Below are 115,343 nucleotides of genomic sequence, written 5' to 3'. Positions count from 1 at the left end.
ACAAAAAGATGATTATACAACAGCTCAGTATTCTATTAGCAACTTAATTACAGAAGCTACAGCTCAACTTACCAAAACAACTGGTGATGCTAACTCTTTAAAAAGCAGTACTATTCGTACGGCCAAGCTTTTACAAAAATATATTGATAATTATACAGGTACAGCTCCTAACGGAATTATGGGTGTGATCGAACATGATCTCAAAGCAGCAAGAGCAGGTACCGAAACAAAAGCTGCGTCAGAAGCGAAAGCAAAAGAAGAATTAAAAAAAGCCAAAAAAATGTTAGCTCAAATTGTAGGTGCAGCCGCTGCTGCAAGGTTATTAGCTAAAGAATTCGATGAAGTAGATGGATATTACAAAGAAAGTATCGCTTTTAACGGTGCAGATGGAGGAGCCACTTCTGACGCTACTATGGATAGCGATCCTTATAAAGAAAGTAAAAATGCTATGGGTGCGATGGATGTTGTATTTGGAGGTTTATCCGATGCTCTTCTAGCAGGTAGAAATGAATTTTTCCAAAATGAGTATGCGATTCAGTATTTTAATACATTCGATATTATTCAGCTTCAAGGGTTATTAGATACGTTATCAGAAGGTTCTATTACGGATGCGCTTGAAGAAGCTGGCGTACGCAATCAGCAGATTGAATATATTATTTACGGTATTAACGATCCTTCTGCTAATATTGCCGCAGCCTATAGCGAAATTTTCGGAATGAGACTCGCAATTCGTACTGCTGAAGGACTTGTCAAAAATGCAAATCTAGGTCATCCGTTAGCTGTTCTTGCGGCAGGTGTTGCGTATGGAGTAGAAATGGCGATCAAAGATATGATCGAATTGCTCAATACAGGTAAAACCAAATTATCTGCTTATTTCCCGATAGAATTTGAATATCGAGATTATATGCGTTTGTTTTTGTTACAACCTAGCAATGAGAAAAAGATGTCTCGGATGTTAGCACTGATTCGCTTTTTAACAGATATTAATCCAGCAGAGCGCAATACGTATGCTTCAGCTCATATACGAACAGCAATGCCGATTTGGTTTTTACCCGGTGTTATCAAAATGGTGAATTCAACCAGTGTGAATAGCTCTATAGAACAGGGTGTGTATTATGCGGATAAACAAGCAGATTACTCCTATTAAAAGCAAAAATAGAATTCAACAAATTGGCGTATTTAACACTGCATCCCGATTTGTTGCCAACTATTCTTGTCAAAGTACAACTGATCCATCTGATCATGCATATCGTTCTTATTCTGCATCTTCTAACAATGTGTACGAACTCAAAAATCATTCTCCCAATCGTCGTACTAAGTTTACTCTTTTTAAAAACGGAGAGCGTGGAAGTATTGTGTTAGAAGCCGCTATGGTTTTACCGATTTTTTTATTTATTTCTATTTTTCTAGTCTATTTAGTACAAATGACATTGGTATATACAGCGATGCAAAATGTAACTTCTGATACAGCCCGCTATGTAGCTACCCATATGTATCCTGTTCAGCTAGCAGCAGACAACCTTGTTGCCAAAAAAATTCTGCCTGCTGAATCGATGCGATTACCTAAATTAACATTTACAGAACTGGCGTCTAAATATCAGGATGCTGTTCCTGCTCCGCTCAATACATGGATGATGGAAGCAGCAAGTAGTGGAGATATTAAATTAGAAGAAATGAAAAATCAATTATCTGCGCCTGCATTAGATACAATGATCAAACCATTAATGCAGAAGCTATCCGCAGAAAATAAATTAGATTATGAACGTATTCATGTGACGCAAGTAACTGTGCCTGATCTTACAGCCAAAACGCATCCGTATTTCGGAATTGAGATCCGTTACGAATTACCTTTCAAGATTCCTTTGATTTTCAAACCGATTGTATTGCAAGCAAGAGCAACCGAACGATTATGGATCGGAGATACCGGGGAGTTTGGTGAAGATGCGGCCGCAGAAGCTACAGAAGAAACAGGTGTATCTGTAGTGTCGGTTCCTTCACCTGCTTATCCAGAATCCAATATTTCGATTGCAGCCAAAGCACCTCCGGGTACAACAGTACATCTTAATATTCAATATAAAAGCGGAAATAGCACCGCACAGGGACTGGGTCAGGCGACAGTAGATGCAGAAGGCAATGTAAATTGGACATGGAAAATTCCTTCTAATGCTACACCGGGATGGGCAAATTATACGATTACTACAGCAGATGGAAAAGAAGTTAGAGGGGTATTCCAAGTGGCAGAGTACGATGGTCGACCTGTTATTGGTAGTGCCGCATCATAATCAAACTATAACATTTATTTGGATATTAAAAGGGGATACAGAATAGCAATGGAAACGATATTTATCGGCGGTGGAGTTTTTATACTATGGGCATTTTGGACAGATATCAAAGAACGCAAAATTCCTAATATACTGAATATTTTATTTATAGTCAGTGGATTAATATATCATGCGGTAATGTCTGGTTGGGATGGTCTTGCTTTTGCTGGTAAAGGGTTTCTATTGGGATTCGGTATCATGCTTATTCTTCATTGGATGAAGGCTGTAGGCGCAGGTGATGTGAAATTGTTTGGTGGAATTGGTGTATGGTTCGGGATGGGAATGACTGCACAGGTGATGATATACTCTATTATTTTCGCAGGTATTATTGGTCTACTCATTATGTTGTGGAGACGTGAAACGATCGTACGTATGCGTAGAGTATTCTGGAAGCTTGCAGGTTCTGTATTGTGGAAACAATCGATTCGCTCGACAGAAACTGAACATCAACAATTTTTAACATTCCCTTTTATGACCGCCGTATTACCAGGGGTTGTGTTTTGTTATTTTTTTATCACTTGAGCGCAAAGTCATGAATAAGCTATTTTTGAATTTTATTCTATTATTATTTCATCACTTTAAAGTTTGCATAGAAAATGGAATGTAGAAAAGTTTGAACGAATATCAAATACAATTTATCTTGAAATAAATATCTAGTATAGAAAGCAAGGAGGCATACATTATTATGCAACAGTTAACACAGGATTTTGTACAAGATGGCAAAACATATATGATTGTAGGTCGTGAGCAAGGATTTCAACATATCGATTTGAGTAAAGCACAGACAGGAATGATGCTGGCTTCTCGTATTCGGGGAGTGCTTCAGCTTCATTTACAGGAAGTCGATCTACAAGCTGTACTACGTTATGATATTACAGGTAAACGTATGCTTAAACACTGTATGCAAGGTGAAATGATGGGGATTGCAGAGTATTTAGGATTGTTATTACAAGTGGTTACTACACTGGAAGAAAGTAGTCAGCATATGTTGTCGATGACCAATTATGTACTGGATGAAGAATATATTTTTGTAGAAGGTTCGTTGCAGGCAGGAACATTACATTTTACATATATTCCAGTGATGGAGACATTAAATGAAGAACCTGTACAGATAGTTTTGAGTCAGTTGGCATCAAGATGGATGACTTCTGTAGCTGAATTGAGCGGCAATCAGATTCAGCGAATTTTGCGTTATTGTCATGCAGAAGATTTTACGATCAAAGGCATCAAAATGTTGTTGCTGGAGTTACTTGGCAATCCACAGCAAATGATCGACCTTACTCCTCAACCTACTCATGCTCCTACTTCAAAATGGATTGATCCGGCAGAGTTACGCAATAAACAAGTTCCACCGTTTTCAAATGCGATACCGTCACAAGAGCCATTAGGAGCTCATCCCAAATACCAACAAGACATGAATAATCTATCTCAACCTGCGACTAATCCGATCTTACAACATATGCAAAATAAGAAAAAAAGAGTGTCTCCCTCAGAAACGGTTGCTTCTTCTGTACAAAGCAATCAGAATCACCAGTCAGCAAAAAAAGGTAAAGATAACAATCTAGCATCTTCTACAGTATCTAGCACCGATGAGGAAGTACAACCTATGCCTTCAGCACATCGCACATATTTGCTAGCAGGAGGAGCTTTAGTAACCGCTATGATCTGGAAATTTGGATACCTTTCGCACAGCAATGATTTTATGTTATACGGCTGTGCAGCTTTGACTGTAGCGATTGCTTTAGTTATATATATGATCTTGAAAGGTAAATCTCCACTTCAAAATGGTCTTAAAATGCCTTCTTTTGTTCGTCATAAAAAGACTGAAGAAGATGGAAATGAAAGTTGGCGCTGGCAAGCAGATCCGGTGTTAGCAGGCGGGGGTGGAGCAATGGCTTCAGCAACTATATCTTCTACGCCAGCACCTGATCCAATGCGTTGGCGAGATGAAAATATTGCTGCTATTTTTGGTTCGGATACACCAGTACAATCACCTATTCGTAGTCAAAATTCGATGCAGAGTGGATATGAACAACAGCCAGGTGCTTATTCTGATACAGGTTCACCCGTAGAGTTTGGTCGTTCATCCCAATCTCCATCGATACCGAATTATCATGAAGATAGTTATTCACAGCATTCGTCTCATCATAGTACAGAAATGCTTTCTCCTCATATGGCGACTGTTTTGTTAGGGCAAGATGCTTCTGCGGATCAAGGTTATAGTCCTTCAGGAGTACAACCATTTACAGGATATTTAGAACGTAGAGAAAATGGAACGATGCAGATGGAGCCTGTACGCTTAACACGAGGAAGCTTTATTATTGGCAGAGCTGCCGAAGGTGTTCACTATTTGGAAAAGTCGACTGGAACTTCACGTAATCATGTAGAATTAGAAATTAGCGATCAGCAGATTACGATCAAAGATTTGAGTTCACGTAATGGAACAATGTTAAAAGGAGAGCCAATCGTACCGTATAAAGAGTATCCTTTACATGAAGGTGATTCTTTTACGATTGCACAAGCAGTCTATACATTACGATTAGGATAATATTTTTTGAAAATAATGATTTCTAAAAATATGTGCCTATATTATTAATAAATGATAAAAGGTAAACTGTAAATCAATACAGCAAAAAGGCGATTTCTTTAAAGGATGTTAAAGAAATCGCCTTTATTTTTTCCAACGTATACCAGTCATCAGTATAAGTAAACAACAAAATAAGTAAATAATACCTTATTCCAGACCTGTAGTCGTAACATGTATTGCTAAATAGTAGATCAGTTACTGTGTTTTTTCGATATGTTCCAAAGCACCGTGTATCTCAGGGAAAAGAAAAGTAAATCCATGATCCAGAGCTTTTTTAGGAATAACACGTTGTCCGTCTAGTAAAATGTCAGACATTTCACCTAATGTCGGTTTGAGCGCAATGCTTGGAACGTGGAACCAGTATGGACGATGAGTAACTTTAGCAATCGTTTTGCCCAGATCAGCATACCGTACAGGATTAGGAGAAGAGGCGTTAACCGGGCCTTCAATCGCTTTATTTTTAACGCAGAAGTCGATCAATCTAACCATATCATCTATATGAATCCATGAATTCCACTGTTTCCCTGATCCTAATTTTCCACCAGCCATAAGGATATAAGGTAATCTCATCATCGGGTATGCACCTTTGTGTTTGTCGAGTACAATACTGACTCTCAGCTTGATAAGACGTACACCTTTGATACTATCGGCTACAGCTTCCCATTGCTCTGCAAGACTAGAAGGAAAGTTCATTGTTCTTTTAGGGCTATTTTCATCAAATGTTTCTGTATCAGAAGTACCATAGATTGCCATAGCACTCGCTTGAACAACGACTTCTGGTTTTTTCTTTAATGCTTCGACTGTTTTGGAAACGATATTGACTGTTCTCATTCTTGATTCTACTAATTCAAGTTTGGTTTTGGTTGTCCATCTTTGATTCAGTGTCTCTCCCGAAAGATTAACAATAACGTCTACCCCTTCTAGTTGAGTAGGGTTATTTTCCATATCGTTCCAGGTTATATAATGAACAGCCGGATTAGATTTGGATGTATCTGGAATTTTACGACTCACTACTGTAAGATCGTGATTTTCTTGCAGCCAAAATGTAACCAGATGACGGCCTACTAAACCTGTACCTCCACAAACAACAATATTCATATAAATCCTCCTGTTTAATCTAAAGTGGGTTCACTATGTTCTGTACATTGCGCATATAATAGAGTCTGTCTAATGCAACACTATTTATTATGTTTGTTCGATTCTATAGGCTCTTTTTCTATATCATCTTTATTGAAAATGCATGATTATATCCAAAAATGAATCTAACTATATAGCCAATATAGTTATCTATATAAGATAGATTAATCTTATTCGACTGATATTAAGCATTAATTATTCTTCTATACAATCATTACCCATAATTACTACAGGTGATCTGATCAGTAGACGATGAATTTAAGATGAAAAGTACAGCTATTTCTAGATTTATTTTGGTATTCACGTTAAAATAGGTGAGATTCGCGAATAGCGGAACACTAAGGAGGAAATACACTATGTTAAAGATTGGTTCTCATGTATCACTTTCCAGTAAAGGGTTACTTAGTGCAGCGAATGAGGCAGATACATATGGCTCAAGCTCATTTATGATATATACCGGAGCGCCACAAAATACGCGCCGTAAACCTATAGATACGTTATTTATTGAAGAAGGAAAAGAAAAAATGCAAACGATGGGCGTTGAAGAAATTGTTGTACACGCCCCTTATATTATTAATTTAGGTTCGTATAAAGAAAATATTTATGAATTGGCTGTTGATTTTCTACAAGAAGAAATTCGCCGTACGCATCAAATTGGGGTACGCAATATCGTGCTGCATCCAGGTGCTTTTACAGATATGGATGCTGAATTTGGTATTAAGCGTATTGCAGAAGGTCTGGAAAAAGTATTAGCTGGTGTGTCTGAAACCGATGTGAATATCGCTTTAGAAACAATGGCGGGTAAAGGAACAGAAGTAGGACGTAGCTTTGAAGAAATCGCGCAGATTATTGATATGGTACCTCATAATGAACGATTAACGATTTGTTTCGATACTTGTCATACCCATGATGCTGGTTATGATCTGATTAATGATTTTGATGGAGTGCTTGAGAAATTTGATCGTCTGATTGGTTTGGATCGTTTAACTGTTATGCATATCAATGATAGTAAAAATCCAACAGGCGCAGGTAAGGATCGTCATACCACACTTGGATCTGGATGGATCGGTTATGAAGCGCTTAGCCGTATTGTTCATCATGATCAGTTGAAAGGTCGTCCATTTATCCTGGAAACGCCTTGGATCGGTAAAGATGCTAAAACACAGCGTCCGATGTATGAAGCAGAGATAGCTTTGTTACGTGGTGATGTGACAGGTCGATTTGGCGCAGGGTTTTTAGAAGATGTAGAAAAATTGCATCATTTCTTTGAAGGGCAAAATATTCAAGCACGTCCATATATTTTGGAAACATGGGAGATGCTGAAAAGTGATGCCAAGGCTCGTAAAGCAGACCCGCGTGAACCGATGGAACGACTATACGATATGGTGATTGCTGAAGGATTATTTACCGAGTTGAGTGAAGAAGCATTGAATCATCGCTTAACTGCTTATTTCGCAGGAAAAAGTATCCTTTCATAACATCAAATGTATATATAATGCTATCCAAAGTGATGCAACCATATATTAGATTGAATGAATATTAATAAATTTGAATAAATATATTTACTTTCTTAGCATCATGACATAGATTGTAATATAAGATATTTGAAGGGGGAACGAAGATTCAATGGAAGTACATGTTAAACAAAATCAAACTGCAAGAGAAGAACAACAAGAAAATCGCGCCCGTATGCTGATTTCTTGTCCAGATGGCCCTGGGATCGTAGCTGCGGTATCACGCTTTTTATTTGAACATGGAGCAAATATTGTTCAATCCGATCAATATACAATGAATCCAGCAGGCGGTATGTTCTTTATGCGTGTCGAATTTGATCTACCTGAACTTAGCAAAAATCTACCTGCACTTGAAAGTGATTTTCAAGCAGTAGGAGATCAGTTCAAAATGGAATGGACGATTAATCAGGTGAGTCGCAAAAAAAGACTAGCGATTTTTGTCTCAAAAGAAGATCATTGTCTGGTGGAATTGCTGTGGCACTGGCAAGCAGGTGATCTGGATGCAGATATTGCTATGGTGATCAGTAATCATAACGATATGCGTAGCTATGTGGAATCGTTCGGTATTCCTTTCCATCATATTCCGGTCACTGCGGATACGAAAAAAGAAGCAGAGCAAAAGCAATTAGAAGTGATCGGCTCAGATATCGACTTGATCGTACTTGCTCGTTATATGCAGATCATTTCACCATTGTTTATTGAACATTTCCGTAATCGGATTATCAATATTCATCACTCTTTCTTACCTGCATTTGTAGGTGGTAAGCCGTATGCCCAAGCTTATGATCGTGGTGTTAAGATTATTGGCGCAACCGCTCACTATGTAACAGAAGAGCTTGATGGTGGGCCTATTATTGAGCAAGACGTACAGCGTGTAAGTCATAGCGATAATGTGAGTGAATTGAAGCGTATTGGTCGTACAATTGAGCGTGTAGTATTGGCGCGTGCAGTAGAGTGGCATACAGAAGATCGTGTGCTGGTACATCAAAACAAAACAGTCGTTTTTAATTAATCTTTTTTCATTGTAATGATTTCTTGTTCAATGTATAAAAGTATATCGCAAGCTATAGTATAAATATGTCAAAAGCACGAATGATTTTTGCTATTATCTAGCAGAAGGTCATTCGTGCTTTTTTTGTTGCTCCGTTAATGCTCTGTTAATACAGATACAGTATGCTAAAAAGAACAATACTGAAAGAACAACACTAAAAAAACAATACTAAAAAGAATATAATTACCGCTTTATACGAAAAGCAATTGCGAAAGTAATTCGATTACATAAAAAAAATCTAACAAGAACAGCCAGCATAGTCATCGCCCATTTATACAAAACAAGGCTAATATAAAAGTTATTGTTTTTGCCTATTTTGGCGCTTCAATAGTAATGTTCCCATGAATCCTAAAGACAATCCGTATAACAAATGACCTGCTAACCAGTAACCGTAAGCGACGATATCTGTAATCTCTGGAACTCGATCCGACATCAATGTTAACGGAATAAATAAAAGAGAAGAAGCAACACCAATATATATACCGTACTTCCAAGGATGTGGCGATATTCGAATCCATAGACTATAGATCCAAGCAATAATGATCGCTACGAAAAGGTGTAAAGCAAATTCAATCGGTTCAGGCAACCGCTCTGGCAAAAAAGGAACAAAATCTATATTCAATAAAAGTGTATAGACTAACGAACCGGTGACATATTGAATCCATTTCAAAAAGAATCCTAAAACAAAACCGCTGATCAAACCCAATAATAATCCATACATACATTCAACTATCCATATGCGTTGCTGCTTTATAGTCAAAACCTCATTTCCTTAGCGCTTGGAATCAACAGCGCAACTTAGTCTGATCAAATAAACAATGATAGTTACAAAGAAAAATATGTTGCTGTAGTGCTTACCATTATATGATTTACTCGAAATTGATCTAAGGAAAAAATGTCTACTGAATAGACTTGAAAAGATAAAATAAACTGTATTTTTACAAAACTAAATACGCAACTTCCTTTTCGTTATAGCCAGTTTGGGTATAAATAAGGATGAAGTTAAATAACGTTCTGGCAAACTTCTCAAACAAGTGTTACAATGGTTGAAGGCTAATAAGTCAAATTGAAAGACTCAAGAGGATTTATTTCATTTGCAACTTTGCTAAGATCTGATATTCAGATGAAATATAATCTCAAGCACCTCGCTTTACCAAGAAGAATGAGGAGGATTAACATGACTGACAAGAAACAAGAGCAAGAACAAAGTATAAGCAAAGCAGAGAACTCCAACGTGGATAATCTGGCGATTTCAACAATCCGTACGCTTTCCATCGATGCTATCGAAAAAGCGAATTCTGGACATCCTGGTATGCCGATGGGTTCTGCACCAATGGGCTACCAATTATTTGCAAAAACAATGACACATAACCCGGCTAATCCTACTTGGATCAACCGTGACCGTTTTGTACTTTCTGCTGGACATGGTTCTATGCTATTGTACAGCTTGCTACACCTTTCCGGCTATGGCTTGGAAATGGACGAAATCAAACAGTTCCGTCAATGGGGCAGTAAAACTCCAGGTCACCCTGAGTTTGGTCATACTGTTGGTGTTGATGCTACAACTGGACCTCTAGGTCAAGGTGTAGGTATGGCTGTAGGTATGGCGATTGCTGAAGCTCATTTGGCAGCGACTTACAACAAAGGTAACTTCAATGTAGTCGACCACTTCACATATGCTATCTGTGGTGATGGCGATATGATGGAAGGCGTTTCTAGTGAAGCAGCTTCTATGGCTGGTCATATGAAATTGGGTAAATTGATCATGATGTACGATTCCAATGATATTACATTGGATGGTAAAGCTGGTCTTTCTTTCTCTGAAAATGTAGAAGACCGTTATAAAGCTTATGGATGGCAAGTGATTCGTGTAGAAGACGGTAACGATCTTCCTGCACTTGCGGCTGCTTTGGAAGAAGCAAAAGCTGATCTTTCTCGTCCAACATTGATCGAAGTAAAAACAGTGATCGGTTATGGTAGCCCGAACAAACAAGGTATCGGCGGTCACGGTGGTACTCATGGTTCTCCGCTAGGTTCTGCTGAAGCGAAATTGACTAAAGCAGCTTACGAGTGGACTTATGAAGAAGATTTCTACGTACCAGACGAAGTTCGTGAACATTTCGCTAAAGTAAAAGAGCGTGGTGTAGAAGCGAACAATGCATGGAACGAGAAATTTGCTGAATACAAAAAAGCTAACCCTGAGCTAGCTGCTCAATTCGAAACCGTTATTGCTGGCGAATTAAGCGAAGGTTGGGATAAAGAACTTCCTCATTACACTACAGAAGACAAAGCAGTTTCGACTCGTGTAGCTTCTGGTAATGCGTTGAATGGTCTAATCAATGGTGTTCCTCAATTAGCAGGCGGTTCTGCTGACCTTGAGAGTTCAACAATGACTCACTTGAACGGTTTGGATAGCTTTACTCCTGAAAGTTATGCTGGTCGTAACATTTATTACGGAGTACGTGAATTCGGTATGGCTGCGGCAATGAACGGTATTGCTCTTCATACAGGCGTTAAAATCTTCGGTGGTACATTCTTCGTATTTACAGATTACTTGCGTCCTGCTGTACGTTTGGCTGCTCTTATGGGCTTGCCTGTAACGTATGTATTGACTCATGATAGTATTGCTGTTGGTGAAGATGGTCCTACCCACGAACCGATCGAGCAATTGGCTTCTCTACGCATTATTCCAGGTTTGACAGTGATTCGTCCTGCTGATGGTAACGAAACATCTGCTGCTTGGGCTCATGCTATGGAAAACCAAAAAGGTCCTATCGCGCTTGTATTGACTCGTCAAAACTTGCCGATCTTGGAAGGTACTGTAGAACATTCTCGTCAAAACATCAAAAAAGGTGCTTATGTGGTATCTGATGCTAAAGCGGGACAACCAGTAGCACAATTGATTGCAACAGGTTCTGAAGTACAATTGGCTGTTCGTGCTCAAGAAGCATTAGCATCTGAAGGTATCGAAGTACGTGTTATCAGTATGCCAAGCTGGGAATTGTTCGAACAACAAGACCAAGCTTACAAAGATTCTGTATTGTTGCCTGATGTTAAACCACGTCTTGCTATCGAAATGGCTCAAACTTTCGGTTGGGAACGTTATGTGGGTGACAAAGGTGGAATCATCGGAATTACAACTTTCGGTGCTTCGGCTCCAGGAGATCGCGTAATGGCTGAATATGGCTTTACTGTTGAGAACGTTGTTCAACATGTTAAAGGTCTATTGTCTAAATAATTATAAAGTACTGTTAAAGGTGCAGAAGTTGGCAAAGCGCCATTTCTGCACCTTTTTATAACTATTTTCAGGTCTATATTTCAAATGATGAGCAGGGGAGCGGTCTGAATCTATGACGCAATTAGAACAGGTTACAGTAATCAAAGAAGCTAATATTTATTATGAAGGCAAAGTAACAAGTCGTGCTGTGATTTTGCCAGATGGTAGCAAAATTACGTTAGGGATTATGTTGCCAGGCTCTTATGAATTTGGTACAGATCAACACGAAACGATGGAAATTCTGTCGGGCGAACTTCGTGTCCTGTTACCAGATACCGAAGAATGGTTAGATATTAAAGGACAGGCTACATTTGAAGTGCCTGCTCATACAAAGTTCAAACTTGAGATTGCTGTTGTCACTGATTACTGTTGCTCTTATGCTTAATGATTGTAGGTAGCATAAAAAAATAGCAGCAAAAAAAGGCAAGCTCATCAGTATAAATCATACTGAGAACTTACCCTTTTCATACCTAATCAAGCGATCTATCACCTGTGCGATACATCATGCGAAAGACAATGAAATACCGTTATACTGTACTATGAATATCGGATTACAGTTCTTTGCCGTTGATCGTTTGCCCGATCCATTCTTCATAGCATTTAGCGATAACTGAAAGATCGTCATCACCATATCCTTTGGTTTGCCCGATCTGGAACATACTTTTTGCCAGATTTAGCATTGGTGAAGGTACACCGTTGGTATCGTTAAGCACAGAGGCGAGTTTGAGGTCTTTGAGCATTAATGCGAGTGAAAATTGGTTGGTATAATCACCATCGATAATTTTTTGACCTTTGAGTTCAGCAGTGCGACTTCCAGCCGCGCCCATACGTACCAGTTCATAAAAAGCCGATGGATCGATACCGCCTTTAGCGGCTACAGCAAAAGCTTCAGCAAGAGCTACCGTATGAATACCTACAATTGTATTATGAGCCAATTTGGCAGTTGCACCGCTACCGTTAGCGCCCATCGGAATCACTTTGCGACCTAGTGTCTCAAATACATCTTGATGAGCGTCGATAACGTGTGGGTCACCGCCAACCATAAATACAAGTGTTCCATCAATAGCAGCAGGTTCGCTACCGGTTACAGGAGCATCTAGAAATTGACCGCCTTTGTCTGTAATCGAAGTGGACAGTTGTTTTACTAAAGATGGAGAAATGGTACTGCAATCCATAACCGTTAATCCGTTTTGGACAGCTTGTAAAATACCATCTTCACCTTCGTACACATCAACAATCGAAGCATCATCGCTAATGATTGTGATGACCATATCTTGATCTGTCGCTGCTTCGCGCGGAGTATGTACTTGATGGGCTCCTTGCTGAACTAGAGATTCTGCTTTGGATGCTGTACGATTGTATACAGTTAAGGTATAACCTGCTTTGAGCAGATTGGCTGCCATAGGTAGACCCATCGTGCCGAGGCCAATAAATCCAATTTTTTTCATCGCTTGATTTCCTCCATATCGTAAGTGAGTTAGAACATCTATACTTATCCATTTAGTGTAGCATGTTCACTAGCATATTGGGTATGGGACCGTATTATAATTTATTTTGGGAGGGTAACAATATTATGGCTAAAACAGTTAAATTTGATTACAGTAACGCTCTTTCTTTTGTCGCTCAACACGAAGTGGATTATTTTGCAGAGCCGATTCGTTTGGCTCACGAACAATTGCATAACGGCACAGGCGCAGGTTCTGATTTCTTAGGATGGATTGATTTGCCTACAGCTTACGATAAAGAAGAATTTGCTCGCATTCAAAAAGCAGCAACAAAAATCCAAAGCGACTCCGAAGTATTGATCGTTATCGGTATCGGTGGTTCGTACTTGGGTGCTCGTGCAGCGATCGAAATGTTAACTCATTCGTTCTACAACACACTACCTAAAGACAAACGCAAAACACCTGAAATTTATTTCGCAGGTAACAATATCAGTTCTACGTATGTAAACCAATTGCTTGAAAATATTGAAGGTAAAGATTTCTCTGTCAATGTTATCTCCAAATCAGGTACAACAACAGAGCCAGCGATTGCTTTCCGTATTTTCCGCGCAGAACTAGAGAAAAAATATGGTAAAGAAGAAGCCAAAAAACGCATCTATGCAACAACTGACCGCGCAAAAGGCGCTTTGAAAACATTGGCTGATGCAGAAGGTTACGAAACATTCGTGATTCCTGATGATGTCGGTGGACGTTACTCTGTATTGACTCCTGTAGGATTGTTGCCTATCGCGACAGCAGGTATCAATATTGAAGAAATGATGCAAGGTGCAGCAGATGCAGCGAAAGAATACAGCAATCCTAATGTTGCTGAAAACGAAAGCTACCAATATGCAGCAGTACGTAACGCTTTGTACCGCAAAGGTAAAGCGATTGAGATTTTGGTAAACTATGAGCCTTCCTTGCACTTCGTATCTGAATGGTGGAAACAACTATTCGGCGAAAGTGAAGGTAAAGACTTCAAAGGTATTTTCCCGGCAGCAGTTGATTTCTCTACAGACTTACACTCTATGGGTCAATTTATCCAAGATGGTAGCCGTAACATTTTCGAAACCGTAGTACAAGTTGAAAATGTAGCTAGCCATATTACGATCGAATCTGATCCAGATGACTTGGATGGTTTGAACTTCTTAACAGGCAAAACACTTGATTTTGTAAACAAAAAAGCATTCCAGGGTACACTACTTGCACATACTGATGGTCAAGTACCTAACTTGATTGTAAATATCGAAGATCAAACACCATATTCTTTCGGATACCTTGTGTATTTCTTTGAAAAAGCTTGCGGAATTAGCGGTTACTTGTCAGGTGTAAATCCATTTGACCAAGAAGGCGTAGAAGCTTACAAAAAGAATATGTTTGCATTGCTAGGTAAACCAGGATTTGAAAAACAAAAAGCAGAACTTGAAGCAAGACTTTCCGAATAAGTCACTTTAAGTTAAAATAGAATAAATCAATACGGGAAAGCAGTTCTTTGACAGTGATGTCAGGGAACTGCTTTCTTGATACTTAAATATAGTGTATTATATCTTTGGAAACACAAGTGGTATTCTGTATTACATATTGTTGGCATGATCGCAGAATAGTATAGTGTCTAATGAATAAAGTGGGGATAACATGGATAAACCGGAACGGTATCGTACAGTCAAGCAAGAAGGTGTCAAAGAAATCGTGATTAAAAAATCTCGTTTTCTAGGGCATGTGATGCCTGTACAAACTGAAGAAGAAGCGATCGCTTTTATAGAGCGAATTAAAAAGCAACACTGGAATGCGACTCATAATTGCTCTGCTTATTTGATTGGTTCACGCGCAGAGATCCAACGTCAATCAGACGATGGAGAACCAAGCGGTACAGCAGGTAAGCCGATCTTAGAAGTGATCAAAAATCAACAACTTCAAGATGTAGTGATAGTAGTTACTCGTTATTTTGGAGGGATTATGTTAGGCGCAGGAGGACTGATTCGTGCGTATACAGACGGCGCTGTAGCAGCGATTGAAGCAGGAGAAGCAATTACTCGTATACTTCATCAAGAAGTTGCAGTAGAATTGGATTACACCTGGCTCGGCAAAGTAGAAAATGAATTGCGAAATCGCGGTATTCGCACAGCCGAGACTGATTTTACCGATAAAGTGATTATGAACTGCTTACCTGTAGCCAGTGAAGCCGAAGCATTTAAAGCATGGATCACTGATATTACACAGGGACAATCTGTGATCACTGAAGGTGAACAGCGTTACTTTATCGAAGCTGCATTTTGAATCAGACTATGCAAAATGCTTGAAGGAGAATCGTAATCATGGCACGAAGAGCGGTAGAACAAGAATTATCCAGAGAAAGAATTCTCGAAGCTGCCAGACATCTGTTCGTCACCAAAGGATATCGGGCAATTTCAATGCGGAGTATTGGTCAACATTTGGGGTATAGTCATGGTTCGTTGTATTATCATTTTAAAGAAAAAGCAGAATTGTTTTATGCGATTGTGATGGAAGATTTTGATCATCTGTGTGTGTTGTTTAGAGAGGTCAAAGACAAACCTGAACATGGAGAATGGAGCAAAGTAGAACTTTTGTTGATCGAATTTATTCGGTTCGGTCTGGATAATGCACATCAGTATGAAATTATGTTTATGACACGAGATGAAGAATTGCTAAGTTATTGTCGTGCAGAACAAGCACGATGTTTTGATTTATTTGCTTCTATCATCCGTCAATCTATGAACACTTCCACTCATACCGTTGAAGCAATGAATACTGTGCCACTTAGTTTATTTTTATCGATTCATGGTTTTATTTCGTATTATATTCAAGATCGTGTTGGATATGATGAAATTAAGCCGGCTGTTATTGCCCATGTCAAGACATTATGTCGTGTACTGTGAAGGGACAATACAATGATTGCTGATACCAATAAGAATCAGGTAAATGATTCAGCGCCAGTAAAAGTAGGTTTGTACACTTTAAGACTTTCCCTTGTCAAAACGGTAATTCCCTATAGCAAGTTAGCACATACCTATAGAGTTCTCACCGATGACAGAGCAACAATGTATAATGCCAAAAGGCGATTTATCCACAATATAGATATGGATAGATCGCCTTTTGCAATTAACCGGCTATAATTTTGACCATATATTCACGCTTGCGCGGGCCATCGAATTCACAGAAATAAATTCCTTGCCAGCGTCCAAGTAGCATACGACCTTCTTGAATAATAACAGTTTGTGAAGGGCCAGTGGTGATCGACTTTAGATGAGAAGCAGTATTGCCTTCCATATGACGGTATTTTGGATGCTCCCATGGATAGACTTCATCGAGTCGCATAATTACATCGTGTTTGACATCAGGATCGGCATTTTCATTAATCGCTATCCCTGCTGTAGTGTGCGGACAATAAATCACTACAATTCCTTCTTGTACCCCGCTTTGCGTAATTAAAGAAGACACATCACGCGTAATATCTCTCATTTCATCACGTTTACTTGTGGAAATTGGCAATGTATACAGCATCATTATTCCTTCTTTCTTTGCTTTTTTTCAAATTGGATATTCAGCGGTTATTATTTTACATAAATAGACAAAATATTGCGAAAATAGATTCAAAATCAGATCACAAAATAAATCACTATCTACTTCTTTATTACCCATTTTGTACGAAATGCTTATCATATCAATAGATTTGAGACTATTAACCATTTTGACAAAAAGTACTCTTTTAATTGACGTTAGGTATAACAATTTGCTAAAGTATTGCTAAGATTTAAAGCCGAGTATACTAATAGGAAATAAAGGTTAAAGCAAAGGAGTCGTATCGTGAATCGTACATTGCTGCGTCATAAAGGATGGACTTGGGGATTTCGCTCTACCGTATTATTGTATTTTCTACTATTGATTGTACTACCGATTGCAGGAGTGTATGTGAACTCATTTTCAGAAGGTTGGGCAGCATTTGTACAGAATATCAGTGATCCTATAGCATGGAAAGCTGTTTTGTTAACATTAAAATTAGCGCTGATTGCGACGTTGATTAATGTGTTGATCGGTACAATGTCTGCTTGGGTATTGGTGCGTTATGATTTTGCAGGAAAATCTTTATTAAATAGTATTGTAGATTTGCCATTTGCTTTACCGACTGCTGTCGGAGGATTGATGATTCTCGTCTTGTTAGGGCCGAACAGTTGGATGGGCAAATTAGCAGATACTTTAGGCTTTCAGTTCGTATTTCATCAACCAGCGATTATTATAGCGATGGTATTTGTTACTTTTCCATTTGTGATTCGGGCGATCCAGCCATTGTTGGAAGAGATCGATCATTCGGCAGAAGAAGCTTCTTATACATTAGGCGCTTCTAAACGAGATACATTTTTTCGAGTCATTCTACCATCAATGACACCCGGCATTATAAGTGGAGCGATGCTAGCTTTTTCAAGAGCACTGGCTGAATTTGGAGCTGTTGTTCTAGTAGCCGGTAATATTCCAGGGCGTACGCTTACCGCTTCTGTATATATTTTTGGCGAAGTAGAAAGTGATAATGAAGCAGGAGCAGCCGCTGTATCGGTTATTTTATTAACATTATCCTTTCTTATTCTTTGGCTGATTAATGCAGTACAGACAAGGAGAGCACGCTAATGAGAAAATATTGGATTCCACTCACATGGATCGTTTTTAGCATCTTGATTTTGATTCCTTTAGCTGTACTGGCAACAGGAGCTTTTGATAAAGGAACCAGTGGATTTATCGATGCGTTAAGTCGTCCTGAAGCCAGACATGCATTGATGATGACAGGGTTTATCGTTATTGTGGTTACGATTTTAAATGGAATTTTTGGGATTATGATGGGTATTTATCTGGTGCGGGGAACATGGCTAAGTCGTAGAGTGAGACAATTGTTCAATAGTATCGTCGATCTCCCTTATGCTGTTTCACCGGTTATCGGTGGATTGATGATTGTATTATTACTAGGGCCGGATACGGTGATTGGTACATTTTTTGAACAGATTGGATTTAAAGTAGTCTATGCATTTCCCGGAATGGTGATTGCAACACTATTTGTAACGTTCCCATTAATGGTGCGTGAAGTCATGCCGGTTCTACAAGAATTAGGAAATGATCAAGAAGAAGCAGCTTCTACATTAGGCGCTTATAGTTGGACAACGTTTTGGAAAGTCACTTGGCCTTCAATTCGCTGGGCTGTGATTTACGGTACGATTTTGACCGTTGCACGTTCTCTGGGTGAATTTGGAGCAGTATTGGTCGTGTCAGGCAATATTATTAACAAAACACAAACAGCAACTACGCTGGTGTATCAAGATATGGAGAACTTCAATGTCACTGCTGCTAATGGAGTTGCTCTGGTGTTGGCTGTATTTTCTGTAGGATTATTATTGTTAATGGAACGCGCCAAGAAGAGAAAGGGAGTGCACTGATTATGCATCTGGAAGTTCGTAACCTGGATAAGCATTTTGGACAATTTCACGCTGTACAAGACGTTAGCTTCAACGTACAAAAAGGGCATCTGATCGGATTGTTAGGACCAAGTGGTGGAGGAAAAACATCTATTCTGCGTATGCTAGCTGGACTCGAATCACCGGATAGTGGAGATATTATTTTTCATGGACAGAAAGTAAATCAATTACCTCCACAAGAACGTGAGATTGGTTTTGTTTTTCAAAACTATGCGCTATTCAAACATATGACGGTATTTGATAATATTGCTTTCGGTCTTACAGTGAAAAAAATGAAAAAGGCTGCAATCAAAGAACGTGTACATGAATTAGTGGAACTGACAGGGTTAGCAGGATTTGAACATCGCTATCCGCATCAGTTATCTGGTGGACAACGACAACGGGTTGCTTTTGCCAGAGCTCTTGCGCCTGAACCTCAATTATTATTGCTTGATGAGCCGTTTGCTGCGATTGATGCTAAGATTCGGCAAGAATTACGTACATGGCTACGTGAATTGATTGAACGTGTCGGCATTACATCGATTTTTGTGACTCATGATCAAGATGAAGCGATCGAAGTAGCCGATGAGATTATGATTATTAACGGCGGACGATTAGAGCAAAAAGGAACTCCGTGGGATATTTACAAGCAACCTTCTACCCCTTTTGTCGCTTCCTTTATCGGAGAATCAACGATTGTAGATGAAGTCTCTTTGCTCAAAGGATTTGATCATGAGCAGTCTCATCCAGGTATTCATGCATTGATTCGTCCAGAATATATTGAAGTGGGACATGCTAGTGAATTCCCATTATTATCTGCTACCGAAACAGGAACAGTAAAACATCTTCATTTCCGGGGAAGTCAGTGGTTGGTCGAAGTACAGGTGGGTCAGAATTCGTTGATCACGTATCGTTCACTGGAAAAAGAAACATTAGAAATTGGACAATCGGTACATGTGATGGTGCATCGGGCATATCTATTCAATGATCAAGAAAGTTGGATTGCAGAAAACCGTCTTAAAAATGATACGTTATCGATGTTTATTTAACTACAACAGCAATATGAGTATGGTCTGTGAACGCGGGAAAGGAAGGGATTGGGCTTGAAGAACAATCGCTTGAGAATGTCTGTGATCCGTAGTCGTTTGGTGCTGACTTTACTGCTTATCATGAGTGTAGTCTTGTCAGCGTGTAGCCATCAAGCAGAAACAGATTCTACAGCTTCAGCTAGTGCTGTTTCCAATGATGGCAAAGATATTACTTTAGTGATTGGTGCGTATAGTGTAGCCAAAGATGCTGTAGGTGAGATTTTACCCAAGTTTCAAGCAGAATGGAAAGCCAAAACAGGACAAAATGTAAAATTTCAAGAATCGTATGAAGCTTCAGGTACACAAGCCAGAGCGATTGCAGGTGGATTTGAAGCAGATGTTACCTTGCTATCATTAGAAGGCGATATTGATAAATTAGTCAAAGCCGGACTGGTCAAAGATACATGGAGAGATGAACCGCACAAAGGGATGATTACGCGTTCTATCGTTGTATTAGGTACACGCGAAGGCAATCCTCTGGGTATTCATAACTTTAATGATCTCACCAAGCCTGGCGTAAAAGTGTTATATCCTAATCCCAAAACTTCCGGTGGTGCTCAGTGGGATATTAATGCGATCTATGGTGCCGGTCTGAAGCAATCTGAACGGGATGAAGGAAAAAAAGATCCTGCGGCGGCCAAAGCTTTTTTACAAGCTGTTCATCAAAATGTCGAGTCATTGGATAAAAGTGGACGTGCCTCGATGGCGGCATTTGAATACGGTGTAGGTGACGTGATTGTAACGTATGAAAATGAATTACTTGCACGAATGGCACAAGGAGCTAAGTACGAAGTTGTTATCCCTGACGATACGATTCTGATCGAAAATCCAGCGGCAGTTGTAGATCGATATGTAGATGAACATGGAACACGCAAAGTGGCTGAAGCATTTCTTGCTTATTTATGGACACCAGAAGCTCAAGAAATATTTGCAAAGCATGGATTCCGTCCTGTGAATGAGCAAGTGATGGCAAAACACGTAAGTGAGTATCCTACGCCAAAAGGATTATTTGATATTAACTATTTGGGCGGATGGAGTGAAGTACGTAAAAATCTATATTCTAGTCGTGGAATATGGTATCAGGTGCTAGCTGGTATATAAAATAACATAACTAGATGTTATTGGGTGTAAAATCAAAAAACTTCTTTACGTGAAGCCAATTTCACGCTTAAAGAAGTTTTTTTGTGGGTAAAAGCAGAACAAGACCTAAATACCTTACCTTTTTAACTAAGTCAAAGGTCACGATTCATATGTCGAAAGATATAAGAAAATGATATAATGAACGATATTAGACGGCAACGCTCAAGGAGAGAACATAAGAATGAACGGACGAGTAGATCGATTAACATTTTTGGGAACAGGCGATGCAATGGGCGTGCCGAGAGTATATTGTGAGTGTGAAGTATGTGAAGAAGCACGTAGTGGCGGAATGAATCGGAGGTTACGATCTTCTGTGCTGGTGGAAGGAATTGAAGGAGACTTTTTGTTAGATTGTGGGCCTGACTGGCGAACACAGATGGAAATGATTAATCGTCGTGCAGATATTACAGATGTGATTGTCACTCATGCACATTTTGATCATATCGGAGGTTTGCCCGAATGGGCAGATGCTTGTCGCTGGCAACAATTAAAAGGTCGTTTATTTGCGCCACAAGAAGTGCTGGATGCTATCAGCAAGCAATTTCCATGGATAAATAGTTATATTGAATTTATAGCGAACGATCAGGGTATGGAATTGAATGGTTGGAGTATTACTCCCTGGAAAGTACATCATGGACACAATGGGTACTCGTATGCTTATCGTTTTGAAAAAAATGATTTTGCCTGGGTATACTGCTCGGATGCTATTGGACTTGATGAAGAACAGAAAAAGCCGCTGCATATGTTAGATTTATTGATTTTAGGAACAAGCTTTGTTCGTGAAGAAGCAGAATATCATACTCGCTCTGTCTATGATATGTATGAAGCTGCTGAACTGATCGATGAAGTGGTTCCTTCGGAAACGATCTATACCCATATGTCTCATCACGTCGATTTGCGTGAAGATCTGAATTTGGCTGCAAGTGTTAGTATTGCTCGCACAGGAATGACTGTAGATTTAGGCAATTATTCTTCATTATTGTCTGAATAAGAGTATGAAATAGAAGTAAACATATAAGCGAAATATGATAAACCGGTAGATTGTTGACCGGTTTATTTGTATTTTTATGATCATTATTTAGAATAAAACAGAAATTTACAACCAATTAGTGTAGGATTGTGTAGTTTTACATAGGTGTAGTTTAAGATTATATAAAATGTAAGTATAACTAACAGAAGAAATATAGGATATACTATTTATGGAATTTTAAGGGGGAATATGATGATTACCTTCCATGAAGTTAACAAGTTTTATGGAGATTTTCAAGTGCTGACTGGAATTAATCTTCATGTCAAACAAGGAGAAGTGGTTGTTGTACTCGGGCCTTCTGGTTCTGGTAAAAGCACAATGCTACGATGTATCAATCGTCTTGAAGATACCAGTAGCGGACAATTAACAGTGAACAATGTAAGAGTAGATGACCGCAAAACAGATCTCAATAAGCTTCGTCGTAAAATTGGGATGGTATTCCAACATTTTAACCTGTATCCTCATAAAAAAGTAATCGATAATATTACACTGGCTCCTATCAAAGCATTAGGTGTATCCAAAGCAGAAGCCGCGGAGACTGCAATGTATTATTTAGAAAAAGTAGGCATTGCCGAAAAAGCTAATGCGTACCCTTCGCAATTATCTGGTGGACAACAGCAACGTGTTGCTATCGCTAGAGGACTTGCTGTCAAACCTGAAATTATGTTATTTGATGAACCGACTTCTGCTTTAGACCCTGAGATGGTCGGTGAAGTACTTGATGTTATGAAAGCACTCGCTAGAGAAGGGATGACGATGGTTGTCGTTACTCATGAAATGGGATTTGCCCGCGAAGTCGCAGACCGCGTGATCTTTATGGATCAAGGCAAAATTGTAGAAGAAGCTACACCTGAAGAGTTCTTCTCCAATCCAAAAGAAGAACGTGCACAGTTGTTCTTGAGTCGCTTATTAAATCACTAACTTCTTATCTTTATAGTTCACTAATAACACATAGAAAAGGGGATTTACTTATGAAAAATCAGAAAAGATATACTATGAAAAAACTAGCCATGTTGTTAGCTTGTATGGTAGCTATTGTTACAGTACTCGGAGCATGTAGTGTAACCAAACCGACTTCCTCTTCTACAGCAAGTTCTAATGCTCTACTAGATCAAATTAAAGAACGCGATAAATTAATCGTAGGCGTCAAATATGATACTAAATTATTCGGTCTTAAAAACCCGTCTACAGGTGATGTAGAAGGATTCGATATCGATATGGCTCATGCACTAGCAAAAAGTATTTTAGGAGATGCTAGTAAAGTTGAATTCAAAGAAGTAACATCCAAAACACGTATCCCAATGCTTAACAATGGAGATATCGATATGGTTATCGCAACAATGACGATAACTGATGAGCGTAAAAAAGAAGTAGACTTCTCGGATGTCTATTTCCAAGCAGGACAATCTTTATTAGTGAAAAAAGGTAGCCCGATCAAAGGGATTGAAGATGTAACCGCAGATACAACAGTACTTGCTTCTAAAGGTGCAACATCGATCAAAAATATCGAAGAAAAAGTACCGGGTGTAACGGTATTGGAATTTGATAATTATCAGGATGCATTTAATGCACTTAAAGCAGGTAAAGGTGATGCTTTAACAACAGATGATGCGATTCTGTACGGTATGGCTGCGCAAGATCCAGGATATGAAGTTGTAGGTAAGCCATTTACAGATGAGCCTTACGGTATTGCTGTGAAAAAAGGCGAAACTAAAGTGGTGGAAGCAATCAATAAAGCGCTGACAGATATGAAAGCTGACAAATCTTACAATGAAATTTATAAAAAATGGATTGGTAAAGAGCCAACAACCTAAATCATGATCTCTTAAAGCGATCATTAGTAATGCATACAGAAGGTGGGCAACAGGCAATCGTTGCCTACCTTTTTGTTTGATGATGTATACACAGGCTAAGGAGGTACAGAATATATGTTGGACTTTTCAATTCTAACCGATTATTTTCCTTTGTATTTAGAAGGGTTTCTGAATACGATCAAAGCGAGTGTACTGGCTTTGATTGGTAGCTTTGTATTAGGAACGATTATTGCTATTTTTCGAATCAGTGGTGTGAAGCCATTGCAGTGGTTCGGTACAGCTTATGTTGAATTTATACGAAATATTCCTATTTTGATTGTTGTGTTGTTTTTCTCATGGGGGTTACCTTCGATTGGAGTTAAATTAGACGGGTTTGCCGCAGGAACATTAGGCTTAACAGTCTATACTTCGGCATTTATAGCAGAAGCGATTCGTGCAGGTATTCAATCGGTTCCCAAAGGACAATCCGAAGCAGCACGCTCTGCGGGGATGACGTATATTCAGACGATGATTCATGTGATTTTGCCACAAGCGATCAAATTAGTCATTCCACCGCTTAGTAATCAATTTATCAATTTGATCAAAAACTCTTCTGTACTTACGATTGTAGCGGGTCTCGATCTGATGTACTTCTCAGACAAAATCAGTAGCGAAACGTATGTCATTTTCAGTACTTATATTTTTGCAGCGATGTTCTATCTTGTACTGACCTTACCTATGAGTTACGGAGCATCTGTATTAGAACGTAAATGGGCGAAAAATTCATAAGCATTGAAATAGAATCTGCTATAACACAGAAATAAAAAGTAAGAGTCACAGGAACCAAAGGAGGGCAATTGATGGATTTCATAGGAGCATATTCACCGGATAACTTGCGCTTTCTTATGGAAGGGCTAAAAATAACACTTTTTGTTGCCTTTATCGCGATTATACTTAGCTTTGTGATTGGCTGTATTGTCGGAACGATTCGGTACGCTAGAGTACCTATTTTATCACCGATATTGATGGTTATTGTAGAAGTCTTGCGTAATTTGCCATTATTGCTTATTATTTTGTTTGTACAGTTTGGCTTGCCAGAGATTGGTATCAAAATGACGATCACCTTTGGAGCAATTGTAGCGTTAACTGCTTTTGAAGCTTCGATGATCTCGGAGATTGTACGTGCAGGTCTAACTTCAGTTCCTAAAGGGCAGGTAGAAGCAGCACGTTCTTCAGGGCTGACACAGATGCAAACGTTATGGCATATTGTATTACCACAAGGACTACGCAAAATGGTTCCACCATTAGTGAGTCAGTTTATTTCACTTCTCAAAGATACATCGTTAGCTGTTATTATTTCGCTAGCTGAATTGGTACACAATGCACAGATTATTATGGGACAAAATTCAAATTACCCTATTCCTATTCTGCTATTAATTGCTGTGATCTATTTTGTGATCAATTATGCACTATCGTTGATTTCCAAACGATTAGAAACAAAAACAGCCTAATATTCACTATTACGTGTACTGCAATATCACCGGTTTCCGCAGGGAAGCCGGTTTTTGGTATGTGAAATCAAGATTTGTAAGCAATTTGTAAAAGTATACAGCCTGAAAGGGAAAATATATGATACCATATAAACAATTTCAAAATACTTTTGATAAGCTAATCACAAAGGTAAAGTATTCGTTAGTAAATCAGCAAGTCGCAGCAGAAACCAGTTCCAGAGGAGCGGAAGGACGGATGGCGACTTTTTTTAAAAATGAAAAAATCCAGATGCTTACGGTAGCGATCGGCACAGCGGTAGCAGGAGAATTCAAAATCAATCCGGTACAAGGTGATTTGTTCCGTATAGGTCTGGGTGGTAGTGCTTTTCTATTGTTGATGTTATTGATGAATCGTCTGCCTTATTTGAAAACAGGGATATTTACTGCGTTGACTGTAGTTGTTTTTCGGATAATGTTAGACTTTATTGCTGCACCTCATTTATTTTCTATCGAAGAAAGTGGACGTGTGCATACATCAGCAGGGCTGTATTATATGACATTTGCGATTGGCATGTTTGTTATTCAAAGCCGGCTCACCCAGATGAATCTATTGCTATTAAGTGGAGTAACGGCGCTTATCGACTTTGCATCCAATACGGTAGAAATGATCTGTCGCTGGGGACTTACAGGGAGCGATATTATGATTCCAGCTACATGGGGCTATATTTTTCTAGTCGCTGTAATTCGTGGATTTTTTACGACTGGATTATATAGTAGTATTGCTGTCAGTCAGATTCGTGCGCTTCATAGTGAACAGAAAAAGCGAATGGAGCAGATGTTGGCTGTCAATGCCGGTTTATATGGTGAAGTGTTTTATTTACGCAAATCGATGGATACGATAGAGCATCTAACCAGTAGTAGTTATCGATTGTATACAGATATGAAGCGAGAAGGGCTAACAGAATACAGTCAACGGCAACTAAGTATTACCCAGGAAATACATGAGGTCAAAAAAGACTCGCAACGTATTGCCGCAGGGTTACTCAAATTATTTGATCAGAAATCGCAAAATGTATTGTCGCTGTTTGAAATTTTAGATTATACAATAAGAGGCAATCGCAAATATGCCACAATGTTAGAAAAGAAAGTAACATTTACCGCTCGCTTAGAAGTCAATTATAGTACTTCTGAATATATTCCTTTGCTTACGATATTGAACAATTTAACATCTAATGCGGTTGAAGCTTTGGACAATAGTGGGTCGATCGAAGTAAGTGTATGTGAACAAGGACAAGATACTGTACTAACTGTATGCGATTCCGGTAAAGGTATTGAGCAACAAGCAAGTGAATTGATTTTTGAACCTGGATTTACGACTAAATTTGCTCAAGGCGGAAGTGCTGCTACAGGGATAGGGCTTTCACATGTACATGATATTGTATCTTCGCTAGGAGGACGTATTCAATTACGAGAAGCAGATACGTCATTATGGAAAACAGTATTTGAAGTGAAATTACCAACAGTATTGTTGAAAAAGGGGGAATAAGATGGCTTTATCTTTTTGTATTGTAGATGATGATCCAGCAACTCGTGCGATGCTTGAAAATATCATCAAAGAAAGTCAGCTTGGGGAAGTGATTGGTACAGCACGAGGTGGTGAAGAAGGAACACGTATTATTTTGGAGACACATCCTGATGTGGTCTTGATCGATTGGTTAATGCCGGATCAAGATGGATTAGAAACGATTACACAATTGAAGCGTCAGGGCTATCATGGCAAATACGTGATGATCTCGCAGATTGAAAATCAAGAAATGGTCGGCGAGGCTTATCAATCCGGGATTGAATTTTTTATTCGCAAACCGATCAATCGGATAGAAGTCGAATCCGTACTCTCCCGGGTGAGTGAACATACCGAGATTAAGCATTATTTGAATGAACTCAAATCATCGTTATCCAAACTCGATACGCTTAGTCAGATATCACCTTATACATCTTCTTCCACATCAGTGCAGCCACGAACCGTAGATGATATGGTGCGTCCTATTTATATGAACCTAGGGATAGTTGGCGAATCCGGTTGTGGTGATCTGACAGCGATTATGGAAATTCTTTTGGAACAACAAGGCAAGCCTGGTTCATTTCCGCCACTTCGACAGTTGTATGAAGCCGCAGCGAGTCGTTACAAGCACACTCCACGCGAAGTCGATAAAGAAGCCAAAGCTATTGAGCAACGTATTAGACGTACAGTCACAACAGCGCTTAATCATTTAGCTTCGATAGGGCTGACCGATTACGGCAATCCCAAGTTTGAACATTATGCTCCGCTTTATTTTGACTTTGAAGATATTCGTGCCAAAATGAAAGAGATCGATGAAGAGCGAGATGATGGTAAAAGCAAAGTCAGTATTAAAAAGTTTTTGCAGGTGTTATATCTAGAAGCACTCGACCAGATGAAAAATAGATAATAGATTCGGATTAGTAACGATAGTAAGAAGTATAATCGTTCCCAAATCATCTCAATCCATTAAATTATCGCAAAAAAGCACCTTCCGAAGAGTATAGGATTATCTAGCACATATTATGCAGATGATCCTATACTCCTTGGCAAGGTGCTTCTTTATTAGATATCAAAGATTAATCAAGTGATTAAGCGTTAAGAATAAATTTCTCGATAACTTCTTTGACACCATCTTCATTATTGCTAGCCGAAATATAATCAGCGATATCTTTTAGCGGTTGAATCGCATTTCCCATCGCTACGCCTAGACCTGCTACTTCTAACATTTCATGATCATTCCAAGAATCCCCAACAGCGATAGCATTTTGTAGATCACAATTGAAATAATCGGCAAGGAAAGTTAGCGCAGCCCCTTTTGTTCCTTCTTTGTGCATGATTTCAAGGAATTGAGGTTTGGACTTGGTGATATGAACACTGTCGCCAAGCAGTTCACGTAAAATAGGTTGCAATTCATCTAAAAATGCAGGATCATCAATAATTAGCATTTTAGGAGTAGGTTGCTCAATCAATTTGTTGAAGTCTGGTTCGATATGGTACTGCGTACCGTTCAATGTGGCATAATCAATCAGATGTTGATTGACTTCACGAGCATATAATTTATCATCGATATACGTTTGCAAATGCAAATTGTGTTCGATGCAATATTCAAATAATTTACGAGCTGCTTCGATAGGTACATAACGCTCATACAATACTTTTTCATCCATCAAGTTTTTGACCAATGCTCCTTGATACGTAATAATCGGTACATTGAGCCCTGTTTGACGAGCGATCGCTTGAGCAGAAGCATAAGCACGACCTGTAGCGAGTGTTACAACTACATCTTTGGCTACAGCTTGTTCCAAAGCCGTCTGTGTAGCAGGTGTTACTTCTTTATCATCATTGATCAGTGTATCATCGATATCAATAGCAATTAATTTATACATGTAGGTAACTCTCCTTTTATCTATCTCATTCTAGTCTTGCAAAAATACCAATCCAACAAATTCCTCTAATTCGATATTACCAAAATAGTGCTTAATATCAGTATCAGCAAGTGCGGTCTGCACTGCACGTTCTTCATAACGCTGACCACGCAATTTATTTTCAATATCAGCTACGTCGCCTATACCGAAAAAGTCACCATAGATTTTGATCTCATGAATATGACCGTCTTTGATATCCATACGTAGATCAATAATACCTACAGGGAATTTACGAGTGTGCTTGATATTGGATTCAGGTGATTGACCATAGTTCCAATCCCAGTTACGGTAACGTTCCGCAGAGATTTCATGGATTTTTTTCCAATCGTCTTCTGTCAGTACATATTGAGGGACTTCTGAAGGTTCTACTCCGAAAATATGGCGTAAAATATCATCGCGGAATTGCTCCATCGTTAAAGGCTTCTCCAAAAACTCGGTGATATTGGCGACACGACTACGTACTGATTTGGTACTTTTGGATTTGAATTTCTCTGGATTAACTTTCAGAGCAGATTGCACATTATCCAGTTCAGAATCAAACATCAATGTACCATGACTGAACATCCGGCCACGCGTAGAAAATTGTGCATTACCTGAGATTTTGCGTTCACCGACTTGAAGATCATTACGTCCAGATAATTCAGCATTCACGCCAAATTGGTGCAATGCTTCAACGACTGGCTGAGTAAACTTACGGAAGTTGTGGAACGATTGACCATCATCTTTGGTCAAAAAGCTAAAACTTAAATTTCCTAAATCATGATAAACTGCGCCGCCACCGGAAAGACGACGTACGACATGAATATTATTGGCTTTTACATATTCAGCGTTGATCTCTTCGATCGTGTTCTGGTGCTTACCAATAATGATTGAGGGTTCATTAATATAAAAAAGCAGGTAGCTATCATCCATTGGCAAATGTTTCAGTACAAATTCTTCGATTGCCAGATTGATGGTTGGATCGTGAATGCCCTGATTATCAATAAAAAGCATGATTCTTCCTCCGTTTGTACTCATCATTAACAGGTTTTTATCAAAAATGATGATAAATCGTCTGCTTTCTTATTGTAAACCAAACAATAGGAAAATATAAGGGGGAAGGGGGTGAAGGAAAGGGGGGGCGGGGGGAGAGCTGCGGGGATCAGTTCTTCTTGTCGTCGCTGTTGTAAAGGAATCCCTTGAATAACCGCTTAGCGGTCGGGATTTCTTTACAAAGGCGAGCGCTTCGCTCTTTCAGAAGAATTGATCCCCTCCGCTGGGTATCGGCTGGGGGAGAAAACCTTCAACCCGGGGGGGGGAGGAGGGGGCAGAAAAGATAAGGTGGTACAGGGAGGGTTAGATGTGAATAGGTGGTGGGATCGAAGTGGGGGAAGTGTATTAGTTAGAAGAGAAAAAAGAAAAACAAAAAAGAGAGAAGATGGGGAATAGATATAGATATAGAAGTTTGACAAGCGGGTAGGATAGGGAAGTGAAAATAATAGGGATTTAGGTGGGGGGAAGAAGAGATAGGGGTGAGTGTGGTTTTTAAAAAAAAGACCAGTATAGCTGGATAGGCTATACTGGCTTGGGTTAAAGTGGATTGGTGAGTGTATGGGTGTTTCTAAGCTATCGTATAGAAACGGGTTAGATTTTGAATTTGCTAACGATGTTTTGTAGGGATAGGGCTTCGTTGTTGAGTTCGCGCATGATTTCGACGTAGGCTAACATTTCACCAGATTGGCGTTCAGCGTTTTTAGCGATTGCTTTGACGTTGGATAGGGATTTGTGAGTGATTTCGGCAGTTTCGTCAACCGAGGCACTCACTTCTTCAGAACCGGCTGAGATTTCTTGAGTTGCGGCTGAAGCAGATTGAACCGTTTGGTTCGCTAGTTGCATCATTTCGACAAAACGATTGAAAGCTTCGCCTGCTTGTTGTACTAACTCTGTTCCTGATTTGACTTCATTAGTCACGCTATCCATCGATTCAGTGGATTTTTGAGATTCTTGACGAATCGATTCGAGTGCTTCTTCGATCTCATACGTGGAAGCGCGAGATTGTTCAGCCAGCTTGCCTACTTCTTGAGCGACTACTGCGAAGCCACGACCATGTTCGCCTGCACGGGCAGCTTCAATCGAAGCATTAAGCGAAAGCATACGGATTTGTTTGGTGATATCGCTCATGGCGACAAGAATCTCACTGATCGATTCAGAACGTGCGATTAATGTTTGTACCGATAATTTGGTGTCTATGACTGCTTTTTCAACAGAACCCATCTGAGTGACTGCTTCTTGAGCCATTTGGTTACCGGTAATCGCGCTATCTGAAGCGTCACCGATCTGTTCTGAAATTTCAGCGGTAGATGAAGCGATATGCTGGATACCTGTTGTGATTTCTTCCATCGCTCGTGCATTTTCAGAAGTGGTATTGGCAATCATTTCACTACCAGATTCAATACTGGTTACCGATTGAACGGATTGATCGACCATATTTTGCATTTTGCTTAGGCGTGTAGTTAATGCTTCTGTGCCTACAGCGACTTTGTCTGAACTATCCAATACTTGATGCACCATAGTTCGCAAATTCTCAGTCATAAGACGGAATCCACGAGCCAATTGAGCAATTTCATCATTTCCTGTCATTTTGATCTCTTGTTGTAAGTTACCTTCTGCGACTAGACGAGTATGGCGAACCAGACGGGCAAGAGGAAGAGTGATTTTACGACTGAATTTGTAAGCCACCCATAGACATACAGCAAGAGCAACAATCGCTACAATAACCGTAGTCCATATTAAATTAGAAATAATACCATTTACAAAACTAGCATCCATACTAGCAGCAATGATTACTGAACTACCCGGTACACGATAATAATAAGTGACTGTAGAACCAGAATCAGTCTGATACAGATCTGTTAACAGTTTTCCATCAGTCATCGCTTTATTAATATTATCGCTTAGTGAAATTTCTTGTTTATCTTTAAAGTTTTTGGAGCTATTTGCTACTGCTTCGACAACAGCTTTATTGTCTTCAATGCGAAGCAAGTATAAGTTATCAAGTTGATAAGCTTGAAGTTGAGTTTCTAAGTATGTTTCAATCTTCATAATCTCGCCACTGTTGCCTTGTGCTGCTTGCATAGCTTGTGTATTATCCATTCCTTTAATAATACCATCCATAGCGATATTCAAGACCTGACGAAATTGAGGAACTACATTTTGATTGATTATTCTTTGAGTCATAAAGAAAAAGAAAAGACTGAGTACAATACAGACTGCTACAATAAGTGCAGCGAACGTCACCATAATTTTACGACTAATGAATTGATTGATTCTGAACATGCAAACTTACCCCTTCCCATCCTTAAAAGCAGTTACTCTTTTTTTTCATCAAAAGTAGATACATTATCTCTACAAACCAAAAAGTAATGACGTGACAAAATGTGACATAGATAAATGCGCAACAATCTCAATCTAAATAAACTAAATATACAATTTTATGTATATTTTAAGTAAAAAGAACTATATTTATTCGACTCCTCTCAATATCCATCCTATTTCAGCAGATTTATCTGTAAATATAACATGAATAAATACGTATATAAGCTTAAAGTACTGAGTAAAAAGATACAAATAATTATCTATATTATATCAATCGACCACTGTTTGAATAGGTATATTTTCATTTAATTAGATAAAAAACTAAATTTTTTCTATAAAAAGCGCAAAAAATGTAGAAAATAAATGCTGAATCTATCTTATAAATAACCCTACCTGTTTACTCAACATTATGCTAAAATGAAATTCGACTTGAGTTCAGTCACTACATATATATCAAAAGGGGTGTCAAAATGAACGTTTTGCTAGTTATTGTGAATATAGCTGTTCTGATCTTACTAATCGTTCTTCTCGGTTGGATGCAGAAAAAGCATATTTCATTTACAAAAAGAGTATTTGCCGGGTTAATCCTTGGTATTGCATACGGGGTAGTCTTGCAATGGATCTATACACCAGATTCAGAAGTGATCTCTGATTCGATGGAATGGTTCGATCTTGTGGGTAGCGGTTATGTTGGATTGTTACAAATGGTCGTTATTCCACTTATTATGGTATCTATCATTATGGCTATTCTTAATCTAAGTGGTAAGCAAAATTTAGGGAAGATCAGCGGTTCGATTATCGGTGTATTGTTATTCACTACTGCTATTGCTTCTGCGATCGGGATAACCGTAGCACTTGGATTCCATCTCACTGCTCTGGATATTCCAGCCGGTGAAGCAGAACAGCAACGTGGCGTTATATTGCAAGAACGTTTGGGTGATGTAGAAGATATGTCATTGCCTGCACAGTTGTTAGAATTTATTCCGACAAATCCATTTGCAGATATGACAGGCTCTCGTCGTTCTTCTACATTGGCAGTCGTTATTTTCTCAGCATTTGTTGGGGTAGCTGCTTTGGGCCTTATACGCAAAAATCCAAAACAAGGTGAAATGTTCCAAAGTATGATGGGAGCAATCTATGGTGTGGTTATGCGTATGGTGACTATTATTCTACGTCTGACTCCTTATGGTATTTTGGCGCTGATTGCTAAAATGGTTGCAACGACAAGTGGTCAAGAAATATTGAAATTAATTAACTTTGTACTGGCTTCTTATGTAGCTTTGATTGCTATGTTTGTTGTTCATCTTATTATTCTAGCTATCTCAGGTCTGAATCCAGTTCAATATGTCAAAAAAATTATTCCTACACTTACTTTTGCTTTTACTTCCCGTTCAAGTGCAGCTACGATTCCGATGAATGTAGAAACACAAACGAAGAAGTTAGGCGTACCTGAAGGTATTGCTAATTTATCAGCTAGTTTTGGAGCAACCATCGGACAAAATGGATGCGCAGGTATTTATCCTTCGATGTTAGCGATTATGATCGCACCGATGGCAGGTATCAATCCGTTAGATTGGCAGTTTATTTTGACATTAATTGCAGTCGTTACAATCAGTTCATTAGGTGTAGCTGGTGTAGGCGGTGGAGCTACCTTTGCAGCATTGATCGTATTGTCTACGATGAATCTGCCAGTTGCTCTAGCGGGTCTATTGATCTCTGTAGAACCATTGATCGATATGGGACGTACAGCGCTGAATGTTAGCGGATCTATGACATCTGGTGTGATTAGTAGCAAATGGTTAAAAGAACAGAATAAAGAGGTATACAATCAACCAGATCGTGATTTGGATACAGCAGAAGCATCTTAATTCGTAACTGGTTATCTATGTTAATGCACAAGTGTTCACAGAGTCATACTCAAAAAGTCTATTACTTATCGTTGTGGATAAGTAGTAGGCTTTTTGATTTTTATGTAAGTGACGAGGCTGATATAGCTACTATTATTTGCTATTAAAATAACGATCAATATCTATAATGACATATATTTTTTGGGAAAATTAGTTATAATAGTTGGCAGCTTGCTTGCTCGTGTGATAAAGTAAAACAGGTTTTCAGTGATTGATCCGCGGTTCGTAACCATCCCGCGTTATCAAAACTAGGGGGAAAAGTATGTTTAATATATGGTGGGGCATTTTATTTGTTATCGTCAATTATGCTTTGTTTACATTATGTTATCGGTTATTTGGAATCAAAGGAATGTATGCTTGGATCGGAGTAGCTACAGTACTAGCTAACGTTCAAGTGATCAAAACGATCGAATTATTTGGGGTGGTTACAACACTCGGTAATACGATGTATGTAAGTATGTATTTAGCAAGTGATCTGTTGAATGAGAAATTTGGACCGAAGGTAGCGCGAAAAGCGATTTGGTTTGGATTTTTCACTTTGATTATGACGACGATTATTATGCAAATGGTTTTAGAATTCCGTGCTTATGGTGTCGATGGCATGAGTGAAGCACAGTCTGCACTAATTACTATTTTTGGTCAGCTTCCTCGATTGATGGTAGCTAGTCTTTCAGCTTATCTAATCAGCCAATTTCTAGATGTACGTCTATATACATGGCTGCGTCAATTGTTCCCTGCGCCTCATCAATTATGGATACGTAATAACGGAAGTACGATGATCAGCTCGTTTGTCGATACACTGGTATTTTGTAGTATTGCATTTTTGGGTGTATACGACTGGCAAGTTTGGATCGAAATATTTTTAACAACTTATATTCTTAAATTCATACTAACCGCAGCGGGTACACCGTTTTTATACATTGCACGCGGGATGAAAGTAGCAGAAGAAGACAAGCCGTTAATGATCAGTTATCAAATAGCTAAAGAACAAGAAGCACAAGAAGTAACCAAGTAATCTTATCAACACGTAATCCTATAAAAAAGACACGCAGACCAGAAAAGATCAATCGATCTGGAGCGTGTCTTTTTTATATATTAGATACTTGTTGTATCACCTAATGTACCGCTATTAAATATACAAAAAATCAGAAATAGTAATAAAAATGGCGATAGTATAGACTAGCTCATAAATTAACCTAGAACAGTAAGCTCTTTAGGGAATGAGCTAAGTACTTCAACACCATCGGCAGTCACGATTACATCATCTTCGATTCGTACACCACCATGACCCGGAATATAGATACCCGGTTCGACAGTAAATAATACAGATTCTTGCAATAGATTCTCATTTTGTCCATGTACTGAAGGATATTCATGCGTATCCATACCAAGTCCATGACCTAGACGATGAACAAAGCGAGAGCCATATCCAGCTTCTGTAATTACATCACGAGCAGCTTTGTCGATAGAAGCAAAAGTTACGCCCGGCTTCGTCGCTTGAATAGCGGCTTCATTCGCGGCTAGCACCGTATGATAGACTTTATTCAGTTCAGCATCAATCTCACCAATTGCAAATGTACGTGTAATATCCGACGCATATCCATCTGCAAATAGACCAAGATCGAACATCAACAACTCATTCGCAGCAATTTTACGGGTACCTGGTACTCCATGAGGAAGAGCAGTATTAGGGCCGGATAGAACCATCGTATCAAAAGCAGGTTTTTCAGCACCTACTTTTTTCATCTGATATTCCAGTTCAGCGACTAATTCTATCTCTGTCACTCCAATACGTACACTGGATAGACCCCGACGTAGTACCTCTTCGATCAATTGGATAGAATGTTTCATCCGTTTCACTTCGTCTGGTGATTTGCGTGATCTCATAGCATTGAGCATGCTTCCGATATCTTGATATGAAGTTGCTTCAAGTACTTCTGACAGTTGTTCATATCGTGCAACTGATAAATTTTCTTTTTCAATACCTAGATTGCCAATACTGCCTTTGACACATTGCTTCAAGCGTACATAAGGATTGTCTGTATCCGTATGCGTCTCTATGCGTGGAACACTAGAAGCGCTCCGTGCTTTTTCTTCATCAAGTGCAGGTAATAGTAAAAAGGCTTCGTCTCCATCTGGAATAAAAAGCCCTAAAAAGCGTTCATGTGGATCACTGGCGAATCCAGTGAGATAGTATACGTGTTTGGGATCGGTAATCAGTAAGCTGTCCAATCCATTTGTTTGCATATGTCCACGAATTTTGGCGATTCTGTCGTCCATGTGTATAGTCCCCTTATCGTTTATAGAATGCATTGCCACATGATATCTATTTTAACGCGGAATAGCGGTTAGGACAAATAAAGACAAGATCGAGTATATCTGAAATCCAATATATTCTTCTAATCTGATACCTAGTATAGATAAAAAAACCTTCTCTTATAGAAGAGAAGGCTTGTCAGAAAGCAAAATTATTTTTTGAGCATTGCTCACATCAAGGATATGCATATGATATTTAAGATAAAGAGCATGCCTATCAATGATATTGCGATAACTCTGCATCTATTTCTTTCATTTGTTCTAAATGACGTTGTTCATGCAGTCCAATAAATTCAGTCCATTGCTGTAAAGTAAGCGGGCAAAATATAGGATGATCCATTGTACGATTCGCTAACATGTTTGGATCTATACTTTCGATCAATTCGACAAAAAGTTCGCGTGAACGTGCAAGTCTTGTCTGTAATTCAATCAAAGTACAATGTTTATCCGCCGGTACGAGTGCAGCAGGTGCAGGTGTATGACGAGTGCGATCTAGAGTCAAATGAAATGGAATCGACGGCATAGAAGAAGGAGCCGGATTTTCTTCATCCACTTTCATTCGCAATCGAGCAGTGATTGCCGTTTCCATCAGGTATAAATGTTCTAGCACCTGTGCAATTGTCCATTTATCAGGCTGGCTATGTTCATTCATCACATTTTCATTTAATGAATTAGAGAAATTCCAGATGTCTTGTCTTACTTTAATAGTGTTGGGATGAATCATATTCATGACCTCCTTGGCTGTTAACCTATAAGTATATTTAAACATACTTGGTACTTTACAATCCAATCTGGTCAAATCATAGGTTTACGTTAACACATAGGAATTGTATGATAAAAGACGAACATCTGTTACCAGTAAATCACTGAAGCGTGCGCCGTCTACATAAAAAAAGGTTAATACTACATAAGCGAGCCATTGAGCGAAAGGGGAAAGATATTGGATGAGTATGCATGAAGATGATCATAACGAGCAATATGAACAAGCTGATGAGGATTTTGGATTTTTTAATATATACGCTGCACAATTGCTATATCGTACCCAACCCATAATAGATCGAGAAACACTGTATGCCAAAGTACAAGCATATACAGGCCCTCTTCATACGATTGTAGATGATGAAGGAATAGAACAAGAATCAATGGCTGTATGGGAAGCTAATCCGACAGATGACCCTGATGCAGAAGTTGATCCCGAAGATTACTATCATTTTTTCCATCTCAATCATATCGTCAATTATGAAGATGGAGACTTGCCCGTACAAACGGTGTTTATGCCTTCGGAAACGCCAATGCAAATAGAAGCATACACGACTGCTTTACAGCAATCATGGCACTGGCAAGAAGCTTCAGCAGTGGTAGAGCAATGCCAATATGAATGGATGCTAACAGATATGATGGCGCGTGGATTACCTCATCAACAACGTTTACAGCTTTTTAACCAAGTGTTACGTGCTATACTTGAAGTTGCTCCATGTGATGCGATTTACTGGCGTGGCAGTGACAAAATGATTCAACCGGAAGCTTTTTTAGCTGCTCTACAAAAAGAACAAGATCTATACGGAGCACTAAATATTCGATTGTACAATATTCAATCAGAACAACAACGTCAAGAAATGGTGATGGATAGTTGTGGATTAGCTGCACTTGGTGTACCGGATGTGCAGTGCCACTTTTACGATATGAATCCGAATGAAGTAGCCGGTTTTTTAATGGATATTGCGCATTATCTATATGAACAAGGTGATATTATCACCGATGGAGAAACCATTGGACAAGATGAAGAACAGCGCTGGACCTGTGAACATCAATTTTCATTGATTGCCCCTCGTAGAGTAGTGATTGATCTTAATCCGGGTAATCTTTACTATGCAGGAGTACAGGAATCCAGTCGTTCCCAAAGTCAGGAGTAGATCAAGGTTATGGAATATTACCGTTTGAGCTATGAAGAGAATGATGAGAATTATTATTTTGAGATTAATGAAGAACAGACGGTATTACGTGAAGTGATTGAAGATGAAGAACGTTGGATCATATCCAGTCAACGGGATGAAGAATTACATTTTTGTCTATATGACCAACAGTTTGATCAAGATATGAATCAAGCGATTCGGGAAGATATTTCAGCGGAAGAATTTGAAAAAGTATGGCAAGAAGCGCTGAAGCCTTATATGAAAGATTGGGAAAAAACGATGCAGACATTTAAGGTAGGCGATCATGTCAAAGGAATCGTGGAAGTCATTTACCCTCAAGGCATTATTTTGAGTCTGCCTAATGATGCCTTAGGTGTTATCAATGTAGGGGATTGTGTGAAAGGTATTCCCGCAGAAAGCTTATATCCAGGTCATTTGTTAAAAGCAGTCGTTGCTGGATTTGATCAGGTGAATCTATGGATCAAATTAGAACAAGGTACGATTGTGTAGGGATGAAATTCAAGGAGGTTGCTCATGGATAAGCAATCGATAGAAACGTTGAAAATAAAATTAAATCAAGGAGCATTATTGCCTGCTTCTTTGCTTAAAGAGCTAGATAGTGAATCCTATCTGGCGTATCGAGATCGTGCTGATTTTGATACCGAGTGGATCGGGGCTTATCAGAAATTACAGCGAGATAGTCTTACTGAAGCAGAGCAAGCTCAGATTACCGAATGGAGCCGATTAGCTTTTACGCAAGTGATACAAGATAGTGGAGATTCGGATCTAGCGGCTTATGTGAGCGATGATATAGATATGATTTTTACGGCATTTATATTAGAAGTGGAAGATCACTTTATCAATAGATTGATCGAAGATTATAGTGCAGAACGATTACCTGTATAATTGGAAATGAAATCTACTATCCATAGAATGGTATGCGAAATCGAATATAAAAATACGCCGAGATCTATTTGATCACACGGCGTATCATTTGATTCAAAACTTCGGATAACACAAGACCAAGAGCAATAGAACCGGAGATCATGGCAGCTTGTGCTGCTAATTCCATCGCTACAGAATAATTATTTTCAACAAATTTGCGCATTGCATTGTAAGCGAGTCCCCCGGGAACAAGTGGAATAATGCCTGCCACACTAAAAATAATCACCGGTGTTTTGTATATACGAGCAAAAATCTGACTAACCCCACCGACAATAACGGTTGCAATCAACGAAGCAGAAACAGGAGTCAATGTTTCATACAGCAATATATAGACCATCCAGCCTAACATTCCTGAAATACCACATTGTAATAATGAAGCTCGGGGAGCATTGAAAATAATACCAAACCCTGCCGAAGCAATAAAGCTGGTAATTAATTGCGCCAGCATAATGCGTATAACCTTCTCTCATTCTAAATTCAATAGATAAATGTTAAAACAATCGCTACGCCTGATCCGGTCGCAAAAGCGGTTAACAGCGCATCGGCTCCCTTGGAAATACCGGATACCAGATGACCTGCCATTAGATCACGAATCGCATTAGTAATCAGTAGACCGGGGACAAGCGGCATAATAGAACCGATAATAATTTTATCCAATTGATCGCCCCAGCCCAAATTAATAAATATAGCGGCTAATAATCCGATTAGAAATGCCGCAGACAATTCAGCGAAAAACTTAACTTGTACCCAGCGATGTAAATACAGTGAAGCTGCATAACCTACACCACCTGCTACAATAGCAGGTAAAAAGTCGCCCCAACTTCCTTGAAACATAATACTAAAACATCCACTGGCTATCGCTGCTGCAACAATTCGCAAACGAACACTATATTCACTTGGAGCAGCTTCAATCACTTTTAATAACTCATAGGCTTCATTTACATTCAGCTCTCCGCTACTGATACGGCGTGACACCAGATTCACTTGAGCGATTTTGTGCAAATCGGTTGTGCGTTCAGCAATACGTATCAATTTAGCAGGATCTGTTCCATTGGTAGAAAACATAATCACTGTAGGAGTTACATAACTATGTGATCCGGGAATACCGAGCGTCTCTGCAATACGAATCATCGTATCTTCTACCCGATAGGTCTCCGCACCACTTTGTAACATAATTTTACCAGCGAGCAGGCAAGTATCCATAATTTCAAAAATCGCCCGACTCACCGTTGATGGTTGATCCAAAGAAATTCTCCGTTCTAGCGCTTTGCAAAAAGCGCGATGTATGAAATAAAAAAATGATTTTTGCAAAGCAAAATATCTTAATGCTTTAGCGCTTTGCAAAAAGCGCGATGTATGAAATAAAAAAATGATTTTTGCAAAGCAAAAAAGCTGAAACCGTTTCTTGTTACAGCATCGTATCATATTATGCTTGATTCTACGCTATCATTCAATGGTAAATGTGAGGTTTATGCGAGTAATGCAGATATTATGCTGAATATCCAAAAATTTTAAGTGAAAATTCAAAACTTTTTGAACATAACATGTACCGTATTCTGTAAATAGGAGTATAATGGAAAATAATCTACATCTGATTGGAGGAAAAGAAGATGGGCGAGGTTCTTAAAGAAAGTAAGGTGCTGGAAGAAGTTTTTAAAGACGGATTTGCCTTAGAACAAGTTAAATTATGGAGAGGCCAGAGACGTAATCTTGCTTTTTATACCAAGTCTATCGGGGAACTGCGTGTGATAACCGGCAAAATTGTAGCCGATGATCCATACAGCTTGATCGAATCGACACCTTTTGTACAGACTTTCCCTACAGGTTCTTTTCCAATAGAATTATCGATTGCTCGTATTACCGATCCCACAGATCGGCATAAAGATCATGTAGATGAACGAATAGCTTTTGCACGCATTACTTTTAGTCAAGCTCCTGTAGCTAGATGGGTAGGTGCAGAGCGTGAAGTTCAGCCAGATGCTAGTTTGTATCAGATGGATGAACATGAGCGTTGGGGGTATGCAGTCGATTCGGGTACAGGTAGTTTTCTGGATGCCGAAGCTTATGCATGGCTTTCATTTCAACAAGAACAAGAAAATCCTGAAGTGGCTCAAGAATTAATGGAAGCATGGGAATTAGCAGCAGAAGAATCCTATCTTCATACACGAAGCTGGCTGGTACAAGAACTCGATAACGGACATAATATTGCACTGTTTTCGAGCGGATTTGGTAACGGTATATACCACAGTTATATCGGTTATGATGCAGATGGTCATTGTGTACAATTGTTAACTGATTTTAATGTATATCCTGATTGATTGATAATTTCCAGCCGGGTGAAGTGATTCATCCGGCTATACGTGTGTAATAAATAACATGTGTACTAAGCAAAATTATCACTCTAACCAAAGGATGTGAATAAGATGAGTAATTTAGATCGTGCTATTATTCTAGCAACCCGGGCACATTCAGGACAAACAGACAAATCCGGCTTACCTTATATTTTGCATCCACTGCGTGTGATGTTAAAAATGACAACTGAAGAAGAACGAATTATCGCTGTGTTGCATGATGTATTGGAAGATACCGATGTAACCGCTCATGATTTATCGGCTGAAGGATTTTCTAATGAAATTGTAGAAGCTGTACAAGCATTAAGTCGTAGTGAAGATGAAGATTATCATGAATTTGTAAAACGTGCTAAAAAAAATTCTTTAGCTCGTCCAGTCAAAATTGCCGATATTGAAGATAATATGGACCCGTCACGTATTTTGAGCTCAACAGAAAAAGATATGGAACGTATCAGTAAATATGGTAAAGCGCTGGATGAATTAATGACCGAGGAGAATCCGACCCATTGAATCCACAACAAATAGGTATCTTTTTTGACGTTGATGACACGTTATACGATCATTTGCAACCGCTCTTTGAAGCATTGCAAACAGTGATTCCAGAGCAACAGGAGTCCTTATCGTATGGCGATGTATATCAACGTTTTCGTTATTATAGTGAAGTGTTAGTATCACCTCAGAATCCTCATGCTCTTTCGTTAGAAGAAATGCGTTACCAGCGCTTCATTTTGACTTTGAAGGAATTTGAGATTGAGATTAATGAAGACCAAGCCAAGCAGATGCAGGCAATATACTTGGGATGCCAGTATGATATTCGTCCGTATGATGGGGTAGTAGAATTGATTCATGAATTGAAGGATCAAGGATATACAGTTGGACTATTAACCAACGGCCCTGCTGAACATCAATGGAAAAAGATTTGCGCATTGCATATGGATCAAGTATTTGCGCGTGATCGTATATTTATTTCAGGAGAGATTGGTTTGGAAAAGCCTGATCCTGCTATCTTTGCTTATGTCAATCGTCAGACAGACACTTCGCCGGAATATAGTTACTTTATCGGCGACTCATGGCGTAATGATGTAGTAGGTGCAGTCAGTGCTCACTGGCATATGATCTGGTTCAATGCCCGGCATGCCATTCGCGAATCGGATCATATGCCAGATACAGAAGCTGTCAATTATACAGAGATTCGTACCCAGTTACTAGCGATGATCGACACACAATTATCTTAATATCATATGGTTACAATTGAGGATAAAAAAATATAAAGAAAAAGCAAAGACATAGCTATTGTCTTTGCTTTTTTTTAATTTTAATCATATTCGCAATATAGTCTATTCAAAAAAACATATAAAATCCCGATACAAATACAATATATTAATAAGTTAAGTATTTTAAATCTTTGCGTAATATTCATTAGGGAGAAGGCGAATCATTAAATATGAAAAATACAGACAAAGAAAATTCTACTGTCAAAAAGGTTATGCAAATCGCAGGTACTTCTATTTTAGCCACCGGGTTAGTCGCAGCACCCACAGTGACTGGAGCACAAAGTCTCTCATCGCCTTCTACTACTTCGAGCTCATATCAGACACCTTCAGACCAACCTACCGTATACAATGGCAATTCGATGCTTTATTTTGAGCAACATTTCTTTGGCAACTCTTCTTCTTTAACACATGGAGAAAGTGGTGCGGCTCCAATCGCGAAAAGTTTAAGCTTTATAATGAAAAAATCAACAGTATTTAGCAGTCAGTTACAAGCTACAGATGAAGAAACTAACGACAATCTCACCTATCATTTACTGACTCAACCTCAGCAAGGTAAAGTCGTGTTAACCAATACATCTACAGGTACATTTGAATATTCTGGAATAGTTGCAGGAACATATACTTTTACGTACAACGTTACTGATCCGCAAAACAATGAATCAGAAGTCGCTACGGTTACCATTGAAGTGAAAAAAGACAAAGAGGACAAAGATCCTTCATCCAATGAAACCACGACCCCAGCACCTTCTACAACTACGCCTACAACGCCTACAGTAGCACAACCGGTGACTATTGATGCAGTACATTCAACGAAAGACACCAATGGCACAGCAACAGGCAGTAACAGTGATCGTACTAAAGGCGCTGCGACGTTATCGAAGTCAGATGATAATAGTGCTGTACTGGATCTGATCTATGACCGTATTCATGAAGCTACACAAGCAGCCGCGCCGAAAGAAACGATTACGATTGCTGCTACTGCGGTTACAGGCAAGCAACAGTACCAAATCAATTTTGCAAGTAATGTCGTGCAATCATTAGTAGCGAAGCAAAATGGATTAGCGATTCAAACAGGAGATGTGCGCATTTATGTTCCTGCATCTGCTTTTACCAATGTTAATCGCAGTATGAATCTAAGTAATAATACGACAGCAAATTGGACGATTAAAGCTGAAAAAGTATCACCTGCTTCATTCAATAACTGGTCAGGCAATCCGATAACGACAGCAGGCGGAACGTATCAAGTCAGTGTCCAAATTGATAATGACGGCACAGTCAATACACTCAATAATTACAATAATCGATATGTCCAATTAAGTGTAGCCGCTCCTGAGAATGCAGCCAGTGATGATCAGTATATCGCATTATCTACTGATTCAGATGGAAGTACACATGTTGTTCCTGTAGTATTTGATAATCAGGGTCAAGCCAGTATTCACAGTCTGGAAAATGGGACATTTACGATTGTTAAAGTCAATCCTTCCACCAATGTAACCAATGCTTCGCCAGAGTTAAAAAAATTAGTAGATAAACAAATTATTCCGGTTAGCAATCAAGCTACTGTTGCAAATGATGGATTGTTAACACGCGGACAATTGGCTTCGTATCTGGTCAATGCGCTTGGTATCAATGTAAACAGTGCACCACCTTCTACATTTACCGATATCGACCCATCTTCATCAGAAGCCAAAGCGATTCAAGCGTTGTATCATGCCGGTGTATTACGCGGAATATCAGCTACCCAATTTGCTCCTAACCGTACGATTAGCAAAGAGCAATTGGCTGTTATTTTGACACGTGCAGCTTCTGCTTATGGATTGGATCAAAGCAGTACCGCTAGCACTACGACGAATACTGATAATAATTCATCCAGCCAATGGGCAAAAGCAGAACTCGATCAAGCGATCTCATCAGGCAATAATACAGGTGTAGAATCTGCTAAAGGTTCAGCGTTAACAGCGTCTCCAACTACTACTCAGTCTGAAGGAGCTACAATGTTAGTGAAATGGCTACAAGATTCAGGGCTTCTTAACTAATCATCATAACCGCATAAAAAGCACACAAAAACCGGAATATTTACTGCTTATCGATAACAGCAGTATATTCCGGTTTTATTGTTGTAGCAGAGGTTGTACATCTAGCTAGATAACCTGCTTTATATAGGGATAGCGTATTGTCCTTATACTAAGATAAAGGCTTATGCAAAGAGATTGCATAAGGAACTGCATATTTAGCAGCTTCAAAAGCATGAAACGAATTACCGATTCGATTAAAATTCGCTTCAAATATCCAAATATTGCGTTGTTTATCGACACCTAGATCAATGGCTACTTCAGGAAAGTTACGTCCAAGACGTTTCTCAAGATGAGTGGCTGTCTCAATCGCTAATTGACGAACACGACGATCCATTTGTTGACCTGGAGCTTCACCATACTCCATATTTAGAAACCAATCCCATTTGGTAGACAGACGTAACGTTTGCGCATGATTAGTTACTTTACGATACGTCGATACCGCGACAAAAGGTTGCACAAAAGCGACTTTCCATTGCCCTTCACCAACTTTCATCACATGGGTACGTAGATGAAAAGGGTGACCTTCTGTCGTAGAACTATCTACGAATTGTTGAAAAATATAACCTTTACCTAATGACATCCGTACAAAATGATCCAGTTGCGTAGCATCTAGATAATGCAGATACGATTGATCATACACTTCATAATCTAATTCCCGATGCTTAATATTGAATATATTTTGTCCATGTGAGCCGGTATCCGGTTTGAGAACAGTATTTTCATACCGCTCCATAAATTCAATCACTTGATCTGATTGTTGCATATCATGAAAAGGAATCACTGACGCTGATACCATCTCAGAAGCATCTGCAAGCAGACGGTATACATGAACTTTACTCATAGAACCGCTTTTCAATTCATGAGTAGCTGGAATCGAAGCAAGCGCATCATACATCCGAGAATAGGCAGCAATACCTCTTTTTTTCAATCGATCAAATACAACATCAGGATAACGACAAGCATACGGAACAAAGCGACCTTGCTCCCAAACATACCCTAACAATCGCTGTTGCCTAAAAAAGATATCATCTGCATAAATGCGTACTAATCTTGCGCCATTTACAGCAGCGACAGCAGCACAAGCCTCAATAAAATTCTCATCACTATCGTTACTATTATGTTCTGCTAACAGCCCGATTATGATCTGATCATCAGGTAGCACAGGCAATTGCTCCAATATATGATCACGTTGATCTAAATAATGAGCATAGCCGATAGTCTGCACAGCACGTTCATATTCATGATCACGCGTCTGCGGAGCTGTATTGGCTTCATAGAACCATAGCTTTTCTTCATGATCAATCGCTAGATCAATCCCTAATTCATCCAAAGGATAATCATACATCGCATCAATATACTCTGCTAATTGCAATCCGATCTCAGGCAAAGTATCGATCCAATAGGTTGCTGTCTGTGGAAATTGTTCTTGTAACCATGATGTCCACAACGCTGTTGTACCACCTTGAGCGTAATTACTTACGACGGTATGAGCTTGTCCGATCCGCGGATAGATTCTTGTTATCTGAAAAACACCTTTATCATTACGCTGTACATGAATACGAAAATCGAATGGACGATGATCTGCGGTCTGACAATGAATATACGGTTGCACCAGATAATCTTCATGTTCAATCAGCGACATCAGTGACTTTTCTAATCCAGCAGGTGTCAAGATCTGTTCTGTAGTCGCAGTCTGCCATAGAAATTCTTCTTGTCCAGTTATGCGGATACTGACAATCCCTTGACCTTGCCGTCCACGATCTGGCTTAACGATTACATGACGATAATGTGATAAGTACTCTTGCAGACTGTGTATATTACGACATTGCTGTGTAGGAATCACCAGTTGAGCCAGAGATTCCGATTGACTCAAATATTGTTGCATACGCAATTTGCCATGAATCGGATGGGAGGTGAACGTGACCATCCGATTTAACTTTTGTTCTACCGAAGATCGCTCTTTAGGTAACTTGCCCATTTCGTTAATCACGATATCTGGTAAAGGAAGTGTCTGGATGATCCATTGACCTCTATGATCAGGATTTGGAACCGAAGCAGTAACCTGTTTGTTTTTGAGATCAAGCCCTTGTTCATCGAAAAAAAGAATCTGTACTTGAAGCTCTATTGCCGCATCGACCATTGCTTCTATGCGTGCAGAAGGAAGTAACTGCAAAGGATGACTAGCATGATATATACCAATACTCAAAGGTAATAGACACTCCTTTTATGCAGAATAGCGTAAGCGCTTATGTTGTTGACAGTTCACGATTCATTAGAATCAGCAGGGAAGACCAGACCTAATTGACGGCGGGCTTCATCCATAATTTCAAAAGTGATTAGCGAATGTTCCCATGAATTGATTGACGATTGTGGTCTGCCTTCGATAATTAGATTCAAAAATTCACGAATCTCATAATACATTGGTGGTTCGGATTGACTCACATTGATCTCTTCTTCATATCCTCCGCGATACGTAATCGTAATCTGTTGCGGTTCACTGATTTTGTCTATACGCACACTACCTAACTCGCCTTGAATTTCAGAAGGAAGAGAAGAGTCTGTAATTTTGGAGTACATCACAACAGCATCCATTTCATCGTAAGACAAAATAATACTGCCTTCTCCATCGACACCGGATTCTAACATTACACCTGTTGCTTTCACTTCATTCGGACGACCGAACATCACTGCAAGCGGATACAGACAATAAACCCCGAGATCCATCAAAGCTCCATTAGAGAATTCAGGTTTAAACGCATTTTGGATATTGCCTTCTTTGTAAGCATCATAACGAGAAGAATATTGTCCGTAATTAGCAAAATAACGACGTACTTGTCCGATCCGATACAAATTATCATGAATGGCAATATGATTCGGCATCATCGTTGATTTCATCGCTTCCATCAAAGTAACGTTGTTTTTCTTGGCGGCTTCGATCATAGCTTGAACTTCTGTGACGTTAGAAGCAAGTGGCTTTTCACATAGTACATGCTTACCATGATTCATACATAGAATCGCTTGCTCGGCATGAAAAGAGTTAGGGCTAGCAATATAGACAGCGTCTACTTGTCCGCTTTCTAACATTTCTGCAATATCGGTAAAAGTATGTGGAATATTATGTTTGCCACCAAATTGTTCTGCACGTTCAAGCGTGCGTGAGTACAGTGAAGTAATCTGCAAATCATCATTACGTTGGGCAGCATCAATAAATCGCTCTGTTATAAAATTAGTGCCTATAATACCAAACCGGATCATGGAATCGTCCTCTCTATTCGTCATATATGGGTACCCCGAAATATGTACGGATACATGTATTCAATATACAATATTATACCCGAGTCACCCTTGATATGACAAAGCAAGTTTGTAAAAGAAAAGAGATTGATTGTGAAGGTAATATAGAGGTTCTTTATCTGAACGTTCTAAATGCTACAAACTTCTATCCAGTTTTAACCAAAAATATAAAAAGTCATATTGATTGTCTGTACAAAGCTTGATAAAGTTTCTACATAACTAAGTAAACAGGTAGGAATTATTAAAATTAAACCGAAAATCAAAACGATGGGGTGTTGAGATTGAGAGACAATCAAAAGGGAAGCTACAAATTATGGTCTGTATTAAGTACATTTTTGGTTTTGGTGATGGTGCTTACAGCATGTGGTGGAAGCAGTAGTGCTACTAACAACGGTTCAGGAAGTACTGGTTCTAATAAAGATGCTGTTGAACTATTGAATGTATCTTATGATCCAACCCGAGAATTGTATGAAGAGTACAATACCGCTTTTCAAAAATACTGGAAAGATAAATCCGGTCAAGATGTAACTATCAAACAATCTCATGGCGGTTCAGGTAAGCAAGCACGTTCTGTAATTGATGGTCTCAAAGCCGATGTTGTTACTTTAGCACTTGGTTATGATATTGATGCAATCGCAGATAAAGGATTACTTGCTGAAGATTGGCAGTCCAAATTTGAACATAACAGTTCTCCGTATACATCCACAATTGTATTTCTTGTACGCAAAGGAAACCCCAAAAATATAAAAGACTGGAATGATCTGATCAAAGACGATGTACAGGTCATTACACCGAATCCCAAAACATCAGGTGGAGCACGCTGGAATTATCTTGCCGCTTATGGTTATGCACTACAACAAAATAACAATGACGAAGAAAAAGCCAAAGCGTATTTAGCAGAATTGTTCAAGCATGTCCCTGTTCTCGATACTGGAGCTAGAGGAGCAACAACAACTTTTGTAGAAAAAGGACTAGGCGATGTATTGTTAGCATGGGAAAATGAAGCGTTTCTGTCGATCAATGAGTTAGGGCCTGATCAATTTGAAATTGTGTATCCATCGATCAGTATTCTAGCTGAACCACCGGTTGCAGTCGTAGATAAAGTAGCCGAGCAACATGGCACACAGGATGTTGCCAAAGCCTATCTAGAGTATCTCTATTCAGATGAAGGGCAAGAAATAGCAGCCAAAAATTACTACCGTCCGATCAACAAAACAATTGCTGCTAAATACAAAGATACGTTTAAAGAAATGAAGTTGTTAACGATAGATAAAGATTTCGGAGGATGGAGAGAAGCACAACAGAAACATTTCAGTGATGGCGGATTATTCGATCAGATTTATACACCGGGTTCTTAATGAGTACCCAACCTGTTCATACGACCAAGCTACGTCCATCCAAAGCACGTAATATTTTGCCAGGATTCGGATTGTCGATGGGGTTCACGATTGCTTATCTAAGTCTAATTGTATTGATTCCGCTAGCTAGTATTTTTATCAAAACGACTGAACTCAGTTGGGCTCAGTTCTGGCATACGATTCTTGATCCACGAGTATTAGCATCTTATCGGATTAGCTTTGGCACTGCTTTTTGCGCGGCGGCAGTCAATTTAGTATTTGGTTTGCTATTATCATGGGTGCTCGTCCGTTATCGTTTTCCTGGTAAAAAAGTGATCGATAGTTTAATTGATCTTCCTTTTGCTTTACCAACAGCAGTAGCTGGAATTGCATTAACCACTATCTATGCACCTAATGGCTGGATAGGTCAGCTATTTACTCCGCTCGGTTGGAAGATTGCATATACTCCACTTGGTATAACGATCGCGCTGATCTTTATCGGTATTCCTTTTGTGGTTCGTACGGTTCAGCCGGTATTACAAGATTTGAATCAAGAAACAGAAGAAGCCGCTGTGATGTTAGGTGCTTATCGCTGGCGTACTTTTTATCAAGTGATATTACCGCAATTAATGCCTGCTTTGTTAACAGGGTTTGCACTGGCATTTGCTCGTGGAATAGGAGAATACGGATCGGTTGTATTTATTTCCGGTAATATGCCACTCAAAACAGAGATTGCTCCATTGCTGATTATGACCAAGTTAGAACAGTATGATTATGCAGGAGCTACAGCGATTGCACTGGTAATGTTGATTATTTCGTTTTTATTGTTATTGTTAATCAATTTTATGCAATGGCGCTTAAATCGTCGCACGATTGAAGGCGGATAAATTGCCAAGAAAGGAGATCAATCTATGGCAGGCGCTGTTACTGCACATCTTTCGGAAGCATCTTCTGATCGTCCCCGTCATATCAATGAATCAGGTGTGGTGCGCTGGGTATTGATCAGTATTGCACTATTATTTCTAGGATTGATTGTGGTGTTGCCGCTGGTCTGTATTTTTATCGAAGCGTTCAAAAAAGGCTGGAGTGTATACGAAGCTTCTATTACAGATTCAGATGCTTTATCAGCGCTACGTTTAACATTGGTAGTCGCTTTGATTGCTGTACCTCTGAATACTATTTTTGGTATAGCGGCGGCATGGGCAATTAGCAAATTTCGTTTTCGTGGTAAAAATGCACTGATCACTTTAATTGATTTGCCTTTTGCTGTATCGCCTGTCATTGCAGGGTTAGTCTATATTTTGTTATTTGGTGCTCAAGGGTATCTGGGTCCCTGGTTAGATGAGCATAATATTCAGATTGTATTTGCTTTGCCGGGGATTGTACTAGCGACTGTATTTGTTACTGTTCCTTTTGTCGCGCGTGAATTGATTCCACTTATGCAAGCACAAGGCGTACAGGAAGAAGAAGCCGCCGCAAGTCTTGGAGCGAAAGGCTGGCAAATCTTCTGGCGGGTGACTGTGCCTAATATCAAATGGGGATTACTGTATGGCATTATTTTGTGTAATGCACGCGCTATGGGCGAATTTGGAGCTGTATCGGTAGTATCCGGTCATATTCGTGGCGAAACGAATACATTACCACTGCATATCGAAATTTTGTACAATGAATATCAATTTTCCGCTTCATTTGCAGCATCATCGTTGTTGGTATTTCTAGCGGTATTAACGTTAATAACCAAAGCTTTTTTGGAATGGCAAATGAATCGTCGCCAAACAGGGTAAAATACATCATAAGATGATTTTATCAGGAGGGCGTACAGGTGAATAAAGAAGTCAACACAGTATCTTGGGATCAATCTTTGCGTGAAGTGATGAAGCAGTTAGGAGAAGCAGAGCCGACACCGGGTGGAGGGAGCGTATCTGCGATTGTAGCCGCGCTTGGTGCGGCGATGACTTCAATGACCGCTCACTTTTCTCAGGGCGAAGAATATGAAGAAGTACAGGTTGAAGTGAATCAAGCGTTACAAGATATGGACAAGATCAGAAGTGCTTGTGAGCACTTGATGAATAAAGATATGGAATCATTTGGACAATATATTGAAGCTTTACGGCTTCCACATCGCACAGACAAAGAGAAGCAAGAACGTAAGCAGACGCTACAGACGATGAAAATCCAATCGATTGATATTCCACTACAATTAATGGAGTGTTGTCTGTATGGTCTATATAGCGCTTCACCACTGATTGAAATATGCAATCGAACTGTTTTGTCGGATATCGGAATCAGTATCATTTTGTTTGAAGCTTCGGCGCAATCTTTACTGCTAACAGTACAGATCAATCTGGTGACTCTTCAAGATGAAGAGCAGCACCGCTATGATCAACAGCGTGCAGATACTTTGATGAACAAAGTGACTACGTTAAAACAAAAATGCTTAACACAAGTTCGACAACGTATCGCTACTGATCATGCATAGAAGTCAGAATCATTGTACAACAAAAAAAGCTCCAAACCATTCACGATCGAGCATAGTGAAAAGGTTTGGAGCTTTTTTTGTTAAAGATTATCGTAGTTATTACCAAAGGCAAAATTAAGACTGTAGTCCTGATAGTATGATAGTTCTTGCCATGCATCAGGAAATTCGCAACTACCTACATACAAAATCTGCTGATCTCGAATCAACCATTCTAATCCGTGTTCTACTTCCCAATCACAATTGAGCTCTATACGAATAATCGTCTCTGTTCGTTCTGGATCAATCTCTATCGTCAGATCTACAGGTTCGATATACTGCAAAATCTCTTCCGGTTGTTGAATAGAAGGGCACTCTTGATCACCGACATAATCGCAAAAGCTTTTACAATAATCCCATGAGAATTGAAATAACTTAGCAAGAATATCCTTATCTAAATGATTGAATGCTTGCACGACTTTTTCTACAGCTTGCGTAGAAATTGCTAGATCGCGAACATAGACGTTCATATCCTGACCGAAGATAGGAGCATAAAATTGTGCGTCCCAATCTTCTTGATGTCGCTGAATATTTTTTAAAATAGTTTCACTCATAGCGACCGATCGGTATTCATATTTTTGGCGTAATAGATTTCGTCCATTTCCATTTTGAGACGTTGCGTAATTTGATCTTGATCTTCTTCGGTCAATGTTTCTTTGGTGTAGCCAAATAGATAATTATCCAGATCGAATTTTTTTAATTTACATTTGGTATGGAAAATATTTTCTTGATATACGTTCACATCAATCATATCGTAGGTATCTTTGATTTCAGAAGGAATATAATTCTGAATTGAGCTGATATCATGATCGATAAATAGTTTATGTCCCTGAATATCACGAGTAAATCCACGTACCCGATAATCCATTGTCATAATATCCGTATCGAAAGAGTGAATAAGGAAGTTGAGTGCTTTAAGTGGTGAAATCTCGCCACAAGTAGACACATCAACATCCGCACGAAACGTACTGATACCTTCATCAGGATGGTATTCAGGATACGTATGCACGGTAATATGACTTTTATCCAGATGCATCAACACATGCTCTGGCAATGGACCAGGCGATTCTTCAAAAGAAGCATTAGGTGCTGTCTCTACCGGACCTTCAGAGATCAACATCGTTACACTTGCACCTTGTGGAATATAATCTTGCTTCGCCACATTCAGCACATGAGCTCCAATAATATCACATACATTCGTTAAGATTTTACCTAGACGATCTGCATTGTATTGTTCATCAATATAAGCAAGATACGCTTCACGCTCTTCTTTTGTGCGTGTATAGCAAATATCGTACATATTGAAACTCAAAGATTTTGTTAAGTTGTTAAAATTATGAAGCTGAATACGCTGTTGTGGTGTCAATCCCATCTGTATTCCCCCTATTGTTGTCGATATCGATATCCATGGTGTGGTGCCTCTATACATAGTATGGATCGGACAGTTGTATATTTAAAGTGCCGAGCACTTAGTAATAGCAAATACTATTCATATACCCCATTGACTTATTCAAAAACATTCAGTTAATAAGCTGTGCGTATTAGCATGATAAAATGCCGAATCGAATGCTGAATATGGTCGTTACATACGATTCAATGTTAACAGATGCATTGCTTAATATCCATAGCTATAAATGTAAAATATCAACTTGTACGTAAAGGCTTTTTTTAAAATAGAATATATTTAATTTCATGAAATTTTATATTGGACAAAAAAATTTTGCGCTATCTATTAAGTTAATAAACTATAGTGACGATAAGTAATAAGAACTATAAAAAGTCGAAAAAAGGCGGTTATTGTCGTGGGGGATAAATTGTTGTACCCATTTACGTTTGTGATCTCTAAACTCAAATATGCACAGAAATTTATATTAATTAGTGTATTATGTGCGTTGCCTTTAGTCTTATTAACCAGTATTTGGTTTGAAGATCAACAAGATAAAATTCAAATGTCATCTTCAGAACGAAAAGGAATTGTTAATATTGATAGTATTTTCCCTCTTATTTTATTGATGCAGAATCATCGTGCTTTTTATGGTAACTATGTATCAGGAGATACCAATGCTCAATCGCAATTGATTCAGACGGAAAAAGATATTAGCGCAGAAATAAAAAAAATCGATCCTATTATCGAATCGCAACAGCTACCTGGATCAATTAAAATCTGGGAAGGTATTCAAACAGATTGGGATACATTACAAAAAGAACAATCTTCATTAAATGCAGAAGATAGTTTTACTCGCCATAGTGTACTGATTAAAGAAATGATGAATTTTATTACAAAAAGTTCGAATGAATCCGGCTTATCTCTAGATAGCGATATTGATTCCACTTCACTAGCTGGTATTTTTACCAAGCAATTGGCTCAAACATCAGATATGGTAGCACAGATGCGCGGAAGAGGAACAGCACTGCTAATTAGCAAACAAAATAATCATGATACAGTTGTCAAAATCACAGAAAATACAGGTGAAATGAAATTAACGATTGAAGATATTACCAATTCTTTAAACACAGCTTATGAAAATAACCCGGAGCTCAAACAGCTATTTGCTGAAAAAGGAAATGAAAATATCGATCAAATGAATAAGTTTGTAGATATAGTAACCAATCAAATTATTAATGATGAAAGCTTAACAGGTTCTGCAGAAGATTATTTTGCGGCAGGTACAACGACGATTCAATCATTACAACAGTTTTCTGAATCTATTTCTAATGAATTAGATGTTCTGATTGCTAATCGTGTACAAGAATTAACGTATATGCGCAATCTGATTTTGGGCATTATCTTATTTATACTTTTACTTGTGGCACTATTTTATATCACCTTTTATCGTAATGTATTGCAATCGGTCAGAAGCTTACAAGATGGTGCAGATGCTATGGCACAAGGCGATCTGTCGCAAACGATTGTACTGCATACTCGGGACGAACTGAAACAAGTTGGAGATGCTTTTAACCAAACGATGATTGCTCTAAATGAGTTGTTACATCGTAATCAACAAGTATCTGATCAATCTGCAAAAGCTTCTGCTCACTTGAAAATCGTGTCGACCGAATCTACATTAGCAATGGGGCAAATTGCAGATGCTATTCAAAGCGTGTCTGAAGGAAATAAAGGACAGAAGAAATCAATGAATGAGACTGCTAACGCTGTAAACGAAATGTCGATTGGCATTACACGGATTGCAGAAGCGGCATCAGGGGTAGCAGAATCTTCGATTCAGGCAACTGAACTGGTCTATGTAGGAGATCAAAAATTGGTTACTGCTGTAGCACAAATGGAAAGTATTCGTCAGTCAGTGGATGGCTCAGGTCACAAAGTCCGTACCTTATCTGAACATTCTAATGAAATTGGACAGATTGTTAGTGTGATTATGGGAATTGCTTCGCAGACCCAATTACTATCATTAAATGCAAATATCGAAGCCGCGCGTGCAGGTGAACATGGTCGAGGATTTAGTGTAGTAGCTGAAGAAGTAGGTAAGTTAGCAGAACAAACGAAGTCTTCAGTAGAACTGATTTCTAATCTAGTTCGTGATATTACCGAACTGGTATCACAAACAGTTGCTTCTATTGAACTGACAGATCAAGAAACGATGCAAGGTATTCAAGCTGTTCAACAAGCACATCAGACGTTAAAAGATATTTTGGCATCAACTCAAGTGGTAAGTGCTCAGATTCAAGAAGTTTCTGCTACTTCTGAAGAAATATCAGCAGGCATGGAACAAGTGACCGCCTCTATAATTGAAGTTGCTGATGTATCTGCCAAAACATCAGGTGAAGCAGAGACGATGGCTGCGGCAACAGAGCAACAACTCGCTTCTATGGAAGAGATTAATACTTCCGCAGAATCATTAAGTGATATGTCTGCACAACTGCAAGAGGATCTCAGTAAGTTCAAGTTGCGCAATTAATATAAATATCATTTCTCAAATAAGCTCATCTGCTCTGTATTTTCAGAGCGGGTGATTTTGTTTTGACATTATAGATTGAGCTTGTAGTTACATTTTTGGCTTTTGAGATCATGATTACTTTCGCGGTAAGCTTCAAAACGTATATCTAAACATAATAATAGAAAACCATTTTTGTTTTTTCTATTACTTAACAGTGTAAAGTGTCCGATAAAATAGTAGATTTAATGAAAAAAATGTCGTATGAAGGTGGAAAATGTCAATGACAACTAAGATTCTGTTACCTTTTACCAAATTAATATCTAGACTGAATTATGCACAAAAATTTATACTGATTAGTTTTTTGTTCTGCATTCCGATTATTATGCTATTTGTGATTTGGTTTAACACACATCAAGAAAAAATTGATATTACTTATCAAGAGCAAAAAGGGATCACTTCGATTAATAGTATTATTCCTCTTTTTTTGAAAGTTCAAGAACATCGCGCATTATATAGCAGGTATACAAATGGATCAACAAATGTGAAATCAGATATCGAAACGACTGAAAAAGAAATCGATACACAAATTCAAACGATCAATCAAGTTGTGGCTCAAAATGGATTTGCTGATTCTAGCAAGCAATGGCAAACGATCCAAGCCGATTGGAAGACTCTACAAACAGAACAATTCTCATTAAATAATGTAGACAGCTTTAATCGTCATACCGCTATTATTAATAAAATGAATAATTTTGTACTGATTACAGCAGATGATTCAGGCATGTCGCTAGATACAGAGATTGATTCTTATTATTTAATGGATATTTTCGTGAATCGATTAACTCAGATTATGGAAAAAAATGCTCAACTTCGTGGCGAAGGTTTGAACATTTTACAAAATAAAAAAATAACAGAAACTGAATTGATTGATATTTTATTAGAAAAAGGTCAAATGCAAGCTCTTCGTGACGGCATTGCGGATTCTCTGGACACAGCGTATAAAAATAACAGTCAATTAGAAAGTATTTTAGGTGCACAAGGCAAAACAACACTTGCAACATTAGATCAATTCCTAGTAACTGTAAATAATGATCTTGTCACAGATAAAACGTTCTCTACAACAGCAAATGCATTTTATGATGATGCAACTAAGACCATAGATGCTACACATACCTTTACGAATAGTATATCTAATGAGTTGAATGAATTGTTGCAACAACGAATCCAACGTTTACATGAATCAAGAAATATTGTTATCGCAATTACTGTACTTGCTTTATTATTAGTGACTTTGTTTTATCCTGCTTTTTACCGAAGTGTTCGTGAAGCTGTACAGCGTTTACGTGAAGGGGCTACTGCAATGGCATCAGGTGATTTATCTCAGCATATTGATCTTACTACTCAAGACGAGCTTCGTCAGGTGGGGGATGCTTTTAATCAGACAATCCAAGAATTGAATCTATTATTACGTCGTAATCAGGATATTGCTGCGCAATCCTCAGCGGCTTCTGTCCAACTTAAAGATGTCTCCAATGAATCTACTCAAGCGATGCAACAAATCGCGGAGGCTATTCAAAGCGTGTCTTCAGGAACCGATAGTCAGAAAAAAGCAACCGAAGAAACCTCGAATGCAATGAACGAAATGTCAGTTGGAATCGCTCGGATTGCGGAATCGGCATCAGAAGTTGCTGAATCTTCTATTCAAGCTACAGGACGTGCTCAATTTGGCGATCAACAATTAGTATCTGCTGTCAACCAAATGGAAAGTATTCGTTATTCAGTTCATCAATCCGGTGATACAGTCAAAGTCTTAGCAGAGCATTCTAAAGAAATTGGACAGATTGTTACTACCATTATGAATATAGCTGCTCAGACTCAATTGTTGTCACTGAATGCAAATATTGAAGCGGCTCGTGCAGGGGAGCATGGACGTGGATTCGCTGTTGTAGCTGGTGAAGTTGGTAAATTAGCAGAACAGACCAAATCATCTGTTAGTTTGATTTCTCGTCTGGTTGAAGATATCGAACAATTGGTTCAAAAAGCGGTTCTTTCTATGGAACAGACGCATACTGAAACAGAAAGTGGTATTCAAGCGATTCAACAAGCTCACCATACACTGAATGAAATTTTAAGTGCTACACAGTTAGTTAGCGCTCAGATTCAAGAAGTATCAGCAACATCAGAAGAAATATCCGCAGGAATGGAAGAAGTCACTGCTTCTATTGTAGAAGTATCTGAAGTGTCTGTACGGACATCTGATGAAGCAGAGACGATGGCTGCGGCAACCGAGCAACAACTGGCTTCTATGGAAGAGATTAATGCTTCTGCTGAATCACTAAGTGCAATGTCGAGACAATTAGAAGACGATCTCAGTAAATTTAAGTTGCGTGATTAATACCATATAGATTCCATAAAAAAAAATCATCTGCTCTGTAACTATAGAGCAGATGATCTTTTTGAATTTCAAACCTTATTCTTTTTTAAGCAGAGACACTAGCCGTTCGTACCAACTCTCGAATAAGAGGATGAACAATCGATTGGAAAGCAGATCGTTCGGGCTGGAACAACGTTCCAATATAAAAAGGGTGATCTTCCAGTTCAGCGATTCGTGCTTCACCATTCAAATCGGTAGCGCTAATATGTAGACCATGCTGTGCAAAAAGAGGGCGGAATGCTGGATTCAATCCATAGTTGCAAATACCATATTGTTCTTGAATTTCGGTTGCATTATAAATTCGAGCAATTCTGGATGCTGGAACGAGTACAAATTGATGAGTTTGTTCATTCATCGAACAAGACAAAGGAGTGACAATGAGTGTCGAAGCATCCGGGCTAGATTCAGCATGTTCAGCGTCAGTTAGTCCAATCACGTGACGGGCGAATTCAATCAGCATATGCTGATAACCACCACAAGTACCTAGAAAAGGAACCTGATGTTCTCTGGCATAACGAATACCTGCCAGTGCGCCATCCATACTAACATAAGGAGTTGCAGGAGCTGCCCATAGACCATCAAAAGATTTCAGTTGTTCTGTAACATTAGATTCAAGTTGTGGTGTGGGAATCCATTCGATATCTACCGTCACTTCTAGATCATTTGCTACTAATTGCAAAGCTTGCGGAATAGCGATATGTGCTTTGACTTCTGAACTATAATCTCCGATGACTCCAATACGTACCATACAATCCAGCTCCTTTAATATAAATAAAGATTGTTGAATATTTCAGTTATTATGACTGAATATATCTATTCAACAACCTTTTGGCAACTCTAAAATAAATCGTTAACAATCAAGCTTGAGTCTGGGGTTTGAATCCTTCTTCTTTGAGATAGTCACCAGCTTCGCTACGAGATTCAAAAGCCATATCTAGATTAAGACCGGAATAAACACACCACATCTCATCTTCATATTTCAAAGTTAAAATATGTCCATCTTCATCAATCCATGTACCACCTGTAGAAGTGGTAGTGGCTAATTTGAAAGAAGCTTTAGCTGCTGCTTGCTCTTTCGACTCTACAGCTTTGTGATTGTATGACATAGCTTGGATTGTCTCATCAAGTAGAGTGCGTAATTGTTCTTCAGAATAGTCGCGGATATTGACAAATCCTTTATCATCGGTCTCATAGTTATGCAATAATCCAGCATAGATATAACCATTACCATTCGGATGAATATGGAAAGCGACAATCTTTTTCTCATAGGCACTGTCCTCATAATGAAAATTCACACGACCTAGAGAAACATCTTTGCGTTGCAGTTGTGGATATGATTGTAGCAGTTCAAGCTTTTGTTCAAAATTAAGCATAATAGCCTCCTGTAAATAATGAGTAGTGGTGATTATAACATACGTAAAAAGAGATAAGCATCAAAAAACAGGTGCAGTCTAGCACCTGTTTTCGTAACAGCATACATGATCACTTAGTTAGATTCAGGCACATCTTTAAAAGGATGTTTGAAGCTTTTCGGAATATCCGTTTCAAAGCGCATGGTTTCTCCGGTAACCGGATGAATAAAGGAGAGGACGCGTGCATGTAGACCAAGTCGACCGACCCCTTGAGCACGAGCACCATACTTTTTATCACCAACGATAGGATGTCCTAGATCTTCCATATGAACACGAATCTGATTTTTGCGTCCTGTTTCTAAACGAACTTCTAATAAAGAATATTCGCGTGTTTTTTGCAATCGTTTGAAATGAGTAATAGCATGTTGTCCACCATTATCATGAGCGTTGGAGAACATTTTAAGCGTTTTGCTTTCTTTAAGCCATGAAGAGATCGTTCCTTCAGGCTTTTTCACTTCGCCTTCAACCAGAGCGACATAGGTGCGTTCTTCTACACTTTCGCGCCATGTAGTTTGCAATTGTTGTTGAACTTCATGAGATTTGGCGAACATCATTACACCGGATGTGTCTCGATCTAAGCGGTGAACTACAAAGATACGTTGTTCAGGATCAGTCGCACGTACATGCTCGGTAAGCTGACGATAAGCGGTGATATCTTTTTCTTTATCCGATGCGATCGATAGTAGTCCAGCATCTTTGTGAATCACGATCAAATGCTCATCTTCAAACATAATCGACAAACCGACCATAGCAGGTGCGGCAACCGGTGGTTCTTTGTGAACCATTACTTCTTGACCGGGACGAAGCATATGATTGTACGCTGTAACGGTTTTTTCATTAATAATGACCTGACCACGCGCCAATATCGATTTTACCGAGTTACGGCTGATGTGTGTAAGATGATCCAGCAAAAAAGGAAGAAGTTCTGTTGCTTCTTTCACTGTATAGACCGTAGGTGGAAGTGGCTTGCCACGATAGGAACCATTGCGAGATGAACTGCTTTTCGCTCTGGATGAGTTAGTGCCTGGTTTACTTTTATGACCTGATTTTGTTGGTTTGGAACGATTTGAAGATGACTGAGAACGGGAATTTTTCTTTTGCATAAGCTATGAGCCTCCTGTAATTAACCCCTTCACTATATCATGGAGATAGTGATCTTGCACCCGTATTTGTTAATTCTGTTATTTTGGGTAAGATGAAAGTAAATCTAGCTCCTCCAAGCGGGGAAGAAGTACATAGAAGCTCTGCCTGCAAATGAGATGCAATTTGTTGACAGATCGCAAGTCCTAGCCCGGTGACTCCACTTTTACCTGTATAAAAGCGCTGGAAAATCTGTTGCTGTTCTTCCTCTGATAGTCCTTCACCATCATCGTCGATATGAATACACCATGATTGCTGATCTGAAGTTGGTTCGATAATCAACTTTACCCGTGTAGCAGTATGACGAACAGCATTTTGAAGCAAATTCAGCAAAATTTGAAAAACTTGTTCCGCCGCAATCGCTATAACCAGTGAAGGGCCGATAACTTGTAGCTGAATATGGCGTTGTTGTGCCGCCGGTTGTAGTAAATGAATCGCTTCTTCTGCCATCGTTTTGAGATCGATAGTGGTCTGTTGCCAGACTTCATCTACACTTTCGAGTCTGGACAATTGCAGTAATTTTTCAACCATATGAATCAAGCGTTTCGATTGAGTGGTAATAATCTCTAATCCTTGATCGGTCGTAACAACCTGATCTTGGATCGCATAGACATACCCTTGAATCGACATCAGCGGTGTTTTCAATTCATGGGATACATTTTGCAAAAATTCAATCTGGTATTGATGTTGTCGCTGTAATCGGTCTGCCATTAATTGAAAGGTACTGATCAATTCTCCAATTTCGGTATGATCTGCTTGTAAAAAGTGTTCATTAGGCTGTAAATGAGGTTCATACCGACTGACTGCTTCTTTTAACCGATTGAGTGGTTGTACCATACGCCATACAGCAAAAAAAGCAATAAACAAAATAACGATAAAGCTAGCACCAATCGATAATAAAGTGGTTCGTAGCAAAGGAATATAGAGAGCACGTACCGATGATAATGGAGAATATAGAATCACACGAAAGGGTTGATGATTGAGTTGAGCTTCACTGTATAACACTTTACTGCCATTTAACTGCATATATCCTTGATGATTACTGGAAAAGTTTTTGAGGATTTTACCATTGTTTTGCGTATTGCTGGAAGTGATAATTTTATTGTTTTTATCGAGTACAAAATAATCAGCATAAAACAAAATATCTTTGATAAAAAAGCGAAAGTCTGTACTATCAAGCCCATCAATATCTTGATCTTTCAAAATATGCGCTGCTTTGATCGTCTGAGCAGATAATTGCTGTTTGACTTGATTGAGTAAAATATCATCCATTAATTGTACAAAGAAAAAGACGGTAATTCCTACCGTCATCAACATACCTACACAAAGTGACAGCAACATTTTGCCACGAATCGTTTTCATTATTCATGTACAGCGGCTTTGTAGCCGAATCCCCATACGGTATCTATCGTTAGCGTTGACTGATATTGAACTAATTTTTTGCGAATCCGTTTGACCAGATCATCCACGACTCGTAATTCTCCAAAAAAATCATAATTCCACACTTGTTGAATCAATTGTTCTCTACTGAATGGACGCTGTAGATGAGTCGCCAAAAATAATAGCAATTCAAATTCACGTGAAGTAAAATACAACTCGTTATTCTGGATTAACACTTGCCGAAATTCTTCTGAGATCGATAAATTACCTGCATAGACATAAGAGGTGGAAGTTTCAGTCACAGGTGGTGTTGTCGTATCTGCAACAGTAGACACGCTAATCGGGTTGCTTGCACGTTTGCCGGTGTCGATTAAGCGAAGCATCGCTTTTACACGCGCCACCAATTCGCGAGGATTAAAAGGTTTACTCAAAAAGTCATTACAACCCAATTCCAAACCGTTGATCCGATCAACTTCTTCACCACGCGCTGAGATCATAATAATAGGAATACCTGTAAATGTACGAAGTTCCGTTAATAAAGTAAGCCCATCTATACCAGGCATCATAATATCTAAAATTAAACAATCGGGATGTTCATGTTGTACTTGTTCAACCAATTGTTGCCCGTGAGCAAAAGAAACTACTTCATACTGTTCTTTGCGTAAATACTCAGAAATTAATTGCAAAATAGACGGATCATCATCAACTACAAATAGTTTGGTCATGGCGGTAACTCCTTATCGTTCCAGAGATATAAACGTTCTAATCTTAATGTAGCAGAGCAGGGTCACCAATATCAAAGTTTGCCTAAAGCAAAAAGACAGGAACCTGCTAGGCAGTCCCGTCTTTAAGAGTGAGTTTTAGTCATAACTTAGCAAGTTTACATGTCTAGCTAAAAGGAATTTGATGTATTTACATGATCCTTTTATTTGTGTGTTGTTGTTTTTGCAGGTGTTGTTGCTTTAGTTACGGGTGCTTTGGTAGCAGTTGATTTTGTAGTTGTTGCTTTGTGAGCAACCACTTTTGGATGAGCTACTTTTTTGTAAGTCACTTTTTTAGCGTTGTGTTTAGCAACGACTGGTTTAGTTACATGACGAGCTGCTTTGTGTTTTGGAGCTTTAGTCACTACTTTGTGTGTAGTATTTGCTTTTTTGTGAGTCGTTGCTTTAGTAGCAGTTGCTTTTTTAACATTGTGTTTGGCAACGACTGGTTTAGCTACGTGACGAGCTGCTTTGTGTTTTGGAGCAGTTGTTACCACTTTGTGTGTAGTACCTGCTTTTTTATGAGCAGTAGCTTTTTTGTGCGTCGTTTTTGTAGCATGATGTTTGGTTGCTACTGATTTAGATACATGACGAGCTGCTTTGTGTTTTGGAGTAGTCGTCACGACTTTATGTGTAGTACCTGCTGTTTTGTGAGCTGTTGCTTTTTTATGAGCCGCTTTGGTTGCTTTATGTTTTGCTTTTGTAGCTTTGTGTTTTGCTTTATGAGCGGCTTTCGTAGCTTTGTGTTTCGCTTTCGTTGCTCTGTGTTTGGCTGTGACTATTTTTGCTGTTTTAGCAGTTGATTTTGTAGGCATTGTTACTTTTTTAGCAGGAGTTGCTGTTGTTTTATGAGTTGTTGTTACAGGTATAGTCGTTTTTTGAGTTGCTGGAGTCGTTGTAGTTGGCGTCGCTGCAAAAGCGCTTGTTGCTCCTCCTAGCACACTGATTGTTGTTAATAATACTGCTGCATTTTTTGTCCATTTTTTCATTGGAATCACCTCTTCTTAGAATGTAAATTCATCTTATCAAGAGGTTATGTGAGAATGATGGAATAGATGTGTGAAAAGTGTATGAAATAATAAAGTAAATGATATCTCTGTCTGGAACAACATTATTTTAACTTTTCGTTTGCTATCGTTAAAGTATTTCTTCTATATCTAGATTGTACTTTCATAATGATTGCGAACGAGACAGTGATCACGACCGGATACAAAATAGCCCAACCTGTAAATGGAAAAATAATAGCGGTAGCTATAAAAGACATCCAGCTAATAATTAATCCAAAACGACTTTCACGCAATAAACGAATCCCTGCCGCACATCCACAAAGATAGGTCAAAATGAAAGTCGCATTCGGCAATTGAATCAATGTAGTCAATGAAACGATATGAGTAGCATACAAAACAATAATCAATCCAAAACAAACACCTAAAAAAAGAATACCACCTACAGGTGTATTGTATGTAGGAGATAATATACTCATCCATTGAGGAGCATACTGTTGTCTGGATAATGCAAAAGCAACACGAGAAGAAGCACCTATATATACAATAATAGTAGCTGTACAAATAAAGACACCGGTAACTCCAGCTAATACAGCACCCCATGAACCAAGCAGACGACTGATAATCCAGACCAATGATGCATCCGATCCGCCTAACAGATAACTTTGTGTGCCTACAGTCGCCAGTGCAGTTAGAAAATACAAAATACCTACGATAATCGCGGCGATCACCACACCGCGAATAGCTGCTTGACGTGGATCTTTAAATTCTTCTGACAGATGAGATACTGCTTCCCAGCCAATAAAGCACCAGAACAAAATTGCAGCCGCTTGACCGATACTTGTCCAACCATGAGGCATAAATGGAGTGAAATGAATCATTTGAATTTCAGGAGCAGCAGCGATAATAGCAAATGTAAGTACAGCGATAATCGAAATAACGACAGCTATTTGAATTTTGCCAGCGAGTTGCATGCCGAACCAGTTGGTGATTAATCCCACCAATAGCATCACGATCGCTATTCCCATCCGAGTCGTTTCATTCCACCCCATAGCTGCTGTCATATAACCTGCACCGGTAAGAGCGGCTACCGGTGCACCGATAGGAATCGATAATAAGAAAAACCAACCGACCAAAACACCTGCACGCGAACCAAAAGCGAGATGTACAAAATGAGAGACTCCACCTGCATTGGGGAATTTGGCAGCTAATAATCCCATCGCCAAAGCCATTGGCAATATCAATAACGTCATAAATCCCCATGCAATCAGTGAAGCAGGCCCTGCCATTTGAGCTGCTAATCCAGGACCAAGCAGAACGCCTGATCCTAGAACAGCTCCGATATATAGAGCGACAGCTTGTGGTAAACCGATCGTCCGTTTTAGATTCGATGAATGTGAAGTTGTCATTTTATTTTCCTGCTTTCCTTGTCATTTGTTATAGAGTAGCAGATAATATTGCTATCGGAAAAACAGAAATTTCAAATGCAATCCATCTAAAAAACCGATGGGAGAGTTGAGTATGGAATCCAGACATTTATTTACCTTTCTTGTTGTAGTGGAAGTAGGAAGCTTTACACGTGCAGCCCAACGCCTAGATTATGCACAATCTAGTATCACTGCACAGATTCAAGCGCTTGAAGCAGAGCTGGGTACACCTCTATTTGATCGCATGAACAAAAAGATTTTACTGACCGATGCAGGTCGTCGCTTACTTCCGTATGCACAAGAAATATCTAAAATGCACGCATTAGCCAAAGACGCAATTCGTTCGGATGCAGAAATGTCGGGTACATTAACTATAGGGGCTCCAGAATCACTGGCTGCGTTTCGATTGCCTAATATTATTCGTGAATATCGCACCCATTATCCAGCCGTCAAAATTATTCTCAAACCTGGAGCATGTCCAGAATTGTTAGAAATGATTCGTAGTGGAGCGTTAGATATGGCGTTTCTTTTGCAACCAGAAATGGAAGATCGGGAATTGCATATCGAGACACTTGTGTATGAAAAGATGGCGATGATTGCACCTATTGATCACCCATTGGTCGGTCGAACTACTATTGTTCCAGAAGACTTGCGTACCGAGACGATTTTGCATACTGAATCCGGTTGTACGTATCGCACACTATTTGAACAATATTTAAATAGTCATGGAATTTTTCCTGATCCCAGTCTGGAATTTTGGAGTATAGAAGCTATCAAGCAATGCGTAATGGCAGGATTGGGCATTTCTTTTTTACCCCTTGTCGCAGTAGAACGCGAACTGCAAGAACACAAATTAGCACGATTGGATTGGGATGATCGTGAGCAACAAGTGTATACCCAACTGAGTTATCATTTAAAAAAATGGCAATCACCTGCTTTGGATGCTTTTCTAAACATCGTGCATCGTCATGCTTCTGAATGGCAACGCGCCCCTTTGTATCAATACAGTGTAAATATCGATCATATCGAATGACAGGAGAGAAACTATGATGCATAAAGTAGAACATTTAGATCATTTGGAAAAAGGAATACGTCAACTGGTAGAAGAGTTTGTAGAAGCAGGTCGTCCGTCTGTTCTTCATCAAAGTATACAAGAACGTCGCGCAGGATATCTGAGTACAGTAGCGTTAGCAGGAGACAAAGTAGAGCTTTATTCTATTCGCGATGTAACGATGGATAATATGACGCTACGTATTTATCAGTCGGTAGATCAGTCTGACTTACCTGTATTAATCTATTATCATGGTGGATGCTTTGTAAGCGGAGACTTGGAGACTCATGATCAGCAGATGCGTCAATTGGCTTATGAAGGTAAAGCTCTAGTTATTGCTGTGCATTATCGATTAGCACCAGAATATACATATCCAACTGCACATGATGATGCACTACGTGCAGTACAGATTGTTCGAGAACATGTAACAGCATGGGGTGGAGATCGCAACCGCATCACAATTGCAGGAGACAGCGCAGGCGGACATCTAGCTCTGGTTACATGCTTACGGTTAAAAGAGCAGGGCGATTGGTTGCCACAGCGTCAGATTCTTATTTATCCTATGCTGGATGCCAGCGGGACAAGCACAACGTATGCACAGTATGGGAATGATTATATTGTGACTAGAGATGTACTGATTAGTGGATATGAAGCTTATTTTGGCGATTTACCTTTAGATCATCCAGAAGTAAGCCCATTATATGCAGAAGATCTAACCGGACTTCCAGAAACCTATATGTTAACGGCTGAATTTGATCCGTTGTTATTTGAAAATGAAGCTTTTTATCGCAAATTATTACTAGCAGATGTAAATGCACATTGTCGTCGTTATCTCGGTGTGAATCATGGATTTTTCCAAATGGCAGGTATTAGTATCGCAGCCAGACAATCTTTGCATGATGTAGCGACAATGATCTACCGTTAAACGATAACGATTCAAATGTCGTATTCCATATCAATTAGATAGTTATAGTAGACAGACACAACAAACAGACCTTCTACTGTGGGAGGTCTGTTTGTTGTGTCTGATAAACTATCTATGGTATAGCTTTTTACTTAACTGTTTGATAGAAAAGGTGATGATTATCGCGATACATATCTATCTTGATCTAGATACATAGTTCAGCGCCTTCTTGCGCAAACATAAACCGGATCATCGGGCTAATGATTGAGTGCAATACCGACATATGACCTTCACCTTCAAATTCGATATGTTCTACACGTATAACACTTTTACTTTGAGACGATTTTATTTGCTCATAAAATAAACGGGTATCAGTAAGCATTGATTCATGCTCATTGGTTCCAATAGCAAGCATAAGCTGTATCTGGAGATTCTCATCCGTAAGACGTTGTTGCAGAGCAGGTAATAGATCAAAAAGAACACGATTTTTCCACCAGAAGGAAGGGCTTCCGGCGATATATGTCTGAAATAGAGTAGGACGTGTAATCAACGTATATAAAGTGAAAAATCCTCCTAATGAATGACCGAACAATCCTTGTTGTTGGGGATGAACAGGATATCGATTGTGAATCTCGGGCATTAATTCGGATGCTATAAAATCTAGCAAATCATCGGCTCCTCCATTACAAGGCCATGACGTTCCATCCGGTCGTAAGCCTGATTGAATATCAGGTATCGTCAAATCACGAAAACGTCGCTCAGATACAAAAGGTTCATCGGTTAAATAACCGATACTTACCACTATGCCTGAAGGTAGACCGCGTGGATGACGAGTCTGTAAGCGCATCGCCTCGGCAATAGACCCGAAGTAAGCATTACCATCTACAGTATAAAGTACAGAGTATCCTTCAACAGGTGCTGGCTTGGTCGGTACATAGACAAAAATATGATAATCTAACCCTGTCTGCTTGGAACGCATAACAAATGTATCTGTCGCTGGAATAGCATAACGTTGCGATATTGGATGATCTGGCTTTGCACTAGAAGAGTCTGTATAAGTAGCACCAAAAAGAAATTGTAATGCTTTGATAAAATGTTGTGTCATAAACATCAGATCATGAGTACCGCCATCTTCAATATCTAGCAAAAGATGATCTGTAGGAAACCCTTTGGCTTGCCACAATTCACAAGTATTCAATACATGCTTGACCATATGTTGTTGAGCATTTTGTTTGTATAATCCTTCACGATTGCCTATCGATACATACAATTTGAGAGTAGATAACGGAGCAGGATGTTCTTCAATAAAATCCATCACGCCTTCATACCAGCAAGAAGGAGAAAGCATACCCAGACAGCCAAATACATCCGGTCGCCAGTACGCGGCAAACATGCTTACTAACCCGCCCAAAGAACCACCAATCATCCCTGTATGGATAGGGTCTGTGAGTGTGCGATAACGTTGATCGATATGCGGCTTCACCTGATCGGCCAATTCATCAATATAAGATGATGCTTGTCCACCAAAAGGAGGAAATTGAGGATTCAAAGCCGGAGCTGCCCAGGGAGTATAGTCATAAGTACGCCGATCCGTATGTACGCCTACCAGAATTACTTCATGTAACCATTGTTCTCGAAATAATCGTTCAAGATAATTTTGACAATGGGTAATCAATTGACATCCATCTTGTACATAAACGACTGGATAACAACGTTCTGACAGGTGATAAGAAGGCGGTACATATACCGTTAATTTACGTCCTAATATATCTAATTGATCTGTCCGTTTCATCATATATTCTCCTTTCACGATAGACTTTTCGATAGCTGATGTTATATCAGATGTTCTATGTTATACGATCATTAGACTTGGCGACGTCTACTTAATAACCATACAAAATAAGGTGCACCTATAATAGAAAGAACGATCCCTACAGGCAATTGAGCCGGAGAAAATAAAGTACGTCCGATAAAGTCAGCAATCAGTACCAGCAAAGCACCTATTACACCGCTGAGTGGAAGAGCACGCCGATGAGCAAGCCCTACAAGCCGGGTTGCCATATGAGGAGCTATTAATCCTACAAAGCCAATACTACCCGATATAGCCACACCAGCAGCTACAAGACCTACACTGATAAACATCAATTGACTACGTTTTTTACGCAAAGGTACTCCCAGACTAAGCAACGTATGATCGCCTAAACGCATCACATCCAGCAGACGTGTCTGACAAAGCAACCATGGAAGCAACACTATAATCCATGGAAGCATAGAAAGAACAAATAGCCAGTTCGCTGAATTAAAGTTTCCAGATAACCAGGATGCCGCTTTTTCAAAATCTTGCGGGTTCATTTTGAGTGAGGCATACAAAGTAACAGCCGAGAATCCTGTAGTGATCGCGATTCCTACCAGAATCAATCGTTGTGGATTAAGCCCATTCTGATCTTTTGCCAGTAGAAAAATAAGCAACGCAGCTAACAAACCACCGATCATACCAAATAAAGGCATCATCATAATAGCTACATTTCCTGTGATATCAATCTGATCACGAATCAAAAACATAAACAACACAATAAACATACCTGCGCCTGCATTAATTCCTAGAATCCCCGGATCAGCTAATGGATTGCGAGTCAGACTTTGTACAACAGCTCCTGCTATACCCAGAGTGGCTCCAATCAGCAAACCCAATACAATACGAGGCAAGCGAAATTGAAAAATTACAATATAGTGAGAAGAATCATTCGATCTATGGAGCAATGTAGACATCATATCCATCCATGACAGTCTGAGTTCACCATAAGTAAGACCGATCCCCACGATAAGCAAAATCAATATGATTCCAATACTCATAGTCGATATATAACGTGCTTGAGAATGGTTATCCATGTCGTTGTCCTCCTTTACGGCGAATCAGGTAAAGGAAAAAAGGAACGCCGAACAAAGCAGTAATTACACCAATAGGAGTCTCAAATGGATAATTGACAAAGCGAGATAAAATATCGCAACAAGCTAAAAATAGACCGCCAAGAACGCCAGATAACGGAATAATACGGCGATAATCTGTTCCACCGATCATTTTGGCAATATGAGGAACGATCAAGCCGATAAAAGCAATCTTTCCCGCCAGAGCAACAGAAATACCGGATAACAAAGCTACTGCTATAAAAGCCGATAATTTGATAAGTTTGACCCGTTGTCCTAAGCCTGTAGATATATCCTCACCCAGAGATAACGCAGAAATAGAGCGTGCAAGGATCAACATCATCACAAAGCCTACAATAGCAAATGGAATAGATAATTGAATCAATTCAGGATCAATCTGATACAAGCGAGCATTGTACCAATAACTAATCCGCTGAGATACATGAAAATACATCGCAATTGCATCAGCCAATCCATTTAAAAACATTCCGGTTAATGTGCCTAGAATCGCCAGCACAATCGGTGACTGCGCTCCCGGGATTAGCGAAGACATGCCGAATACCAACAGCATCCCCAAAGCCGAACCTAACATAGACACGAGAATAAGACTGCTTCCATGTATAGACGGCGCAAAGATCATACATAATGTAATCGCAAATACAGAGCCATCCAATACACCAAGTAGGGAAGGGGAAGCTAGATCATTACGAGTAATTCCTTGCATCACTGCGCCAGACATTGCGAGAAAAGCACCAATTAGCAAAGCGCCTATCGCCCGAGGTAATCTGGAATGGCGTATAATCTGATGATCTACATTGCCAGCATCAAAATGAAATATAGCGTTCCAGACGTCAAGGTAGGAGATGTTTTTGGCTCCATACAGAACAGAGATCACAATAATGCCAATAGTTACTACCGGTGCAGTCCAAAAGATGACTGCCGGTAGTTTGTTGCTGTTGTACATATTCGATTCAGTACTTTCTTATTTGGATTGTAACGTATCAACAAAAGCTTGAAGAAATTGAATTTTACTATAAGCAGTTCCACCTTGAGCGAGCGGATCAACTACATTGACAAAGACATTGCCATCTTTTACCGCTTGAATACTTTGGAAAATCGGATTGTTTTGTAAATCTTCCAACGCACCGGTAGCATCTGGATTTTCATCTTCTGAAAACTGGATAAATAACACATCTGGATTCATTTGAGCAAATTGTTCGATTGAGATCGCTTCTTGTGATTTGGCAGCGGCAACTTCTGCTGGAATAGCTAACCCCAGATCGCTATACAATACAGGGTTAAAGTACAAATCAGGGCCATACAAACACACAGATCCTTCACGCATACGAACTAGCAATACTTGTTTATCTTTTAAAGTACGTTGTAAAGAAACTTTCGCTTTTGCTAAATTGGCTTTGTACGCAGTGATTTCTTGTGCTGCTTTTTTTTGCTTGCCACTGATCTCACCTAAAAGGGTTAGATTTGCTTCCCAGTTTGTAGCCACATGAGAGTAAGGAATCGTAGGGGCAATCTGTTGCAATTTTTCCAGTACCGCCGGATCGAATTTGGTTGTTCCGAGAATCACATCCGGTTTGAGCGACAAAATCTTCTCAAAGTTCGGATCAATTTTTTCTCCTATCGATTCTGCTTGGTCAGTGATGGAAGCGAACAACGGAGGGAATTTACCGGAGACAGATATCGCTCCAACAGGATGAATATCAAGTAAAATAGAATCCTCCATCGCTTCCAAAGAACCGGTAATAACGATTCGTTCTGCTTTAGCTGGAATCGTATAGGATTTGTCTAAATACGTAATAGTTCGCGTCGCTGTAGAAGCAGAATCTGTAGAAGATACAGGTGTAGTTGTTGAAGACTGAGTCCCTTCTGTTGCTGTTGACTTACCGCATGAAGCCAATAATACAAGTGTGGCCATTATACATATAGACATTACTAATTTTTTCATGATGATTATATAACTCCTCTCGATATCAGTGAGAAAGATTCTCAATAGCTATCATAGAGGTTATATTTAGCCTTTTCCATAGACAATCAACGGATAGAACATGGACTTTTGGCGGACAAATAATGTACCAGCTCTTCACGCACTCTTTTCAAAGATATAGGAGAGTATTCACGCCAGGGACTTGAACTCAGCAGATGTAATCGCTGTTGACGGATCACCTGTAGATCCAGCCAGCGAGCAGAATGATGTAATTGATGCCAGTGTTTTAACGTTTCCGAATCTTGACGAATCAAAATACAAATATGCTCTACATCGCTTGCTTGTAATTGATCCCATGTGACGATATCTTCTTCATTATCGTCTGCCGGTGTATCGGAAGGACGCTGTATCCCTAGTTCGTGATAGACATAATCCAATATGCCTGCTGAACCAAGACTATATAATTGATCACGAAGCATACGAACAAATAACACAGAAGGTCTAGCACCATCTGAACCGGTAAGTAATGATCGAGCATGTGCGGTATGTTGATCAAACGTATCGATCCATCGTGTAGCTTCTGGAATCATATGAAGGCGTTCTGCTAGCTGATATAATCCTGTGCGCCATGCTCCAGACTGTTCTGCTGGTAATGTAATGACTTGAGCATATTGACGTAACTGCTTATACTCTTCCGATTGAATATCACGGGTGCATACAATCCAATCAGGCTTGAGTTCTTCTAGCTGTCGTATAACGGTAGGATTCTGCTGATCCGAACTTCCATATTCTAAATGATAAGGAATATCTGCACCGTAACGCTCTAGATAATATCCTGACCATTTGGGATGCAGTGGAGCCGCATAAGGCACAATATCAAGTGGCAACAAATAACCAAGTGTAGACACACTCGCATACGCGGCTACTTTTTGTTTGCGTTTGTGTATATATTTTGAAGGTGATACACCTGTTTCTTTTTTAAATACACGACTAAAATAAAATTCATCCCGATAACCAACTTCATGTGCGATATCTTTCAGTTTGTAGCCTGAACGAAGCATAAGTTGTTTAGCCTGAGTAAGACGAATTTCAGTCATATATTCATGAGGACTTTGACCATAGGCTTTTTTGAATACATCAGAAAAATGCTTGGCACTGAGTCCAGCAATCTGACTTAATTGTTCTAGAGTCAGCGCTTGCTGAGGATGATCCGCAATATAATTTCGAGCACGTACCAGACCATCTTCTTGCTGAAGAGTAGATTCTTTTTTGACGGTAGCTACTTCAAACAACAATTCAGTAGCATCAATCTGGGCACGCCAGCGATGTAAGAGATGAGTGGAACGGAAAGCAGAACAAATCTGCTGACACTTTGCACTGACATATGGAAGTGTAGCTTCTGCTGGAAAATACATATGTTGTGAATCTGTAACAGACTGCAATTGCCTAGAATCGTCTGGATGCGGAATAAACAACTCTATCTGAATCATCGCTACCTGCGTATGGATATGTTCAGAGGACAAAGCAAATGTACTGCCAGAATGACACAGATAGATGGTATCGGGTCTCATAGGATAGGGGGTATTTTCACGCTTTAATATACACTCTCCTTCGATCAGGACAAGCATCGTAAGATGAGTCGCCATGATCTGTGTTAATGACATTGAAGTCTGAGCTTGTATGTGTTGAATATCTGCATGGTGCAGTTGTAAAACATAAGGATGTGCTTGAGCAGTTATCGGTATGATGTGTGGAAAGGTCAATGTTGATTCTCCTTTACATATGAAAATGATAATCATTATCATACATATTATATCAGAATTGATAAGTTGCTGAGAATTATCGTTCGTTCTCTGTTAAAATAGAAGTATAGATTTGAAGCAGAAGAAAGCAACACTTTCACTACAGAATCAGGATAAGGAGTTTTGGCAATGAGCGTGCAAGCGCCTGTGATGCAGGAAGCACAGACTTTGTTACAGAAGTATTTTGGATATGAAGATTTTAGAGAAGGTCAACGGAAGATTGTTAATAGTCTACTACAACGTCAGGATACGCTCGGAATTATGCCGACAGGTGGCGGTAAGTCGATCTGTTATCAGATTCCAGCGATGGTTAATGACGGAGTGACGCTAGTCATTTCACCGCTGATCTCACTGATGAAAGATCAGGTCGATGCGTTGATAGCAGCAGGGATTCCGGCGGCTTATATTAATAGCACGTTAACAGGGAAAGAAGTAAATGAACGGATTCGAGCTTCACGTCGTGGAGACCTGAAGTTATTATATGTAGCACCTGAGCGATTAGAACTGGATTGGTTCCGCGAAGAAATGAATGGTGTGAATATTACTTGTATCGCTGTCGATGAAGCACACTGTGTATCCCAGTGGGGTCATGATTTTCGTACCAGTTATCTCGAAATTTCACCATTTGTAAATCAATTGCCACAGCGCCCGATTGTTGCGGCTTTTACAGCAACAGCTACCCCGGAAGTGCGTGACGATATTTTGCGCTTATTGAAATTAGATGATCCACAGGTGTTTATTACAGGACTTGGTCGGGATAATCTAGCGATGGCGGTTATGCGTGGCACACAGCGACGCGATTTTGTGATTGATTATGCCAAGTCGCATGATAATGAATCCGGTATTATTTATGCGGCTACTCGTAAAGATGTAGATGATCTGTATAGTCGTCTGCTTAGTAGTGGTGTAGCGGCTGGACGTTATCATGCGGGGATGAGCGATGATGAACGGGATCAGAGTCAAGAAGCTTTTATTTACGATGATATTCGGGTGATTGTGGCTACGAACGCATTCGGAATGGGCATCGATAAGTCTAACGTTCGCTATGTTATTCATTATAATATGCCTAAAAATATGGAAGCTTATATTCAAGAAGCGGGTCGTGCAGGTCGTGATGGCGATCCGAGTGAATGTATCTTACTATTTAGCCCGCAAGATATTATGACTCAGAAATTTTTATTGGAACAAAATATGCATGAAGGCGATCGCAAGCATAACGATTATCGCAAAATGCAACAGATGGTCGATTACTGTTATACCACCAAATGTCTGCGTAATGCGATGCTGGATTACTTTCATGAAGAACATTCTGGTGAACCTTGCGGACAATGTAGCTCTTGTCGTGATGCGCGCGAGTTAGTCGATATGACGATTGATGCACAGAAAATCTTCTCATGTATTCATCGTTTGCGCGAACGATTCGGTGTCTCGGTGGTAGCGCAAGTGCTCAAAGGTTCGCGCAACAAAAAAGTACTACAATACCAATTCGATCAATTGCCTACACATGGATTAATGTCTCATTTGTCAGAAAAAGAAATCTCCGAGCGGATCAATGTACTGGCAGCAGAAGGGTATCTACTTCTAACAGAAGGGCAATATCCGGTGGTGAAATTACAACCGATCGCAGCCGAAGTACTCAAAGGACAGCGCAAAGTGATGCAACGTGCACCACGTCCAATAGCGGGTTCTGCTTCTAGCAGTTCAAGTTCTAGCCGTAGTCGCACTACGAGCCGTAATAACGATGCTTCAGCAGTTAACGAGACGATCTTCGAGCAATTGCGTCTGATTCGTCGTGAATTGGCATCCCGCGAAGGTGTGCCATCTTATATTATTTTCAATGATGCAACATTGCGTGAAATGAGTGTTGTCGAACCGCAAAGCGAAGGCGAAATGCTGGAAATTAAAGGGGTCGGCGAAGTGAAATTCCGCAAATATGGCGAACCGTTCCTTGCCTTTTTCCAGAAAGAAAGTATGGATATGAATCAAGGGCATTACGATATGGAAGAATTTTAAAAGAAACATCCAATAACCGATACTTCGATCACGTTTCTTTTCGCAAAAGATATTGAAAAGAACAGATCGGTACAAAGTATCGGTTTTTTGTACTATTTTGCAATCTAGCCTTAGCAATATAAGAAGAACATACAGAATATGCGGAGGAAGATAAGAATGCCTTTATTTGAAAAATATATCGGAATAGATTACTCGGGAGCAGATAAGCCACGCTCCAAAATAAAAGGATTAGCTGTTGTACAAGGACGTATAGATTCGCCAGCATCTTTAGTCTACCCATCTACTTCTAGTTCGCTTACTTCCAAGTCATCATCGTCAGATAAAGATCAGCTCTGGTCAAGAGAAGAAGTGTATTTCTGGTTACGAGATCAGCTATTATCCAGTCAAGAAACAATGATTATTGGGATTGATCATGGGCTATCGTATCCTTTATCGGTGTTGCAACAACTGAAGTTAGATCAGTGGGATGATTTTCTCCAATGGAGCTATCGGACATGGCAGACGACCAGACTCACCATGAAGCAAAGTAAAGAGCAAGCCCATTACACCAATTCAATCGCCAAGAGATTAGTCGAACGCGAATTTGTACCTTCTACCAAAAGTGTAGTCGATCTCGATCGCGTCTCTGGTATGCAAGGGGCAGTCTCTTATTCGACTCATACAGGATTACCCTGGATTTATCGTCTACGGTACTGGCAAAAAAGGCATGGAATGAACATCCACTTCTGGCCATTTGATGGTAAAATAATACCAAAAGACCATCATGTGATTGTCGAAGCATATCCTTCATTGTACAAAAAAAGAATGATTACCGAACCTCATCTATCCAATATATCTACTTACAGTGAGCATGAACGTGATGCGTATTATATCGCAGCATGGATGCAAGAACGTGATCAGGAAGAGACATTAGAACCGTATCTATCTTTGCCTACATTAAGCAAAGCAGAACAGCAATTGAGTGTATTAGAAGGATGGGTATTGGGATGTTTATAACAGACTTTGTATAATTCTAGCTCATTATCCTTACTTACTGCATAGCCATATCCTAACAATCATATGGAGGAATACAGATGAATAATAAGATTCGATTATTTACGTTAGCTTATGCAGGTGGTAATGCTTATATTTATAATGCGTGGAAAAAATCATTACAGCCACAGATTGAATTGATTCCGATTGAGCTTCCCGGTCATGGAGCGCGAATAGCAGAGCCTTTAGTTAGCGATGTATCGGTTATTGTTAACGATCTATGGCAGCAGATACAGCCCTATTTTCAAGATCAACGTCCATTTGCTTTTTTCGGGCATAGTATGGGAAGTATTCTTGCATTTGAAATGATACATAAAGTATATACTGAAACAGGTCGTTATCCGGTAACAAGCATGTTTTCAGGACGAGTAGCTCCTCATATTGCCAGTCGCAAAGAGTGGAGTCACCTACCGGATCAAGTATTTATTGAAAAAGTCGTTACCCTCGGCGGAATACCGGATGTTATACTGGAACATAAGGAATTATTGGAAATGATTATTCCTGTATTGCGTGCGGATTTTAGGCTTGTAGAGCAATATCGCTATCACAAGCAGTATGAAGCATTTCCGTTCCCGATCACTGTATTGACCGGAGAACAGGATCAAATGACAACGATAGATATCGAAGCATGGAGTGAGTACTCTTCATTTCCAACCACATTCAAATCTTATCATGGTGGACATTTCTTTATTAATACTTGCGCAGAACAGGTGCTTGCCGATATCCGAATGATTTTGTTACAGCATGAGAGGAGCATATCGCTATGAAAGTCGTATTATCTACATTGAACGCTAAGTATATCCATACATCACTTGCGATTCGTTGTCTCAAAGCTTTTAGTGAAAAAGACTTTGATATTGAATTGGCTGAATTTACAATCAAAGATCCAGTGATGAATATCGTATCTGACTTATTTCAACGCAAACCGGATGTGATCGGATTCTCATGTTACATCTGGAATATTGAAGAAACGATTAAAGTGGTCGATATTCTCAAAAAAGTAATGCCAGAAGTGAAAATTGTTCTCGGTGGCCCTGAAGTATCTTATGATACTGAATACTGGATGAAACGTGTAAGCAATATCGACTTTATCGTGATTGGTGAAGGCGAAGAAACGTTCCATCATTTACTACAAGAGATCGAAGGGGCAGGTAAATATCATTTTGTCTACGGGGTTGCTTACCGCAAAGGCGAAGAACTGATTATGATGCCAGGTCGTCCGAAACTAGACCTCAATGAACTACCTTCACCGTACCGGTTTGTCGAAGATGTACCTGAACTTGCGAAGAGAGTGGTATATTTTGAAACGAGTCGTGGGTGTCCGTTTAGCTGTCAATTTTGCTTATCGAGTATTGAAGTCGGTGTGCGGTACTTTGATATCGAACGTACCAAAAGCGATATTCTGTACTTGATCGATCAAGGTGCTAAATTAATCAAATTTGTCGATCGTACGTTTAATATTAAGCGTGATTATGCGATGGAAATGTTCGAGTTCTTAATTGCTAACCATAATGGATGTACATTCCAATTTGAAATTACCGCAGATATTATGCGTCCAGAAGTGTTGGATTATTTGGCAGAACATGCACCACCGGGTGTATTCCGCTTTGAGATTGGTGTGCAATCGACCAACGATCCGACCAATGAACTGGTGAAGCGTCGTCAGAATTTTACCAAGCTCAGTCGTACCGTAACAAAGATCAAAGAGTCCGGTAATATCGACCAGCATTTAGATTTAATCGCAGGATTGCCGCTCGAAGATTACGATACATTCCGCAAAACGTTTAACGATGTATTTGCATTAGGGCCAGAAGAATTGCAATTGGGATTCCTCAAAATGTTACGGGGAACAGGGCTTCGGATCGATGCAGACAAGTATCAATATACGTATATGGATCATGCTCCGTATGAGATTCTAAGTAGTGATAAGCTGTCTTTTGAAGATATTGTACGCTTGAAGCGTCTGGAAGATGTGTTGGAGAAATACTGGAATGCGCATCGCATGGATTATACGCTCAACTATTTGCTATATAACGAGTTTCAGTCGCCATTCGACTTTTTCCAGGAGTTCGGCAATTACTGGGAAGCACAAGGCTGGCAGAAGATTGGTCACCAATTGGAAGATTTATTTACCCATTTACAAGCATTCTTAATGGATCGCCAGACACCGCGTATGGATGTTGTACTGGGATTGATGAAGTTAGATTATTTCCTGAATCACAAATACAAACCACGCAAAATCTGGTGGGACTTCACGATGAACAAAGATCAAATGTCCAGCCATATCAGACATGCGATTCAACAACCGGAAGACTTTTCAACCGAGTTTGTTGATTTGAAATTGAATGACAAAGAACTTCACAAGCATACAGTCATGGAAGAATTACCATTCCGTCTCGATAAGATTCTTGCGGGTGAGCCGTTATCTGCAAGCGAAGGACGCAGTCTGTTACTGGTAGCATATCAGCAGAATGAACAGCAAAAACCTGTATTTTTCACTACTGCTTTATCGCCTGAAGGGGCAGCGATGTAGGATCAAGAAGCACCAGTTATATTGTCATGATATAGCTGGTGTTTTTTTATAAAGTAAAATTAATAATTTAAACATTACGATATTTATTATAGAAAATATAAAGGAGGAGAGATAATGTCTATTGAAAAAATAAAAAATTTAAATTGGAATAAAATATTAAAAGAATTTGAAATTGCAAGTGATGATGGTACATTTTTTAATGAATTTGATGAAAGGTATACAAATAAATTATTGATTGAAAATACATATTATAGCAAAGAAACAGAAATATATTTTCGAATTGAAATTACTAAATATTTATTAAAAAAAGTTAGTGCATGTAACAAAGAAAAATATAAAAAAATGCATAAAGGGACTCCCTTTTACTTTTTAAGTATGTTTTATTTTTTGACTAAGCATTATGAGAAAGCTTCCTTTTATTTGAATGCTACTATTTTAGAAGATAGGAAAAATGCAGCAGGTATTTGGAAAAAATATGCTGCGTACTTAATGTTTACATTAAATACAGAATTTGAACTTCAATTAGGTGAAGAAGATTTTTTTGTGAAAAGTTTAAAGAATAAACTAATACAAGAATTAAAGGAATTTAATAAGAATTGGGATTTGAATTTTAATAGGTTTATACAAAATTTTGTGGAAAATATATTAGCAGAATCAGAAAATTTTCTTGCTAAATCTTCTATTATAACAGCTATATATTCTTTTATTTTAGAGAAAGAAGAAATTGAAATTCTCGTAGAAACTAGAGGAGAAATTGGAGGAAGTATAGAGCCAATAATTTTGCATCTTTTTAAGGGAACATTAATTGTCGAGTCTTTACTTAAATTGCATTATGATGGAAAAACATTAGGTGAAATCTATAATGACTCTAAATTTAAATCAAAGTATAATTTATATGATATAAAGATAAGTGCTAGTTCTTTAAATGAAGTGTTAGACTTGAAATTAAAAAATAAATTAAAATTATCTTTTACTGTTGCTGGAAAAATTAGAAATACTACTGCACATAAATTAGCTTGGGATGATATATTTGATGATATAAAAAATTATAATTTTTTATACAATAATATTATGAATGCAATATTTTATGTTATTTATACTGAATACGTAAAATTTAAAAAGAGCCATTAGGCTCTTTTTTATTTATAAATATTCAATTCACTAAACAGTTCAATCGCATCCTTAAATCCTTGCAAATAAATTCGACTTTCCACAATAGCTTGCAATTCAAGTTGAACATCTTCGTACATAAATGCAGTATGTTGTAAATGATCTGGCAAAGAATTTCGCATAACTGAAAATTGTTTGTCACACTCATTGCGAAGAGAGACATATGTAGATTCAGCTTCTTGTAGATCAGAATACAATAGTTCTAATCGTTTACGGATTAGAGGTTCAAGCATGATTTCTAAAGATTGGGGAGTAGTAAACATATCATCATCTCTCTTTCGATTAACTCTACAAGGTTATTATATAACTCTACGAAGTTTATGTAAAGTGATTATTTAACTTTATAGAGTTAATTAATACGTTTGATATTGAATAAAAGAAAAGTGAAAGATAAGATAATAGCTATGAGGGGTGAATGAAGTGCTTAAATGCAATTTGAGAATATTGATGGCTGAACATCGAATCGACGATATTACAGAATTAATGAAATTGTCGGGGCTCAGTCGCAATTCGATTAATAAGCTTTATCGAGAAGAAAATGTAGAAACAACCAAGCTAGAAACACTATTTAAATTATGTGATACATTTCAATGTCAATTGTCTGACTTGATTGAGTACCAACCAGATCAAGAAGAAGCAGAGAATAAGTAGATAATAAAAAAAGCCATCCTTCAGGATGGCTTAAGCACGCATACTCATACGTTCCAATTTAGATTCGACTCGAAATACACGATGATTCAGTGTAGCTAGTTCGGAATCTTTTTCACAAAAATAATCATCGAACGTTTCTAACAGAGCGACAATATCTTTGGGCTGATCATTTTCAAGACGAACGACCGCAGTGTGAATATCAAAGATATGAGCGTTTGCCTGAATTTGATTAGCTTCTAGTCTTGATTGACTTTGCTCCAAGCGAGATTGATTTTCTGTTAGCTGGATTTGATTCTGAGCTAGACGAGCTTGGCTTTCTTCCATGCTTAATTGATTTTTTTGTAAGTCTGTTTGATTTTGATGAAGCCCTTGTAGACTGTCTTTTAAAAGTTCGGTATCTTTTTTCAAAGATTTTATCTCCTGCAAAATCTGTTGAAGCATTTGTTCCATCCAGTACCACACCTTTCAGCCCTATACATAGCACGTAAATAAATGTTTTATTGCATAATTATAACTTAATTACGTATTTTTGAAAAGGAAGAAAATAGACGAGTTACTCTTTTTCGACTCCTGCCACTACCCAACGCTTATTATACTTTTGCATCCGCGGATGAAGAGAAGTAGGTTCTTCTGTCAAAACGATTTTGAGCTTACTGATCCATTCTTCAAATGAAGAAAATGACGCGAATAAGTTCGCCATATCGGGAGTCATCAGTAGAAAATAAGGCGATTGGTATTGATCTACCAGATGGCGTAATGCGGCTTCGATCGGAGTGTATTTTTTGCGTTTCCCATCCCAATTTTCAACTGTAATACTTTTGCGTCCGGTTTCTCGTTTCCAAGCGTGTAGACGATCTTCACGTTTGTAATAAGCAGATACCGGTTCTTTGGACATGCGCTTAACGGTCAATTCATGCAGTGGATACAATACTAAGCGTGTAAATTGCATATGATCCATCGTTTGTAGCGCTAAATTCAGATCATGATCTGTGGTGTGTTCAAATGAATCATAGTAGATTAGCGTTCCTTTGCTTTTTTCGATTACAGGCTCGTAGCCATAAGGTACAGTTGTATGTGAATTGGATTTCATCAAAACGCCCCCTGATTGTAAACGGATATATGTGTATCTAACCTTATTTCGTAACAATAGACAAGTATTAATATTAAGGTAGAATGGTAGGTGTGCATTGAATATTACATCTATGAATGGAGGATTATGATGATTAAAGGATTGTACGAAGCACTATTACCTGTCAAAGATATGAATAGATCGCTCGCTTTTTATGAAAAATTAGGGCTGGAAATTGCTCATCGTGGTGACAGTTTGAGTTTTGTATGGATCGAAAAAGGGATCAGTTGGTTAGGACTATGGGAAGGTGAACAAGTCAATACTCCATATCATCCGTCGTTGCGTCATATTGCTTTTCGCGTCGATTATGAAGATATCAAGCAAGCCAAACAGTGGTTAGCAGCCAAAGGAATTGCTGTACGTGAAGTGTTTGGTTTTCAACCGATTGCACCGATTGTATTGCCGAATAGACCTCAAGCACATACCGCTATTTATTTTGATGATCCTGATGGTAACTTATTGGAATTTATTTGTCCGATCGAATTAGACACATCGGATCAAGAACAGATGATGTATTTGCATGAATGGGAAGAATTACAGTCCAAGCGAGGTAAAGAGTGAGCACATTTATGAATCATGATTTTAATCAATGGTTAGAGCAGACTTTTCCACAAATGAAGTTAGAAGTGCCTTTGTTTTATAACTTTCCTTTAGGATTACGGTTTGAATTAGGAGTACCTTATCGGGGGATTGATGATCCGACTTATTTTGAACAACTTGAGCAGCGTGCTATCTCTTTATTTGAAGCTGTATTTGCTGAAAGTGAACAAGTATGTGTAATGACTTTTACCTATCAGACTGCATTATCTGATATTAAGCATATTTACCGCAATGAAGTTCAGGTATTAGAAAATTATCTACAACTAGAATGTCTCCCACAGGTTATTCTTCACTCTGAACGACCTGATTATGATGAAGATACAGCAGAATTAATGGGATATATTCAAAGTAGATATGTATGGTGTACGCTTGGTGATCTTGATTATGGAGGTATTTTGAAAGCAATTGGTTATACTGATTTTCCAGAGCGAGAAGCTTCTTTAGTAGAAAGAGTATTTTTTATAGAACCCAAGCAACAAATCATTTTCCATATGTACGATGATCGTGGATTGGATATTGTAGGTATGCAACAAGAGTCATTACAGCGCTTGTATCACCAATATTATGATTGGCTTTTACCATATGATATGGAAAAGATGAATCAGGTTTTTGGTATATAAACAAAGGAGGTATTTATGAGTTATACATGGATCGGAAGTGAGCAACCTTTTTTAGATGCGCCAACGATCACAGAACAACAAGGGATACATATAGGATGGTATGGTGGTAATACAGAAGCGGGTGCGAATAAAAATGAAGATGGATTATTGGTGATGCAAAGTGCAGATGGTTCTGCCAAATTAGCTGTTCTTCTGGATGCTCATCAGACAGCGACCAGTGCCGAATTGATTATCCAGACGTTACAACAAGACGAAGCTAGACTTCAAGTGATGTTAGAACAACCTGATCTATTCAACATCTTTGAAAAGTATATTATTGATTTGTTTACAAGCGACTCTTTTCGTCAAGCGTGTCAGCAGGTAACGGGGGAAACGTCTTGCTTGATTGTTTTGCAAAAAGAAGCGTATCTATGGTGGTTTTCGGTAGGTGATTGTATCGCCTATTTACTTCATCCTGATCTAGCAGAGTGGGGTCAATATGGACTGAATCAACGGCAATTTTATGAATGGATTGGACAGGTAAATACATTCGATCTGGAAGTTCCTTGTTATACAATTGGCAAAAGACAGCTACGAGCAGGTCATCATATTATCGTCTTAATGACAGATGGGGTAGTGGATACGCCTGATCGGTATTTTCAAAAGCCTGAACATCTGTATCAAGCATTGGTTAATGATCATGATCTCAAGCCGAATATCCAGTCAATCTTACAACATATTCATACGCAATTAGGGAAAGATAGTGCAACAATCCTAAGCTGGCAAGCGACCAATCAGCAAGCACCACAGATGCCATCAGATATGCCTTAAATAGTGGATTTTTCATAGTTAGCCAAGTCGAACCAATATAATAAGCAAGCCAGAATGGAGATTATCATGAACAAACGAGCAGCAGGAATCAGTCTGATCGCAATAGCCGCCTTTTTATATGGTGTGAAATACATGAGTGCTGCGATATGGGGATCAGGAACAAATACATGGAACAGCGATTTATTTAATACTTTTTCGAATAGTGTAGGTCAAGCCCCGTTGTATTTCAGTTGGATAGCTTTAGCAGCAGGTATTCTATATCTATATCATGCAGAAGCTGAAGAAAAACGTAACCTGAATGTTGTAAATAAGGATGAAGAATTAGAAAAGGTAGAAGAACTAATACAGAAAGACCACTCTCACGAATAAAGTAAATGATTATCAAGTAAAAATTACTTGAGAGTCATTTTTTTGAATACAAAGTTATGAATTGAACGTATATACCTTTATCTACATAAGAGGAGAGGAATATCATTTCGATTCATTTTCATTTTTACATGGGTCACTGGACGGGTCGTTTATTTACGCCGCTTTTATTTATTATAGGTTTCATTTTGCTGTATGTAAGCTGGCGTTTGCTGAAGACTCATTGGTATCGATTGCATCACTGGACACGCACTGTGGGAGTCATTGTAGATCGTCATACCGATATAGACATTGATACCGATCTGGATTTCGATGATCGAGACGATGATGATCGGAGTTATGTGAATATTAGACGCAGTTTTAAAGTAGAATTTTTTACCACAACCGGACATATTGTTTCGTTCTGGCATCCATCACGAACCAAATATAGTCTGAATCTTAGAGGGACAAGGATGAATATATTGTATGATCCGGCTGATCCACAATCGGCTGTGATTGCAGACGGAATTAGTGGAGGATGGAGTAAATTTTGGTTTGTAGCATTAATGGGTTTAGTGTTTTTGGGAAGTGGAGTACTTGCAGTTATGATATAACATAAAGACCGTTGCTAGTAGAGAACGGTCTTTTTAAGTCTATTTATAACATTAAATGATTACAGATACTTCGCGAGCTTGAACATCCAGTTCTTGAGCAGCCGAAGAGATTTGAGTAAAATCATTCATAGCTACTTGAATTTGTTGCTGGCTTTGTTCTACTGTAGATTGAGCTTCGTTAGTACCTTTAGCAATCTTCTCTATTTCTTTTGTAATCGCATCGACACTATCACGCACTTCAATAATAGATTGTTCAACCATAACGGATAATTTACGTACTTCTTTGGCAACGATATCGAAGCCACGTCCAAATTCACCTGCATGAGCAGCTTCGATCGCTGCATTCAAAGCAAGCAAATGCGTCTGAGAAGAAATATCTCGAATCGTCTGTACTACTCCTTGAATCGAACGTGCTTGTTGTTGAAGATTGACCAATGTTTGTTTGTTTTCAGCAGAGACATCTGCAATTTTATTTATACTTTGCAACAGTTCCTGACTACGATTGATTCCTTTGTTGGCACGATCACTCATATGATCTGCCATGTTTTGCAGCTCATTCACAACATTAGTCATATGGTTTTGACGTTGTGTAATATTGGTTGCAATTTTGGAGACGCCAATGACTTGTTGAGTACTTTCTTCAAAAATAGGCATATAGGTAGCTTCTAGCCAGATCGAATTGCCACTAGCATCCATACGTTCGATTTTATTTTGAAAACTTTCTCCAGATAACAGACTTTTCCAAAACAAATCGTATTGAGGGCTATTTACAAATTCAGGAAAACAAAAAGAACGATGCTCCATTCCTTGCATTTCTTCACGTGTATACCCCATAGTACGAGCAAAAATATCGTTTACATAAGCTACACGTCGATGCGTATCAAATCGAATAATAGCAAGATTATTTTCCAAAGCCTTGACTACTAAAGCATCCATTGTTTCTTGATTATAATTCTGCACAAGTAAACTTCCTCTCACAAATAAAATCATCCAGTTCAGCTATTCTTTTTTTCAAAGCGAGTAAGATCAATTAAGTAGGGATTATTTTTAAATAGAGGTCATATCTTTATATTGATTATAATATCGACCGTTTTCAAACGTTTAATTAGGGTACAGCCATATATTTCATCATAAATTTACATAAATATCGATTCATCGAGACAATGAACAAAAATGCAAGTAGATATATACAGTCTATTCCAAATCATGTATACTTTTTGTCCGACCACGTAATCTTGATCATCTCTAGAATGAAAGGACGATACCACAATGACAACAACACCGAATAATACAGAGCAACTACAAGAACAAGTGATTCAAGATACAGCCGAATTTGTGAAATCAGTTCTTTCTACGGATACCAGTGGGCATGATTGGTGGCATATTTATCGAGTCGTGCAAATGACAGAACGTATTACAGCTATTGAAGGTGCTAATCGATTTGTGACAGTGATGGCGGCATTACTTCATGATGTCGCAGACGAGAAGCTTAATCCTTCCAAAGAAATCGGTATGCGTAAAGTAACCGATTGGTTGGATACACAACCGATCGATGTATCTGATATTGAACATATTGTAGAAATTATAGCTACGATGTCTTACAATGGTGGAAATAATCCTCCTGTTCGTACACTTGAAGGACAGATAGTACAAGATGCTGATCGTCTGGACGCAATTGGAGCGATCTCGATTGCGCGCGTATTTGTGTATTCAGGGCATACGGGTCGTCCGATTCACGATCCTGAGATTCCTGTGCGTACTTCGATGACTCCTGAGCAATATCGTAATGAGAAGAGCACAGCGATTAATCATTTTCATGAAAAATTACTCAAATTAAAAGATATGATCAACACCCCTTCTGCACGTGTTATAGCAGAGGAGCGTCATCAATATATGCAAGAGTATGTAGACCGCTTTTACAAAGAATGGAATGGCGAAATATAGACTTTCAGATACGATACAAAGACCTGTGCAAAGAGAATCATCTTGTACAGGTCTTTTTGTGATACAACGAGTTATACCGTAGATCCGACTACATTATCGAAGCCGTTCGGTTGTTCTGTTCTTGCTGAAACGGTATACTGGAAAGTAAGGTATTAGCGAAAATTATGATACGTTCTATCGTATTTGCTAAAGATATACTTTGTTACACTGCTTACTTCTAGCTGCATTATTCTTGTTCGATTGATAGCCAAGTCAAGCAATCCACAAGAAATACTACATCAAGGAGAGATGCACAATGAAACGTTTTTTTGATGAATTAGGTGAGCCTTTTGCTCTCTGGTATTCATTACATCATGGCAAGCCGGTACTGGTAGAATGCCCTAAATGTGCTGGTCCTGCGTCTATCACCGATAATGAAACAATAGAAATGCGTTGTTCTCATTGTTTTTATATTCAAACGTATCAAATGAACTATGATTATACAGCCAGTGGGATATGTACATCTTGTGAGCGCTGGTTTAATGAGCCAGTGACAGATAAAGGTCAGTTTCATCATAAAAATGTGCATATTCGCTGCCCGCACTGCCATACCAGTAATCAAGTACCTCTCAACAAGAAAACATCTAAAGGATGTTCTTATGGATTTGAAATTAGAGACGGGAAAGAACCTTTTTTTCAATTGAATCTGTATTTGTTAACTCATTATCGAGGCAAATTGATCTGGGCAATCAATCATGAACATTTGAATTATCTGATTGATTATATTTCTGCTGATCTACGGATGAAGCCTTCGCTCTACATTAAGCGTCATGCGTCATACCGATTACCCAAGTATATGAAAGACGCTAAAAATAGAGAGGGTATCGTCAAAGCATTACACAAGTTACAGCATAAGTATGAATATACGCAAAGTATGGTGTAATGATATTTAGAACGGTAGGAGGAGAATATAATGAATCCAAATCAACAGCATATCGTTGAATTGTATGAAAAAGGAGAATTAAATCATGCAAAGTTTGATCATTTTGTAGAACTTTTGCCTGTGATGAATAAGATTGAAAATCAATGGTTATATCTCAATATCAAAAAATGGGAAAACAATCCGCTCACTACACCTATTTATTATTTTAATGAAGATTGGCTAAATGAATTAGAGTATGAAGGAGGAACGATTACGAACGCTCGCGATGATATTTTTCCTGATTGGGTAGATGATCAACATATACAGACATGGTTAGAATTAGCTACTTTTGAAGACATTATTGATATTTTGCATAATACAGGAAAGACAGCTACACCTGAAATGATGGTAATAGCGATTAATTATTATTATGAGTACGATGCTTTTTTGGAGTACGATGAAGTTGTCGCTAGAATAGATAATCATTAATATTATTGAAGGAGTTGGGTTTTATGAGTCAATCCGATACATACCGGTTTCAAGTCAATCTTAGTGGAATGATTAATATTTTATCGAATCATTTGTATAGCAATCCCAAAGTATTTTTACGTGAAGTGTTACAAAATGCAGTCGATGCTGTAACGGCTCGTTCGCAACAAGATGCTACGTATCAAGGAAGTATCCATCTTGAACTTACAGGTTCAGGTACTGGGTCGACGTTGATGATTGAAGATGATGGTATAGGCTTAACCAGAGAAGATGTACATGAGTTTTTGGCGATGATCGGTCAATCGTCTAAGCGTGGCGGAGCAGATGCGTTTACACAGGAGACTTCATTTATCGGACGATTCGGGATTGGGCTGTTATCTTGCTTTATGGTTAGTGATGAGATTGTAATGGTTACTCAATCTGCCAAAGGTGGTAAAGCGCTAGAATGGCGTGGTAATCCAGATGGAACGTATCATATTCGTGAACTAGATGCAGAATTATCTCCAGGAACCAAAGTGTATTTACGTTGCAAGCCTGATTGTGAAATGTATTATGAGTCTGAATTGTTGCAACAATGGATCTATGATTATGGTGCATTATTGCCGTACCCGATTACGTTTCGTGATGAGCAGACTCAGCGTATTATTAACGATCAACGTCCATTATGGCTGGATGATCCTGAAAAAGCGCGCGGTCATCGTGATGAAGTATTGCAACTGGGACAGCGTTTGCTTGGAGAAAAGTTTCAAGATTATATCCCTTTAAAAACTGCTTCAGGGCGTACAGGTGGGATCGCTTATATTTTGCCACACTCTGTGAACCTGAATGTTAAGAAATCGAATCGTGTCTATCTAAAATATATGCTAGTATCCGAAAAAGCAGAAAACATCCTGCCAGACTGGGCGTTTTTTGTGAAAAGCATTATCTGGACGGATGAACTACAACCGACAGCATCTCGTGAACATTTTTACGAAAATGACAAACTGGAAGAAGTGCGTCAGGAGTTAGGAGATAGTATTCGTGCTGAATTGTTACGGATGGCTGAATATGATCCTGATCGATTGCAACAGATTATTCAATTGCATGCGTTATCAATGAAAGCTCTGGCGGTGGAAGATAAGTCATTTTTCCAGATTATTTATCGCTGGTTGCCTTTTGAGACAACATATGGTCGCCGTAAAGTACATGAATTAATCGCAGATAACCAGAAAATGTATTACACAACCAGTCTAGACGAATATCGTCAGATTACGCATGTTGCTTCTGCTCAATCGTTGTTAGTAGTGAATGGCGGTTATGTGTATGATGCCGAACTGATGGCTCTTCTTCCTGATGTATGTGCAGAAGCGCAGACAGAGCGCTTGATTCCAGAAGATGTGTCTCTTGCTTTTACCGATATTACGACAGAAGAGCGTAAGCAATATTATGAAGCGGTTCGTGCTGCCGATGTGGCTTTGCAACGATTCCGCTGTCAGATTCAACTTAAACGGTTCAAACCGGAAGACTTGCCTGCATTATTTACTTTGTCGCAAGAAGCTTCTGATCTGCGCTCGATTGAAACATCCAAATCAGTCAGTCCGCTGGCATTGACTTCAGTGTTGCAAAGCTTGAGTTCTTCATTGCAAGAGTCTGCTTATTCGACACTTTATCTTAATATAAATAATTCAGTCGTAGAACGTATTTTCCAGTCTAACAATGAAAGTATGATTGTTGTTGCTATCGAGATGTTATATGTAAATGCATTGATGATGGGTCACTATCCTATGAACAGACAAGAGATGCAAGTATTGAATCAAGGGATTGTTCGCTTTTTAGATTGGGGATTATCAGCGAATACAGATCAAGGAGGACATACCAAATGAATAATCAACCAGAACAGATGAATCCAGATTTTGAAGATCTTATGGATCAAGCATATAGTTTGCCAAATGGACGAGCCAAAATTGCTTTATTAGAAGAAGCGATTCGAATTGCAGATAGTCTTGGCGATGTGGAGCAAGGCTACAATGCGCGTGAAGAATTAGTAGAAGCTTGTACTTTTAGCGGTCGTCCGATGAAAGCATTAGTGGCATTTTCGTGGTTACTAGGTCAATTTGATCAACAACCAGATGAATATGATGATTTTACATTGTTATGGTCTTACAAATGGATTTTGGATTCGATTGCGTCGTTTCCAGAAATTAATCGGGCACAGATTGAAGAGTTGCTAGCTGATATGCGTAAACGTTATGAACAATTCGGATATAGCGAGCGTTCCTACTATTACTATCGCTTTTCACTACTTAAAGATTATGGTGAAGTGGAAGAAGCGCAACAATTTTTTGATAAGACCAGAGCGATGGATCGTGATGAAATGAGTGATTGTGAAGCATGTGAACAACATCAATTTGTCGACTTTGAAGTGATGAAAGGCAATGACGAGCAGATTATTCGAACCGCTACACCTATTCTGAAAGGACGTATGACTTGTAGTGAAGTCCCACATCTTACCTTATCCAAAGTATTAATGCCATTATATCGTCAGGGTAAGTTGGAAGAAGCTGAAACCTATCGAAAAAAAGGCTATCGCTTAATTAAAGGCAACCCGGACTTTTTATATAATGCAGGTGAGCATATCTATTACCTGTTAAATATCGATCTTCTACAAGCGTTAGAAGTCTTTCAACAATGGGTTGGAATATCATTAGATCATGAGAATCCGCGTGACAAAATGATGTTTAATGCTTATGCTGCGGTCTTATTCCAACGTCTGATTGCAGATGGTACTGTAACATCTGTTCAATTACCAGCTAGCTATCCTTATCCTGAGGAAGCACATGATTTGCCTGCTTTGGCTAGTCGTCTGCAACAAATGGCATTAGAAACAGCAGGGCGCTTAGATCAGCGCAATGGCAACAGTTATTATACGACTTTGATCGAAAAATTATAAAAAGATAGAGTGTTTACAAGTTAGATACATTCGTTCATATCACAGATACATGTTCTCTATATACTAAGTTCAATGAATCAGTTATACAGAGGAGAGAATATGGAATGAATAGATCTACACGCAATCCTAATCTATTGTCTAGTCAACAACAGCGATTGAATAGAATAGGCAAAGCAAGTCTATTAATCATAGGACTGATGATGGTAGCAGGATGCGGTAATCAACCATCAGCTTCGTCTACACCTTCAAGCCAATCTGCCAATGAGATCGTAGAACCGGCAGTTACAGAGACAGAGTCAACAACAACAGAACAACCGTCATCATCAGAATCTACTTCTACTGCTGATGATTCTTCAACAAGTACTACCGATAATGCGACTGCGATTTCTGGAATGACTATTGTAGAAGCTGCTAACAAAGGCACATTGCCTGACCTACCTGAAGGTCTAGCTTTAGGATCAAGTCGAGCAACGTTATTGCAGTTACAAGGAAAGCCCGAGCTAGGTGGAACAGAGGGACCTATGCTGAGTTATGGCTCATTAGATGTGACTTTTGATAGTAAAGACAAAATAGTAGAATTTACTTCAGGTGCAGATGCTTATAAAAAGTTGAAAATGACTACTGTTATTGCGGACTTAGGCAAGCCTGATGAGACAAATGATACTTCAAAAGATGTAGCCTATACAGCAGAAGCTACTTACCATCTAACCAATCCCAAGTTTCCAAAGTCTTTTCTTATTTTCTCGTATCATACTCAATCACAAAAGATACAGTATGTTCGATTGTATACCGCTAGCCAGTAATATAAGATGTAGCCGAAGGCGCTCGTTAAGAGCGTCTTTTTGTTTTGATCATAAAATGGTATTATTTGTATATATTATTTAAAAGAAGGAGAAGGTAACCATCTATCAACGTATTTTAGTAGTGGTGGGCATTATTGTATTATTAGCTATTTATAATCATGAAGCAGATAATGGCATATTTCATATGGGATTAAAAGATCCTCATGACATGATTCAGAAAGCAACATTTTCCTGTAATCCCAAGTGGAAAAATGATTCATGTATAGAGGCTTCATTTACACATCCAGATGATCTACAGATCATTATAAATGCAATAAAACATGCTAAGCCTATTGAAGGCTTACTCGATACTTCCACAGAGTATGATGTAGAATTGGTTAATACAGATCAGACAACTCATGAATATTCTTTTTCACTAGGATTTGAATATAATGCACGTACAGAAGGTTTAATGTTAGATAATAACAATAGTCATCAAGGTTATCGTATTTCCAGTGCAGATACGAATCAATTGAGAGATATTATCCTTCAAAGTAGTACCTTTCCAGAAGGATTACCAGAGCCTACAGTACAAATTGGTGAAACAACTATTTCGTTATATGCAGGAGCATTTTGCTCTTCTAGTTGGGATCAAGAGACACATCAGTTAGAAGCTATGTGTGGTATACCACCATTAGCTGATAAATTAGATCAAGAGATTCAGAGTCAGGCAATTTCAGTTGTCCCTTCATCGCAAATAAAAGTCGACTTTCCAATCAAGCCTGCTAAAATAGAATTATACATGGTAAAAAATGGAGAGCATTTTCCAGTGAAGGTAGATACATCTGGAAAGTACACTGTGCCTTTAGAGCGTGGTTATGTAAAATATGCTCTTTCTGCAATATGGAATAAAGATAACAACAGTCAGTATTATTTTGGCGTGTATATTCGTTAGATCAATGATCACTTTATTTTGCTAAGGAGGATTTTTTATGAATTATAGTCAACGACTTCAGAATCTGGTGTTGCATTTTCAGACCGAATTGAATCGTATTCCTCAAGACGAATTTAGCGCCAAAGCTCATCCTGCAAAATGGTCTAAAAAAGAAATTGTCGGTCATCTATGTGATTCGGCGGCGAATAATTATATACGTTTTGTCAAAATAGCTCTGTCTGATTACCCTATTCCACTTGAAGGATACGATCAAGATCGCTGGGTAGAACTCAACGATTATCATAATAGTTATGATCCATATGATGTGATTCAGCTCTGGATCAATCGTAATGTACAGATTTCGACAGTGCTTGCACAGATTCCAGAAGAAGATTACACCAAAGAAGCTATTTTACCTTCAGGAGAAAGTGTAACATTGGAATGGCTTGCTGCTGATTATATCGAGCATATGATTCATCATTTCCGCCAGATTTTAGGCAATGAACGTATTGAGACGATGATTAATCAGAGTAAAAAGTCCAAAGTTGAACATAGCTAAATAAAAGAGTATATTCAGACAGATCGTATTCCTGCTTCTATACAGGGATAGGGTCTGTATTTATTTTGAACGAAAATATCTAAAGAAAGTAGGGTATACATATGATGATCTCTGTAGTGGAAAAATTGAAAGTGCATGAACTGGAACCTTTAGTGATCCGAAGTGAACAAGAAGGATTCAATCATCTTCGGCGGTTGGTTAACGAATATGTAGCAGGAGAAAATACATTTTCAGGTGAAGGAGAAGCTCTGTATATCGTTCGAGAACAAGAGCAGATTATAGGAATAGTCGGCTTGAATCAAGATCCTTTTTCTGATCATTCTACAGGTCGAATACGACGATTATATGTTCACCCGGACTATCGCCACCTGGGGATAGGTAAGCAATTGGTACAAAAAGTGACTTCTGAAGCGAAGAAGTTCTATAATATACTTGTATTGTATACAAACAGTGAGCAAGCGAGTCAGTTCTATCTACAGTTAGCATTTAAGCAAGAGCATGGCAATCCTCATCGGAGCCATTACAAAGTATTATAGCGTTCTCATAGATATAGGAGCTGATTATATTTTGCCGAAACAAAGAAAAAAATGGATTTTGATTATGATCTTTTTTGCACTGATTTTGAGTATGATTGCAACCGTACCGAGTGAAAAGTCTTATAATCAATGGTTAGAGAATCAATATAACTTGAAGTGTACGAGCGCTACTGTAACAAGAGATTGCACGATCAATGGACAAGCGATTGAATGGAAAGATAGAGCAGAACGCTATCTGTTTCTTTACAAAAAAACAACAGATGAGTACTCAACTAATAAAGGTAATTTAACGATTGATTCCTTAGGGATATTCGGTCATTACTTTGATATCTCTTCCTCTTAAATCCGTTTATATTGAAACGTTTACACAGCGTTAATATCTGCTGATTTTATTTACAAAAATCATGATTGACAACGATAGTTCTCACCCTTAAAATGACGATAAGCCACACAGGCGAAGTTGAAATGAAGAAAGGGGACTATCATGCTGCAAGTCATCCGTAGAGTGCTGGAATGGTTGTTTGTCGATAACAAACAGGTATATCAATTCAGTGATGTGTTTTGTGAAGATAGCGGATTTGTCGTCTATATTCCTGAACAGAAATAGCAGGTAGTCTATACAATGCTTATTGCGATAAGCACTATGAATTTTTTAAAATCAGCCGCAAACATAAGATGAGTGATCATCTGGGTGTTGCGGCTTTTGTAATGCTTTCTAAACATACGTATAATAAAGGTGTATTGAATATAGTTGTATAAACAGAAGGGGAGCATGTATATGTCAGAATTACAAAAAGCAACATTTGCAGGAGGATGCTTCTGGTGCATGGTTACACCATTTGAAGAATTGCCCGGTATTCATGGGATAGTGTCTGGCTATACAGGTGGACATATCAAAAATCCAACATATGAACAAGTCAAAACAGGTAATACCGGTCATTATGAAGTGGTCGAAATTACATTTGACCCATCATTATTTGCTTACGAGAAATTATTAGAACTATACTGGCCACAGACCGATCCTACCGATGATGGTGGACAATTCCAAGATCGGGGTACACAGTATCGTACTGCTATTTTTTATCATAATGAAGAACAACAAGAATTAGCACTTCAATCCAAAGCAGCGCTTGCAGCCAGCGGTCGATTTACACAACCGATTGTGACAGAGATTTTGCCTGCGCCTGTTTTTTACCCGGCAGAAGAATATCATCAAGATTATCACAAAAAGAATCCTAAACATTACAAAGAGGATCGTGAACAATCGGGACGGGACGAATTTATCGATAACAACTGGCAACAATCTTAAAATAGCTATCAGAAAGGAACATACACTATGAAAAAGTTACGTTCATTATTTGGCAAAAATTCGGATTCCTCTACTGAACTTGAGTCATCTTCTACACAAGAACAAGAGGTTTCATTATCCGGGGCTGATCAGGAGCCAGAGCCGCAGAAAGTGAATCTAGCCAATCCTGAATTTCAAGAAATGGATCGGTTACGTGAATTGTTTCAACAAGAGAAGTTTAATGAAGTCTTGCAAGAGGTCGAGCCGTATCGTTCCTCTTTGGATACGTATGTAGTGAAAGAAGCTTACGGTTTGACTGCTTTGTCTTATTTTCGCTTAGAACAATATGAACAAGCGCGTGCAACATTTGAATGGCTGGCCAAAGAATATGGTGATATTAATGATTGGTTTAATTTGATGACATCAGCTATTCTAGCAGGTAATATCGATCAAGGTATGGAAGCTTATACACAAGCCAAACAATTGCGTGCACAAGCTGAAGATGATGAAGGTGTACCGATTCCACAGATAATGTACTATGCTTGTCGTGCACTGGCAGATGCCAAAGAATATGATCGTGCGTTTACAGTTTTAAATGAATTAATAGATATTTATAAGCAACTTCATATTACAGATGATACATTTTTGTATATGCGCGGAGTACCTATGCTACCGCATACAATGGAAGCTGTAAAAATTATTTTGACTGCTCGTAAAGACAAAATGGATATTGATACATGGTTTGCGATGTTAGATGCTTCACTAGATGAAGAAGGCAGAGAAATCGCACGACAGACCAAACAGCAAATTATCGCTGTTCAATAAGGAGCAAAGGTGGATGAGCTATATCACTGAACTAAGAGAAGTTGTAGGAAGTAGACCTCTTATTATGGCTGGCGCTACTGTTGTACTGATTAATGATCAACAACAACTACTTTTGCAAAAGCGTGTTGATAATCATTGTTGGGGATTACCAGGTGGAAGTATGGAACTTGGTGAGACATTAGAACAAGTCGCTAAGCGCGAATTGGAAGAAGAAACAGGTTTGGTAGCTGTGCATATGCAGCTACTAGATATCTTCTCCGGGCCTGATCTGTATTACCAGTATCCACATGGTGATGAAGTGTATAACGTAGTGGCAGCTTATATATGTAGAGAGTATAGCGGTTCACTGCAAGCTCAATGTTCTGAAGTTCAAGAACTACAATTTTTTGACCTTTTTGCTTTACCACAGAATATCAATCCACCTGATCTTCCTATCATTCAGTATTTTCTGCAATCCTTTTTAGGGAATCATCATCCTATGATCGAAAGGAATCCTAACGATTGAAAAAAACGATTATCATCTTATTACTTATTCTAGTAGTAGGTTGTGAGAATCATTCATCTCCATCACAACCTGTCACAGCCAAAGTTATCCAAACACCTGATATACCTGCAACTGATTCTGGCAAACCATCTTCTTCAGAAAAAGGTCTAACAACAGACATGATCGAACAATACAAAGCCAAAGAAGCTACAAAAAAAGCGGTAACACCAAAAAACATGATTCAGTTATATGTTTTACCTTCTACTGATTCTGAATACCAAAAGTTACAAGCACAAGCATGGGACAATATCGTAATCGCTAAAGCAAATCTAAATCAGCAAAAAGTAAGTACTGTCCGAACATGGATTGATCATTATCGCAACGGACAGCTCAAAGAGCAAATGTTGTATAACAATGTACCTATTCCAAAAGGGGAACAACAAATGTCAATTAGCTCTTATTCCAAAAAAGAAAATGATCGTCATGAAATGGTGAATATCACGATTCAAGTAGGACTGAGTTCTACCAGTCTAGAGTATACATATGTTCCAGTACATGCTTCTACTTCTATGTCGAGTACAATGCTAGATCAACGGTCGATTCCTATAAACAAAACGGTTGACCTTTCTATGCGTGTAAATGACGACAAGCAGCACACCACAACAAGTAGCAATATAGCAGAAACGATTAAAAATAATAAAGAAGTATTTGTATTACGTGCCAAATGGGTGGGGGTGTCCAAATGAATCATTCCCACCTATAATGGACAAGTAATCTATAACAATAGTGGTATAGATAAGGGGCTATTTATATTTTAGACAGAAAAGAGATGATCGTATGGCGTTAAACAATCCAGCATTAAGCGAAAAAGCATTTTCGGATTTTAAAGAAAGTGATTTTAGAGCAGGTGCAATGACCGTTGGCGGTACTGTAGGAAAAACAATGGTACTTCTTGCTTTGTTAATGGTTGCAGCAGTGTACACATGGTATTTATATTATCAAGGACAAGATGTAACAGGCTTTTTGATCGTAGGTCTAATCGGTAGTCTGGTGACTTCATTGATCACTATTTTTTTCAAAAAAGCAGCTTTTATAACAGCACCATTGTATGTGATTTTGAATGGGTTGATGTTAGGCGCTATCTCGGCGTGGACAGATTATAGTTATCCGGGAATCGTTATCAATGCGATTCTAATTACTGTCGGTACGTTATTTTTGATGTTAGCGATCTATACGCTACGTATTATCAAAGTAACACCAGGATTTGCACTAGGAATCGTGATTTGTACAGCATCGATAGCACTTGTGTATCTGATAGATATTATTTTAGGATTTTTTGGCATCAGTGTACCGTTTATTCATGAAACAGGTTGGATTGGTATCGGGATTAGTTTATTTATCGTAGCAATAGCTGCACTAAATCTATTGTTAGATTTTCATTTTATCGAGACCGAAGCACAATCAGGCGCTCCCAAATATATGGAATGGTATGCAGCATTCGGTCTAATGGTGACATTGATCTGGTTGTATATGGAAATTCTACGTTTGCTATCTAAATTGAATAGCCGTAATTAAAAGGCAGATATATAAAGTCTTGTTCCTGATTATGGGAGCAAGACTTTTTGTATTATAGGGTTGAATGAAATAATGAAGCCCTTTATAATGAATCAAATTCATCATCTGTAGTGTATACCAATCTGTATAACACTGTATGTAAAGGAAAAGGAGGCAATTGTTCTATGATATTAGAAGTAGCTATTTTACAAGTAAAAGCAGATCAAACTCACGATTTTGAGCAAAGTTTTCAACAAGCTTCACAGATTATTTCCAGTATGAAAGGGTACATATCTCATGAATTACAGCATTGCCTTGAAGTTGATAATCAGTATATCTTGTTAGTCCGTTGGGAGACACTAGCCGATCATACAGAAGGATTCCGCGGATCAGCAGCATATCAGGAATGGAAAAAGTTACTTCACCATTATTATGATCCATTCCCGGCAGTGCATCATTATCAAATCGTAGAATCATCTCAATCCCAATAATCAAAGGAGTGTTACAACTATGATTCGTATCGAGCAGGTTCCACCAACTGATCTTCATTTGAGAGCATTAATTCAAGCGTTAGACAAAGATTTACAACAGCGTTATGACGAGGAAAATATTTATACGGTCGATCTTGATCATCCAGATGCTTTTCAGACTACATTTATCGTCGCTTATGTAGATGAGACACCGGCAGGTTGTGGCGCTATCCGACCACTTGATACAGAAAGTGTAGAATTGAAGCGTTTTTTTGTTGATTCTGCTTACCGCAGACAAGGGATCGCTGGCAATATGCTACAAGCATTAGAGCACAAAGCACTTGAACAAGGATGTCATTTTGTTCGTCTGGAGACAGGTGCAGAACAGTTTGAAGCGACTGCTTTTTATGAGCGTAACGGTTATTATCGGATTCCTGTTTTTGGAGATTATGAAGATGATGGGATTAGTCTTTGCTATGAAAAGAAGCTAGATTTGGATAAATAAGCTTAATTTTAGCGCTTTACCTGAACTTTACATAACACAGACTCCACGCTAACAATCATGACCTATATTTAAATCGATGGGTATGACACGCCATACATAGCGTAATCGCGATAAGGAGCAGATGAAATGTTAAACATAGGTAAAGCGGCTTTGGTCGTAGCAGGAATTAGTATCATGACAGCGGTAGCAAGTCCGCTTGTACATGCAGCAGAACCGTCTTCTGTACCGCTTAGACAATCAATCGAAGCGATAGGTGGCAAAATGTACTGGGATGGGGAAGACAAAGCTGCCTTTTTCCAATTGAAAAATGGGATTACAGGTTCGATCACCGTCGGGGAGAAAAAATATCGCTTAGCAGGCAAAAGCGGTACATTAGAACAAGCGGCTGAATTACAACAGGGAGCTACGTATATCCCGCAAAGCTTGCTGACAATGATTAATGCTGAAAATGCCAAATTCAATGATCCTGCTGATGCAGTACCTGTTTTTTCAGTACAACCGACAGGGGAAACAGATGCTGTAGAATCTGGCGAAGATGCGGCTGACGATCCAGCGATCTGGCTTGATCCTACCAATGCTGCGAATAGCAAGATTATTGCTACGAACAAAGGCGGCGGAATGTTAGTGTATGATCTCAAAGGTAAAGAATTAAAATCATACAGTACAGGTAAAATGAACAATACAGATCTACGTTATGATTTTCCTTTGAATGGTAAAAAAGTAGATATTGTTGGTGCAACCAATCGTTCGACCAATACAGTAGATATCTTTTCTTTTGATGGCAAAACAGGAGCGCTTACCAATATTCTAGCTAATCCGATCAAATCCAAAATGGGTGAAGTGTATGGATTCAGCTTGTATCACAGTATAAAAACGAATAAATATTATGCGCTTGTTTTGGGTAAAGAAGGCGAATTTGAGCAATATCAATTGACTGATAATGGCAAAGGCAAAGTGAAAGGCACATTAGTACGTCATTTCAAATTAGAGACGCAATCTGAAGGTATGGTTGCTGATGATGAATACGGTACATTGTATATTGCTGAAGAAGATGCAGCCATCTGGAAATATAGTGCTGAGCCGGATAGCGGTAACCAACCATTAGGTACAGTAGATATTGCAGATGGTCGTCGTTTGCATGATGATATCGAAGGCTTAACTCTTTATTACGGGGCAAATGGAACCGGATATTTGATGGCTTCTAGTCAAGGGAACAATACGTATGCTGTATATGATCGTCAAGATAACAACAACTATATTTCCAACTTTACGATCAATGATGGTCAGGGCATAGATGGAACAACCGAGACAGACGGTATAGATGTATTAGGCGCTAATATGGGTAGCCAATATCCATACGGTGTATTTATTGCTCAAGATGATGAGAATTTGAAAAATGGTAAAAAAATCAATCAAAACTTCAAACTGGTTCCGTGGCAATCGATTGATGCAGGTCTCCATGAAGGTACAGCGATGACAGCCAATACTAGCCCTGATCCAAGAAAATTAGAAAATCGCCAATAAATTTCTAATCTATTAGTCGATAATGAATGAGTAAATAACTATAATGGATTTCTCAAAAATACAGACAACACCGTATCTTTAAGATACGTTTGTCTGTATTTTTTGATATTACTAGCTGATGTATGGTATCAAAAGTTGTATCCGCTATACCCCTTTTACTCCAAAGCATGTATAATCTTCAAATATAAAAAAAGATAGGAGTGAAGATGGATGTGGGGAATCGAACATTATTGGATTTTTATACTGTCTAGTATTTTGCTGAATATTACACCGGGCAGTGATACGATTTATATTTTGAGTCGTAGTATTTTTCAGGGGAAAAAGGCAGGAATTATGTCTGTATATGGTATTATCTCGGGTTCATTAGTACATACATTGTTAGCAGGTCTGGGACTTTCGCTAATTCTTATGCAATCTGCACTGGCTTTTAATATAGTCAAATGGATTGGAGCTGCTTATCTAATTTGGTTAGGAATACGTTCGATCATGGCTCGTCACGAATCGGCTCAAGCGATGCAAGCTGTAGAGTCCCAAAGTAATCGTAAAGTGTACTTACAAGGGATGATGACTAATGTATTGAATCCCAAAGTAGCTTTATTTTATCTAGCATTTATCCCGCAATTTGTAAGCCCGGAACAGACGTATGGAGCGATTCCATTTATTTTATTAGGACTTACATTTAGCACAACTGGCATCTTATGGTGTATGTTGTTGGTAGTTTTCTCAAGTAAAATGGCAAAGCGTCTTCAATCTAGTCGCATCTCTACATATATGAATAAGATTACCGGTAGTATTTTTATATTATTAGGTCTAAATCTGTTACGGACTTCGCGGAATGTCTCTTCATAATCGATTACTATACATGTGCAAAAATAAAGCAACCTCTGCCTACTAGGATAGGAGAGGTTGCTTTATTTGGATGCAATGGTTGTAGTAGAGAGATGTTCATCCAGCCAGTGAATCACATTTGCTGTCACTTCATCACGATTAATATCATTGAGTGTCTCATGTCTGCTATCTGGATATAGGTCTAGCTTCACATCTTGTAGACCTAGCTGAAGATATTGTTGATACAATTGCTTGACCCCTTTACCATACTGTCCTACAGGATCACGCTCGCCACTAAATAAATACACAGGCTTATCCGGTGAAATGCGCTTCATATGCTCAGGTCGGTGAATCTCTAACAATAATTCAAAAAAATGAACATAAAAGCGTACAGAAGGTAATTTTCCACAAAAAGGATCATTCATAAATAAAGAGACTTCTTCAGGATCACGCGATAACCAATCAAATGTTTTGCGTGGACGAGGTAGCCCTTTATTGTACGAAGCGAATACAATCATATTTAACAATAGACTGCGATGCACTTGACCGCGCAATCGTTGCTGAAGATGAGCAATTTGCTTTCCTACACGAAGTAGATTCCGTTTCCCATTTGTACCTGATAACATAAAACCATCATACAAATCAGGTTGCTCGTACATGACTTTTTGAATAATAAAAGAACCCATACTATGTCCCATAATAAAAAGAGGTAGTGTAGGGTGATGATCTCGAATCGACTTGGATAATTGAATCACATTTTGAGTCATCCAATAAAACCCGTTATCCCCAGGATCGCCTAGAGATTCTGGGCCTGAAGCTGTTAATCCATGTCCACGTTGATCATGAGCATAGACGATAAATCCTTGAGCAGTAAGTGATTCTGCTAACCGTTTGTATCTTTTGGCGGTCTCAGACATACCATGCGTAATCTGAACAATACCACGCACAGGTAATGGAGCAGATTGATTTTCTGGCAACCACTTATATACATGTACAGCAACATTTTCAGGGTCAGTCATATTAAATGTATGTTCTAGCACAGTATCCCTCCTTACAAATAACCTGTACAAATCTACATTGTTACTGTAGGTTTGTACAGGTCTATTTTGGTAGTATTGATAGGTTGCATGTAAATAAAGTAACCATTCATTTCCATAAATGAACCAAATGTAAATAAAGTATCTATACAATAAACAATAGATTTATTAGATCATCTCATTTGGAAACATATATAGATTACGGATTAAGGCAAATAAGAACGAATCACAGTGCAATGACCATCTAATGTATATTGTCCTAGATTAGCAGGCAATAAGAAACATTGTCCGCCTTTCACAGATACATGTTCATTACCCCATGCAATTGTGCCTTCGCCATCAGCAATGACTAGAATAGTAAAACTTTCTGCTGTTGTCGACAATTCCCATGCACCATCAACAACGCCTTTTTCAACAATAAAATAAGGAGAAGCCGCAAGTTGTAGCCATTCTCCAGCAGCAATACCGTCTGTTTTCATTGTCGTTGCGCCAGCGCCTTCATAAGCGATGACATTAAGAGAATCTTCTATATGCAGTTCACGAGGCTTACCATCTAATCCAGGTCGATCATAATCGTACAAGCGATAGGTCGTATCTGAGTTTTGTTGAATTTCAGCCACTAACACGCCTGCACATAAAGCATGTACAGTACCGGCAGGAATATAGAATGTATCGCCTGCTTCTACAGAAACTTCTTGTAGCGTATCGATGATTTTATTGTTTTCTATCGCTTCTGCTAATGATTCACGAGTCACGCCTTCTTTAAGACCGTAAATGATTTTAGCACCAGGCTTAGCAGCAAGTACATACCACATTTCTGTTTTACCGAGTTCACCTTTAGGAAGCCCTGCATAATCGTCTGTAGGATGAACCTGAACAGAAAGATCGTCATTGCAATCTAGTAATTTGATCAATAATGGAAAACGTCCGTTAACTTCAGATACCCCTTTAGTACCGAACCAATCGCGACCGAATCGTTGTGTAAGTTCAGTTAAGCTTACACCATCCAATTCGCCCCCGATCACAGAAGTCGTACCGTTAGGGTGATCCGCGATCATCCAGCCTTCGCCAATCACGCCTTCAGGAATATCCCAGCCAAATTGTTCAAGGGCACGTCCGCCCCACACACGTTCTTTAAATTCCGGTTGAAATTGAAGCGGGTATGGATTAGTCATTATTATCTCTCCTCCAAGTGTAATAGGTATACAACCGTTCTATGTATCCTATGCATTTTGTCTCTCCAAGCAGTTCGTATTTATCTTAACGTGTAGATTGGAAAAATTCCAGACGCTCTCCATCAGGACCGCTAAAGAAAAAGTAGCGACTGCCATTAGGTAAAGTCGTAATTTCAGTATCCAATTCTGGCAAATTAAGTGCTTGAATGCGTGCATATTCTTGTTCAACATCATCTACTGCAAAAGCAACATGGTGTACTCTGCCTTCGTTAGCGAGCTCACCTGTGTATCCTTCAACCAATTCAAGTTCTGTTTGCGATTGATCTGGAAAAGCAAGAAAAGCGAGTTTGATCTGCTCATCGATATGTCCAGCATTTTCAAGGTGCTTCAAACCAATCACATCTTCATAAAAAGCAATCGATACTTCAATTGATTTCACCATAATACCTACATGTTCTAATTTACGTACAGCCATCAATACTCACTCCTCTAATATAATTGTACATCCAATACAGTGGGGCATACTTATTCATGGTGTTGATGATTCTTTTTCTCAATCGCTATCAGATAAGGTGCATCTTGTCGTTGCAATTGACGGTAAATAATCGATTGAGCTACAGCGACAGGTAGAGTAGAAGCCCAGGCTTGTACCGCTTCTGCTTCCTCAGATCCACCGGGATGACCGGGATACAGAACAATCGTCAATATCCCACGAATAGCTAAAAGATCAAAAGCAGATATCAAAGCAGTCAATGTTGAATCAGGTTCTGTAATAATACTCAAATCTCCTGAAGGAAGATAACCTAGATTGAACATGATCACTTGGATTTTACCATGTAAATGATCAGGAATATACTGGTTCATTGTAGCATGACTATCCAGAATCAATTGTACAGGCGCAAGCGAAGTATCTTGTTCCTTATCTAAACGCGCCTGTGTACGATCAAGAGCGTCTTGCTGAATATCGAAGCTAAATACCTGACCTTTTCTACCTACGGTCTTAGCAAGCATTAGGGTATCTACACCTGTACCAGCAGTTGCATCTATAGCATAACCGGTATGAGCGTCCAGACGTTCTGCTACTAATTTGTGTGCATAACTCAAAACAGACAAAAATCCCATATTAACGTGCTCTCCAATATTTGCTTTGCCATGTATCCCGTTGCTTCAATTCATCATCAATTCCGTTAAGTACTTCCCATTTGCGTAGACTCCACATAGGTCCAATTAATAGATCACGAGGTGCATCTCCTGTAAGACGATGAACAATCATATCAGGTGGCAAAATTTCAAGCGTATCTACAATCAATTTGATATATTCATCTTTTTCAAGAAACCGCAATAATCCGGCTTCATACTGTTTGACCATCGGTGTTTTGCGCATCAGATGAAGAAGGTGGATTTTGATTCCTTGTACATCCATCTGAGCTACAGCGCGACCTGTATCTAACATCATTTCATGTGTTTCTTGAGGTAATCCATAAATAATATGAGCACATACGCGAATACCACGAGCACGCAATTTAGCAACAGCTTCTTCATAACACTGACTATCATGAGCACGATTAATCAGCTCGGAAGTAGACTCATGGATCGTTTGTAGACCCATTTCAACCCACAGATAAGTACGTTCATTCAGTTCAGCCAAATAATCGACTACATCGTCAGGTAGACAATCAGGACGAGTCGCTATTGATAATCCGACTACGCCCGGTTGCTGCAAAATAATTTCAAAATATTCACGTAATTGTTCTACAGGAGCATACGTATTCGTATACGCTTGAAAATAACCGATATACTGCGCATGAGGCCATTTCTGATGCTGACGATCACGAATCTGATTAAATTGAGTCACTAGATCGTCACGACGACTACCTGCAAAATCTCCTGAACCACGAGCACTGCAAAAAGTACAACCGCCTTTAGCGATAGAACCATCACGATTCGGACAGGTAAATCCAGCATCTAACGTTACTTTGAATACTTTATTTCCAAATTGTTCACGCATCTCTGTATTCCATGTATGAAACCTTTTATCACTCCATAATAGAGGAGTCGTTGTATCTTGAGTTGTAAGCATAGTGAAGCTCCTTCGATCATTGTTCATGACGTATTTAACATGCGTTCTCTCTGTCTAATCAGGTTATATTGTAACAAACATCTGGATTTAAAAGATAGCAACAGGTGACGAAGTTCAAAATATTATTTGCAAAATAAATGATTTAAAACTAAGGTTCGCTTCATTTCTACAAAAAGGGGGTAATCAAAGGTAGAAACGTCTTAAAAGCTTAATTTTTTGATAGTTTATCACGAAACCCATTTAATTTTATAAAGAAAAATGGTAGACTATGATTGCTAAATTTGTTGGACCCCAATTCCAAATATAGAGAAAAGGATTTTCTGATCTGCTTGCAGAGAAGGGAGATCCTTTTTTCCTGTGCGCAGATAAATGCTTTACATTTGCTCATTTCTTCGTCACAATAATGCCTTAGTAGTAGGTCACTATATACACCATTGAAATCGGAGGAACGACATGCGTTTACGAGGTAGAAAAGGAATACGTGAAGGATTGGAGCAGCAGGAAGATTTGGTCGTGCTGAATCCTGAACAATATAAAGGAAAATGGCAAGAGCGCTTTGATAATGATCTGCCGATTCATGTTGAATTTGGTATGGGCAAAGGAAGATTTGTCAGTCAAATGAGCGTCAAGCATCCAAATGTCAATTATATCGGCTTCGATATGTATGATGAATTGGTACGTCGTGCTAGTGAGAAAACAAGAATTGCATGGGAAGAAGCAGAGCGTGGAGAACCAACTACAATCCAGCTAGCCCGCGCCAATATCGAAAAAATCGAAGATGTATTTGCTCCAGGTGAGATTGAGCGAATCTATCTTAATTTTAGTGATCCTTGGCCGAAAAAGAAACACGGTCGTCGCCGCTTAACACATCCACGTTTTTTAGAAATGTATTGTAAGTTGTTAAATAGTCGTGGCGAAATTCATTTCAAAACAGATTCCGAAACGTTATTCGAATTTTCACTAAATTCATTTGCGGATTATGGTCTACAAATGACGAATATTAGCTTGAATCTGCATCGTGACGGTATTAACGAAGAACATGTCATGACAGAATATGAAGCGAAGTTTATGGGTAAAGGCATGAATATTCATCGTTGCGAAGTATTGATCGGTGAAGATGTATTGCGGGAATATCAAGCGATGCGTCTGGATAAATATTAATTGATATATCAAAAAAGCAAGGTCTTATCCGTCATATTAGGATAAGACCTTGCTTTGTTCTACCATCTCAGCAATACTATGAGCACTTTGGGTTGGATTGTAACGATCAATCTGAGCTATATTTTGCTGACGTTGTTTTACTACAGCATCATAATCATGAATTAACAATTCCATCCATTCGGTAACCACATCAATCGAAGTGATCGGTTCGCCCCAACCTTGTTGTGTAAAATATTGCGAATTTTTTTCTTCTTGTCCTGGTAACGGGTTGTAAAATAACATCGGAATCGCTTTGGCTAATCCTTCGGTACATGTCATTCCTCCCGGCTTGGTTACAAGAAGATCAGACACTTCCATCAATTGATCGATTTCATTTGTATATCGAATCAAATGAATATTCGGATGATTAAAGTTCATATTCTGCTCTGCTTTGCGATAAGCTTTTTCGTTATTACCAAAACAAAAAATAAATTGTATCTTATCGCTATAACTGGTTAGATACGCATTTACCACATCATCGCTCATTAATCCCCAGCCACCGCTCATGACTAGCACGGTCGGCATATTTTTAAGTCCAAACTTCTGTTGAAATTCGACTTTTCCTGTATGTTCCCAGAACTTAGGATGAACAGGAATACCAGAAACCTCGATTTTCTGAATAGGCACACCACGCTGAATTAATTTGGAACGTACATCAGGTGTTGATACCAGATAACGGTTCACTTCTGGACTTACCCATGTTCCGTGAGCATCGTAATCTGTAATCACCATACATAATGGTGTACGCAGCCCTAGTCTCTTCAGTCGTGAAATCACTGCTCCCGGAATCGGATGCGTACACACAATCACATCGGGCTTTAACTGACGAACAACATTATTAGTATGTGTATAGAAAAGACGATGCAAAGCTAGTGTAGCTAGCCGATTGATCGACTTTTTGTATTGGCTACGATACATCATACGCACAAGTCTTGGTTGCGAGATGACCGTTTTTTTGTATGCGGTTAGGATCAATGGAGCCACTTTAGGATTAAGGAAACTACCGAGTTCCAGTACCTTAGTCTGAATATTCGGCGAGATTTTGCGTAAGCTACTCGCTAAAGCATAAGCAGCCTGTGTGTGACCAGAACCAAAACCTTCCGACAAAAGCAGCACTCTATATTTTGACACGTCCAATTCACCTTTTCTGCAAGGTATTCTCTAAAAAATGGAGTAGAGGAAGGATAAGTATTCAGCCTTCTCTGTAACACTACTGTAACAATCCGGTAATATTGCTAGAATAGCTTTTTTATGGCCATAATGCAAATGTACCCATCGCTACCGATGTTCCGATTGCAGCTCCGACCAGTACATCTGAAGGATAATGTAATCCCAAGTACATACGTGATACAGCAACAATCAGTGCGAATGGTAACAGTAACAGAATCATGAGTGGATCTGTCAGCATAAATGGAACAGTAACAGAAAAGATCGCTGTAGTATGTCCTGACGGAAATGAATGATCTGTCAAAGGATTGCGGAACGTAATCGTTTCAGGGATAGCTAAGTATGGACGAATACGCGGGTATAGCTTTTTAACAATAGCTACAGGCACATGGCTTATTACTAGTGCTACAGCAGCTTGGAGACCTGCGCGGCTCCAAGGTAATGGCGCTAATTGCCATACTGCCAAAGTCGCTATAATCGTAAACGTAGCTCCACCTAAATTAGTTAAGTAGTAAAAAAATAAATTTAGGAACTTATTATGGAGCCTTGAGTTAAACCATCTAAAAATGTGTTGCTCCATCGTTTGTAGGCGAATAAGAAAATGACGCATGAGAGACCCCCGTATTAATTGCCAATTTTCGGCTTATATTCATCATATTTTTATTCAGTACGCTTTTCAAGCTTTATAACGTTAACAGAGTGTTAAAATAGATACAACTTTTGTAAGTTATCCAATAGTTTAAACCTGAATTGCAAAATAATCCAAAAGTATTTCTTATTACCCTTACCCGAGAATGGCAGAAGTCATTCACATACACCTTCACTAATATGTAAATCGTTATCAATAAGATGGTTCAACTCAAATAAATACGTTTAAAAATTCAAAGAAATACACCCACTACTTCATAAGTCATTATATAGCTTCATTACTTATCCTCATACAAATCAAACACCATTAGCAATAAAAATAAGCAAATAGAACATAAATAGGCATAAAATGGCGTTAAACCTTGTTCTGTAACATTTATTGCATATAACTCGTCGTAATTCCATGGTTTTTAACCGTATACCCTCTTTTGTAATTTTGACAAATCCATAAAAAATGTGCAAAATCTTAATGTCGCTTGTAATCGTTTTGTAACATAACTTTAATGTTCGTCATAGTATAATCATCTGGGGTGAAAAGTTTTAAAGCGACTCATGCTAAAAATTAAATTTAAAATGTGACGTCTTGAAATTAGTGATCTAGAGAAAAAGAGTGAATTTGTTATATTGGGGTTTTAAAATTTAAGGAGGTTCACAGTTATTATGGGAAACATTATTGATGCTATATTTATCGTGCTCCAGGTTATTCTGGCAGTTATCGGTGTATATCAGTTTTCATTCTCGCTATTCGGAATTATTAAAAGGAAAAGAAGACCAGATCATGCTCCACAGAAATCATTTGCTGTTCTAGTTGCAGCGCACAATGAAGAGACCGTTATTGGAGCATTGATGGAAAATCTAAAAAATATGGATTATCCGGCTGAACTCTATGATGTGTTTGTTATCTGTGATAACTGTACAGATGGTACAGCAGATATCGTACGTAGTCATGGTATGAATGCTTGTGTACGTACTAACCCAGCAGAACGCGGTAAAGGATACGCGATCGAATGGATGCTAAGAGAATTGTGGAGTATGCCTCGTCAGTACGATGGTATCGTAATGTTTGATGCCGACAACTTGGCTGATCACAGATTCTTGCAAGAGATGAACAACGATATGTGTGAAGGTGCACGCGTTATTCAAGGTTATATCGATACAAAGAATCCAGAAGATTCTTGGATCACTGCTGCTTATGGCGTATCTTATTGGTACATCAACCGTCTATGGCAATTGTCCCGTCATAATTTGAATATGGCGAACTTCCTTGGTGGTACAGGTATGTGTTTTGAAAATGAACTATTGAAAGAAATCGGATGGGGCGCAACCAGTCTTGTAGAAGATTTAGAATTTACAATGCGTTGTGCAGAAAAAGGAATTTACCCGCGCTTTAGTTATGATGCAAAAGTATTTGACGAAAAACCTTTAACATTCAAAGCTTCTTCTCGTCAGCGTTTGCGTTGGATGCAAGGTCACTTTACAGTAGCTCGTCGTTATTTCTTCCCGCTACTATGGAAAAGTGTAAAAGAAATGAGCATTATCAAATTCGACTTGGCATTGTATAGTGTCAACGTATATATTGTTTTAGTTACATTCTTAATGACTGCTGCAATGTGGATCGATACCGCTATTCTAGGTGGACCACATATCGCTACAATCTATAATTACCTGCCAATGTGGGTAGCTATTACAGCAATTGGTGCCAATGTTGTTACTTTTATTCTTGCTATGGCATTAGAGAAAGTAAACTCATGGAAAGTATATCTATACTTGCTATTGTTCCCAATCTACGGTCTATCCTGGTGGCCAATTACGTTTTATGCGTTCTTCACACAAAACAACAAGCAATGGAGTCATACTCAACATACGCGTGTTGTACGTTTGGAAGAAGTACAAAGCAAACAAGGTTAATCTAACTTAAAGCTACACAGATGTCTCTAATAAAAAACCTGTACAACAGTCTATCTGTTGTACAGGTTTTTTTATTTCACTATATTTAAGAAATATAGGATATACAGCGGCATCTAATATAAAAGTAAGATACATGAATAGATATAAAGAAGTATAAAGAAAAGGAGTATAGATATATGATCAAACCAGTCACTATACAATATTACATAATGGTATCTATATAAAAAAAAATTTAATATTAATAAAGTGTTGTATATATCAAAACTATATGGTATACTATTTTAGTACGTGATTGAGATATACAAAGTAGAAGCTTTGCTTCTCACCTGCCCGATAGTAGTCGGCTGGTTCATTGATCTGATTGTAATAACGAGCAATAGTCTTGTTATGGATATTAGCTGATCAAGGGATGCAGGTGACTAGACCTGCATCCCTTTTTGATTTCTATATTTATTATAGTTGTACGATCATAATATGGAGGTGGAAAGTTATTAGTAAAGAACATATGATCAATGACGAAATCCGGGTTAAAGAAGTACGCCTGGTTGGTGCTGAAGGTGAACAGATCGGAATCACGCCTACTCGTGAAGCATTGCAGATGGCAATCGATTTGAACATGGATCTTGTAAATGTAGCTCCACAAGCGAAACCACCTGTATGTCGCATTATGGACTATGGTAAATTCCGCTATGAGCAACAGAAGAAAGAGAAAGAAGCACGCAAAAACCAAAAGATCGTTGATCTTAAAGAAGTATGGTTCCGTGCTAACATTGAGGAGCATGATTATCAAACTAAACTCCGCAATGTTGTTAAATTTTTAAAAGATGGCGACAAAGTGAAATGCTCGGTCCGCTTCCGCGGTCGCGAAATTACACATGCAAGTATTGGTCAAAAAATATTGGATCGTGTAAAAGTTGAAGTTGAAGAACTTTGTACAATAGAGCGCCAACCAAAATTGGAAGGCCGCAGCATGATCATGATCTTGGCGCCGAAAAATTAAAAGGGGGATATTAAAATGCCGAAAATGAAAACTCATAGTAGTTTAAAAGGACGCTTCAAAATTACAGGAACAGGTAAAGTAAAACGCTATAAAGCGTTCAAAAACCACTTGCTTTCTCACAAATCCAAACGTCAAAAACGCGTTTTGGGAACAAGCCCGTTGATGTCTAGCGGTGATGTTAAACGTTTGAAACAACAATTATCTAATCTTAAATAATTTTAATTTACTGGGAGGTTTACTGATATGGCAAGAGTGAAGGGCGGATTCGTCACACGTCGCAGACATAAGAAAATTCTTAAATTAGCAAAAGGTTACTTCGGTTCGAAACACCGTATTTTTAAAACAGCAAAAGAGCAAGTTAACAAATCTTTGGTGTATGCTTACCGTGACCGTCGTCAAACAAAACGTAACTTCCGCAGATTGTGGATCGTTCGTATTAACGCAGCAGCACGCATTAACGGATTGTCTTACAACAAATTGATGCACGGTCTTAAATTGGCTGGCGTTGATATCAACCGTAAAATGCTAGCTGAATTGGCTGTAAATGATGTTAACGCGTTTAACTCATTGGCTAATGTAGCTAAAGAAAAAATTAACGCATAAGATTTATTCTTATGAGTTGCATAAAGAGCCGTCGGATGATCCGGTGGCTCTTTTTATACGCAAATTCAAGTTAAAAAAATACATAGTAATAAAACATAACATGAAAATCGCGATTTAGCGCATTAAAACGTAAAATGTGTAAAGAGTATGAACACTAATATTACATGAGTTTAACATTAATTAGTATTTTCTTACATAATAAAGCGCTTACAGAAAATAAAATCGTAAATTAATTGACCGATAGTAATTTAAATAGTAGATTTTCTTACCACTTGATTGTATAATTTGTTCATCGACTGTTAAATCTGCACCTATAACGAATATTGAGCTCGATAAGGGTAAAAATGTTCGTATCCAGACAGAGAGGCAGCAGATCATAGCTTATACTTCTAAGGGGGAAAAAGATTCATGAAGAAGGCGTACAAACTTTCACTCATTATGTTGCTAGCATTTTCATTGGTACTAGCAGCTTGTGGGAACAAAAGCAACAGTACTGACAACGCAGGGAGTGGCGATGCTACAGGCGGAGCAGCAAAAAGCGATGTTAAAATTGGTATGGTAACTGACGTAGGTGGAGTAAATGATAAATCATTTAACCAATCTGCTTGGGAAGCTCTTGAAAAAGTACAAAAAGACAGCGGAGCAGAAGTTAAATATCTGCAAAGTAAATCCGATCAGGATTATATTCCTAACTTGAATCAATTTGTAAAAGGTGATTACAACTTAACTTGGGGTATTGGTTTTAGCTTAGCAGATGGTATTGCTACTGTTGCTAAACAAAATCCAAATGCAAAATTAGCTATCATTGATAGTGTAGTAGATGCTCCTAACGTTAAATCTGTAACGTTCTCTGAAAATGAAGGTTCCTTCTTAGTAGGTGTAGTAGCAGGTAAAATGACAAAATCCAACAAAATCGGATTTGTCGGTGGTGTAGATAGCCCATTGATCAAAAAATTCGAAGTTGGTTTTAAAGCAGGTATCAAAGCAGTAAACCCTGATGCTGAATTGCTTGTAAACTATACAGGTGCATTTGATAAGCCTGATCTAGGTAAAGCAGCAGCAGCTACAATGTACAACGATGGCGCGGATATCATTTTCCATGCTGCTGGTGGTACAGGTACAGGTGTATTTAACGAAGCAGCTTCCCGTTCTAACTCTGGTCAACAAGTATGGGTTATCGGTGTAGATAAAGACCAATCACTAGAATTTGGTGATAAAGTGACTTTGACTTCTATGGTTAAACGTGTAGACGTTGCGGTAGAAAAAGTATCTAAAGAAGTAGTAGATGGTACATTTGCTGGTGGTACAGAAGTATTGGGACTTAAAGAGGATGGCGTAGGCTTAGCAGATACTTCTTCCAAAAATGTTCCTGCTGATGTAATCAAACTGGTTGATGATTACAAAGCTAAAATTGTTAGTGGCGAATTGAAAGTTCCTAGCGAATAATTCTTTTGATCATTACTATGCTTTTCAAATAAAAACAACAACAAGGCTGGTTTATAGACACTAGCCTTGTTGTCACGTTTACAGCCGGAAGGCTCTGTATAATGTTGATTGTCGTTTGGAAAAATTAGCTTTCGGTTATAGACAGTTCTGCTGTCTGTACCAATCAATACGCTTATAAGGGTGATCTCATGGGTGCAGCAACCCCTGTGGTAGAGTTGAAACAAATTACAAAAGTCTTTCCTGGTATTATTGCCAATGATTCTATTAGTTTTAAGCTGCACAAGGGAGAAATTCATGCTCTTTTAGGTGAAAATGGTGCAGGTAAATCAACATTGATGAATATTGTGTTTGGTTTGTATCAGCCTGAAGAAGGTAGTATCGAAGTTAATGGAGAACCTGTGATCATTGACAGTCCTAACAGAGCGATTGAGCTCGGGATTGGTATGGTGCATCAGCACTTCAAACTCGTTCAACCATTTACAGTTACTGAGAATATCATTCTGGGTTCAGAACCGAAAAAGGGAACCCGAATCAATTATAAAAAAGCGACCGAAGAGATTCGTCAGCTTTCAGAGCAATATGGTCTACAAGTCAATCCAAATGCCAAAATTCATGATATTTCAGTAGGTATGCAGCAACGGGTAGAAATACTGAAAACATTATATCGTGGAGCGGAAATTTTGATTTTTGATGAACCGACAGCAGTATTGACTCCGCAAGAAATTTCAGAATTAATGGAGATTATGAAGCGTCTTGTTGCTGAAGGAAAATCTATTATTTTGATTACACATAAGTTA

Annotated in this window: 115 protein-coding genes (2 of these 115 cut by a window edge); 77 read left to right on the top strand and 38 right to left on the bottom strand. The window is 38.8% G+C overall.

The features are described 5' to 3' along the window. The 4 genes from ACFSGI_RS15930 to ACFSGI_RS15915 form a co-directional block, all read left to right on the top strand. A protein-coding gene (locus tag ACFSGI_RS15930) for a TadE/TadG family type IV pilus assembly protein (RefSeq protein WP_204825198.1) crosses the window boundary here: on the top strand, positions 1–1,147 show its 3' portion. 1,136 nt of this gene lie to the left of the window's left edge; only the last 1,147 of its 2,283 coding nucleotides appear in the window; its start codon lies off the left edge, out of view; it ends in the stop codon at positions 1,145–1,147. After that, a complete protein-coding gene (locus ACFSGI_RS15925) occupies positions 1,116–2,282 on the top strand; it encodes a TadE/TadG family type IV pilus assembly protein (RefSeq protein WP_204825197.1) in 1,167 nt (388 codons plus the stop codon). Before ACFSGI_RS15930 ends, ACFSGI_RS15925 begins: the two co-directional genes overlap by 32 nt. A 48-nt stretch (positions 2,283–2,330) precedes the next feature. Beyond that, a complete protein-coding gene (locus ACFSGI_RS15920; protein ID WP_204825196.1) occupies positions 2,331–2,843 on the top strand; it encodes an A24 family peptidase in 513 nt (170 codons plus the stop codon). 163 nt (positions 2,844–3,006) lie between these two features. After that, positions 3,007–4,869, top strand: a complete 1,863-nt coding sequence (locus ACFSGI_RS15915; RefSeq protein WP_204825195.1) for a DUF6382 domain-containing protein — start codon at positions 3,007–3,009, stop codon at positions 4,867–4,869. A 234-nt stretch (positions 4,870–5,103) separates the two neighbouring features. On the opposite strand, the gene ACFSGI_RS15910 is transcribed toward ACFSGI_RS15915, so the two are convergent. Next, positions 5,104–6,006 carry a TIGR01777 family oxidoreductase gene (locus tag ACFSGI_RS15910; RefSeq protein WP_204825194.1) on the bottom strand — a complete coding sequence of 301 codons (903 nt, stop codon included), beginning with the start codon at positions 6,004–6,006 and terminating at the stop codon, positions 5,104–5,106. Between the two features lie 395 nt (positions 6,007–6,401). On the opposite strand from ACFSGI_RS15910, the gene ACFSGI_RS15905 reads away from it, so the two are divergent. Both ACFSGI_RS15905 and purU read left to right on the top strand, forming a co-directional pair. Beyond that, positions 6,402–7,523 (top strand): deoxyribonuclease IV, encoded by a 1,122-nt coding sequence (locus ACFSGI_RS15905; protein WP_204825193.1) that lies wholly within the window; start codon positions 6,402–6,404, stop codon positions 7,521–7,523. A gap of 148 nt (positions 7,524–7,671) precedes the next feature. Continuing rightward, positions 7,672–8,571: a formyltetrahydrofolate deformylase gene (purU, locus tag ACFSGI_RS15900; RefSeq protein WP_204825192.1), complete on the top strand. Its 900-nt coding sequence runs from the start codon at positions 7,672–7,674 to the stop codon at positions 8,569–8,571. A 337-nt stretch (positions 8,572–8,908) separates the two neighbouring features. Here purU and ACFSGI_RS15895 read toward each other — a convergent pair whose 3' ends face one another. Beyond that, positions 8,909–9,331: a hypothetical protein gene (locus ACFSGI_RS15895; RefSeq protein ID WP_204825687.1), complete on the bottom strand. Its 423-nt coding sequence runs from the start codon at positions 9,329–9,331 to the stop codon at positions 8,909–8,911. A 456-nt stretch (positions 9,332–9,787) separates the two neighbouring features. On the opposite strand from ACFSGI_RS15895, the gene tkt reads away from it, so the two are divergent. Together tkt and ppnP are read left to right on the top strand one after the other, a co-directional pair. Next, on the top strand, positions 9,788–11,848 hold the full coding sequence (gene tkt / locus ACFSGI_RS15890; RefSeq protein WP_204825191.1) for a transketolase: 2,061 nt from the start codon (positions 9,788–9,790) through the stop codon (positions 11,846–11,848). Between the two features lie 112 nt (positions 11,849–11,960). Next, complete coding sequence (gene ppnP, locus ACFSGI_RS15885; RefSeq protein WP_204825190.1) at positions 11,961–12,272, top strand: pyrimidine/purine nucleoside phosphorylase; 312 nt, start codon at positions 11,961–11,963, stop codon at positions 12,270–12,272. A 166-nt stretch (positions 12,273–12,438) separates the two neighbouring features. Here the strand turns inward: ppnP and ACFSGI_RS15880 are convergent, their stop codons facing one another. Then, positions 12,439–13,335 carry an NAD(P)-dependent oxidoreductase gene (locus ACFSGI_RS15880; protein WP_204825189.1) on the bottom strand — a complete coding sequence of 299 codons (897 nt, stop codon included), beginning with the start codon at positions 13,333–13,335 and terminating at the stop codon, positions 12,439–12,441. 125 nt (positions 13,336–13,460) lie between these two features. Between ACFSGI_RS15880 and ACFSGI_RS15875 the strand changes: the two genes are divergently transcribed. The 3 genes from ACFSGI_RS15875 to ACFSGI_RS15865 all read left to right on the top strand — a co-directional run bounded on the left by ACFSGI_RS15875 (position 13,461) and on the right by ACFSGI_RS15865 (position 16,268). Next, a complete protein-coding gene (locus ACFSGI_RS15875) occupies positions 13,461–14,816 on the top strand; it encodes a glucose-6-phosphate isomerase (protein ID WP_204825188.1) in 1,356 nt (451 codons plus the stop codon). 190 nt (positions 14,817–15,006) lie between these two features. Further along, positions 15,007–15,648: a YigZ family protein gene (locus ACFSGI_RS15870; RefSeq protein WP_204825187.1), complete on the top strand. Its 642-nt coding sequence runs from the start codon at positions 15,007–15,009 to the stop codon at positions 15,646–15,648. A gap of 38 nt (positions 15,649–15,686) precedes the next feature. Continuing rightward, complete coding sequence (locus ACFSGI_RS15865; RefSeq protein WP_204825186.1) at positions 15,687–16,268, top strand: TetR/AcrR family transcriptional regulator; 582 nt, start codon at positions 15,687–15,689, stop codon at positions 16,266–16,268. Between the two features lie 223 nt (positions 16,269–16,491). On the opposite strand, the gene ACFSGI_RS15860 is transcribed toward ACFSGI_RS15865, so the two are convergent. Next, on the bottom strand, positions 16,492–16,893 hold the full coding sequence (locus ACFSGI_RS15860) for a secondary thiamine-phosphate synthase enzyme YjbQ (RefSeq protein WP_204825185.1): 402 nt from the start codon (positions 16,891–16,893) through the stop codon (positions 16,492–16,494). Positions 16,894–17,196: 303 nt separating this feature from the next. On the opposite strand from ACFSGI_RS15860, the gene cysT (ACFSGI_RS15855) reads away from it, so the two are divergent. From cysT (ACFSGI_RS15855) to ACFSGI_RS15805, 11 genes are all read left to right on the top strand, one after another. Continuing rightward, positions 17,197–18,012: a sulfate ABC transporter permease subunit CysT gene (gene cysT, locus ACFSGI_RS15855; RefSeq protein ID WP_204825184.1), complete on the top strand. Its 816-nt coding sequence runs from the start codon at positions 17,197–17,199 to the stop codon at positions 18,010–18,012. Beyond that, complete coding sequence (locus tag ACFSGI_RS15850; RefSeq protein WP_204825183.1) at positions 18,012–18,809, top strand: sulfate ABC transporter permease subunit; 798 nt, start codon at positions 18,012–18,014, stop codon at positions 18,807–18,809. Before cysT (ACFSGI_RS15855) ends, ACFSGI_RS15850 begins: the two co-directional genes overlap by 1 nt. A 2-nt stretch (positions 18,810–18,811) precedes the next feature. Then, positions 18,812–19,876: a sulfate/molybdate ABC transporter ATP-binding protein gene (locus ACFSGI_RS15845; RefSeq protein WP_204825182.1), complete on the top strand. Its 1,065-nt coding sequence runs from the start codon at positions 18,812–18,814 to the stop codon at positions 19,874–19,876. 75 nt (positions 19,877–19,951) lie between these two features. Continuing rightward, positions 19,952–21,016 carry a sulfate ABC transporter substrate-binding protein gene (locus ACFSGI_RS15840; protein ID WP_204825686.1) on the top strand — a complete coding sequence of 355 codons (1,065 nt, stop codon included), beginning with the start codon at positions 19,952–19,954 and terminating at the stop codon, positions 21,014–21,016. Positions 21,017–21,236: 220 nt separating this feature from the next. Beyond that, the gene (locus ACFSGI_RS15835; RefSeq protein WP_204825181.1) at positions 21,237–22,046 is read left to right on the top strand and encodes an MBL fold metallo-hydrolase; all 810 of its coding nucleotides are present in this window, start codon (positions 21,237–21,239) and stop codon (positions 22,044–22,046) included. 231 nt (positions 22,047–22,277) lie between these two features. Beyond that, positions 22,278–23,006 (top strand): amino acid ABC transporter ATP-binding protein, encoded by a 729-nt coding sequence (locus tag ACFSGI_RS15830; protein WP_204825180.1) that lies wholly within the window; start codon positions 22,278–22,280, stop codon positions 23,004–23,006. 50 nt (positions 23,007–23,056) lie between these two features. Beyond that, positions 23,057–23,899 carry a glutamate ABC transporter substrate-binding protein gene (locus ACFSGI_RS15825; RefSeq protein ID WP_379283635.1) on the top strand — a complete coding sequence of 281 codons (843 nt, stop codon included), beginning with the start codon at positions 23,057–23,059 and terminating at the stop codon, positions 23,897–23,899. A gap of 114 nt (positions 23,900–24,013) precedes the next feature. After that, positions 24,014–24,667: an amino acid ABC transporter permease gene (locus ACFSGI_RS15820; RefSeq protein ID WP_204825179.1), complete on the top strand. Its 654-nt coding sequence runs from the start codon at positions 24,014–24,016 to the stop codon at positions 24,665–24,667. 71 nt (positions 24,668–24,738) lie between these two features. Then, positions 24,739–25,389 carry an amino acid ABC transporter permease gene (locus ACFSGI_RS15815; RefSeq protein ID WP_204825178.1) on the top strand — a complete coding sequence of 217 codons (651 nt, stop codon included), beginning with the start codon at positions 24,739–24,741 and terminating at the stop codon, positions 25,387–25,389. A gap of 118 nt (positions 25,390–25,507) precedes the next feature. Beyond that, positions 25,508–26,914, top strand: coding sequence for a sensor histidine kinase (locus ACFSGI_RS15810; protein ID WP_379283632.1), 1,407 nt, complete (start codon positions 25,508–25,510; stop codon positions 26,912–26,914). Between the two features lies 1 nt (position 26,915). Beyond that, positions 26,916–27,836: a response regulator gene (locus tag ACFSGI_RS15805; protein WP_204825177.1), complete on the top strand. Its 921-nt coding sequence runs from the start codon at positions 26,916–26,918 to the stop codon at positions 27,834–27,836. Positions 27,837–28,017: 181 nt separating this feature from the next. Here ACFSGI_RS15805 and ACFSGI_RS15800 read toward each other — a convergent pair whose 3' ends face one another. The 3 genes from ACFSGI_RS15800 to ACFSGI_RS15790 form a co-directional block, all read right to left on the bottom strand. Next, positions 28,018–28,815: a Cof-type HAD-IIB family hydrolase gene (locus tag ACFSGI_RS15800; RefSeq protein ID WP_204825176.1), complete on the bottom strand. Its 798-nt coding sequence runs from the start codon at positions 28,813–28,815 to the stop codon at positions 28,018–28,020. A gap of 30 nt (positions 28,816–28,845) precedes the next feature. Then, positions 28,846–29,847 (bottom strand): lipoate--protein ligase, encoded by a 1,002-nt coding sequence (locus ACFSGI_RS15795; RefSeq protein WP_204825175.1) that lies wholly within the window; start codon positions 29,845–29,847, stop codon positions 28,846–28,848. A 630-nt stretch (positions 29,848–30,477) separates the two neighbouring features. Next, entirely contained in the window at positions 30,478–32,169 is a 1,692-nt protein-coding gene (locus ACFSGI_RS15790; protein WP_204825174.1) for a methyl-accepting chemotaxis protein, read from the bottom strand. 509 nt (positions 32,170–32,678) lie between these two features. Here ACFSGI_RS15790 and ACFSGI_RS15785 point away from each other — a divergent pair. Together ACFSGI_RS15785 and ACFSGI_RS15780 are read left to right on the top strand one after the other, a co-directional pair. Further along, a complete protein-coding gene (locus ACFSGI_RS15785; protein ID WP_204825173.1) occupies positions 32,679–34,076 on the top strand; it encodes an L-cystine transporter in 1,398 nt (465 codons plus the stop codon). 301 nt (positions 34,077–34,377) lie between these two features. Continuing rightward, positions 34,378–35,130 carry a queuosine precursor transporter gene (locus tag ACFSGI_RS15780; protein ID WP_204825172.1) on the top strand — a complete coding sequence of 251 codons (753 nt, stop codon included), beginning with the start codon at positions 34,378–34,380 and terminating at the stop codon, positions 35,128–35,130. A 176-nt stretch (positions 35,131–35,306) separates the two neighbouring features. Here ACFSGI_RS15780 and ACFSGI_RS15775 read toward each other — a convergent pair whose 3' ends face one another. Both ACFSGI_RS15775 and ACFSGI_RS15770 read right to left on the bottom strand, forming a co-directional pair. Then, a complete protein-coding gene (locus ACFSGI_RS15775; RefSeq protein WP_204825171.1) occupies positions 35,307–36,395 on the bottom strand; it encodes a M24 family metallopeptidase in 1,089 nt (362 codons plus the stop codon). Between the two features lie 253 nt (positions 36,396–36,648). After that, on the bottom strand, positions 36,649–37,155 hold the full coding sequence (locus tag ACFSGI_RS15770; RefSeq protein ID WP_204825170.1) for a DinB family protein: 507 nt from the start codon (positions 37,153–37,155) through the stop codon (positions 36,649–36,651). Between the two features lie 220 nt (positions 37,156–37,375). Here ACFSGI_RS15770 and ACFSGI_RS15765 point away from each other — a divergent pair, with 220 nt between their 5' ends. The 3 genes from ACFSGI_RS15765 to ACFSGI_RS15755 are packed head-to-tail and all read left to right on the top strand — an operon-like array spanning position 37,376 to position 39,250. Beyond that, complete coding sequence (locus ACFSGI_RS15765) at positions 37,376–38,344, top strand: DUF4261 domain-containing protein (protein ID WP_204825169.1); 969 nt, start codon at positions 37,376–37,378, stop codon at positions 38,342–38,344. A 9-nt stretch (positions 38,345–38,353) separates the two neighbouring features. Then, positions 38,354–38,854: a hypothetical protein gene (locus ACFSGI_RS15760; RefSeq protein WP_204825168.1), complete on the top strand. Its 501-nt coding sequence runs from the start codon at positions 38,354–38,356 to the stop codon at positions 38,852–38,854. Between the two features lie 24 nt (positions 38,855–38,878). Then, positions 38,879–39,250 carry a hypothetical protein gene (locus ACFSGI_RS15755; RefSeq protein ID WP_204825167.1) on the top strand — a complete coding sequence of 124 codons (372 nt, stop codon included), beginning with the start codon at positions 38,879–38,881 and terminating at the stop codon, positions 39,248–39,250. A 64-nt stretch (positions 39,251–39,314) separates the two neighbouring features. Here the strand turns inward: ACFSGI_RS15755 and ACFSGI_RS15750 are convergent, their stop codons facing one another. Both ACFSGI_RS15750 and ACFSGI_RS15745 read right to left on the bottom strand, forming a co-directional pair. Then, positions 39,315–39,737, bottom strand: a complete 423-nt coding sequence (locus ACFSGI_RS15750; protein WP_204825166.1) for a threonine/serine exporter family protein — start codon at positions 39,735–39,737, stop codon at positions 39,315–39,317. 29 nt (positions 39,738–39,766) lie between these two features. Then, positions 39,767–40,492 carry a threonine/serine exporter family protein gene (locus ACFSGI_RS15745; RefSeq protein WP_204825683.1) on the bottom strand — a complete coding sequence of 242 codons (726 nt, stop codon included), beginning with the start codon at positions 40,490–40,492 and terminating at the stop codon, positions 39,767–39,769. Between the two features lie 407 nt (positions 40,493–40,899). On the opposite strand from ACFSGI_RS15745, the gene ACFSGI_RS15740 reads away from it, so the two are divergent. From ACFSGI_RS15740 to ACFSGI_RS15725, 4 genes are all read left to right on the top strand, one after another. Beyond that, complete coding sequence (locus ACFSGI_RS15740; RefSeq protein WP_204825165.1) at positions 40,900–41,607, top strand: DUF4241 domain-containing protein; 708 nt, start codon at positions 40,900–40,902, stop codon at positions 41,605–41,607. A 105-nt stretch (positions 41,608–41,712) separates the two neighbouring features. Next, on the top strand, positions 41,713–42,150 hold the full coding sequence (locus ACFSGI_RS15735; RefSeq protein ID WP_204825164.1) for an HD domain-containing protein: 438 nt from the start codon (positions 41,713–41,715) through the stop codon (positions 42,148–42,150). After that, positions 42,147–42,875 (top strand): HAD family hydrolase, encoded by a 729-nt coding sequence (locus ACFSGI_RS15730; protein WP_204825163.1) that lies wholly within the window; start codon positions 42,147–42,149, stop codon positions 42,873–42,875. Before ACFSGI_RS15735 ends, ACFSGI_RS15730 begins: the two co-directional genes overlap by 4 nt. 209 nt (positions 42,876–43,084) lie before the next feature. After that, positions 43,085–44,950: an S-layer homology domain-containing protein gene (locus ACFSGI_RS15725; protein WP_204825162.1), complete on the top strand. Its 1,866-nt coding sequence runs from the start codon at positions 43,085–43,087 to the stop codon at positions 44,948–44,950. A 148-nt stretch (positions 44,951–45,098) separates the two neighbouring features. Here ACFSGI_RS15725 and ACFSGI_RS15720 read toward each other — a convergent pair whose 3' ends face one another. Further along, the gene (locus ACFSGI_RS15720) at positions 45,099–47,195 is read right to left on the bottom strand and encodes a YheC/YheD family protein (RefSeq protein ID WP_204825161.1); all 2,097 of its coding nucleotides are present in this window, start codon (positions 47,193–47,195) and stop codon (positions 45,099–45,101) included. Positions 47,196–47,251: 56 nt separating this feature from the next. Further along, positions 47,252–48,244 carry a Gfo/Idh/MocA family protein gene (locus ACFSGI_RS15715; protein ID WP_204825682.1) on the bottom strand — a complete coding sequence of 331 codons (993 nt, stop codon included), beginning with the start codon at positions 48,242–48,244 and terminating at the stop codon, positions 47,252–47,254. Between the two features lie 386 nt (positions 48,245–48,630). On the opposite strand from ACFSGI_RS15715, the gene ACFSGI_RS15710 reads away from it, so the two are divergent. The 4 genes from ACFSGI_RS15710 to ACFSGI_RS15695 are packed head-to-tail and all read left to right on the top strand — an operon-like array spanning position 48,631 to position 52,099. Continuing rightward, positions 48,631–49,641: a sulfate ABC transporter substrate-binding protein gene (locus ACFSGI_RS15710; RefSeq protein ID WP_204825681.1), complete on the top strand. Its 1,011-nt coding sequence runs from the start codon at positions 48,631–48,633 to the stop codon at positions 49,639–49,641. After that, positions 49,641–50,507, top strand: a complete 867-nt coding sequence (gene cysT, locus ACFSGI_RS15705) for a sulfate ABC transporter permease subunit CysT (RefSeq protein WP_204825160.1) — start codon at positions 49,641–49,643, stop codon at positions 50,505–50,507. The genes ACFSGI_RS15710 and cysT (ACFSGI_RS15705) overlap by 1 nt, the downstream gene beginning before the upstream one ends. A gap of 24 nt (positions 50,508–50,531) precedes the next feature. Then, a complete protein-coding gene (gene cysW, locus ACFSGI_RS15700) occupies positions 50,532–51,404 on the top strand; it encodes a sulfate ABC transporter permease subunit CysW (RefSeq protein ID WP_204825159.1) in 873 nt (290 codons plus the stop codon). 38 nt (positions 51,405–51,442) lie between these two features. Continuing rightward, positions 51,443–52,099 carry a cyclodeaminase/cyclohydrolase family protein gene (locus tag ACFSGI_RS15695; RefSeq protein WP_204825158.1) on the top strand — a complete coding sequence of 219 codons (657 nt, stop codon included), beginning with the start codon at positions 51,443–51,445 and terminating at the stop codon, positions 52,097–52,099. 80 nt (positions 52,100–52,179) lie between these two features. Here ACFSGI_RS15695 and ACFSGI_RS15690 read toward each other — a convergent pair whose 3' ends face one another. Further along, positions 52,180–52,689, bottom strand: a complete 510-nt coding sequence (locus ACFSGI_RS15690; RefSeq protein WP_204825157.1) for a DUF6985 domain-containing protein — start codon at positions 52,687–52,689, stop codon at positions 52,180–52,182. Then, positions 52,686–53,507: an adenosylmethionine decarboxylase gene (gene speD / locus ACFSGI_RS15685; RefSeq protein ID WP_204825156.1), complete on the bottom strand. Its 822-nt coding sequence runs from the start codon at positions 53,505–53,507 to the stop codon at positions 52,686–52,688. The genes ACFSGI_RS15690 and speD overlap by 4 nt, the downstream gene beginning before the upstream one ends. Positions 53,508–53,937: 430 nt before the next feature. On the opposite strand from speD, the gene ACFSGI_RS15680 reads away from it, so the two are divergent. Beyond that, on the top strand, positions 53,938–56,052 hold the full coding sequence (locus tag ACFSGI_RS15680) for a methyl-accepting chemotaxis protein (RefSeq protein ID WP_204825155.1): 2,115 nt from the start codon (positions 53,938–53,940) through the stop codon (positions 56,050–56,052). A 259-nt stretch (positions 56,053–56,311) separates the two neighbouring features. After that, positions 56,312–58,426, top strand: a complete 2,115-nt coding sequence (locus tag ACFSGI_RS15675; protein WP_204825154.1) for a methyl-accepting chemotaxis protein — start codon at positions 56,312–56,314, stop codon at positions 58,424–58,426. Between the two features lie 85 nt (positions 58,427–58,511). On the opposite strand, the gene ACFSGI_RS15670 is transcribed toward ACFSGI_RS15675, so the two are convergent. From ACFSGI_RS15670 to ACFSGI_RS15640, 7 genes are all read right to left on the bottom strand, one after another. Then, complete coding sequence (locus tag ACFSGI_RS15670) at positions 58,512–59,213, bottom strand: CTP synthase C-terminal region-related (seleno)protein (protein ID WP_204825153.1); 702 nt, start codon at positions 59,211–59,213, stop codon at positions 58,512–58,514. Positions 59,214–59,322: 109 nt separating this feature from the next. Further along, positions 59,323–59,838, bottom strand: coding sequence for a hypothetical protein (locus ACFSGI_RS15665; protein WP_204825152.1), 516 nt, complete (start codon positions 59,836–59,838; stop codon positions 59,323–59,325). A gap of 113 nt (positions 59,839–59,951) precedes the next feature. Continuing rightward, positions 59,952–60,980 carry an RluA family pseudouridine synthase gene (locus tag ACFSGI_RS15660; RefSeq protein WP_204825151.1) on the bottom strand — a complete coding sequence of 343 codons (1,029 nt, stop codon included), beginning with the start codon at positions 60,978–60,980 and terminating at the stop codon, positions 59,952–59,954. A 37-nt stretch (positions 60,981–61,017) separates the two neighbouring features. After that, positions 61,018–62,379, bottom strand: a complete 1,362-nt coding sequence (locus ACFSGI_RS15655) for a sensor histidine kinase (RefSeq protein WP_204825150.1) — start codon at positions 62,377–62,379, stop codon at positions 61,018–61,020. Further along, a complete protein-coding gene (locus tag ACFSGI_RS15650) occupies positions 62,379–63,122 on the bottom strand; it encodes a response regulator transcription factor (protein ID WP_204825149.1) in 744 nt (247 codons plus the stop codon). The genes ACFSGI_RS15655 and ACFSGI_RS15650 overlap by 1 nt, the downstream gene beginning before the upstream one ends. A 200-nt stretch (positions 63,123–63,322) precedes the next feature. After that, the gene (locus ACFSGI_RS15645; RefSeq protein WP_204825148.1) at positions 63,323–64,147 is read right to left on the bottom strand and encodes a hypothetical protein; all 825 of its coding nucleotides are present in this window, start codon (positions 64,145–64,147) and stop codon (positions 63,323–63,325) included. Between the two features lie 122 nt (positions 64,148–64,269). Continuing rightward, positions 64,270–65,571, bottom strand: coding sequence for an amino acid permease (locus ACFSGI_RS15640; RefSeq protein WP_204825147.1), 1,302 nt, complete (start codon positions 65,569–65,571; stop codon positions 64,270–64,272). A gap of 112 nt (positions 65,572–65,683) precedes the next feature. Between ACFSGI_RS15640 and ACFSGI_RS15635 the strand changes: the two genes are divergently transcribed. Both ACFSGI_RS15635 and ACFSGI_RS15630 read left to right on the top strand, forming a co-directional pair. Continuing rightward, on the top strand, positions 65,684–66,622 hold the full coding sequence (locus ACFSGI_RS15635) for a LysR family transcriptional regulator (RefSeq protein ID WP_204825146.1): 939 nt from the start codon (positions 65,684–65,686) through the stop codon (positions 66,620–66,622). A 13-nt stretch (positions 66,623–66,635) separates the two neighbouring features. Next, positions 66,636–67,565 carry an alpha/beta hydrolase gene (locus ACFSGI_RS15630; protein ID WP_379283619.1) on the top strand — a complete coding sequence of 310 codons (930 nt, stop codon included), beginning with the start codon at positions 66,636–66,638 and terminating at the stop codon, positions 67,563–67,565. Positions 67,566–67,749: 184 nt separating this feature from the next. Here ACFSGI_RS15630 and ACFSGI_RS15625 read toward each other — a convergent pair whose 3' ends face one another. The 5 genes from ACFSGI_RS15625 to ACFSGI_RS15605 all read right to left on the bottom strand — a co-directional run bounded on the left by ACFSGI_RS15625 (position 67,750) and on the right by ACFSGI_RS15605 (position 74,174). Continuing rightward, a complete protein-coding gene (locus ACFSGI_RS15625; RefSeq protein ID WP_379283617.1) occupies positions 67,750–69,336 on the bottom strand; it encodes an alpha/beta hydrolase in 1,587 nt (528 codons plus the stop codon). Positions 69,337–69,407: 71 nt separating this feature from the next. After that, a complete protein-coding gene (locus ACFSGI_RS15620) occupies positions 69,408–70,433 on the bottom strand; it encodes a FecCD family ABC transporter permease (RefSeq protein ID WP_204825144.1) in 1,026 nt (341 codons plus the stop codon). Beyond that, on the bottom strand, positions 70,426–71,433 hold the full coding sequence (locus ACFSGI_RS15615; RefSeq protein ID WP_204825143.1) for a FecCD family ABC transporter permease: 1,008 nt from the start codon (positions 71,431–71,433) through the stop codon (positions 70,426–70,428). Before ACFSGI_RS15615 ends, ACFSGI_RS15620 begins: the two co-directional genes overlap by 8 nt. 18 nt (positions 71,434–71,451) lie before the next feature. After that, on the bottom strand, positions 71,452–72,432 hold the full coding sequence (locus ACFSGI_RS15610) for an ABC transporter substrate-binding protein (RefSeq protein ID WP_204825142.1): 981 nt from the start codon (positions 72,430–72,432) through the stop codon (positions 71,452–71,454). Between the two features lie 86 nt (positions 72,433–72,518). Further along, positions 72,519–74,174, bottom strand: a complete 1,656-nt coding sequence (locus ACFSGI_RS15605; RefSeq protein ID WP_204825141.1) for an AraC family transcriptional regulator — start codon at positions 74,172–74,174, stop codon at positions 72,519–72,521. 168 nt (positions 74,175–74,342) lie between these two features. Between ACFSGI_RS15605 and recQ the strand changes: the two genes are divergently transcribed. The 5 genes from recQ to ACFSGI_RS15580 all read left to right on the top strand — a co-directional run bounded on the left by recQ (position 74,343) and on the right by ACFSGI_RS15580 (position 80,922). After that, positions 74,343–76,226 (top strand): DNA helicase RecQ, encoded by a 1,884-nt coding sequence (recQ, locus tag ACFSGI_RS15600; RefSeq protein ID WP_204825140.1) that lies wholly within the window; start codon positions 74,343–74,345, stop codon positions 76,224–76,226. A gap of 156 nt (positions 76,227–76,382) precedes the next feature. Continuing rightward, positions 76,383–77,222, top strand: coding sequence for a hypothetical protein (locus ACFSGI_RS15595; protein WP_204825139.1), 840 nt, complete (start codon positions 76,383–76,385; stop codon positions 77,220–77,222). Positions 77,223–77,299: 77 nt separating this feature from the next. Then, positions 77,300–78,025 (top strand): thioesterase II family protein, encoded by a 726-nt coding sequence (locus ACFSGI_RS15590; protein WP_204825138.1) that lies wholly within the window; start codon positions 77,300–77,302, stop codon positions 78,023–78,025. Beyond that, positions 78,022–79,791, top strand: coding sequence for a B12-binding domain-containing radical SAM protein (locus ACFSGI_RS15585; protein WP_204825137.1), 1,770 nt, complete (start codon positions 78,022–78,024; stop codon positions 79,789–79,791). The genes ACFSGI_RS15590 and ACFSGI_RS15585 overlap by 4 nt, the downstream gene beginning before the upstream one ends. Before the next feature lie 114 nt (positions 79,792–79,905). After that, positions 79,906–80,922 (top strand): hypothetical protein, encoded by a 1,017-nt coding sequence (locus tag ACFSGI_RS15580; protein ID WP_204825136.1) that lies wholly within the window; start codon positions 79,906–79,908, stop codon positions 80,920–80,922. 8 nt (positions 80,923–80,930) lie between these two features. Here the strand turns inward: ACFSGI_RS15580 and ACFSGI_RS15575 are convergent, their stop codons facing one another. Continuing rightward, positions 80,931–81,224, bottom strand: coding sequence for a hypothetical protein (locus tag ACFSGI_RS15575; RefSeq protein WP_204825135.1), 294 nt, complete (start codon positions 81,222–81,224; stop codon positions 80,931–80,933). A 157-nt stretch (positions 81,225–81,381) separates the two neighbouring features. On the opposite strand from ACFSGI_RS15575, the gene ACFSGI_RS15570 reads away from it, so the two are divergent. Continuing rightward, entirely contained in the window at positions 81,382–81,612 is a 231-nt protein-coding gene (locus ACFSGI_RS15570) for a helix-turn-helix domain-containing protein (protein ID WP_379283612.1), read from the top strand. 30 nt (positions 81,613–81,642) lie between these two features. On the opposite strand, the gene ACFSGI_RS15565 is transcribed toward ACFSGI_RS15570, so the two are convergent. Continuing rightward, on the bottom strand, positions 81,643–82,020 hold the full coding sequence (locus ACFSGI_RS15565; protein ID WP_204825134.1) for a hypothetical protein: 378 nt from the start codon (positions 82,018–82,020) through the stop codon (positions 81,643–81,645). Positions 82,021–82,165: 145 nt separating this feature from the next. Beyond that, positions 82,166–82,702, bottom strand: coding sequence for a hypothetical protein (locus ACFSGI_RS15560; protein ID WP_204825133.1), 537 nt, complete (start codon positions 82,700–82,702; stop codon positions 82,166–82,168). A 129-nt stretch (positions 82,703–82,831) separates the two neighbouring features. Between ACFSGI_RS15560 and ACFSGI_RS15555 the strand changes: the two genes are divergently transcribed. The 5 genes from ACFSGI_RS15555 to ACFSGI_RS15535 all read left to right on the top strand — a co-directional run bounded on the left by ACFSGI_RS15555 (position 82,832) and on the right by ACFSGI_RS15535 (position 85,730). Next, positions 82,832–83,302 (top strand): VOC family protein, encoded by a 471-nt coding sequence (locus ACFSGI_RS15555; protein WP_204825132.1) that lies wholly within the window; start codon positions 82,832–82,834, stop codon positions 83,300–83,302. 8 nt (positions 83,303–83,310) lie between these two features. After that, positions 83,311–83,961, top strand: a complete 651-nt coding sequence (locus tag ACFSGI_RS15550) for a DUF3885 domain-containing protein (RefSeq protein ID WP_204825131.1) — start codon at positions 83,311–83,313, stop codon at positions 83,959–83,961. A gap of 15 nt (positions 83,962–83,976) precedes the next feature. Then, positions 83,977–84,771 carry a PP2C family serine/threonine-protein phosphatase gene (locus ACFSGI_RS15545; RefSeq protein WP_204825130.1) on the top strand — a complete coding sequence of 265 codons (795 nt, stop codon included), beginning with the start codon at positions 83,977–83,979 and terminating at the stop codon, positions 84,769–84,771. A gap of 66 nt (positions 84,772–84,837) precedes the next feature. Further along, entirely contained in the window at positions 84,838–85,140 is a 303-nt protein-coding gene (locus tag ACFSGI_RS15540) for a hypothetical protein (RefSeq protein ID WP_204825129.1), read from the top strand. Between the two features lie 128 nt (positions 85,141–85,268). Beyond that, positions 85,269–85,730, top strand: coding sequence for a DUF3592 domain-containing protein (locus ACFSGI_RS15535; RefSeq protein ID WP_204825128.1), 462 nt, complete (start codon positions 85,269–85,271; stop codon positions 85,728–85,730). Positions 85,731–85,781: 51 nt separating this feature from the next. Here ACFSGI_RS15535 and ACFSGI_RS15530 read toward each other — a convergent pair whose 3' ends face one another. Next, on the bottom strand, positions 85,782–86,690 hold the full coding sequence (locus tag ACFSGI_RS15530) for a methyl-accepting chemotaxis protein (protein ID WP_379283608.1): 909 nt from the start codon (positions 86,688–86,690) through the stop codon (positions 85,782–85,784). A 309-nt stretch (positions 86,691–86,999) separates the two neighbouring features. Here ACFSGI_RS15530 and ACFSGI_RS15525 point away from each other — a divergent pair, with 309 nt between their 5' ends. The 20 genes from ACFSGI_RS15525 (at position 87,000) to ACFSGI_RS15430 (ending at position 102,303) form a co-directional block, all read left to right on the top strand. Next, positions 87,000–87,674: an HD domain-containing protein gene (locus ACFSGI_RS15525; protein ID WP_204825127.1), complete on the top strand. Its 675-nt coding sequence runs from the start codon at positions 87,000–87,002 to the stop codon at positions 87,672–87,674. Positions 87,675–87,969: 295 nt separating this feature from the next. Continuing rightward, the gene (locus ACFSGI_RS15520) at positions 87,970–88,596 is read left to right on the top strand and encodes a hypothetical protein (RefSeq protein WP_204825126.1); all 627 of its coding nucleotides are present in this window, start codon (positions 87,970–87,972) and stop codon (positions 88,594–88,596) included. A 30-nt stretch (positions 88,597–88,626) separates the two neighbouring features. Then, positions 88,627–89,064, top strand: coding sequence for a DUF7716 domain-containing protein (locus ACFSGI_RS15515; RefSeq protein WP_204825125.1), 438 nt, complete (start codon positions 88,627–88,629; stop codon positions 89,062–89,064). Between the two features lie 23 nt (positions 89,065–89,087). Further along, complete coding sequence (locus tag ACFSGI_RS15510; protein ID WP_204825124.1) at positions 89,088–90,926, top strand: HSP90 family protein; 1,839 nt, start codon at positions 89,088–89,090, stop codon at positions 90,924–90,926. Continuing rightward, on the top strand, positions 90,923–91,993 hold the full coding sequence (locus tag ACFSGI_RS15505; RefSeq protein ID WP_379283605.1) for a hypothetical protein: 1,071 nt from the start codon (positions 90,923–90,925) through the stop codon (positions 91,991–91,993). The genes ACFSGI_RS15510 and ACFSGI_RS15505 overlap by 4 nt, the downstream gene beginning before the upstream one ends. 104 nt (positions 91,994–92,097) lie before the next feature. Beyond that, positions 92,098–92,796, top strand: a complete 699-nt coding sequence (locus tag ACFSGI_RS15500; protein ID WP_204825123.1) for a hypothetical protein — start codon at positions 92,098–92,100, stop codon at positions 92,794–92,796. A gap of 124 nt (positions 92,797–92,920) precedes the next feature. Then, positions 92,921–93,730 (top strand): YhfM domain-containing protein, encoded by an 810-nt coding sequence (locus tag ACFSGI_RS15495; RefSeq protein WP_379283602.1) that lies wholly within the window; start codon positions 92,921–92,923, stop codon positions 93,728–93,730. Between the two features lie 37 nt (positions 93,731–93,767). Next, on the top strand, positions 93,768–94,268 hold the full coding sequence (locus tag ACFSGI_RS15490) for a DinB family protein (RefSeq protein WP_204825121.1): 501 nt from the start codon (positions 93,768–93,770) through the stop codon (positions 94,266–94,268). 101 nt (positions 94,269–94,369) lie between these two features. Continuing rightward, complete coding sequence (locus ACFSGI_RS15485; RefSeq protein WP_204825120.1) at positions 94,370–94,804, top strand: GNAT family N-acetyltransferase; 435 nt, start codon at positions 94,370–94,372, stop codon at positions 94,802–94,804. Positions 94,805–94,835: 31 nt separating this feature from the next. Continuing rightward, positions 94,836–95,147 (top strand): hypothetical protein, encoded by a 312-nt coding sequence (locus tag ACFSGI_RS15480; protein WP_204825119.1) that lies wholly within the window; start codon positions 94,836–94,838, stop codon positions 95,145–95,147. 141 nt (positions 95,148–95,288) lie between these two features. Next, the gene (locus ACFSGI_RS15475) at positions 95,289–95,411 is read left to right on the top strand and encodes a hypothetical protein (RefSeq protein ID WP_273593517.1); all 123 of its coding nucleotides are present in this window, start codon (positions 95,289–95,291) and stop codon (positions 95,409–95,411) included. Between the two features lie 171 nt (positions 95,412–95,582). Continuing rightward, entirely contained in the window at positions 95,583–96,113 is a 531-nt protein-coding gene (msrA, locus tag ACFSGI_RS15470) for a peptide-methionine (S)-S-oxide reductase MsrA (RefSeq protein WP_204825118.1), read from the top strand. Between the two features lie 27 nt (positions 96,114–96,140). Next, entirely contained in the window at positions 96,141–96,917 is a 777-nt protein-coding gene (locus ACFSGI_RS15465; RefSeq protein ID WP_204825117.1) for a tetratricopeptide repeat protein, read from the top strand. Between the two features lie 13 nt (positions 96,918–96,930). Continuing rightward, positions 96,931–97,422, top strand: coding sequence for an NUDIX hydrolase (locus ACFSGI_RS15460; RefSeq protein WP_204825116.1), 492 nt, complete (start codon positions 96,931–96,933; stop codon positions 97,420–97,422). Next, positions 97,419–98,147 carry a hypothetical protein gene (locus ACFSGI_RS15455; protein ID WP_204825115.1) on the top strand — a complete coding sequence of 243 codons (729 nt, stop codon included), beginning with the start codon at positions 97,419–97,421 and terminating at the stop codon, positions 98,145–98,147. The genes ACFSGI_RS15460 and ACFSGI_RS15455 overlap by 4 nt, the downstream gene beginning before the upstream one ends. Before the next feature lie 91 nt (positions 98,148–98,238). Beyond that, complete coding sequence (locus ACFSGI_RS15450; protein WP_204825114.1) at positions 98,239–98,976, top strand: Bax inhibitor-1/YccA family protein; 738 nt, start codon at positions 98,239–98,241, stop codon at positions 98,974–98,976. Between the two features lie 164 nt (positions 98,977–99,140). Beyond that, positions 99,141–99,446: an antibiotic biosynthesis monooxygenase family protein gene (locus ACFSGI_RS15445; protein WP_204825113.1), complete on the top strand. Its 306-nt coding sequence runs from the start codon at positions 99,141–99,143 to the stop codon at positions 99,444–99,446. A 19-nt stretch (positions 99,447–99,465) separates the two neighbouring features. After that, positions 99,466–99,930 carry a GNAT family N-acetyltransferase gene (locus ACFSGI_RS15440; RefSeq protein WP_204825112.1) on the top strand — a complete coding sequence of 155 codons (465 nt, stop codon included), beginning with the start codon at positions 99,466–99,468 and terminating at the stop codon, positions 99,928–99,930. Between the two features lie 126 nt (positions 99,931–100,056). After that, positions 100,057–101,454: a phytase gene (locus ACFSGI_RS15435; protein ID WP_379283595.1), complete on the top strand. Its 1,398-nt coding sequence runs from the start codon at positions 100,057–100,059 to the stop codon at positions 101,452–101,454. A 210-nt stretch (positions 101,455–101,664) separates the two neighbouring features. After that, entirely contained in the window at positions 101,665–102,303 is a 639-nt protein-coding gene (locus ACFSGI_RS15430) for a LysE family translocator (protein WP_204825111.1), read from the top strand. 62 nt (positions 102,304–102,365) lie between these two features. On the opposite strand, the gene ACFSGI_RS15425 is transcribed toward ACFSGI_RS15430, so the two are convergent. The 5 genes from ACFSGI_RS15425 to mnmL all read right to left on the bottom strand — a co-directional run bounded on the left by ACFSGI_RS15425 (position 102,366) and on the right by mnmL (position 106,574). Continuing rightward, on the bottom strand, positions 102,366–103,322 hold the full coding sequence (locus ACFSGI_RS15425) for an alpha/beta fold hydrolase (protein ID WP_204825110.1): 957 nt from the start codon (positions 103,320–103,322) through the stop codon (positions 102,366–102,368). A 203-nt stretch (positions 103,323–103,525) separates the two neighbouring features. Beyond that, positions 103,526–104,494: a type I phosphomannose isomerase catalytic subunit gene (locus tag ACFSGI_RS15420; protein ID WP_204825109.1), complete on the bottom strand. Its 969-nt coding sequence runs from the start codon at positions 104,492–104,494 to the stop codon at positions 103,526–103,528. An 85-nt stretch (positions 104,495–104,579) separates the two neighbouring features. Next, a complete protein-coding gene (locus ACFSGI_RS15415; protein ID WP_204825108.1) occupies positions 104,580–104,969 on the bottom strand; it encodes a VOC family protein in 390 nt (129 codons plus the stop codon). 50 nt (positions 104,970–105,019) lie between these two features. After that, the gene (mnmM, locus tag ACFSGI_RS15410) at positions 105,020–105,616 is read right to left on the bottom strand and encodes a tRNA 5-(aminomethyl)-2-thiouridylate-methyltransferase MnmM (RefSeq protein WP_204825107.1); all 597 of its coding nucleotides are present in this window, start codon (positions 105,614–105,616) and stop codon (positions 105,020–105,022) included. A 1-nt stretch (position 105,617) separates the two neighbouring features. Then, the gene (mnmL, locus tag ACFSGI_RS15405; protein ID WP_204825106.1) at positions 105,618–106,574 is read right to left on the bottom strand and encodes a tRNA modification radical SAM protein MnmL/YtqA; all 957 of its coding nucleotides are present in this window, start codon (positions 106,572–106,574) and stop codon (positions 105,618–105,620) included. Between the two features lie 453 nt (positions 106,575–107,027). Between mnmL and trmB the strand changes: the two genes are divergently transcribed. Then, positions 107,028–107,735, top strand: a complete 708-nt coding sequence (gene trmB, locus ACFSGI_RS15400; protein ID WP_204825105.1) for a tRNA (guanosine(46)-N7)-methyltransferase TrmB — start codon at positions 107,028–107,030, stop codon at positions 107,733–107,735. A gap of 36 nt (positions 107,736–107,771) precedes the next feature. Here trmB and ACFSGI_RS15395 read toward each other — a convergent pair whose 3' ends face one another. Further along, the gene (locus ACFSGI_RS15395; RefSeq protein ID WP_204825104.1) at positions 107,772–108,905 is read right to left on the bottom strand and encodes an MGDG synthase family glycosyltransferase; all 1,134 of its coding nucleotides are present in this window, start codon (positions 108,903–108,905) and stop codon (positions 107,772–107,774) included. Between the two features lie 118 nt (positions 108,906–109,023). Beyond that, the gene (locus ACFSGI_RS15390) at positions 109,024–109,551 is read right to left on the bottom strand and encodes a phosphatase PAP2 family protein (RefSeq protein ID WP_204825103.1); all 528 of its coding nucleotides are present in this window, start codon (positions 109,549–109,551) and stop codon (positions 109,024–109,026) included. Positions 109,552–110,258: 707 nt separating this feature from the next. Between ACFSGI_RS15390 and ACFSGI_RS15385 the strand changes: the two genes are divergently transcribed. The 6 genes from ACFSGI_RS15385 to ACFSGI_RS15360 all read left to right on the top strand — a co-directional run. Next, a complete protein-coding gene (locus ACFSGI_RS15385; protein WP_204825675.1) occupies positions 110,259–111,497 on the top strand; it encodes a glycosyltransferase family 2 protein in 1,239 nt (412 codons plus the stop codon). A 505-nt stretch (positions 111,498–112,002) separates the two neighbouring features. After that, complete coding sequence (gene infC / locus ACFSGI_RS15380) at positions 112,003–112,497, top strand: translation initiation factor IF-3 (RefSeq protein WP_204825674.1); 495 nt, start codon at positions 112,003–112,005, stop codon at positions 112,495–112,497. Positions 112,498–112,512: 15 nt separating this feature from the next. Next, positions 112,513–112,713, top strand: coding sequence for a 50S ribosomal protein L35 (gene rpmI / locus ACFSGI_RS15375; protein ID WP_204825102.1), 201 nt, complete (start codon positions 112,513–112,515; stop codon positions 112,711–112,713). Positions 112,714–112,740: 27 nt separating this feature from the next. Further along, complete coding sequence (gene rplT, locus ACFSGI_RS15370; protein ID WP_204825101.1) at positions 112,741–113,100, top strand: 50S ribosomal protein L20; 360 nt, start codon at positions 112,741–112,743, stop codon at positions 113,098–113,100. Between the two features lie 408 nt (positions 113,101–113,508). Then, positions 113,509–114,546 (top strand): BMP family lipoprotein, encoded by a 1,038-nt coding sequence (locus ACFSGI_RS15365; RefSeq protein ID WP_204825100.1) that lies wholly within the window; start codon positions 113,509–113,511, stop codon positions 114,544–114,546. Between the two features lie 188 nt (positions 114,547–114,734). Then, positions 114,735–115,343 carry the 5' end (the start) of an ABC transporter ATP-binding protein gene (locus ACFSGI_RS15360; RefSeq protein WP_204825099.1) on the top strand. Its footprint extends 930 nt past the window's final position, so 609 of the gene's 1,539 nt are visible here — the first part of the coding sequence; it begins with the start codon at positions 114,735–114,737; its stop codon lies off the right edge, out of view.

Origin of the sequence: Paenibacillus nicotianae (assembly GCF_042681745.1) — a bacterium.
Taxonomy (GTDB): domain Bacteria; phylum Bacillota; class Bacilli; order Paenibacillales; family Paenibacillaceae; genus Saccharibacillus; species Saccharibacillus nicotianae.
This window is presented reverse-complemented; position numbering and strand designations above follow the sequence as displayed.

Coding starts and splice junctions, on each gene's coding strand:
- ACFSGI_RS15925 (WP_204825197.1), top strand. CDS start 1,116: ATGCGGATAAACAAGCAGATTACTCCTATTAAAAGCAAAAATAGAATT.
- ACFSGI_RS15920 (WP_204825196.1), top strand. CDS start 2,331: ATGGAAACGATATTTATCGGCGGTGGAGTTTTTATACTATGGGCATTT.
- ACFSGI_RS15915 (WP_204825195.1), top strand. CDS start 3,007: ATGCAACAGTTAACACAGGATTTTGTACAAGATGGCAAAACATATATG.
- ACFSGI_RS15910 (WP_204825194.1), bottom strand. CDS start 6,006: ATGAATATTGTTGTTTGTGGAGGTACAGGTTTAGTAGGCCGTCATCTG.
- ACFSGI_RS15905 (WP_204825193.1), top strand. CDS start 6,402: ATGTTAAAGATTGGTTCTCATGTATCACTTTCCAGTAAAGGGTTACTT.
- purU (WP_204825192.1), top strand. CDS start 7,672: ATGGAAGTACATGTTAAACAAAATCAAACTGCAAGAGAAGAACAACAA.
- ACFSGI_RS15895 (WP_204825687.1), bottom strand. CDS start 9,331: ATGTATGGATTATTATTGGGTTTGATCAGCGGTTTTGTTTTAGGATTC.
- tkt (WP_204825191.1), top strand. CDS start 9,788: ATGACTGACAAGAAACAAGAGCAAGAACAAAGTATAAGCAAAGCAGAG.
- ppnP (WP_204825190.1), top strand. CDS start 11,961: ATGACGCAATTAGAACAGGTTACAGTAATCAAAGAAGCTAATATTTAT.
- ACFSGI_RS15880 (WP_204825189.1), bottom strand. CDS start 13,335: ATGAAAAAAATTGGATTTATTGGCCTCGGCACGATGGGTCTACCTATG.
- ACFSGI_RS15875 (WP_204825188.1), top strand. CDS start 13,461: ATGGCTAAAACAGTTAAATTTGATTACAGTAACGCTCTTTCTTTTGTC.
- ACFSGI_RS15870 (WP_204825187.1), top strand. CDS start 15,007: ATGGATAAACCGGAACGGTATCGTACAGTCAAGCAAGAAGGTGTCAAA.
- ACFSGI_RS15865 (WP_204825186.1), top strand. CDS start 15,687: ATGGCACGAAGAGCGGTAGAACAAGAATTATCCAGAGAAAGAATTCTC.
- ACFSGI_RS15860 (WP_204825185.1), bottom strand. CDS start 16,893: ATGCTGTATACATTGCCAATTTCCACAAGTAAACGTGATGAAATGAGA.
- ACFSGI_RS15850 (WP_204825183.1), top strand. CDS start 18,012: ATGAGAAAATATTGGATTCCACTCACATGGATCGTTTTTAGCATCTTG.
- ACFSGI_RS15845 (WP_204825182.1), top strand. CDS start 18,812: ATGCATCTGGAAGTTCGTAACCTGGATAAGCATTTTGGACAATTTCAC.
- ACFSGI_RS15840 (WP_204825686.1), top strand. CDS start 19,952: ATGTCTGTGATCCGTAGTCGTTTGGTGCTGACTTTACTGCTTATCATG.
- ACFSGI_RS15835 (WP_204825181.1), top strand. CDS start 21,237: ATGAACGGACGAGTAGATCGATTAACATTTTTGGGAACAGGCGATGCA.
- ACFSGI_RS15830 (WP_204825180.1), top strand. CDS start 22,278: ATGATTACCTTCCATGAAGTTAACAAGTTTTATGGAGATTTTCAAGTG.
- ACFSGI_RS15825 (WP_379283635.1), top strand. CDS start 23,057: ATGAAAAATCAGAAAAGATATACTATGAAAAAACTAGCCATGTTGTTA.
- ACFSGI_RS15820 (WP_204825179.1), top strand. CDS start 24,014: ATGTTGGACTTTTCAATTCTAACCGATTATTTTCCTTTGTATTTAGAA.
- ACFSGI_RS15815 (WP_204825178.1), top strand. CDS start 24,739: ATGGATTTCATAGGAGCATATTCACCGGATAACTTGCGCTTTCTTATG.
- ACFSGI_RS15810 (WP_379283632.1), top strand. CDS start 25,508: ATGATACCATATAAACAATTTCAAAATACTTTTGATAAGCTAATCACA.
- ACFSGI_RS15805 (WP_204825177.1), top strand. CDS start 26,916: ATGGCTTTATCTTTTTGTATTGTAGATGATGATCCAGCAACTCGTGCG.
- ACFSGI_RS15800 (WP_204825176.1), bottom strand. CDS start 28,815: ATGTATAAATTAATTGCTATTGATATCGATGATACACTGATCAATGAT.
- ACFSGI_RS15795 (WP_204825175.1), bottom strand. CDS start 29,847: ATGCTTTTTATTGATAATCAGGGCATTCACGATCCAACCATCAATCTG.
- ACFSGI_RS15790 (WP_204825174.1), bottom strand. CDS start 32,169: ATGTTCAGAATCAATCAATTCATTAGTCGTAAAATTATGGTGACGTTC.
- ACFSGI_RS15785 (WP_204825173.1), top strand. CDS start 32,679: ATGAACGTTTTGCTAGTTATTGTGAATATAGCTGTTCTGATCTTACTA.
- ACFSGI_RS15780 (WP_204825172.1), top strand. CDS start 34,378: ATGTTTAATATATGGTGGGGCATTTTATTTGTTATCGTCAATTATGCT.
- ACFSGI_RS15775 (WP_204825171.1), bottom strand. CDS start 36,395: ATGGACGACAGAATCGCCAAAATTCGTGGACATATGCAAACAAATGGA.
- ACFSGI_RS15770 (WP_204825170.1), bottom strand. CDS start 37,155: ATGATTCATCCCAACACTATTAAAGTAAGACAAGACATCTGGAATTTC.
- ACFSGI_RS15765 (WP_204825169.1), top strand. CDS start 37,376: ATGAGTATGCATGAAGATGATCATAACGAGCAATATGAACAAGCTGAT.
- ACFSGI_RS15760 (WP_204825168.1), top strand. CDS start 38,354: ATGGAATATTACCGTTTGAGCTATGAAGAGAATGATGAGAATTATTAT.
- ACFSGI_RS15755 (WP_204825167.1), top strand. CDS start 38,879: ATGGATAAGCAATCGATAGAAACGTTGAAAATAAAATTAAATCAAGGA.
- ACFSGI_RS15750 (WP_204825166.1), bottom strand. CDS start 39,737: ATGCTGGCGCAATTAATTACCAGCTTTATTGCTTCGGCAGGGTTTGGT.
- ACFSGI_RS15745 (WP_204825683.1), bottom strand. CDS start 40,492: ATGGATACTTGCCTGCTCGCTGGTAAAATTATGTTACAAAGTGGTGCG.
- ACFSGI_RS15740 (WP_204825165.1), top strand. CDS start 40,900: ATGGGCGAGGTTCTTAAAGAAAGTAAGGTGCTGGAAGAAGTTTTTAAA.
- ACFSGI_RS15735 (WP_204825164.1), top strand. CDS start 41,713: ATGAGTAATTTAGATCGTGCTATTATTCTAGCAACCCGGGCACATTCA.
- ACFSGI_RS15725 (WP_204825162.1), top strand. CDS start 43,085: ATGAAAAATACAGACAAAGAAAATTCTACTGTCAAAAAGGTTATGCAA.
- ACFSGI_RS15715 (WP_204825682.1), bottom strand. CDS start 48,244: ATGATCCGGTTTGGTATTATAGGCACTAATTTTATAACAGAGCGATTT.
- ACFSGI_RS15710 (WP_204825681.1), top strand. CDS start 48,631: ATGGTGCTTACAGCATGTGGTGGAAGCAGTAGTGCTACTAACAACGGT.
- cysT (WP_204825160.1), top strand. CDS start 49,641: ATGAGTACCCAACCTGTTCATACGACCAAGCTACGTCCATCCAAAGCA.
- cysW (WP_204825159.1), top strand. CDS start 50,532: ATGGCAGGCGCTGTTACTGCACATCTTTCGGAAGCATCTTCTGATCGT.
- ACFSGI_RS15690 (WP_204825157.1), bottom strand. CDS start 52,689: ATGAGTGAAACTATTTTAAAAAATATTCAGCGACATCAAGAAGATTGG.
- speD (WP_204825156.1), bottom strand. CDS start 53,507: ATGGGATTGACACCACAACAGCGTATTCAGCTTCATAATTTTAACAAC.
- ACFSGI_RS15675 (WP_204825154.1), top strand. CDS start 56,312: ATGACAACTAAGATTCTGTTACCTTTTACCAAATTAATATCTAGACTG.
- ACFSGI_RS15670 (WP_204825153.1), bottom strand. CDS start 59,213: ATGGTACGTATTGGAGTCATCGGAGATTATAGTTCAGAAGTCAAAGCA.
- ACFSGI_RS15665 (WP_204825152.1), bottom strand. CDS start 59,838: ATGCTTAATTTTGAACAAAAGCTTGAACTGCTACAATCATATCCACAA.
- ACFSGI_RS15660 (WP_204825151.1), bottom strand. CDS start 60,980: ATGCAAAAGAAAAATTCCCGTTCTCAGTCATCTTCAAATCGTTCCAAA.
- ACFSGI_RS15655 (WP_204825150.1), bottom strand. CDS start 62,379: ATGAAAACGATTCGTGGCAAAATGTTGCTGTCACTTTGTGTAGGTATG.
- ACFSGI_RS15650 (WP_204825149.1), bottom strand. CDS start 63,122: ATGACCAAACTATTTGTAGTTGATGATGATCCGTCTATTTTGCAATTA.
- ACFSGI_RS15645 (WP_204825148.1), bottom strand. CDS start 64,147: ATGAAAAAATGGACAAAAAATGCAGCAGTATTATTAACAACAATCAGT.
- ACFSGI_RS15640 (WP_204825147.1), bottom strand. CDS start 65,571: ATGACAACTTCACATTCATCGAATCTAAAACGGACGATCGGTTTACCA.
- ACFSGI_RS15635 (WP_204825146.1), top strand. CDS start 65,684: ATGGAATCCAGACATTTATTTACCTTTCTTGTTGTAGTGGAAGTAGGA.
- ACFSGI_RS15630 (WP_379283619.1), top strand. CDS start 66,636: ATGATGCATAAAGTAGAACATTTAGATCATTTGGAAAAAGGAATACGT.
- ACFSGI_RS15625 (WP_379283617.1), bottom strand. CDS start 69,336: ATGAAACGGACAGATCAATTAGATATATTAGGACGTAAATTAACGGTA.
- ACFSGI_RS15620 (WP_204825144.1), bottom strand. CDS start 70,433: ATGGATAACCATTCTCAAGCACGTTATATATCGACTATGAGTATTGGA.
- ACFSGI_RS15615 (WP_204825143.1), bottom strand. CDS start 71,433: ATGTACAACAGCAACAAACTACCGGCAGTCATCTTTTGGACTGCACCG.
- ACFSGI_RS15610 (WP_204825142.1), bottom strand. CDS start 72,432: ATGAAAAAATTAGTAATGTCTATATGTATAATGGCCACACTTGTATTA.
- recQ (WP_204825140.1), top strand. CDS start 74,343: ATGAGCGTGCAAGCGCCTGTGATGCAGGAAGCACAGACTTTGTTACAG.
- ACFSGI_RS15595 (WP_204825139.1), top strand. CDS start 76,383: ATGCCTTTATTTGAAAAATATATCGGAATAGATTACTCGGGAGCAGAT.
- ACFSGI_RS15590 (WP_204825138.1), top strand. CDS start 77,300: ATGAATAATAAGATTCGATTATTTACGTTAGCTTATGCAGGTGGTAAT.
- ACFSGI_RS15585 (WP_204825137.1), top strand. CDS start 78,022: ATGAAAGTCGTATTATCTACATTGAACGCTAAGTATATCCATACATCA.
- ACFSGI_RS15580 (WP_204825136.1), top strand. CDS start 79,906: ATGTCTATTGAAAAAATAAAAAATTTAAATTGGAATAAAATATTAAAA.
- ACFSGI_RS15575 (WP_204825135.1), bottom strand. CDS start 81,224: ATGTTTACTACTCCCCAATCTTTAGAAATCATGCTTGAACCTCTAATC.
- ACFSGI_RS15560 (WP_204825133.1), bottom strand. CDS start 82,702: ATGAAATCCAATTCACATACAACTGTACCTTATGGCTACGAGCCTGTA.
- ACFSGI_RS15555 (WP_204825132.1), top strand. CDS start 82,832: ATGATTAAAGGATTGTACGAAGCACTATTACCTGTCAAAGATATGAAT.
- ACFSGI_RS15550 (WP_204825131.1), top strand. CDS start 83,311: ATGAATCATGATTTTAATCAATGGTTAGAGCAGACTTTTCCACAAATG.
- ACFSGI_RS15545 (WP_204825130.1), top strand. CDS start 83,977: ATGAGTTATACATGGATCGGAAGTGAGCAACCTTTTTTAGATGCGCCA.
- ACFSGI_RS15540 (WP_204825129.1), top strand. CDS start 84,838: ATGAACAAACGAGCAGCAGGAATCAGTCTGATCGCAATAGCCGCCTTT.
- ACFSGI_RS15535 (WP_204825128.1), top strand. CDS start 85,269: ATGGGTCACTGGACGGGTCGTTTATTTACGCCGCTTTTATTTATTATA.
- ACFSGI_RS15525 (WP_204825127.1), top strand. CDS start 87,000: ATGACAACAACACCGAATAATACAGAGCAACTACAAGAACAAGTGATT.
- ACFSGI_RS15520 (WP_204825126.1), top strand. CDS start 87,970: ATGAAACGTTTTTTTGATGAATTAGGTGAGCCTTTTGCTCTCTGGTAT.
- ACFSGI_RS15515 (WP_204825125.1), top strand. CDS start 88,627: ATGAATCCAAATCAACAGCATATCGTTGAATTGTATGAAAAAGGAGAA.
- ACFSGI_RS15510 (WP_204825124.1), top strand. CDS start 89,088: ATGAGTCAATCCGATACATACCGGTTTCAAGTCAATCTTAGTGGAATG.
- ACFSGI_RS15505 (WP_379283605.1), top strand. CDS start 90,923: ATGAATAATCAACCAGAACAGATGAATCCAGATTTTGAAGATCTTATG.
- ACFSGI_RS15500 (WP_204825123.1), top strand. CDS start 92,098: ATGAATAGATCTACACGCAATCCTAATCTATTGTCTAGTCAACAACAG.
- ACFSGI_RS15490 (WP_204825121.1), top strand. CDS start 93,768: ATGAATTATAGTCAACGACTTCAGAATCTGGTGTTGCATTTTCAGACC.
- ACFSGI_RS15485 (WP_204825120.1), top strand. CDS start 94,370: ATGATGATCTCTGTAGTGGAAAAATTGAAAGTGCATGAACTGGAACCT.
- ACFSGI_RS15475 (WP_273593517.1), top strand. CDS start 95,289: ATGCTGCAAGTCATCCGTAGAGTGCTGGAATGGTTGTTTGTCGATAAC.
- msrA (WP_204825118.1), top strand. CDS start 95,583: ATGTCAGAATTACAAAAAGCAACATTTGCAGGAGGATGCTTCTGGTGC.
- ACFSGI_RS15465 (WP_204825117.1), top strand. CDS start 96,141: ATGAAAAAGTTACGTTCATTATTTGGCAAAAATTCGGATTCCTCTACT.
- ACFSGI_RS15460 (WP_204825116.1), top strand. CDS start 96,931: ATGAGCTATATCACTGAACTAAGAGAAGTTGTAGGAAGTAGACCTCTT.
- ACFSGI_RS15450 (WP_204825114.1), top strand. CDS start 98,239: ATGGCGTTAAACAATCCAGCATTAAGCGAAAAAGCATTTTCGGATTTT.
- ACFSGI_RS15445 (WP_204825113.1), top strand. CDS start 99,141: ATGATATTAGAAGTAGCTATTTTACAAGTAAAAGCAGATCAAACTCAC.
- ACFSGI_RS15440 (WP_204825112.1), top strand. CDS start 99,466: ATGATTCGTATCGAGCAGGTTCCACCAACTGATCTTCATTTGAGAGCA.
- ACFSGI_RS15435 (WP_379283595.1), top strand. CDS start 100,057: ATGTTAAACATAGGTAAAGCGGCTTTGGTCGTAGCAGGAATTAGTATC.
- ACFSGI_RS15430 (WP_204825111.1), top strand. CDS start 101,665: ATGTGGGGAATCGAACATTATTGGATTTTTATACTGTCTAGTATTTTG.
- ACFSGI_RS15420 (WP_204825109.1), bottom strand. CDS start 104,494: ATGACTAATCCATACCCGCTTCAATTTCAACCGGAATTTAAAGAACGT.
- ACFSGI_RS15415 (WP_204825108.1), bottom strand. CDS start 104,969: ATGGCTGTACGTAAATTAGAACATGTAGGTATTATGGTGAAATCAATT.
- mnmM (WP_204825107.1), bottom strand. CDS start 105,616: ATGGGATTTTTGTCTGTTTTGAGTTATGCACACAAATTAGTAGCAGAA.
- mnmL (WP_204825106.1), bottom strand. CDS start 106,574: ATGCTTACAACTCAAGATACAACGACTCCTCTATTATGGAGTGATAAA.
- trmB (WP_204825105.1), top strand. CDS start 107,028: ATGCGTTTACGAGGTAGAAAAGGAATACGTGAAGGATTGGAGCAGCAG.
- ACFSGI_RS15390 (WP_204825103.1), bottom strand. CDS start 109,551: ATGCGTCATTTTCTTATTCGCCTACAAACGATGGAGCAACACATTTTT.
- infC (WP_204825674.1), top strand. CDS start 112,003: ATGATCAATGACGAAATCCGGGTTAAAGAAGTACGCCTGGTTGGTGCT.
- rpmI (WP_204825102.1), top strand. CDS start 112,513: ATGCCGAAAATGAAAACTCATAGTAGTTTAAAAGGACGCTTCAAAATT.
- rplT (WP_204825101.1), top strand. CDS start 112,741: ATGGCAAGAGTGAAGGGCGGATTCGTCACACGTCGCAGACATAAGAAA.
- ACFSGI_RS15365 (WP_204825100.1), top strand. CDS start 113,509: ATGAAGAAGGCGTACAAACTTTCACTCATTATGTTGCTAGCATTTTCA.